Genomic DNA, 111,353 nt, shown 5'->3' on the forward strand with positions numbered 1-111,353 from the left:
CATGACGGCGCTGCTGGGCACGCTGTCCGTGCTGCTGCTGTGCCGGATCGGCCGCCGCATCTTCCGCTCCACCTTCCTCGGCTGTCTCGCGGGCGCGCTGATGGCGGTGGACGGGCTGGCCTTCGTGATGAGCCGCACCTCGCTGCTCGACGGGGTGCTGATGTTCTTCGTGCTGGCGGCGTTCGGCTGTCTGGTGCTCGACCGCGACTGGGCCCGGGCGCGGCTCGCCGCGGCCCTGCCACCGGACGTGGACGGCCGGATCCGCCCGGACGCGCACATCGCCGAGACCACGCGCCTCGGGCTGCGCCCCTGGCGCTGGGCGGCGGGGCTGATGTTCGGCCTGGCCCTCGGCACCAAGTGGAACACGCTGTACATCATGGCCGCGTTCCTCCTGATGACCCTGCTCTGGGACGTGGGCTCACGCCGGGTGGCGGGCGCCCGCCAGCCCTACCGGGCGGTCCTGCGGCACGACACGGGCCTGACCTTCCTCGCGACGATCCCCGTCGCCCTGGTCACCTACCTGGTCTCCTGGACGGGCTGGATCCTCTCCCCGAGCGACGGTTCGGGCGGCTACTACCGCAACTGGGCGGCCACCGACGGCAAGGGCGGCAGCTGGACCTGGCTGTTCCCGGACTGGTTGCGGAGCCTGTGGCACTACGAGCACGAGGTGTACGAGTTCCACACCCACCTCACCTCGCCGCACAACTACCAGTCGAACCCGTGGAGCTGGCTGGTCCTCGGCCGCCCGGTCTCCTACTTCTACGAGTCCCCGTCCCCCGGCACGGACGGCTGCCCCGTCGACGCGGGCGAGAAGTGCGCCCGTGAGGTCCTCGCGATCGGCACCCCGCTGCTGTGGTGGGCCGCCTGCTTCGCGGTGCTCTACGTGCTGTGGCGCTGGCTCTTCCGCCGCGACTGGCGCGCGGGCGCGATCGCCTGCGGCATCGCGGCCGGCTACCTCCCCTGGTTCCTGTACCAGGAGCGCACGATCTTCTTCTTCTACGCCGTCGTCTTCCTCCCCTTCCTGTGCCTCGCGGTGGCGATGATGCTCGGCGCGATCATCGGCCCCCCGGGCTCCTCGGACACCCGCCGCGTGGCGGGCACGACCGGCGCGGGCGTCCTGGTCCTGCTGATCGCCTGGAACTTCATCTACTTCTGGCCCCTGTTCACGGGCACGGCGATCCCGATCGACCAGTGGCGGTCGCGGATGTGGATCGATACGTGGGTCTAGCCGTGCCGTCGGCGGATCTGCGCGAGGGGGGTCGTCGGGAATAGCCTGGAGGGGGGCCGCGGAACAGGGAGGAAGCGTCATGCCCTGGAATCTGAACGGCACGTACCTGGAGAGCTGCAACTGCGACGTGGTGTGCCCCTGCACCACCTCGGGACTCACCGCACCGGCCGACCACGAGCGCTGCCAGGTGACCTTCGCGTTCCACGTGGACAGCGGGAGCGTGGACGACGTCGACGTCTCCGACCGCAACGTGGCCGTCTTCGTCGACGGGCCGCGGGTGATGGCCGAGGGCGGCTGGCAGGTGGCGCTGTACGTCGACGCCTCGGCCGACGACAGCCAGGCGGAGGCGCTGGGCAAGGTCTTCTCGGGCCAGGCGGGCGGGCCGATGGCGGGGCTCACTCCGCTCATCGGCGAGGTGCTCGGCGTGGAGCGCGTCCCCATCGACTACCGCGACGACGGTCGCCGCCACGCCGCGCGGGTCGGCGACGCCATCGACATCGAGATCGAGGACCAGGTCGCCCCGCAGCTCGGCGAGGACGGTCCGGTGATGCGCCTGACGGGCCTGTTCCACCCGGTGAACAGCACCCTGACGGTCGCCCGGTCCACCCGGGCGACCGGCGACGACGTGTACGGCCGGTCCTGGGACTTCACGGGCGGCAACGGACACGCGGCGCCCTTCACATGGTCCGGCTGACCGGCGGGCCGGTCGCCGTCCGCCTCCGGGTGGCCCCCGCCGGGCTGCTGCTGGTCGTGGCGGCCGCCGCCTGGGTCTGGATGGTGACGCGCTGGGGCGGCATGCCGGCGATGCCCGGCACCATGGGCCTCGGCCTGGCCGCCTTCCTGGGCGCGTGGACGGCGATGATGACGGCGATGATGCTGCCCGCCACGACACCTGTCGCCGCCCTGTACGCCCGCACCATCACCGCGCACCGGGCCCCCCGCATGGTCGTGTTCACGGTCGCCTACCTGCTCGTCTGGGCCGCGGCCGGGCTGCCGGCGTATGCGCTGGCCGTCGGCCTCGGCCGGGCGGCGCACCTTCCCTCCGCGGCGGGGACGGCGGTGGCCGCGGCCGTGTTCGCGGTCAGCGGCGTGTACCAGCTCACGCCTCTCAAGGACCGCTGTCTGGCGAGGTGCCGTTCGCCGATCGGCCTGATGCTGCGCTACGCCTCGTACCCGCGGGCCTCGCGCGATCTGCGGGCCGGAGCCCACCACGGGGCCTTCTGCCTGGGCTGCTGCTGGTCGCTGATGGTGCTGCTGGCGGCGTTCGGCGTGATGAACCTGTGGGCCATGGTGGCCCTGGCCGCCGTGATCACCGCCGAGAAACTCGCTCCGGCCGGCCACCTGGTGGCCCGTACCGTGGGGATCGCCTCGCTCGCCCTGGCCGTAGCCGTCTTCTGGTTCCCGGCCCTGGCGCCGGGTCTCACCGGCGGCGACATGAGCGGGATGTGAGGACGGACCGCGCCCACAGGCCGCACCCCTTCATCCTCATCGGCAAACAACGTTCACGTACGTGATTGAGCACCGTGGGCTAACGATTCCGGAAACTGTTGTCCCGCACACCTCCCTTTCCGCTTACTGTGAGCCTGAGCAGAGGTTTCTGAACGTGTTCAGAAATACCGTGAAGGTGTCGACGGGGAGGGTTCGCACATGCGCAAGGGGGCGAAGGCGGCCATAGTCGGCTCGGTGTTCGTCGTGATGGTGGGCGGGGCCGGGTACGGGGCCTTCAACATCGTGAACGCGGTGAGCGGGGGCGGCGGAGGCGGCGGGCCCGCACCCGTGAGGACCGGGCCGCCCAGCGGCGGCGAGGTGAAGGACACCAGCACGAAGTTCTTCGCCGCGTGGGAGAAGGGCGAGGCGACGGCCGCGGCCGCGCTCACCAACAACGCCGAGAAGGCCGAGCCGCTGCTGACCGCGTACGGCGAGACCGCCCACATCGGCGGTGTGAAGATCACCCCGGGCGCCGCCACCGGGGACACCGTGCCGTTCAGCGTCAGGGCGACCGTGTCCTACGAGGGCGAGTCCAAGCCGCTCGCCTACCAGAGCGAGCTGACCGTGGTGCGCGGGGTCACCACCGGGAAGGCGCTGGTGGACTGGCAGCCCTCGGTCGTCCACCCGGAGCTGACGGACATGGACGACACCCTGGTCACCGGCGACGCCTCCGCCCCGCCGATCGAGGCCGTCGACCGCGGCGGCAAGGTGCTCACCAAGGAGAAGTACCCCTCGCTCGGCCCGATCCTCGACGAGTTGCGCGCCAAGTACGGCGACAAGGCCGGCGGCACCCCGGGCGTCGAGCTGGCGATCCGGCACGCCGCCCCGGACACCGCCGACACCCCGCTGCTGACCCTGGCGAAGGGCAAGGCGGGCAAGCTGCCCACCACGCTCAGCGCGAGCGTGCAGGCGGCGGCCGAGAAGGCGGTCACGAAGTACCCCGAGTCCTCGGTGGTGGCCCTCAAGCCGAGCACCGGCGAGGTGCTGGCGGTCGCCAACAACCGCACCGACGGCTGGAACGCCGCGTTCCTCGGCCAGGTCGCCCCCGGCTCCACCTGGAAGATCGTCAGCTCCGCCACCCTCATCGACAACGGGATCACCACGGCGAACGGGCCCGCACCCTGTCCCGCCGACGCCGTGTGGCAGAGCCAGACCTTCCACAACATCAAGAACATGCCCCCCGACGAGAACGCCACCCTCTCCGAGAGCTTCGCCCGCTCCTGCAACACCGCGTTCGTGAAGTTCGCCGACGAGGTGAAGGTCGACTCCCTCACCGCCGAGGCGAAGAACCGCTTCGGCATCGGCCTCGACTGGAAGACCGGCATCCCGTCCTTCGACGGCTCCGTCCCCGCCTCCGGCGGACCGGACACCGCGGCCAACCTGATCGGGCAGGGCCAGGTCCAGGTGAATCCGCTGAACCTGGCCTCGGTGACGGCGACCGCGATGACGGGCTCCTTCCGGCAGCCGGTGATCGTGCCGCAGAGCATCGACGGCCGCGAACTGGCACGCGCGCGTGGGCTGTCGGCGAGCACCGTGGCGCAACTGCGCGCCATGATGAACCGCACCGCGACCAGCGGCACCGCCGCCCAGGTGATGTCCGGCCTCGGCCCCGACTACGGCGCGAAGACCGGCTCCGCGGAGGTCGACGGCCAGGCCAGGTCCGACAGCTGGTTCACCGGCTACCGCGGCGACGTGGCCGCCGCGGCCCTCGTCCAGGACGGCGGCCACGGTGTGGACGCCTCCGGCCCGCTCGTCGCGCAGGTGCTGCGCGCCGGGTGACGTCCGGCCGAATCCGCTGGTTCAAGTCTGTAACAGGTGGGTGGTTGACGTCACACATGACGTCACCCCCACAGCGCGGGACTCTAGGGTGGTTGCCGTCGTTGGGGTGAGTGAGGGCAACGAGGGCACTGGGGCAAGGGGAGCCCCCTGGGGATCCGGAGGATCACAGGCTGTGGGCAAGAGAAGGCGCGTCGACGAGCGGCGCAGCAAGCGACGGCCCGCCGTCGTCGGCGGCATGGTCGCCGTCGTGGTCGGCGGGGCCGGGATCGGCGTCTACGCGCTCTACGGCGGCGCGGCGGCCGAGGCCGGTACGGCGGCCAGACTGAAGCCGGTCGTGAAGAGCGGCCCGCTGTCGCAGACCGAGGTGACCACCGCGGCCCGCACGTTCCTCACCGCCTGGCAGCAGGGCTCGGTCGCGAAGGCGGCGGCCGCCACCGACGACTCCACGGCCGCCGCCGCCCTGCTCACCGGCTACACCAAGGACGCCCACGTCTCGGACGTCACCCTCACCGCCGGCAAGCGCACGGGCGACAAGGTCGCCTTCTCCGTGAAGGGCACGGTGACGTACAAGAAGGTCACCAAGCCGCTCTCGTACGACAGCGCGCTGACCGTCGTACGCCGCGCGAAGGACGGCCGGGCGACCGTCGGCTGGCACGCGTCCGTCGTCCACCCGGACCTCTCCGACGGGGACACCCTGGTGACCGGCGAGGCGGGCAACCCCCCGGTCAAGGCGCTCGACCGGGACGGCGGCGAGATCACGGCGGCCCGGTACCCGTCCCTGGGCACCGTGCTGGACGGTCTGCGCGAGAAGTACGGCAAGAAGGCGGGCGGTACGGCGGGCGTCGAACTGCGGGTGGTGCGCGGCAAGGCGTCGAAGGCGAAGAAGGCCTCCGACAAGACCCTCCTGGAGCTCAGCAAGGGCACCCCGGGCACGGTGAGGACGACGCTGAGCCCGACCCTCCAGGCCGCCGCCGAGCAGCAGGTCGCGAAGACCGCGCGCGCGTCGGTCGTCGTCCTGCGTCCCTCCACCGGCGAGATCCTCGCGGTGGCGAACACCAACCACGGCTTCAACACCGCGTTCAACGGCTCCCTCGCGCCCGGCTCCACCTGGAAGGTCGCCGTGTCGTCGCTGCTCATCGAGAAGGGGCTGGCGTCGGCGGACAAGGTGCACCCCTGCCCGAAGACGTTCACCTACGGCGGCTGGAAGTTCCACAACGACGACGACTTCCAGATCAAGGGCGGCACCTTCAAGGCGAGTTTCGCGCGCTCCTGCAACACGGCCTTCATCAGCCAGGCGGGTGAGCTCGACAACGACACCATGACGCAGCAGGCGCAGCAGGTGTTCGGTCTGTCGATGAACAACTGGGCCATCGGCGTCCCGTCGTTCGACGGCTCGGTGCCGGTGCAGTCGGGGGCTCAGATGGCGGCCTCCCTGATCGGCCAGGGCGGGGTGCGGATGAACCCGCTGAACATGGCGTCGGTCTCGGCGACGGTGAAGTCGGGCACCTTCCACCAGCCGTACCTGGTCGCCCCGTCGGTCGACCACCGCACCCTCGCCACGGCCTCCCGCACGATGTCCGCGTCCACCCTGTCCCAGCTGCGCGAGCTGATGAAGTACACGGCGGACTACGGCACCGCCGCGGAGGCGATGTCGGGCCTCGGTGGCGACGACGGCGCGAAGACCGGCTCGGCGGAGGTCGACGGCCAGTCCAAGCCGAACGGCTGGTTCACGGCCTACAAGGGCGACCTGGCGGCCGCGGGAGTGGTCCAGGCCGGCGGTCATGGCGGGGACACGGCCGGCCCGATCGTGGCGGCGCTCCTGAAGACGGGCGGCTGACCGGCGCCCCCGGGCCGTGTCCGCCCTAGCGCCTCACCGGCTCCCCGGCCATATAGGTCCGCCGCAGAAACCGCAGCAGGGCCTGGGAATCGAACTGCACCACCGACACACCCTGCGAGGAGTGGAACTCGACCACCGCCTGCACCCGCCCCAGCGGCCACACCCGCACCTCCCCGGTCCCGGCCGGCGCGCGCAGCCCCTGCTCCAGCAGGGTCCGCTCGAACGTCCACTCGTGCCGGTCGGGCAGTCCCACCCGCACGGTCCGCGGATCGTCCTCGGGGTCGTAGCGCAGGACGACGGGAACGGCGTCGCGTTCCTCCTCGACCAGGTCGGCGTCCGTGACGATGTGGGCTCGCGCGTACTGCTCGACTACGGACATCGTCGGCCCTCTCACGCTGTGTGACGCAAGGGGAAGCTGGGTGTCGCCTCCCCCTCCAATGTCGCATATTTTCCGGAATGCGCTCCTCCGAGCAGGCGTATCTCACATGTGCGATACGCCGTACAACGCGCCCCGATTCACAAGCATCTCGCTCTTGCGAACAGTTCGCATTAAGCCTCTATCATCGACGGGTGCACGTACCCGACGGATTCATCAACGCCCCGACCTCCGCCGTGACCGGCGTCGTCGCCGCCGGCGCCATCGCCGTGAGCCTGCGCGGCGCGCGCCGTGAACTCGACGAGCGGACGGCCCCGCTGGCCGGCCTGGTCGCGGCGTTCATCTTCGCTGTGCAGATGCTGAACTTCCCCGTCGCGGCCGGCACCAGCGGTCATCTGCTGGGCGGCGCGCTGGCCGCGATCCTCGTGGGCCCCTACACCGGCGTCCTCTGTGTGTCCGTGGTGCTGCTCATGCAGGGCATCCTCTTCGCCGACGGCGGACTGACCGCGCTCGGCGTGAACATCACCGACATGGCGATCGTGACGACGGTCGTGGCGTACGCCGTCTTCCGCGGCCTGGTGAAGCTGCTGCCGCGCACCCGCCGCTCGGTCACGGTCGCCTCCTTCGCCGCCGCCCTGCTGTCCGTGCCCGCCGCGGCCGTGGTCTTCACGTTCCTGTACGGGATCGGCGGCACCACCGACGTGGCGATCGGCAAGGTCGCCACCGCGATGGTCGGCGTCCATGTCCTGATCGGCATCGGCGAGGCCACCATCACCGCGCTGACGGTCGGCGCCGTGATCGCCGTACGGCCGGATCTCGTGTACGGCGCGCGCGGGCTGCACCAGAGGCTCAAGCTGCGTGTGAACGGCGAGCTGGTCGACGCCCCCGCCGCGCACCCGGCGCCCGTCGCTGCGCGCACCTCGCGGCGCACGGTGTGGGTGACCGGTCTGGTCACCTCCCTGGTCCTCGCGGGCTTCGTCAGCTTCTACGCCTCCGCGAACCCCGACGGCCTGGAGAAGGTCGCCGCCGACCACGGCATCGACAAGAAGACCGAGGACCACGCGAGCGCGGACTCCCCGCTCGCCGACTACGGCGTCAAGGACGTCACGGACGCCCGGCTGTCCGGCGGTCTCGCGGGCGTGATCGGCGTGGGCGTGACCGTCGTCGCGGGCAGCGCGGTGTTCTGGGCGGTGCGCCGGCGCCGTACCGCGGACGTCTCCCCCGCCGTCGCAGAGAACGTCTGACGGCATGGGAGCGGGACACGCGCACCGGCTCTACCGGCACGGGCACTCGCCCGTGCACGGGCTGCCGCCGCACACCAAGCTCGCCGCCGTCTTCGCGTTCGTGGTCGTCGTCGTCTCGACGCCCCGGGAGGCGATGTGGGCGTTCGGCCTGTACGCCGTGCTGCTCGCGTCCGTCGCCCGGCACGCGCGCGTGCCCGCCGGTTTCCTGCTCAAACGTCTGCTGATCGAGGTGCCGTTCGTCGCGTTCGCGGTGCTGATGCCGTTCGTCGCGGAGGGCGAACGGGTGGACGTCCTCGGGCTGTCCCTGAGCGTGAACGGCCTCTGGGGCGCCTGGAACGTCCTCGCCAAGGGCACCCTCGGTGTCGCCGCCTCCGTGCTCCTGGCGGCCACCACGGAGCTGCGGGAGCTGCTTCTGGGCCTCCAGCGCCTGAAGCTGCCCCCGCTGCTGGTGCAGATCGCGTCCTTCATGATCCGTTACGGCGATGTCATCACCGACGAGATGCGGCGGATGCGGATCGCGCGCGAGTCGCGCGGCTTCGAGGCGAGGGGCGTACGGCACTGGGGCGTGCTCGCCAAGTCGGCGGGCGCGCTGTTCATCCGCTCCTACGAACGCGGCGAGCGGGTGCATCTGGCGATGGTCAGCCGGGGGTACGCCGGTTCGATGCCCGTGATCGACGAGGTGACCGCGTCCCGGGCGCAGTGGTCGTACGCCCTCGCCCTGCCGGTCGCCGCCCTGGTCGTCTGCGTGGTGGGATGGACGCTGTGACTGCTTCACCGACTGCTTCACCGACTGCTTCGCTGGAGGTCTCCGGCCTCGCCTTCGCCTACCCCGACGGCCATCAGGCGCTGTTCGGCGTGGATTTCAGCGTCCCGCGCGGGGAGCGCGTCGCGCTGCTCGGGCCGAACGGCGCCGGCAAGACGACGCTCGTCCTGCATCTCAACGGCATCCTGACCGGCGGGGCGGGCACGGTGACGGTCGCCGGACTTCCCGTCGGCAGACGGCACATGGCGGAGATCCGCCGCAAGGTCGGTCTGGTCTTCCAGGACCCGGACGACCAGCTGTTCATGCCGACGGTCCGCGAGGACGTGGCGTTCGGGCCGGCCGCGGCCGGACTGAAGGGCGCGGAGCTGGAGGAGCGCGTGGACCGCGCGCTCGCCCAGGTCGGCATGGCGGAGTTCAAGGACCGCCCGCCGCACCACCTGTCGTTCGGCCAGCGCCGCCGGGTCGCCGTCGCGACCGTCCTGGCGATGGAGCCGGAGATCCTCGTCCTGGACGAGCCGTCCTCCAACCTCGACCCCGCCTCGCGCCGTGAGCTCGCCGACATCCTGCGCTCGCTGGACGTGACCGTGCTGATGGTCACGCACGACCTGCCGTACGCCCTGGAGCTGTGCCCGCGGGCGCTGATCCTGAGCGAGGGCGTGATCGCCGCGGACGGCCGCACGGGCGAACTCCTCGCCGACGAGACCCTGATGAACGCGCATCGACTGGAGCTGCCCTTCGGGTTCGACCCGCGCTCCGTCACAATGGGTGCGTGACGAATGGGCACGTGACCGACGAGAACCGGACGGCCGGGCGTACGCCGCTGCTCGACGAGCAGTTGTGCTTCGCGCTGTACGCGGCCCAGCGCGCGGTGACCTCCGCCTACCGGCCCGTCCTGGACGAGCTGGGGCTCACCTACCCGCAGTACCTGGTGCTGCTGGCCCTCTGGGAGCGCGGCGAGACCACCGTCAAGGAGCTGGCGGCGGCCCTGCGGCTCGACTACGGCACCATGTCGCCGCTGCTGAAGCGGCTGGAGGCGGCGGGCCTGGTCCGCCGGGAGCGCTCCGAACGCGACGAGCGCACGGTCCTCGTCGCCTGCACCGGCCGCGGCGAGGAGCTGAAGGGCCGGGCGGCCCGGGTCCCCGGCGCCCTGATGACCGCGACCGGCCTGGAGCCGGCCGAGGTCGCCCGCCTCCGCGAGGAGCTCTGGGGTCTCGCGGAACGCGCCCATGGCGCGGCGGGCCGCGCGAGCTGAGGTTACCCGCGGTTACCACCCCCTGCTGCACACCCCGACCTACCGGCCGGTACCTTGTGCACGATGTAATTGGGGAATGTTTCAGGGGGAGGGGTCCCGCTGTGAGCGAAGGTGACGCCGTCGACACCGTCGACACCCGTCCGACGAAGATCATGTATGTCGCCGAGGCGACCGCGCACGGAGGGCGCGACGGGTATGTGACCAGCCAGGACGGCCAGATCGAGCTGAAGGTGGCGATGCCGCCGGAGCTGGGCGGCGACGGCAACGGCACCAACCCGGAACAGCTCTTCGCGGCCGGCTACAGCTCCTGCTTCCACAACGCGCTGATCCTCGTCGGCAACCGCGCGGGCTTCGACCTGACCGGCTCCACGGTCGCCGCGAAGGTCGGCATCGGGCCCAACAAGACCAAGGGCTACGGCCTCGCGGTCGCCCTCAGCGTCTCGCTGCCCGTCCTCGACCAGGGTCTCGCCGAGAAACTGGTCGACGCGGCCCACCAGGTCTGCCCGTACTCCAACGCCACCCGCGGCAACATCGATGTAACGATCATTCTCGGCTAGCGAGACGCAGGAATCGCAGGCCCGCCGCACCTGTTGACCGCGAGGTCGAAGGTGGGTCGAGCGGGTCGTGCGAGCCGGTCGAGCGGACGAGAAGGATGTGCGGCGTGGACGTGAACGGTGCGGTGGCCGAGGGATTCGAGCCGGTCCGGGAGGCGTTCGTCCGCAACTTCGCCACCCTCGGCGAGCGGGGCGCCGCCGTGGCCGTCTACCGCGACGGGCGCAAGGTCGTCGACCTGTGGGGCGGCACACGGGACGTGGACGGCACGGCCCCCTGGGAGCACGGCACCGCGCAGATCGCGCGCTCCGCGACCAAGGGCGTCGCCGCCGCCGTACTCCTGCTGCTGCACCAGCGCGGACAGCTGGACCTGGACGCGCCCGTCGGGACGTACTGGCCGCAGTACAAGGCGGCCGGCAAGGAACGCACACGGGTGCGGGAGCTGCTCGCGCACCGCGCGGGCGTGCCCGTCCTCGACCGGCCGCTCACGCCCGCCGAGGCCGCCGACCCCGATCTGGGCGCGGCCGCGGTCGCCGCGCAGGCGCCCGTCTGGGAGCCCGGGAGCGACCACGGGTACCACGCGCAGACGTACAGCTGGCTGACCGGCGAGCTGGTGCGGCGGGTCACCGGGCGGCCGATCGGCGCGTGGATCGCCGACGAGATCGCCGGACCGCTCGGGGCCGACCTGTGGCTGGGGCTGCCGCGGTCGCTCCACGCGCGCGTGGGGCGCGTCGGGCAGGTCGACGCGCCCGTGCCGGCCGGCGGACTGCGGACCCGGCCCAAGCGGTCCGTCGCCGACGCCTACGCCGACCCCGCCTCCCTCACCCGCCGCGCCTTCGCCGCGATCACCCCGCTGCCCGACGAGAACGACCCCGCCTACCGCGCGGCCGCCCTGCCCGCCTCCAACGGCATCGCCACCGCCGACGGCCTGGCCCGCTTCTACGCCTCGCTCATCGGCGAAGTCGAGGGCGGCGTGCGGCTGTTCGCCCCCGGGACGGCCACCCTCGCGCGCACCGAGCAGTCCGCAGGACCGGACCGGGTGCTGGTGGTCACCACCCGGTTCGGCCTCGGCTACATGCTGCACGGCGGGGCGTCCCCGCTGCTCTCCCCCACCTCCTTCGGCCACCCCGGCCGCGGCGGCGCGCTCGGCCTCGCGGACCCCGAGACGGGCATCGCCTTCGGCTATGTCACCAACGGCTTCCGCACGAGCGTGACGGCCGACCCGAGGGCACAGGCACTGCTGAGGGCGGTCCGGACGGCGATCACCACCACCTGACGGACCTCAGATGTTGATCGAGTGAGACGTCCGCCCCGACGCGTCGTCGATCTCCCCGTGGGCCTTCGTCAGCAGCTGCATGGCGAGTTCGTTGAGGGCACGGGCGCCCGCTATCTCCTCGCCGACCCGGGGCTGGTTGCTGTCGACCCGGTGGCGGCTGGCGTGCCCGTGGGACCGTACCTCGGTCCCGTCCGGCAGCCGGACCAGCGCGGCGGCGCTCGTGTGCTGGTCGTCCTCCTTGAACTCCAGCTCGACGTGCCATCCCACAGTGGTGTGCATCATGTCGGTCACCTCCGGAACTCCTGCTTCCAGGGTGCTCCTCAGGACGGACGCCCGCACCCACGCGGGCTCAGTCCGGCAGGACCGGCCCCCCGGGCACGTCGATGCCGAACTCCTCCGCGCAGATCCGCCGCGCCTCGGCCTCCCCGGTCAGCTCCCGCTCGACGACCCGTCCGTCGGCGCCGGTGCGCACGAGCCGGACGCCGTCCAGGAGGAGGTGGCCGCCGTCCGGGGCGAGACGCAGGACGCGCGGCCGTCTGCGGAACGGGGAGCGCGGGTGGGTGGCGACGTACCAGTTGGCGACCTCGAAGTCCGGCCGCGCGAAGGGCGCGAGGGTGAAGACGTACTGCGCCTGCCAGACGTCCGCCGTACGGAACTCCAGCGACCACGGCTCCAGCGGTCCGTCGGAGGGGACCCGGACGAGCCGGTGGCGGCGTCCGGCGCCGGAGTGCTCGCCCGGGGCCAGCGGGAGCGGCTCCAGCGGCGCGCCGGGGGCGCCGAAGCCGACGTCCGCGAGACGGGGCCGCGGGTCACCGGGCGCCTCCACGAGCAGCGCCATGTGGGTCATCGGCCGGTCCTCGGCACGCGCCGCGCCCAGCACCACCCGCGCCGCGAGCCGGGTCACCCGGAAGCCGAGGGCCGTCAGCACCTCCGCGAACAGCGTGTTCTGCTCGAAGCAGTAGCCCCCGCGCCGCCCCCGCACCAGTTTGGCCATCAGATCGGCGGGGGCCAGGGACGGCACGACACCGCGTACGGGGTCCAGGTTCTCGAAGGGGAACGCACGCACGTGCGCGTGGTGCAAGGCGCGCAGCGTGCCCGCGTCGGCGCCGCGGCCACCGCGATGACCGATGCGCTCGCAGTAGGCGTCGAGGTCTTCACGGCTCAGGGAAGGCGTGGTGTCCATGGCGGTCAACCGGCGTGCAGCATCAGGCCGATGCCCACGACCAGCAGGCAGGCGGCGGCGATGCGCGGGGCGCCGAACGTCTCCTTGAAGAAGAGGGCGCCGATGGCGGCGCCGACGATGATGGACGACTCGCGCAGGGCGGCGACCGGGGCCAGTTCGGCGCGGGTCTGGGCCCACAGGACCAGGGCGTAGGCGGCGACGGACAGGGCGGAGCCGAGGAGGCCGAGGGCGGCGAAGGGGCGTAGCACGGTGAGGGTGCGGCCCCGCCGGCGGTAGGCGGCGTACGCCGGCAGGAAGCCGCCCTGAACGGCCATCAGCCAGGCGATGTAGCCGAGGGAGGAGCCGGCGGCGCGCACCCCCAGGCCGTCCACGACCGTGTACGCGGCGATGGTCAGCCCGGTCGCGAGGGCGGCACCGATCGCCGCCCGGTTCGGCCGCCGTCCGCGCAGGCCCCACAGGGCCACCCCCGTCAGCCCCGCACACGACAGCGCGATACCGGCGGCCGCCCAGCCGCCCGGCACCTCGTGCGCGAAGACGGCGGCGAGGACGGTGACGACGAGCGGCGCGGAACCGCGCGCGAGGGGATAGGCCTGCCCGAAGTCACCGAGCCGGAAGGACCGCATCAGCAGCGCGTAGTACGCGATGTGGATCGCGGCGGAGACGAGCAGGTACGGCCAGGCCGCCGCGGCCGGAAACGCCGTGAACGGGGTCAGCGCGAGCCCGATGAGCAGTCCGCCGCCGGAGATGAGCGCGAAGCCGGTGAGCTTGTCGGTGATCCGGTGGGCGATCGCGTTCCACGCGGCGTGGGTGACGGCGGCGAGCGATACGGCCGTGGCGACCAGCGGCGTCACGCGGTGCGCTCGCGCACGTCCACGACGGTCGCGGCGGCGTGCTCGACGAGCTCCTTCGGCTCCAGGGCGAAGACGGTGTGCGGGTTGCCCGCCGCGGCCCATACGACGTCGTGCGCGAGCAGGCTCCGGTCGGCGAGGACGCGCGTGCGGGTGACGTGCCCGAAGGGCGGCACGCCCCCGATCGCGTAGCCGGTCGTCTCCCGTACGACGCCGGCGTCGGCCCGCGTCACCTTCCCGGCGCCGAGTTCCTGCCGCACCAGCTCCACGTCGACCCGTGACGCCCCGTCCATCAGCACCAGCACCGGCACCCCGTCCGCCGCGAAGACCAGCGATTTGCAGATCTGGCTCAGCTCGCACCCGATCGCGGCGGCCGCCTCGGCGGCGGTCCGCGTGGCCTCCGGGAAGCGGCGGATCGGAACGCCGTCCAGTCCGAGGGAACGAAGGGCGTCGGCGAAACGGGGATGAGCACCGGTGGTGGTCGTCATGCGCGGCACGCTAGCGATGAACGCGTCGAGCACGCGACCAGGTTTGCCGCCACGGTCACCGAAACCAGGTCCCACGTTGTCACAGGCATGCCATACGCTGCTGCTCAGCCTCGTTCACGTGCCCGCACGCGGTCACGAGGGGGGACGCAGGCACACGACTCGCCCGGGCCGTCCCGGGCTTCATTCTGGGGGGCACATCACTGTGCGCAGGCGCAGCATCTCCGCCGCGACGACGCTCGCGGTCGTTTTCAGCTCCGCGGTGATCGCCGCGGGTTCGGCCGGGGTGGCCGCGGCCGACTCCGCCAAGGTCCTTCCGGTGCGGTCCTTCGGCGACCTGGTCGTGGACGGCGCCCACCAGCGGGTCTACGTCACCGACCCGACCGGCGGCAAGATCGTCGTCACCGACTACGCGGGAACCGTGAAGGCAACCCTGACCGGGCTGTCCGGCGTGAGCGGGCTCGCGCTGTCCGCCGATTCCGGGCAGGTGTACGCGGCCGTCAAGAACGGCAACCGGATCGTCTCGGTGGAGACGGCGACGTACACCCAGACCGCGAGCTACCCGGTGGGCGCGGCTCCGGAGGACCTGGAGGTGGTGGACGGCCGGATCTGGTTCGCGCACGGCACCAACTTCGGTTCGCTCGACGTCTCCGGCGCCGAGCCCGTCGTCCACCTCGCCCAGCGCGGGGCCGTCGACTTCTCCGGCGCCTTCGGGATGTTCCTGGCCTCCGACCCGGCCGTCCCGGGTGTCCTGGTGGCCGGCAACGGCGGCAGGCTCGCCGTCTACGACGTCTCGGCCGACGGGGCGACGCTGCGGGTCGAGGGCGACATGGACACCGCCGTGAAGCAGGTGGACCTCACGCCCGACGGCAGCAGGGTCCTCACCTCGTGGGGCTCACCCGACTTCGGCTACGGTATCGGCGCCTATGCGACCACCGACCTCTCCGAGCTGGCGGGTTACGCCATCGACGCGTACCCCAACGCCGTACAGGTCGCGCCCGACGGCAGCGTCGCCGGCGGCAGCTTCTCGTGGTACGAGCCCGACGTCCACATCATCCGGCCGGGCGAGACGACGCCGGTACGGGAGTACGACTTCCCCCACACCGGCAACAGCAGCGGCGCCGACACCCTCGTGGACGGCGCGCTGGCCTGGGCGCCGGACGGCAGCCGGGTGTTCGCGGTCTCCGTGAACGACGGCGGCACCTTCACCCTGCGCGCGCTCACCGACCCCACCAAGGAGCTGCCGACGCTCACGGTGTCGGCCCCCGCCACGGCCACCCGCGCCAGGAAGCTCACCGTCACCGGGAAGCTGACCTCGAAGACGGCGATCCCGGCGGGCACCAGCCTCAAGGTGACCCGTACGGACATCGAGTCGCCGAGCGGCAAGGCGCTGGCGGCCGTGACGACGAAGGCCGACGGCACGTTCTCCTTCACGGACACCCCGCCCGCCGGCGGCAAGGTCGCCTACAAAGTGCTCTACGCGGGCGACGCCGTCCACGCGGCCGCCTCCGGCTCGGACGCGGTACAGGTCTCGCGCAACGCGACCACGCTCACCCTCACCAACAACGGCAAGCTGTACGCGTACGGCAAGGACGTCACCTTCACCGCGCATCTCGGCTCGACCTACAAGAACCGCGCCGTCGAGATCTACGCGGACCCCTTCGGTTCGGACAAGCCGAAGAAGCTGCTCAAGAAGGGCACGGTCAACTCGAAGGGCAACCTGTCGGCCGTCGTCGACATGACCCGCGACACGACCGTCACCGCCGTCTTCGCGGGGGACGCGCGCTCCGCGAACAAGACCGCGAAGTCGACCGCGTACGCCCACGCGAAGGTCTCGACCGCCGTCTCCAGGCACTACAGGACGGGGAAGATCGGCTCGACGACGTACTACTACTTCCACAAGAACACCGACCCGGTGTTCACCACGACCATGAACTACTACCAGGGCCGCAAGCAGCGGTTCCAGCTTCAGGTGTACTACCAGGGTTCGTGGTACGACTCCGGATCCGAGTACTTCGCGCTGGCCACCAACGGCAAGTCGGCGGTCACCCTGGAGGCGCCGGGCGAGTCCGGCATCCGCGCCCGGATGCGCTCCTCCTACATCAACGGCTCGTCCGGGGACAGCGTCAACTCGACGACGCACGGGGCCTGGAAGTACTTCGTCTTCACCAGCTAGTCACGGAGCACGCGAGGAACTCCGCCCCGCCTCGTACTCAGCCGTCGAAGCGGCGGCGGGAGTCCTCGCAGGTTCTGGGTGAGCATCTTTTGACATCCTCCCCCTCTAAAAGAGGGGGATTCCCACCCAGGTGGGTTGAGGTTCACGGGCGTTCGAGCGGCTGGTGGCCACTGTCACCCCTCCGGCACCGGCTGTTCGCCGGGGGCGGGGGATCCCGCCCTGTCCTGCCGCGACGTTGGCTGCCGCATTGGTGTCCGCGTTGCAGGTGAAGCCGCAGGAGGAGCAGCAGAACTCGGCTTGGTTCTTGCGCGAGTTCTTGTCGATCCATCCGCAGGCACTGCACCGCAGAGATGTGTAGGGGGCGGGAACGTCCTCGACCCGGCCGGGGGCCTTGTGCTCGGTGCGCCGGCGCAGCAGTCCCCAGCCCTGGGCGAGGATCGACCGGTTCAGGCCGGACTTCTGCGCCACGTTCATGCCGGGCTGCTCCACGGTTCCCTTCGCGGAGCGGGTCATGTTCTTGATGTTCAGCTTCTCGAACCGGATCAGGTCGAACCCGCGGGCGAACATGGTGGAGGTCTTCTCGCACCAGTCCTTGCGCCGGTTCGCCTCCCGCGCCTTCAGCTTGGCGGCCTTCGCGTACCCCGCCGCCTTCTGGGGGCTGCCCTTCCGCGCCCGGGCCGCCCGCCGCTCATGCTTGCGGATCTGGGCGCGTTCCCTGACGGTGAGCTGCGGGCAGTTCAGCTTCCGGCCGTCGGAGAGGGCAGCGGTGATGGTCACGCCCCGGTCGATGCCGATCACCTCGCCGGTGCCGGGCGCCGGGGTCGGATCGGGGACTACCGCGAACGCGATGTGCCACTGACGGTTACGGAAGGTAACCCGGAACGTCTTCGCGTCGGGCAGCTTCGCGCCCCTGCCCCTGGCACTAAGGCGGAAACGCACCCAGCCGCAGCTGGGCACCCTGACCTGCGCCCACCGCCGGTTGAGCCTCTGCACGACTACCGACCGGCCCATGACCTGCTTGCCGGTCTTCGCGTTCAGCTTCGGCGCCCCGTCCGCCTCGCATTCGGGCACGCGGTCGCTGCCGATGACCCGGAAACCCTCATGCCGGAACTTTCTGCGCCAGGTCGGCTCACCGAACCCGGACGTGAACCTGGCGCTCTTGGCCTGGGCGAAATCCTTCAGGGCCTGCTGCTGCACATTCACGTTTCCGGCGCCCAGCCATTCACTTTCGCGCCGCGCCTGCGTGAGCCGGCGGCATTGTTCCGCGAGACGGGGCGCGGACCTGCGGCCGGGCCGCCAGTGCGCGTGCTGCTCCACCGCCAGGTTCCACACGTACCTCGCGTGCGCACAGTCCAGCAGCATCTGCCGCTCCTGCACGGGCGTCGGGTACAGCCGGAAACGTGACATGCCACGAAATTAGCCATCCCGTTCCTCTCCCGCCCACACCTTCGACCACCATCACCCGTGAGAGTGACCGACACGCCAGAAATCGAGAAGACGGCGCGCCCGCCCCCGGCAGAAGGGGTCGGACGCGCCGCGGATGAGGGTGTGTCAGTGGCGGTCGCCACGGTCGCCGCGGTGGTCACGGCGGTCGTCGCCGTGGTGGCGGTAGTCGCCGCGGTGGTCACGGCGGTCGTCGCCGTGGTGGCGGCCCCAGCCGTGGTGGCGGCGGCCGCCCCAGGACTCGTCGTCGACGAAGCGGTCGCGGTCGTTGCGCAGGGTGACCGTGTCGCTGCGGTCGTCCAGCACCTCGCGGCGGCGGTCCTGGAAGAGGTCGGTGCGGGTGTCGCGGCCCTCACCGGTGTGAACCCGGACGGTGGCGCGGGGGGCCAGGCGGTAGTTGTCGAAGGTGTAGGTGTCGCCGTCCCGGTTCGACAGCGTCCACCCGTCCAGGTTGACCGCGTGGCGGGTGGTGTTGGTGAGCTCGACCCACTCCTTGTTGAGGGAGCGGTTGGAGCGGTCGTCGCGACCCGGTGCGTCGTACTGGACGGCGCTGATCTCCACCTTCGGCCGCTCGGCACGGGGGTAGCCGGCGGCGGACGCCGGGAGCGCCACGGCGCCGACCACGGCGGCGGCGGCGAGCGTGGCGGCAGCCAGACTGCGGGCGGAAACAACGGAAGCGGACACAAGGTCTCCTAGTTTGTGCGAGTTACGACCGCATCGGCCGCAGAACCCACACTTGACCATCACACGTCCCGCAAGCATCCGATTGACGCCTCACGTTACGAATCATCCATATTTCAGTGACAGTAACCTTCTATGTCCATCTATGTACTGAACGCTCTGAGCCGTTGTCAGATCTACCCTCCGGGCGGTCGCGCTGATCCGCCGTCACCCGAAAGTGGGTCACAACGGACGAGGCGAACAAAAAGCCGGTGAGGGCGCCCCGTCCCCACGGAACCCTCACCGGCGGTCTTCACACGAGCGGTCGGATCACGCTCGTACGAGCTCCCTGTCCTCGTCGGGGTCGGCGTCCCTGACGTCGGCGGGGGTGCGCAGTCCCTCGCCCTCGACGTCCACGTTGGGCAGGGCGCGGTCCAGCCACTTCGGCAGCCACCAGGCCTTCTTGCCGAGCAGGGCCAGCACCGCGGGCACGATCGCCATGCGGACGACGAACGCGTCGAAGAAGACGGCGACCGCGAGGCCGAAGCCGATCATCTTGATCATCGACTCGCCGGAGCCGATGAAGCCGGCGAACACGGCCATCATGATGACCGCGGCGGCGGCGACCACCCGGGCGCTGTACCTGAACCCGGTCACCACGGCCTGGCCGGGGCTCTCGCCGTGGACGTACGCCTCGCGCATCCGGGTCACGAGGAACACCTCGTAGTCCATGGCCAGGCCGAAGACCACGCCGACCATGAAGATCGGCATCATCGACATGATCGGGCCGGTCTCCTCGACGCCGATCAGGCCCGCCAGCCAGCCCCACTGGAACACCGCGACGACGGCGCCGAGCGCGGCCAGCACGCTGAGCAGGAAGCCGAGGGCGGCCTTCAGCGGGACCAGGATCGAGCGGAAGACCACGATCAGCAGGAGGAAGGCCAGGCCCACCACCAGGGCGAGATACGGGATCAGCGCGTCCGTGAGTTTCTGCGAGAAGTCGATGTTCATGGCCGTGGTGCCGGTGACGAGCACCTTGGCGTCGGTGTCGGCGGTCACGCCGGTGCCGGCCTCGCGGATGGCGTGCACCAGGTCCTCGGTGTCGGTCGAGGACGGCTTGGAGTCCGGGATCACCGTGATCATCGCGGTGTCGCCGGCCTTGTTGAAGGTGGCGGGGGTGACGGTGACGACGTCCTTGAGGCCCTTGACCTCGTCGCCCACCGCGGTGGCCGCGGCCTGGGGGTCGGCGCTGCCCTTGGCGTCCACGACGACCATGAGCGGGCCGTTGAAACCGGGGCCGAAGCCTTCGGAGAGCAGGTCGTAGGCGCGGCGCTGGGTGGTGGACGTCGGCTGCGAGCCGTCGTCGGGCAGGCCCAGTTCCAGCTGGGTGGCGGGCAGGGCGATCGCGCCGAGGCCCACCACGCCGAGCAGCAGGACGGCGAGGGGACGGCGGACGACGAAGCTGGCCCAGCGGGCGCCCATGTTGGGCTTCGCGGCACCTGCCGCGGCCCCGGCCGTGTCCTCGGCGGTACGGCGGCCGAACCGCTTGCCCTTCTCGCCGGCCGGCTTGACCTTGCGGCCCGCGTAGCCGAGCAGCGCCGGGATCATGGTGAGGGCGATGAGGACGGCGACGACGACCGTGCCGGCCGCCGCGAGCCCCATCTTGGTCAGCATCGGGACGCCGACGACGGAGAGGCCGGCGAGGGCGATGACGACGGTGAGACCGGCGAAGACGACGGCCGAGCCGGCGGTGCCGGTGGCGCGGCCGACCGCCTCCTCGCGGCTGCGGCCCTCGGCGAGTTCGGCGCGGTAGCGGGAGACGATGAACAGCGCGTAGTCGATGCCGACGGCGAGGCCGATCATCAGGGCGAGGGTGGAGGTGGTGTCGCCGAGGTCCAGCGCGCTGGCGAGCGCGGTGATGGTGGAGACGCCGATGCCGACGCCGATGATCGCGGTCAGCAGGGGCAGTCCGGCGGCGACGAGCGAGCCCAGGGTGACGACGAGGACGACCGCGGCGAGGGCCAGGCCGATGATCTCACCGGTGGCGGCCTGATCGGGTTCGGCCTGGAGGGCGTCACCGCCCATCTCGACGGTCAGCCCGGCGTCCCTGGCCTCGTCCACGGCGGTCTCCAGGGCCTCCTTGGAGGAGTCCTCCAGCTCGACGGAGGAGACCTCGTACTTCACGGAGGCGTACGCGACCGTGCCGTCCTTGCTGACGGCGTTCGTCGTGTAGGGGTCGGTGACGGAGACGACCTCGGAGCCGTCGCCCAGCTCCTTGACGGTCTTCTCGACGGTCGCCCTCTGGGCGGCGTCGGTCATCTTCTGTCCGTCGGGCGCCTTGAAGACGACCCGCGCGGTGGCGCCGTCGGCGCTGGAGCCGGGGAAGCGCTGTTCCAGCAGGTCGAAGGCCTTCTGGGCCTCGACGCCGGGGATCGAGAAGGAGGAGGACCCCGCGGCGGGCGCGGAGGCGGCACCGACGCCGGCGAGCGTCAGCAGGGCGATCCAGAGCAGGGCGACGAAGTGCCGCCGCCGGAACGAGAACCGCCCGAGTCGGTAGAGAAACGTGGCCACGGAGGCGTACTCCCGGTCAGGTCGTGTGGGATTTCAGGGCAGGGGTGATCAACCCGCGAGGGGGAGGCAGGGGTGATCGGCCCGACGACGTGAGCGGTGACGTCAGGTGGGGCTGTGGGGAAGGGTCAGCGGATGGGTGCGCCGAGGGCGGGGAGGACCACGGCGTCGATGTACGAGGTGAGGTAGGCCCGGGTGGGCGGTCGGTCGTCGATCAGCGCCCGGGTGGCGAAGGCCCCGACCATCATGGGGATCAGGAACTCCAGCGCCGGGCAGTCCGCACGGATCTCGCCCCGGTCGACGGCCCGTTGCAGGACGCGCCGGAACGCGGCCATCTCGGGTTCGACCAACTGGCTGCGGAACACCTCGCGCAGATGCCCGTCGTTGTGGATCGCCATGGCCACCCCCCGCATCAGCGCGGAGTTGCGCTCCATGGCGCAGTCGTCCTCACGCTCCATCAGCGTGTGCAGGTCGCCGTGGAGCGAGCCGGTGTCGACCTCGTCGGCCGGTCCCGGCTTGTCGTGCTTGATGGCCTTCACCACCAGCTCGGCCTTGCCGCCCCACTGGCGGTAGAGCGTGGCCTTGCTGGAACGGGTGCGGGCGGCCACGGCGTCCATCGTCAGGGCGTCGTAGCCGACCTCACGGAGCAGGTCGAGCACGGCGCCGTACAGCTCGGCCTCGCGCTCGGGTGTGATCCGACTGCGACGCGCGGTTGCTGTCTCGGTCATCCCGCTCACCTTCCGGCTCCGTCACCCAGTGGTCTCGTACGTCCATCGCGTACGCCTCTCGCGTACATCCATGAAGATACCCTGAGAGTCAACGAAACGAAACCGTTTCGTACGTGTGCTGACTCACGTCCGTGAAGAGCAGATAAGGGCGGACCGGAGACGCCGAGAAGTTGCCCGGCCCGTTTCGCCGGAAAAGCATGAAGAGGTGAGCTATCTGCGCCTGCCCCATCTCAGCGGTGACCTCCTGTGCTTCGTGGCCGAGGACGACCTCTGGCTGACCCGGCTGGACAGTCCGGACCGTGCCTGGCGGCTCACCGTCGACCGCACGAAGGCCGGACACCCCCGCTTCTCCCCCGACGGCCGCCACATCGCGTACACGAGCTGGCGAAGTCTCGTCCCCGAGATCCACCTGGTACCGGTGGACGGCGGACCGGGACGCCGGCTGACCTACTGGGGCAGCCCCGACACCCAGGTGTGCGGCTGGACCCCGGAGGGCGACATCCTCGCCGTCGCCTCCCACGGCGAACCCTTCTCCTACTTCACCTGGGCCTACAAGGTCCCCACCGACGGCTCCCCCGGCAGCAAACTGCCCTGGGGCCCGGTCTCCGACATCCAGGTCGCCGACCTCGACGACGAACGCAGGACCCTGCTGCTCACCGGCACTCCCCCGCACGAACCCGCCGGCTGGAAGCGCTACCGGGGCGGCGCCATGGGCCGCCTGTGGCTGCACGGACAGCGCCTCCTGGAGGACCTCGACGGCCACCTCCACTCCCCCCTCTTCGCCGGCGGCCGGATCGCCTTCCTCTCCGACCACGAGGGCGTCGGCAACCTCTACTCCTGCGCCCACGACGGCTCCGACCTGCGCCGGCACACCGACCACGACGCCTTCTACGCCCGCCACGCCGCCACCGACGGCACACGCGTGGTGTACCAGTGCGCCGGCGACCTGTGGCTCGTCGACGACCTGGCCACCGGCTCCGCACCGCGCCGGATCGACGTACGGACGGGCGGACCGCGGTCCGGCCGGCGCCGCTACCAGATCCCGGCCGCCCAGCACGTGGACGGCCTCTCGGTCGACGAGACCGGCCGGGCGAGCGCCGTCGTCGTCCGCGGCAGCCTGTACTGGCTCACCCACCGCGACGGACCCGCCCGTACGATCACCGACACCCCCGGCGTACGGGTACGGCTCCCCGAGATGCTCGGCTCGGGCGGACAGGTCGCGTACGTCACCGACGCCGAGGGCGAGGACGCCGTCGAGATCGCCTACCTCCCGCGCGCCAGCGGCGACCGCGAGCCCTGCCGGCTGGCCTCCGGCGAGCTGGGCCGGGTCCTGGAGATGGTCGCCGACCCGGACGGCGAGCGGCTCGCCATCGCCTCGCACGACGGACGGCTGCTCCTCGTCGACGCGACCGAGGATTCCGGGGGCGCCTCGCGGACGGAGTCCGGGGGAGGCGAGGTCACCGAGCTGATCACCTCCGTCAACGGGCCCGTCCGCGACCTCGCCTTCTCCCCCGACGGGACCTGGCTGACCTGGTCGCACCCCGGGATCGGCCGATCCCTGCGGCAGATCAAGATGGCCCGGATCCCGGGCGTGGGGCAGGGCGAGCGGCTGATCGTCGACGTGACCAACGGCCGCTTCGAGGACGAGAACCCCGTGTTCACCCGGGACGGCCGCTACCTCGCCTTCCTCTCCTGGCGCGGCTTCGACCCGGTGTACGACGTCCACACCGGCGACCTCTCCTTCCCGCTCGGCTGCCGCCCGTACCTCGTGCCCCTGTCCTCCGCGACCCCGTCCCCGTTCGCGCTGACCCCGGAGGGCCGGCCCGCCGCCGGGGGACTCGACCCGGTGGAGGAGGACGAGGGCGGCGGCGACGGGACCGTGACCGTCGAGGTCGAGGGCCTGGAGAGCCGGGTCACCCCGTTCCCCGTCCCCGCTTCCAAGTACTCCTCGCTGCACCCGGTCGCGGGCGGCGGACTGGTCTGGCTGCGCTGGCCCATCTCGGGCGCGCTCGGCGAGACCTTCGCCAACCCGGACGACATGAGCGGGCGGCCCACCCTGGAGTACTTCACCATCAGCAAGGCCAAGAAGTCCGAACTCGTCGGCCACCTCGACTGGTTCGCGCTCAGCGGCGACGGCTCCCGGCTCGTCGTGGTCGACGAGGGCGATCTGCGGGCCGTACCGTCGAGCGAGTCCGGAGACCTCGACAGCACCGTCTGGATCGACCTGCGCCGCATCATGCACGAGGTGGACCCCGGCGCCGAATGGCGGCAGGCGTACGAGGAGGCGGGCCGGCTCATCCGCGCCTACTTCTGGGACCCGGGGATGTGCGGCATCGACTGGGACGCGGTGCTCGACCAGTACCGCCCGCTCGTCGAACGGGTCGCCTCCCCCGACGAGTTCGCCGACCTGCTGCGCGAGGTCCTCGGCGAACTGGGCACCTCGCACGCCTACGTCACCCCCGCCCGCCGCAACGAGGGACCGCCCCACTACCAGCGCCGGCAGGGCCTGCTGGGCGCCAACCTCGTCCGGCGCGACGGCGGCTGGACCGTCAAGCGCATCCTGGCCGGCGACTCCTCCGACTCCAAGGCACGCTCACCGCTCGCGGGCACCGGCATCCGCGAGGGCGCGGTGCTCACCCATGTCGACGGCCGCCCCGTGGACCCGCTGCACGGCCCGTATCCCCTGCTGGCGGGGGCGGGCGGTACGACTGTGGAACTCACGTTCACCCCTGCCGAGGGCACCGCGGGGCGCGCACGGCGCGTGGCCGTGGTCCCCCTCGTCGACGAGCGCCCCCTGCGCTACCAGGACTGGGTCGCCAAACGGCGCGAGGTGGTGCGGGAGCTGAGCGGCGGCCGGTGCGGCTACCTCCACATCCCCGACATGGGCGGCTCCGGCTGGGCCCAGTTCAACCGCGACCTGCGCATGGAGGTCTCCCGGCCGGCGCTCATCGTGGACGTGCGCGGCAACGCGGGCGGCCACATCAGCGAACTGGTCGTGGAGAAGCTGACCCGCACGATCCTCGGCTGGGACCTCACCCGCAACGCCCAGCCGGTGTCATACGCCTCGAACGCCCCCCGCGGCCCGGTCGTCGCCCTCGCCGACGAGGCGACCTCCTCGGACGGCGACATGATCACCGCCGCGTTCAAGCTGCTGAAGCTGGGGCCCGTGGTGGGGCAGCGCACCTGGGGCGGGGTCGTCGGCATGACCGGCCGCCACCAGCTCGGCGACGGCACCGTCATCACCGTCCCCATGAACGCGGCCTGGTTCGACGCCTACGGCTGGAGCATCGAGAACCGCGGCGTCCTCCCCGACCTGGAGATCCTCCGCACCCCCCTGGACTGGGCGGAGGGCCGCTACGCCCAGCTCGACGACGCGGTCCGCCTCGCCGTCGACCTCCTCGACACCAACCCCCCGGCATCCCCACCCGACTACAGCACCGCACCGAACCGCTCCCGCCCGAAACTCCCACCACGCACATGAGCTGCGAGGGACAGGCAGACCGCTACTGAAGGGGACACGGACCCTGTCTTTGAGGGACGCGGGCAGTTGAAGGGAGCGCGGACCCCGTCTGTCTTTAAGGGGCGCGGGGAACTGCGCGACCAGCCCCCACCAACCCGCACCCGACCACGAACCCCAAACACCCCAAAACGCAGGGTGCCCTCCCCGAAAAGGAAGGGCACCCCACGTTCACGGCCAAAGCCGAGCGCAGCGACTACGCGTCGTAGTCCCGGTCGAGCCGGTCCTCTTCCTCGCGCCGCATCCGCTCCGTCTCCGGGTCCGTCTCACGGCGGCGGCCACGCTGCTGGACCTGCTCCTTGGCCTGCTGGGCCTTCTGCTTGGCCTGCTGCTGCCACTGCTGGGACTGGTCCTGCATCTTGTCCTTCATACCCATGTGGGTTCACTCCTGTAGGGAGATGAGGGGAGGGTCGAAGCCCCGTGGTGGGGCCTCGACCAGATTCACACGGGCGGACACGCACCGCATTTCGATCAACTACGGTGCGTAGCACGGGCCGCCTCGTCGGCCTCGCCGCCCGCTCCCACCAGCCCCGTCCGCATCCCCTGCAGCCTGGGCGCGAACCGCTTCATCTCCCGCTGCCCGACCGTCCCGATGATCCCGGGGAGGTAGCCGCGTACGCCCTGCATCCCGCGCAGCCACCACTGCCCGTACACATGGGACGACCGCCGCTCTATGCCGGCGACGATCCGGTCCACCGCCGGCCCGAGCGGGTACGTCTTGTTCGACGGCCACGGCAGCCGCTGCCGCAACTCCCGCATGACCTCCTCCTGATCGGCGCCGCGCACCATGTCGGTGTCGGTCCAGGACAGATAGCCCACGCCGACCCGCACCCCCCGGTGACCGACCTCGGCACGCAGGCTGTGCGCGTACGCCTCCACCCCGGACTTGGACGCGCAGTACGCGCTCATCATCGGCGCGGGCGTGATCGCGGCGAGGGAGGCGATCTGGAGCAGATAGCCGCGGCTCTCCATCAGCACCGGGAGGAAGGCGCGGGCGGTGACCGCCGAGCCGATGAGGTTGACCTCGATGACCCGGCGCCAGGCCTCCGGGTCGGAGTCGACGAACGGACCGCCGGACGCCACACCGGCGTTGGCGACCACGACGTCCACCTTGCCGAAGCGTTCCTTCACCTCCGCCGCGACCCGGGTCATCGCCTCGTGGTCGGTGACGTCGGCGTACCAGTGCCCGCTGTCGCCGTGCAGCCGCTCCGAGACCTGCTTCAGCGCGTCCGGCTCCAGCCCCACCAGCGCGAGTTTCGCCCCGCGCGCGGAGAGCTTGCGGGCGAGCAGCTCACCGACCCCCCGCGCCGCACCGGTGACGACGACGACCTGTCCCCCGAGACCGACCCTGCTCATGCGCCCTCCTTCAACTGCGTGTACGTGACGACGAGTTCCCGGATCCTGCCGGTGACCAGCCCGGGCGCCTCGACCGGCGTCATATGGCCGAGTCCGGGCAGCTCGGTCACCCCCAGGGAGTGCGGCAGCGCCGCCGCGATCCGGTGGGCGTGCACCGGCGGAGTCAGCCGGTCCGCGGTGCCGACCACGACGGCCGTCGGCACCCGCAGTTCCCCTACGGCGTGGTCCAGATCGAGCGCGCTCAGCACCCGCGACCAGGCGTGCCGCACCTTCCGCGGGCAGGCGTGCACGATCCGCGCGCAGGTCTCCACCAGGTGCGGGGCCGAAGCGGCGCCCATCGTGGCGTACTTGAGGACCGCCTTCGCCACCGGTGTGACCGGTCCGAGAGGCGCCCGCGAGCCGAGGACCCGCCCGGTCAGCCAGGTCCGCAGCCGGCCCGGACGCAGCGGTACGACGGTGGACTCGGCGACCAGCCGCGAGGCGCCGGTGCTGCACAGCAGGACGGCGGCGGCGTGCTCCCGCACCCGGGGGCGCGAGGCGGCGGCCAGCACGGTCATGGCGCCCATCGAGTGCCCGGCGATCACCGCCCGCTCGCCGGGCGCGAGGGTCGCGGCGAGCACCGCCTCCAGGTCGTCGGCGAGCGCGTCCGTGCTGCACACCGGCGACGGCGGGGTGCGTCCGTGGCCGCGCTGGTCGTAGGCGATGACCCGGTGGTCGGCGGCGAGGTCGTCGATCTGGGCCGACCAGAAGGCGGTGGAGCAGGTCCAGCCGTGGGCGAGGACCACCGGGGGCGCGTCCTTCGGCCCGTGCACCTCGACGTGCAGCCGGGTGCCGTCGGCGGAGACGGCGGTGAGTTCGCGGACGGGGTTCGCGCTCATGCTCGTACTCATGCGGTGACCTCGCTCTTCCCGGCGGCGTCCGGGTCCGACGCGCCCGGGGCCTGCGCCACCGGGTCCTCCGCCACCGGGTCCTGCACCGTCGGTTCCTGCCCCGCCGGTTCCTGCCCCGCCGGGGCGGGCGCCCGCAGCAGCTCGTACTCGGCGAGATCCACCCGCCGGGTCGCGCGCCGGAACTCGCTCGTCGTGCCCGGCCAGACGGTGGTGTTGCGGCCGTTCGCGTCGAGGTACCAGCTGGTGCAGCCGCCGGTGTTCCACACGGTCCTCTTCATACGCTCCTGCACGCGCGCGTTCCAGGCGTCGACCGCGCCGGGCCGGGCGTCCAGGGCGGCACGCCCGCCGAGGACGTTCAGCTGCCGCAGATAGTCGGCCATGTAGTTCAGCTGGGACTCGATCATCAGGATCATCGAGGAGTTCCCGAGGCCGGTGTTCGGACCGATGATCGACATCCAGTTGGGGAAGCCCGCGGCGGACGCGCCGCGCAGGGCGGCCATCCCGTCCTTCCAGCTCTCCGCGAGGGTCTGCCCGCCGGCGCCCACCACCCGCTCGGCGATCGGCATGTCGGTGACATGGAACCCCGTACCGAAGACGATCACATCGGCCTCGGCCTCGGTGCCGTCGGCCGCCACCAGCGTGGAGCCGCGGATCTCGCTCAGCCCGCTCGCGACGACGTCGACGTTCGGCTGCGCGAGGGCCGGATAGTAGGTGCTCGACAGCAGGATCCGCTTGCAGCCGATGCGGTAGTCGGGGGTGAGCCTGGCGCGCAGGTCCCGGTCCTTGATGGAGCGGGCCAGGTTGATCTTGGCGAGCCGCTCGACGAACCCGAGTTCGTTCGGGTGCTTGGTGAACGCCTGGACCTGGAGCTCACGGATGCCCCACAGCAGCCCGCGCCGCAGCTGCGTGGTGAACGGCAGGGCCCGGTGCAGGGCGCGTTCGGCCCCGCTGACGGCCCGGTCGACACGGGGCATCACCCACGGCGGGGTGCGCTGGAACAGGGTCAGCCGCGAGACGCTCGGCTGGAGGGCCGGCACGATCTGGATCGCGGAGGCGCCCGTGCCGATCATCGCGACCCGCTTGCCGGTGAGGTCCTGGCCGTGGTCCCAGCGGGCGGAGTGGAAGACCTTGCCGGGGAAGGTGTCGAGGCCGGGGACATCGGGGACCCTGGGGTCGGACAGCGGCCCGGTCGCGGAGACGACGACGTCGGCGGCGTACCGTCCGCCGCTCGTCTCGATGTCCCAGCGCAGTTCCTGCGCGTCCCAGGTCATCCGCCGGACCTCGCAGCCGAACCGCAGATGCGGCCGCAGCCCGAACGTGTCCGTGACGTGCTCCAGGTAGGCGCGGATGTGCTCCTGCCCGGAGAACGTGCGCGGCCAGTCGGGGTTGGGCGCGAAGGAGAAGGAGTAGAGGTGGGAGGGCACGTCACAGGCGCACCCCGGGTAACTGTTGTCCCGCCAGGTGCCGCCGACGCTGTCGGCGCGCTCCAGCACGACGAAGTCGGTGATCCCCTCGCGGCGCAGCCGCACCGCGGCCCCCAGCCCGCCGAACCCGGACCCGATCACCGCCACCCGCACGTGTTCGGTCATGCCGACTCCTCCTGCCGTATGACGTCACGACTCCTCGCGGCGCCACGACTCCTCGCGACCGCGCCAGTGAACACTGGCGCAATCGGACTGTAGAGCAGCTCCGTACTCAGCGGTAGGGTCCGGGGAAAGGAAAGTTACCGGCGGTTCGACATAGGCTTCCGCCGTGGCGGACAAGCGCGAATACCGGACGGAGGAGCTGGCCTGCCGGGCCGGCATCACAGTGCGCACCCTGCGCTTCTACCGTGAGCGCAAACTGCTCGGGCCGCCGCGCCGCGAGGGCCGTATCGCCTGGTACGACGACCATCACCTGGCCCGGCTGCGCACCATCGCCGCCCTCCTGGAGCGCGGCCACACCCTCAACGGCATCGCGGAACTGGCCGACGCCCTCGACCACGGGCGGGACGTGGCCGACCTGATCGGCGTCGGCGGCCCCACCGAGGAGGAGCCCATCCGCCTCACCCCCGAGGAGCTCGCCGCCCGCTTCGAGGGCCAGGTCACCCCCGAGAACCTCGCCGCCGCCCTCGAACTCGGCTACCTCGGCACCGACGGCGACGAGATCGTCCACATCAGCCGCCGCCTCCTGGACGTCTCCTCCGCCCTGGTCCGCGAGGGCATCCCGCTCGCCGAGGTCCTCGCGGTCGGCGCCCGCGTCCGCGCCCACGCCGACGCCCTCGCCGACCTCTTCACGACCCTGGTCCTCCGCCACGCCACGGAGTCCGACCTCCCGCGTCTGCGGCCACTGGCGAGGAGCGTGGTCGAGGCGGAACTGTCCCTGGCGCTGGACCGGCGGCTGCGGAAAGGGACCGAGGGGGCTTCCGGGGAGGTCTAGAGGTCGTAGACCACCGTCACCGGCGCGTGGTCCGACCAGCGCTCGGCGTGCGTGGCGGCGCGCTCCACGAGACCCTTGACGGCCTTGTCCGCGAGACCGGGCGTCGACACATGGAGGTCGATGCGCCAACCCGAATCGTTGTCGAAGGCCCGGCCCCGGTACGACCACCAGGTGTACGGCCCCTCCAGGTCCGGGTGCAAGGCGCGTACGACGTCGACATAGCCGCCGTCGGCCGGGGTGAGGACCCGGGTGAGCCACTCCCGCTCCTCCGGCAGGAAACCCGAGTTCCTGGTGTTGGAGCGCCAGTTCTTCAGGTCGGCCTGTTGGTGGGCGATGTTCCAGTCGCCGCAGACCAGGACCTCCCGGCCGTCGGCGGCGGCGCGCTCGCGCAGGTCCTTGAGGTGGGCGAGGAACGCGTCCATGAAGCGGACCTTCTCGTCCTGGCGGTCGGTACCGACCTCGCCGGAGGGGAGGTAGAGGGAGGCGATCGTCACACCCGGCAGGTCGGCCTCCACGTACCGGCCGCTGCCGTCGAACTCGGACGAGCCGAAACCGATCCGGACGGCGTCCGGCTCGCGGCGCGTGTAGAGGGAGACACCGGCCCGGCCCTTGGCGGCGGCGGGGGCGTGCGTGACATGCCAGCCCTCGGGCGCGCGGACCGCCTCCGGCAGCTGCTCGGGCTCGGCGCGCACCTCCTGGAGGCACAGCACATCGGCGGAGGTGTCCGCGAGCCACTCCACGAAGCCCTTCTTCGCGGCGGCACGCAGACCGTTCACATTGACGGAGGTCACAGTCAGCACCCGGGCACGATACCGGCACACTGGACGAGGCCCAGAAATCAGATTCCACCCGATTGTGCATAGACGTACTGTGATCAGCATGAACATACGCCGCGTGTCCTTCGACCACCCCGACGCCGTCTCGCTCAACGACGAGGTCCAGGCGGAGTACCACGAGCGCTACGGCGACGGCGGCGACGCCACGGTCCTGGAGCCGTCCCACTTCGAGCCGCCGAGCGGTGTCTACCTCATCGCCTACGACGAGGTGGACCGCCCCGTGGCCACCGGCGGCTGGCGCAGCCAGGACAGCAACGGCGAGGGCAACGAGGACGGGGACGCCGAGCTGAAGCGGATGTTCGTGATCCGGGAGATGCGCGGGCGCGGGCTGGCGCGGCGGATGCTGACCGCGCTGGAGGAGGACGCGCGGGCCGCCGGCCGGGTGCGGATGGTTCTGGAGACCGGCACCGAGCAGCCCGAGGCTATCGCCCTGTACACCTCCAGCGGGTACGCGCCGTGCACCAAGTTCGGCTACTACCGGGAGTACGACTCCAGCCGGTGCTTCGCCAAGCCGCTCGCCTCCGGGTGACTCATCCCCTGAGGTAGGCCAGCACCGCGAGCACCCGGCGGTGGGTGTCGTCCGCCGGGGGCAGGTCCAGCTTGGTGAGGATGCTGCCTATGTGCTTGCCGACGGCCGCCTCGGAGACCACCAGCGCCCTGGCTATCGCGCCGTTGGAGCGGCCCTCGGCCACCAGCGCGAGCACCTCCCGCTCGCGCGGGGTGAGCCGGGTGAGCGGGTCACGGCGGCGGCGCAGCAGCTGCCGTACGACTTCCGGATCGACGACCGTGCCGCCGGCCGCCACCTCGTGCAGGGCGGTCACGAACTCCTCGACCTGGCCGACCCGGTCCTTGAGGAGATAGCCGATGCCGGTGCCGTCGCCGGAGTCGAGGAGCTCGGCGGCGTAGGCGCGCTGCACGTACTGACTGAGGACGAGGACGGGCAGGCCGGGGCGCTCGGCGCGCAGCCGGACCGCCGCGTGCAGCCCCTCGTCCTGGAACGCGGGTGGCATACGGACATCGGTGACGACCACGTCGGGGGTGTGGTCGGCGACGGCGGCGAGGAGGGCGGAGGCGTCGCCGACGGCCGCGACGACCTCGTGGCCGAAGCGGGTGAGCAGGGCCGTCAGGCCGTCGCGGAGGAGGACTCCGTCCTCGGCGAGGACCACGCGGAGTGCCCGTCCTCCGGTGTGATCTCCGGTGTGGTCTCCGGTGTCGGCTTCGGTGTCGGCTCGCAAGGGATCTCCACACGCAGCAGGGTCGGTCCGCCCGTCGGGCTGGTCACGGACAGTCTTCCATCGAGCACTGACACCCGGTCGGCGAGACCGGTGAGGCCGGTGCCCCGGCCGGGGTCCGCGCCGCCGCGGCCGTCGTCCGACACCTCCAGGACGAGCCGTCCGTCGCCGTACTCCCCCACGACGCGGGCGCACCCCGCCCCGCTGTGCCGGGCGACGTTGGCGAGGGCCTCGCGGACCACGAAGTACGCGGCGGCCTCCACCGCCTGCGGCAGCCGGGGCAGGGGCGTCCCGAACCCGACGTCCACGGGGACCGGGGAGCGGTCGGCGGCGTCGGCGACGGCGGCCTCCAGGCCGTAGTCGGTGAGCACTTTGGGGTGGATGCCGTGGATCAGCTCGCGCAGCTCGGCGAGGACCGCGCCCGCCTCCTCGCACGCGCGCGTGAGCTGTCCGGCGAGCGGGCCGCCGGGCGGGGCGTCGAGCCGGGCCAGACCGAGGCTCATGGTGAGGGCGACGAGGCGCTGCTGGGCGCCGTCGTGCAGATCGCGTTCGATCCGGCGCCGCTCCGCCTCGAAGGCGTCGACCAGACGGGCACGGGAGCGGGTGAGTTCGACGACCCTCGCGCGCGTGCCGCTGTCGGGGGTGGCGACCAGACGGCGCGTCAGCGCGGCCCGCGCCGCGGCGGCCGCACCGAGGGCGTACGCGCCGGCCGCGAGCAGCAGCACCCCGAGCGCGGCGGCGGCGAACGCCGCGGGCTGACCGGTGACCGTCCACACCTTCAGCACCTTCACCTCACGCCCGCCGCCGACCGTGGCGAGCAGCACCGGGGTCGCGATCATCGCCAGCGGGGAGACGAGCGCGACGAGCAGCAGGAGCGCCTCGGCCGGCCAGAGGAGGCAGGCGGTGAGGAGGGTGTGGCCGAACTCGCGCCAGGTGGCCCCCTCCCGCAGACGGGTGGTGAGCCAGGCGCGCAGGCCGGGGGCGGGGGGATCGATGTGGGGGGTCAGGGCCAGAGTCAGGGCCAAGGCGTGGGGGTGGGGGTGGGGGCTGTGCGGGGCGTCGGGGCGCGCCCTCGCCACCCAGCCCAGCCTGCGCCGTTCCAGCGCGGCCACGGGCAGCCCGGCGAGGACGGTGGCCACGAGCAGGGGCAACCCCACGAGCACGATCGCGAGGACTGCGCCGACCGTCACCCAGACCGCCAGCCCGGCCAGCAGGACGGCGCCCAGGATCGCGCCGGTCAGCAGATAGGCGGCGGCGCGCCAGGGCCACGACGACAGCAGATAGCGCGGGTGGGTCAGTGCCTGCCCCATGTCCCTGGGGTGTCGGGGGTCCGGGTCCATAGGGATCACGGTAGAAGGGCGCCCGGGCGGCGGACCATCCCTCCTGCCCGAGTCCCGGGGGTATGGCTGCCCCTACCCCGAACTCTCGGCTCTGGCCGACCGACTGCGCACCCCTGCCCGCGGTTTCGTGGACCCATGACCACACCCGCTGTCCAACTGACCTCCGTGAGCAGGCGATACGGCACCGGCGACGCCGGAGTCACCGCGCTCGACGACATCACGCTCACCCTCCCGCGCGGTTCCTTCACCGCCGTCATGGGCCCGTCGGGGTCGGGGAAGTCGACGCTTCTGCAGTGTGCCGCCGGGCTGGACCGGCCGACGTCGGGGTCGGTGCGGATCGGCGGCACCGAGCTGACCGGGCTGAGCGAGCGCCGGCGCACCCTGCTGCGGCGGGAGCGCATCGGATTCGTCTTCCAGTCATACAACCTGCTGCCCGCCCTCACCGCCGCGCAGAACGTCGCTCTCCCGCTGCGGCTGGCCGGCCGCCGCCCCGCCAAGGCGGAGGTGCGTGAGGCGCTGCGGCGGGTCGGCCTCGCCGAACGGGCCGGACACCGGCCCGCCGAGCTCTCCGGCGGCCAGCAGCAGCGGGTCGCCCTCGCCCGTGCCCTGATCACCCGCCCCGAGGTGCTGTTCGGCGACGAGCCGACCGGCGCCCTCGACTCCACGACCGGTCGCGAGGTGCTGGTCCTGCTGCGCGGCCTGGTCGACGCCCACGGGCAGACGGTCGTCATGGTCACCCACGATCCGCTGGCCGCCTCCCGCGCGGACCGGGTGGTGTTCCTGGTCGACGGCCGGGTGCACGGCGAACTGGCCGGGGCGGGCGCGGAACGCATCGCCGCGCGGATGGCCGCTCTGGAGGCGGGCCCCGGGCCGGGGGCGGCGCAGAACGGCCCGTCGCGCGGTTCCGTCACCGCGGAGGTCGCCCCGTGCTGAGCGTCGCGGTACGGACCCTGCGGGCACGTTGGGCCGCCTTCGTGGGCAGTTTCGTGGCCCTCGCCCTGGGGGTGGGGCTGCTGGCCGTGATGGGGCAGGCGCTGGCCGCCTCGTGGGACGCTCCGGTACGGACGCCGGAACGGTTCGCCGCGGCGCCGGTGGTGGTGCGGGGGCAGGACACCCTGCGGGTGGCGACCCCGATCGGGGTGCGGACGGCGGAGCTGGCGGTGCCGCGTGCGGTGCCGGCCGCCACGGTCACCGCGCTGCGCGCCCTCGGCCCGGTCGTGCAGGACCGTTCCTTCCCGGTCCGTGCGGCCGGCGGTCCGGCCGGTCTGGTCGGTCACCCGTGGTCGACGGCGCGGTTCGCCCCGTACGACCTCACCGCGGGCCGCGCACCAGGGGCGGCGGACGAGGTGGTGACCACCGGGGACTGGGCGTCCGTGGGCGACCGGCTGGAGACGGGCGACGGGCCGGTGCGGGTCGTCGGCACGGTACGCGCGCGTGGCGGAACGGAAAGCGCGGGTGAGGTCGCGCTACGCGCGCGTGGCGGCACGGAAGGGGAGGCACGGTCGGACGTACGCGCGCGTGCGCGTGACGTCGAGAACGCCGTGTTCTACACGGACGCGCGGGCGGCGCGTCTGGAACCACGGTCGGAGCAGCTGGTGGTGGTGGCGGACGCGGCGGCGGTCCGCGCGGCCGTCGGCGACGAGGCGCGCGTGCTGACGGGGGACGACCGCCGGTTCGCGGACGCGGATCCCGGTCGTGACGCCGAGGCGCTGACCGCGCTGAACGCCCTGTTCGGCACGGCGGGCGGGGTGACGGCGTTCGTCTCGGTGTTCGTGGTGGCCTCCACGTTCGGGTTCGCCGTGGACCGGCGCCGCCGCGAGTTCGGGCTGCTGCGCACCGCGGGCGCGACACCGGGTCAGATCCGGCGGTCGGTGCTGGCGGAGGCGCTGCTGGTGGGCGTGCTCGCCTCGGCGACCGGCTGTGTGCTGGGCGCGTACGGCGCTCCGTGGCTGGCCCGGCTGGTGGTCGACGGCGGTCTCGCGCCGGCCTGGTACACGATCGGCGGCCACGGCTGGCCGTACCATCTCGCGTTCTGGACGGGCCTGTCGGTCGCCGTGTGCGGGGCACTGGCCGCGAGTCTGCGGGCCGGGCGGATCGCGCCCACGCAGGCGTTGCGCGAGGTCTCGGTCGACGGGCGCCCGCTGACGGGCGGGCGCCGGTGGTTCGGCGCAGCGCTGCTTCTCACGGCGTGCGCGACCCTGTCGTACGCCCTGCTGACGGACCCGGGCGATCTGCTGCACCGCAAGACGTACATCAGCCGCCCCCTCCTCGTGATCACGGCGGTGGCGCTGCTGTCGCCCGCGCTGGTGCGCCCGCTGGTGCCCCGGCTGCCGGGGGTGATCGGGCTGCTGGTGCGGGAGAACGCGGTCGCCGCGGTCCGCCGTACCGCCGCCGTGGCCGCGCCCGTGCTGGTCACCGTGGCGCTGGCGGGCTCCCTGCCGGGCGCGACGGCGACGCTGGCCGAGGCGCGGGTCGCGGAGGTGCGGCAGCGGACGGTCGCGGACTTCGTGGTGACACCGGGGAGCGGTACGGCGTTGACGGCGGGCGCGGTGGCGCGGCTGCGGCAGGTTCCCGGCGCCCTGGTGTCGGCGAGCGCGACGACCGCCGTGTACACGCTCGAGGACGGGGTGGCACTGGTGAAGTCCGAGGCGCGGGCGGTCGATCCGGGGCTGCTCGGCAGGACGGTACGGCTGCCGGTGACGGCGGGCCGGCTCGCGGATCTGGACGCCGGTTCGATCGTGGTGACGGAGGAGTGGGCGCAGCACCGGGTGGGGCAGCGGGTGCGGGTGTGGCTCGGTGACGGAACGTCCCGGTCGCTGCGGATCGCCGCCGTGCTGGCCACCGGGACCGGGGAGAGCGGGGTGTGGGTGAGCGCGGCCGACGCGGGGGGAGCGGCGGTGGACCGTGTCGACGTACGCGTGCGTGCGGGCGCCGATGCGCGGGCGGTCGCGGCGGGGCTGCGGGCGGTCGCGGCGGGGCTGCGGGCGGTCGGCGGGGTACGGGTGCTGAGCCGGGCCCAGTGGGTCGCGGCCGCCCGTCCGGAGACCAACCGGACGACCCGGTTGGGGGTGTTGCTCGTCCTGGGCGTCGCGCTGGTGTACACCGGCATCTCGCTCGTCAACACCTTGGTCATGGCGGCCGCGGAGCGGCGACGGGAGACGGCGGTGCTGCGGCTGGCGGGAGCCACCGGCGGGCAGATCCTGCGGCTGACCGCGGCGGAGGCGCTGACGGTCGTGGGGGTGGGTGCCGTGCTGGGCCTGCTGGTGACGGTCGTCAATCTGGCGGGGATGTGGGGCGCGTTGTGTCTGGTGTCGGCCCCGGCGACGCTCGTCGTGCCCTGGTCGGCGCTCGGCGGGGTGACGGCGGCGTGCGCGGTGCTGGCGGTGGGGGCGGCGGTCGTGCCGGTGGCGGTGTCGGCCATGGCCGGCGGTCATCTGCCGGGCATCGGGACGGCGCTCTCGCGCCGGTCACGGAGCTGAACCGGACACGAGGGTCAGCGGTTGGCGTGTGAGGCCCCGGTCCCCGGCTGTGGCGCGTGCAGGATGGAGTTGGCCATGAAGGAGACGATCGGAGAGATGTACCGCTCGTCCGCGATGGCGAATCCGGGGCGCTCTCCGGGGAGTCCGGTTCTGGAGAGCGAGAAGACGAGTGCACAGCGGTGACCGGGGTGCGTTCGTCTTCACGGCTGTCCTGGCCGGCCTGGCGGGCGGCGCTCATGTCCTGGCGGAGCCGTCGGCTGTGGTCCGAGCCTCTGGCCACCGCGGTCGCGCCGCCGCTCCCCGCGGCGATCGAAGGCTCCGGCCGATGAACGAAAGGGAGCAGATCCGTCTCATGCCCCGCCGAGCAGCCGGCCGCGGTTCTCCCGGAGCCAGAGCGCTTCCTCGCGCATCTGCGTCGCGTCGCCCCGGGCCAGGAAGTCGGCCCACGGTTCGATTCCGCGCGCGCCCAGGCGTCGGATGCGTCCGGCCTCGCGTTCCTGAAGCCCCTCCAAGGCGTCCAGCACGGCGTGCGGCTGCGCTCCGTAGGCGGAGGAGAGGACCTCGAGGCGGGTACGCGACACCGCCATGCCGGTGATGCCCGGATCCCGTTCAGGATCCGTCGGCCGCAACGGCACCGCGTACCAGGCGAGTTGCGCCAGGTCGTCGATGGCGTGCCCGGGTGCCGCGAAGTCCCAGTCGATGAAACCGGTCAGGCGGTCGCCGTCCCAGATGGAGTTCCACGGGCCGAGGTCGCCGTGCCGGATCACCATGCCCGGCTTCCATTCCTCTTCGTGCGGCTGCCAGCGAGCACCGTCCGCGGGCCGGAATTCACCCACGGCACGGTGGTAGTCCCTCAGCCAGTGCCCGAGTTCCTCCAGACCACGCGGGGATTGCAGACAGGGAGGCCAGGGCTTGAAGGCGGGTTCTCCATGGAGCAGGGACAGCACCTCCTCCTGGCCGTCGAGGCCCAGCGCCCGCGGCGCTCCGCGGAAGCCCACCGTCTCCAGGTGCCGCAACAGCGCATGCACCGCCGGCGTCCACTCCCTCACCGGACGCCTGATGGTGTCACCGACCCGCCGAACCGTGGTCACGCTGCCCTGGTCGCTGGCGCCGTCCTCGATCACCTCGTGATCATAACTCCCGCCATCTGCGCGTCAGTTCAGCCGATCCGCCCTCCCGCACCCGCTGTCAGCGCCCTCGCGTCGTCGCGTCGTCGCAACGGGACGCCGAACCGCGCGTGCGGCGTCGGGAGTTCCGCACCGGACACGGCGAGTCGTAGGCCTCCTGCAGGCCGAGCACGGCCATGCGTTAATCATGCAAGTCTCAGGGTCCCGCCACGGGGACACACGCGAGTTCAAGTCCGTTGTCGATACCAGATGATGTCCAGCTGCGACTGAGATGACGGATCATCAAACGCACGTCCGCCTTGTCCAGCACCGACCATGACGAACCATCGGGGACCATGTCGAGAATGGGCACGAGCAGGTCGGAGAACAGCTCGCACCATTCCGCGAGCGAAGCGACGTCACGTCCACCGAGTTCGACGATCCTTTCGGAGAGTCCAAGGTATTTGATGGTTTCATCGAGTTGGGCGGTGAGCTCGTCCAGGGCACGATTATCGAACGAGGACGGGACCGGTGAATCGAATATTCCCGCCATTCCACCCCCATCGCACAATGCGAGAGTCAGCAGGAAGCGGTATTTCGCGAGCTCGAGCTCGGCATTCGCCCAGCTGTAGCCGATGAGATCGTCGAGGTCGACCAGGTCCGCCACCCACCGGACACGCGGCGCGCGGCACGTCCCCGGACAGGCCTCCAGGAACTCCCGTACATGACGCCCGGGGCCGGAGCACGCGGCGTCCGGCGTGAGGAACACCCCGCGCTCCTCCGTCTCCCGGAGGAAATCGTCCGGACTCGGCCCCGATGCGTGGCCGTGCCCCGCGAGCATGATGTATTCGGGCGTCATCGCCATGCCGAGGCTCGGCTTGTACAGACGGGCGACCCGCCGCGGGACGACGGTACGGCTCCCCTCGCCGGACCGCCGCGCGTACAGGGTCGGGAGCGTGGTGAGCACCCGGCCGAACACCCACGCCCACACCCACGCCCAGCGCCAGTCCAGCTCCTCGCGGCCGTATCGGCGGTGGAAGGCCTAGCGGATCCCGTACCCCGGCCGAGAGCCGGGGTACGGGCAGCGGCGCATGCCGTAGGGGACACCTTCACGCACCCGGGCGGCGGCGTACCGCTCGCCGAGCGGGCGGCCGTCGTCCCCGTAGAGCAGCCGGGAGACATCGAAGCCGAGGACGTAGAACTCGCAGCGTTCCCGGACTCGGCCGGGCGACGGCGTCTGCCCCTTGTCGGTCAGGTCGTGCGCTGCGGACACGCGGATTCCTCCCAGCGGTGCTGGCGTCAGGGGCAGGTGATCAGTCGAGGACGGGGGCGTGCCGGGACCGGTCGCCGCCGCTCAGCTCCACCAGTGCGTGGTCGCCGAGCCGGTCAGCACGACGAACTCGGAGCCGTCGATGAATCCGAGGCTCACCTGGGGCTCCACCAGGAAGTTGCCGATCGTCTGGTGCATGGCGTTTCCGCGAAGTCCGGCACTTCGAACGTGTTCCGCGCGACCTCGCGGTTGAACCCCGGATCTCCGCTGCGGGTCGCCGCGTCGAGCCGGCCCTGCGGATGCGCGGTGCCGACGAAGACCAGCGATGCCCGGCACAGCAGAGCGGCGTCGGCCCGGGTGACCGACAGGCCGTGGGCCGCCGCCTTGGAAGGGGCCTGCGGGCCTGCGTCGACCTCGTCACCTGCTCCGGAAGCGTCGACGGGTGTGCGGATCGAGGTACGCGAGACCGATCCGCCGATCGCGGCCCGGATTGTCGAACAAGGCGTCCTCGGAGCCGACGGCCGCGCGGGATCGTGAGACCCGACGAACCGAGCGCACCGAATGCCCCGGCATCGACGGCGAGCAGCGACAGCATCGGCGCGCCATTCGCATCAATTGTCGTCGCCACGGCAATGCGCGCAGAATCTATGAGTGATCGTCCGCCTTCCGCGAGGAATGGCTTGACGAATGGTCCCGGGCTTTCCGCTTCGGCTGTCTGGCCGGCCCGTATCTGAGCGGTCAGCTCACCCGAATGGAAATTCGCCGACCGATCGGAATCCCGTGCCGCCTTCCCCCCATTCATTTTGTACGGCAGCTGTGCACGCGACATCAGGCACGGGACCATCGGTGATCAAGAGAGTGCCGGCGGCAAGAACTGGCAGGGCGTCAGGACGTGTCACCGAGCCGCAGCGGACGCGAGCCACGCACCACGCGGTGGCATCCCTGGGTATCCGAGGGCATCCATGTCGAAGCAAGCCCCTGAACGACGAGATCCCGCCCAACTCGATGAGTTGGACGGGATCTCGTGATCTGTTCTCGACCTAAGTCAAGAACAGATGATGCGTGGACCTGAGGGGATTTGAACCCCTGGCCCCCTCGATGCGAACGAGGTGCGCTACCGGACTGCGCCACAGGCCCTTGCAACGAGTGAAACTCTAGCACCCCGATCGGGCTGCTTGAAAATCCGTTCCCGGAGGCCGGGGCCCGGCGGCCGGAGGCCGGGACCCCGGAAGCTCCCGGGCCCGCCGCGGGGCGCCCGCGCGTGTCACTCGTTGGCCGCCCGGGGCCGCTCGCCGTCCTCGTCCTGGTCGAAGAGCGGCGTGCGACCGCGCTCGCGCGAGCGCCGGGCCGAGGCCGCGCGCCGCGCGTCGCTGCGCTCGTCGCCGTCCGCCACCCCGCCGTCCGCGCGGTCCGGCTCCTGCGGCTCCGCATCCGGTACGGCGGTGGAGTCCGCCGTGTCCTGCTCCGGCACGACCGCGCTGGAGCGGGCGGAGCTCCACGCGTCCGGCCCGCCGAGGTCCACGTCGGAGGTGGCCCGGGGCGCGACCGGCGCGGTCACGTACGTGGGCAGCGGGACCGGCACCGGGTCCCAGCTCTCGCCGTGGCCCGGCCGACGCTGCCGTTCGCGCTGCTGGTCGACCCACTCCGCGTGATCGGTCTGCTCGACGAGCGCCCTGCGGTCGGCGGCGAGGGCCAGCAGGCCCGGGTCGGTCTCCGGCTCGGCGGCCTCGTGCGGCTCCTCTGCGCCGGCGTCCGCGGCCGCCTCGGTCATCGCGGCGGCCGCGGCCGGAGCCGAGGCACGGCGGCGGGGCTGACGCTCGCGAAGGCGCTGCGCGGCGGCCTCGGCGCGTCGGCGGTCCATCTGGAAGGCGAAACGCCGGCGCTCCTGGGCGCGCAGATAGGCGATGTACCCGCTGAGCAGGACGGCGGGCACCCCCGGCGCCCAGAGGAACGCGAGCCCTCCTACGGCGGCGACGATCGCGCCGAGCGTGAAGGCGAGGAAGAGCAGGATGGTGGTGCGCCTGCGGCGCGCGAGCGCTTTCGAACGCTGGGAGCGCGCCGCGGCCGCCTGGCCGCCCGGAGTGCGCCGCGCGGCCGGTGCCCGTCGGCGCGCCGGGGCGGCGCCCTCGTGCACGGGAGCCGGCGCGCGGCCGGGCGCGGAGTCGGGGGCAGGGTCGCGTGCGGGCTTGGGCGCCGGATCGCGCTTCGGGTCACGCCCCGGGTCGCGTGCCGCGTCCGGGCGCGCGTGGCCGCGCTCCGGCGCTCGCTCCTGCGCCCGCTCCTGTGCCCGTTCCTGGACCGGCGCCTTCACCTGCGGGCGGGTCGGAGGCATGGCGAAGGCCCGGACGTCCACCGAATCGGTGACGGCGTCCGGGGCGTCGGCATCCCGCTCCCCCTCCTCGGTGGAGCGCGCCTGCAGGTCCTTGGCGTACCGGCGCTCCATACCCGCCCGTCCGGACAGCAGCCGGATGGCGGTGCTGAAGCGTTCCGTCGGACGGGCCTCGTTCAGCTCGTCCTGCCTACGGAGCCACATCGGCACCAAGTAGGCGGCCCAGGCCCCGACAATGACTGCGTAGATGAGGCCGCTGCTGCTCACGCCTCACACGGTAGAGGGATTCGCGTGGGGCCATCCGCCAATTGGGCCGGTGTGTCGCACGATCTGGCTGATATTTCGAGCTTTTTTTGCGACCAGTGCGATCAACCGATCACTTTCGAACATTCATTCGGGATCGTCGGGGCCTTCCCGATCGGGTTTCGGAGCGCTGTATTCAATTGGAGGCGTTCTGTGAGCGGGCGCGCCGCCAGCGGCCCAGCATGCCCTCCGGCACTTCCTCCGCCGTCAGCGCGAACACGAGGTGGTCGCGCCAGGCGCCGTCGATGTGGAGATAGCGGGGCCGCAGCCCTTCCTCCCGGAATCCGAGTTTCTCCACGACCCGTCGGCTGGGCCCGTTCTCGGGACGAATGCAGACCTCGATGCGGTGCAGCCCGACGGTGCGGAAACAGTGGTCGACGACGAGCGCCACGGCCGTGGGCATCACCCCGCGGCCGGCCACCGCCTCGTCCACCCAGTAGCCGACGTGCCCGGAGCACATCGACCCCCAGGTGATCCCGGCGACGGTCAGCTGCCCGACCAGCTGCCCCCGGTACTCGATGACGAACGGCAGCATCCGCCCCGCGTTCGCCTCGGAGCGCAGATGGCGGACCATCTGGCGGTAGGTCGGCCGGTGCGCGATCGGCCCGCTGGGCGCGGGCGGCGGGATGGTCGCCTCCCAGGGGCGCAGCCAGTCCCGGTTGCGCCGGTTCACCTCGCGCCAGGCCCGCTGGTCGCGCAGCTTTATCGGCCGCAGGACGATGTCGCCCTCCGTCAGCTCCACGGGCCAGGATGCGCCGTTCAGCTCGCACCCCCCGTGCTGGCGACCGGTCTGGGGTGGTCTCCGCCCCGGATCTGGTCCACGGCGTGCTTCAGCAGCGGCTCGAGGACCGTGAGGCCGTCCTTCACGCCGCCGGTGGAGCCGGGCAGGTTGACGATCAGAGTCCCGCGCGCGACACCGGCCAGGCCCCGGGAGAGCGCCGCGGTCGGCACCTTCTCACGGCCGTACGCCCGGATGGCCTCCGCGATGCCCGGGACCTCGTGGTCGATCACGCGGCGGGTCGCCTCGGGGGTGCGGTCGGTGGGCGACACGCCCGTGCCGCCGGTGGTGACGATCACGCCGTATCCGGCCTCCGCGCCCGCCCTCAGCGCCTCCTCCACGGGGTCGCCGTCGGGTACGACCTGCGGCCCGTCGACGGCGAAACCCAGGCCCCTGAGGCCCTCGGCGACCAGCGGGCCGCCCCGGTCCTCGTACACACCGGCCGAGGCTCGGTTGGAGGCGGTGACCACCAGCGCGCTGTAGGGCGCGAGGAGGGCATCTCCGATCGACGCGTCCAAGGTCATGCCCGACTCCAGTCGCCCGACTTGCCGCCCGTCTTCTCCTCCACGCGTACGTCCGTGATGACCGCTCCCTTGTCGACCGCCTTCACCATGTCGATCACGGTGAGCGCCGCGACGGAGACCGCGGTGAGCGCCTCCATCTCGACACCCGTACGGTCCGTCGTCTTCACGGTGGCGCTGATCTCCACGGCGTCGTCCGCGACCGACAAGTCCAGTTTCACACCGGACACCGACAACGGGTGGCACAGCGGGATCAGGTCCGGCGTGCGTTTGGCGCCCATGATCCCGGCGATCCGCGCGGTCGCGAGGGCGTCGCCCTTGGGGACGCCCTCGCCGCGCAGCAGCTCGACCACGCGGGGCGAGACGAGGACGCGCCCACTGGCGCGCGCGGTGCGTGCCGTGACGTCCTTGCCGGATACGTCGACCATGCGCGCGGCGCCCGCGTCGTCGATGTGCGTCAGTCGGTCCTGCGTACTCATGCTGGTGCGGCGCTCCCGGTCCGGGCCTGTTGTGCGCGACACGGTACCCCCAACAAGGGGTGCTCAGCCGAGCAGGACCACCTCGACGTCGGTGCCCGGTTCGACGGACTCCACGTCTTCGGGGACGACGATCAGTGCGTCGGCGTGCGCGAGGGCGGCCACCAGGTGGGAGCCGGCGCCTCCGACGGGGCGGACCGTGCCGTCGGCGCAGGTGGCGCGCAGGAACTGTCTGCGCCCCTTGGGCGAGCGGATCGCCTTGTCGGCGGCCAGCCTCGCGCGCGTGGTGGGCCGGTGGACGTCCTCGAGTCCCATGAGGGTGCGGATCGCGGGGCGGACGAACAGTTCGAACGAGACGTACGAGGAGACCGGGTTGCCCGGCAGCGCCAGCAGGGGGATGTGGTCGGGGCCGATGGAGCCGAAGCCCTGGGGCTTGCCCGGCTGCATGGCGAGCTTGCGGAACTCCATGCCGCTGCCGGCCTCGTCCTCGTCGCCGACGTGCGACAGCGCCTCCTTGACGACGTCGTACGCCCCGACGCTCACGCCACCGGTGGTGACCAGGAGGTCGGCGCGGACCAGTTGGTCCTCGATGGTGGAGCGGAGGGTCTCGGCGTCGTCGGCGACGGCGCCCACCCGGTAGGCGATGGCGCCGGCGTCACGGGCGGCGGCGGTCAGGGCGAAGCTGTTGGAGTCGTAGATCTGGCCGGCGCCCAGCTCCTCGCCGGGCTGCACGAGCTCGCTGCCGGTGGACAGGACGACGACACGCGGGCGCGGACGCACCCGGACGGTGCCGCGGCCGATCGCGGCGAGCAGGGCGATCTGGGGCGGTCCGAGGACGGTGCCGGCGTCGAGGGCGCGGTCCCCGGCCTGGACGTCGCTGCCCTTCGCGCGCACGTGCGCGCGTGCCTCCGCGGGGCGGTACACGCGTACGTGCCCGGAGGCCTGCTCGGGGGCGAGACTGCGGGCGCGCATACCGGTGACCGGGCCCTCGCCGAGGCCTCCGTCGGTCCACTCCACGGGGACGACGGTCTCGGCGCCGTTGGGCAGCGGTGCACCGGTCATGATGCGGGCGGCCTGGCCGGGCCCCACGTAGAGCAGATCGGCCGCCTGTCCCGCCGCGACGTCCCCCACGACCTCCAGGGCCGCCGGGAACTCCTCGCTCGCGCCCGCGACATCCGCGACCCGTACCGCGTACCCGTCCATGGAGCTGTTGTCGAACGGCGGCAGGGAGAGCTCGACCGTGACGTCCTCGACCAGGACGCAGCCCTGGGCGTCGGGGAGTTGCAGCTCGATGGGCTCCAGGGGGCGGACCGTGGCGAGGATGTCCTCCAGGTGCTCGTCCACCGACCAGAGGTGGTCCCGGTCGGTGGGGCGGGGCTCGGCGGTGCTCAAAGTGGCTACATCTCCTCGGTGACGTAACTGCGAAGCCAGGACCGGAAGTCCGGACCCAGATCTTCACGTTCGCACGCGAGTCTGACAATGGCACGCAGATAGTCGCCGCGGTCGCCGGTGTCATAACGGCGGCCCTTGAAGACGACGCCGTGCACCGGGCCGCCGACCTTCTCGTCCTGGGCGAGCAGCTGGAGGGCGTCGGTGAGCTGGATCTCGCCGCCGCGGCCCGGCTCGGTCTCGCGCAGCACCTCGAAGACGGCGGGGTCGAGGACGTAGCGGCCGATGATCGCGTAGTTGGAGGGGGCGTCCGCCGGCTCCGGCTTCTCGACCAGGCCGGAGACCTTGACGACGTCGCGGTCGGCGGTGCACTCCACGGCCGCGCAGCCGTAGAGGTGGATCTGCTCGGGCGCGACCTCCATGAGCGCGACGACACTGCCGCCGTACAGCTCCTGAACCTCGATCATGCGCTGCAGCAGCGGGTCGCGGGGGTCGATGAGGTCGTCGCCGAGGAGGACGGCGAACGGCTCGTTCCCCACGTGCGGGGCGGCGCACAGGACGGCGTGGCCGAGGCCCCTGGGATCGCCCTGGCGGACGTAGTGCATGGTGGCGAGGTCGCTGGACTCCTGGACCTTGGCGAGCCGCCGGGCGTCGCCCTTCTTCTCCAGCGCCGACTCGAGTTCGTAGTTGCGGTCGAAGTGGTCCTCGAGGGGGCGCTTGTTGCGACCGGTGACCATGAGGACGTCGTCGAGGCCGGCGGACACGGCCTCCTCGACCACGTACTGGATCGCGGGCTTGTCGACGACGGGCAGCATCTCCTTGGGAGTGGCCTTCGTCGCCGGGAGGAACCGGGTGCCGAGGCCTGCTGCGGGGATGACAGCCTTACTGATCCTGGGGTGAGACTGAGTCATGTTCGCAACCTTATCCGGTGACTTTGAGAGGAATCTGTAGCTCCGGTTAATAAGTGTTCATTTGAGCGTATTGGAGCAGTGTGGATGCGATCCATGGGCCGGGAGAACGGCACAGCGGACTCTGACAAAACTGTGTTGCGGCGAGGGTTCCTCGACATGAGGAACAGGTTGACGGCGGACGACGTGCACACGGCGGCCGCGGCCCTGTCCGGTCATGCCCTGGAGCTGCCCGAGTTGGCGCACGCGCGCGTGGTGGCGGCGTACGTCTCCGTGGGCACCGAGCCCGGAACCCTCGCGCTGCTGGACGCCCTGCGCGCCCGGGGCGTGCGCGTGCTGCTGCCCGCCCTGCTGCCGGACAACGACCTGGACTGGGGCGCCTACGACGGTCCGGGCTCGCTTGCACCGGTCCGGCACGGCGGGAAGATGGAGCTCCTGGAGCCGGTCGGCGAGCGGCTCGGCGCGGACGCCGTCACGGGCGCGGACGTGGTGCTGCTGCCGGGGCTCGCGGTCGACAGGCGCGGGATGCGCCTCGGGCGGGGCGGCGGGTCGTACGACCGCGTCCTGGCCCGCCTGGAACGCGCCGACGTACATCCCTCGCTGGTCGTGCTGCTGTACGACAACGAGGTCGTCGAACACGTCCCCGAGGAGCCGCACGATCTGCCGGTGCGGGCGGTGGTGACACCGTCGGGGGTGCGGCGCTTCTCCTAGCGCACCGCTTGCAAAGAAAAGGGGCCCGTCACGCGCGTGTGCGTGAAGGGCCCCTTTCTTTGTGGTCGCTCTCAGTCGCTCATGGCTTGAGCACGAGGGTGTCGCTGGTGCTCTTGTCGACCGCCTTCGCCGAGAAGGACCAGTCGAGCAGTTCGCCCTTGGCCCACTTGCTGGTCTGGTCGGTGTAGTGGGCGCTGAAGGCGTGCCCGGAGGCGCCGGTGAGGTTGATCCACTTCGACTTGTCGAAGTCCTCCAGGTTGACCACCATGCGCATCGACGGCACCCACACGACGCCGTAGCCGCCGGCCGCGTTCCAGCCGGTCGCGTCGACCGCCGCCTCGCCGCCGCCGAGCTTCCAGGGGCCGCGGTTGAGGATGTACTGCAGGAAGCCGGGGCCGCTGGTGCCGAGGGTCTGGTTCTTCAGGAACAGGCGGTGCAGCCGGCCCCAGCTCCAGGTGTCGATGTCCTTGCCGAGCTTCGCGGTGAGCTCCCAGCGCGCGTCGATCATGGCGCGCTTGAACAGGTCGTCGCGGTTGTGGTCGGCGCCTTCGCGGCCGGTGGCCGACTTGGGCGTGGTCCACCAGTCGCTGTCCGGCTTGTCCATGAGGTTGCGCACGACCTGGAACCAGCGGTCGCCGCCGTCGGGCTGCGCCTGGTCGGCGTCGCGCTGACCGCACTCACGGACCTTCGCGGTGTCGTCGACGGCGTTGGTGGCGTTCGCCGGGTCGACCCACAGGCACTGGCCCTCGACGCGCAGCTCCTTGGGCAGCTTGTTGCCGAAGGCGAGCTTGAGGATGTTGCGCCAGACCGCGTTGAAGTAGGCGGCCGCCGCCGAGTCGGCGTCCTGAGTGCGCTCCCAGTTCTGGAGCAGTTCCTGCGCCTCGCGGACGTCCGGGTCATCGATATTGATCTTCAGCAGGGTGGGGACGAGCAGCTTGGCGATCTCGCTGCTGTTGTCCATCTGCATCTGACGCATGTCGTCGGTGGAGATCTTGCCGCCGCCCTTGATCTTCTGCTCGATCAGGTCGGTGATGCGCTGGCTGCGGGTGCCGTAGCCCCAGTCCGTGGTGAGCGTGTACTTGTACGTGTCGTCGACCACGGCCTGGTTGGCGGTGACGATGAAGCCGCGCTTCGGGTTGAGCTCGTTGGGCAGTGCCTTGAAGTCGATGTAGCCGGTCCAGGCGTTCTTGGAGTCCCAGCCGGCCACCGGGACCGAGCCGTCGTCGCCCTTCGCGCGCGTGGGGATCTTTCCGGGCAGCTGGTAGCCGATGTTGTCCTCGGTGTCGGCGTAGATCAGGTTCTGCGAGGGCACGTCGAACAGCTTGGCCGCGTCTCGGAAGTCGTCCCAGTCCTTGGCCCGGTCCATCGCGAAGACGGCGTCCATGGTGGTGCCGGGCTCCAGCGCGGTCCACTTCAGGGCGACGCCGTAGCCGTCGCCGCGGTCGGGTGCCGCGTTGTCGACGCCGGCCTTCTGGCCGACCTTGACGAGTTCCTTGCTGCGGTCGGACAGCAGGGGCATACCGTCCTCCGTCTTGCGGACGACGATCTTCTTCGGGCTGCCGCCGGCGACCTTGATGGTCTCGGTGCGCGTCTCGAAGGGCTTGGTCTTGCCGTCGTAGAGGTAGCCGTCGCCGGAGAGCTTCTCGAGGTAGAGGTCGGTGACGTCGACGCCGGAGTTGGTCATGCCCCAGGCGATGTTCTGGTTGTGCCCGATGATCACACCGGGCATGCCGGCAAAGGTGTAGCCGGAGACGTCGTACTGGCACTTGCTGGAGACGGTGCGGCAGTGCAGGCCCATCTGGTACCAGACCGACGGCAGCGAGGCCGACAGGTGCGGGTCGTTCGCCAGCAGCGGCTCGCCGGTGATGGTGTGGTCGCCGGAGACGACCCAGGAGTTGGAGCCGATGCCGTTGCCGTTCACGCCGACGGCCGTGGGCAGGTCGTCCAGGACGTTGTAGAGGCCCTCCAGCTGCCCCTGCAGGCCCACGGTGTCCCCGGAGGTCCCGGAGGAGGTCCCGGTGCCGCTCGTCGAGCTGCCGGTGCCCGTGGAGCCGCTGGTGGAGGCGTCGCCGGAGCCGCTGCTCGTGCTGGTGCCGTCGCTGTCCTCGAACGCCTGGGTGAGCTCGTTGTACTCGCCCTGCTGGACGATCGTGTTGGACTCGCCGTCGACCTTGTACGGGTACTCCGGGTACAGGTCGGCGATCTGCTGCGGGCCGAGGCGGCTCGTCATCAGGGCGCGGTCGATCTCGTCCTGCATGTTGCCGCGCAGGTCCCAGGCCATCGCCTTCAGCCAGGAGATCGAGTCGACCGGGGTCCACGCGGCCGGCTTGTAGTCGTTGGTGAAGCCCAGCGCCGCGTACTCCAGGGAGATGTCCGCGCCGTCCTTGCCCTTGAGGTAGGCGTTGACTCCCTTGGCGTAGGCCTGGAGGTACTTCTTGGTGGAGTCCGACAGCTTGGTGTCGTACTCCTCCTTGGCGATCCGGTCCCAGCCCAGGGTGCGAAGGAACTCGTCGTTGTCGACCTGGCTCTTGCCGAACATCTCCGACAGGCGGCCGGACGTCATGTGGCGGCGCACGTCCATCTCGTAGAACCGGTCCTGCGCCTGGACGTAGCCCTGCGCCATGAACAGGTCCTCGTCGGAGGACGCGTAGATCTGCGGGATGCCGTAGCCGTCCCGCTTCACGTCCACGGGCCCGGACAGGCCTTCGAGGGTGATCGAACCCTTGGTCTGCGGGAAGGAGGCACGGACCGTACTGATGGACCAGTAGGCGCCGAAAGCGATGCCGCCGATGACGGCCAGCACCAGTACGAGCACGATAAGACGGGCTTTTCGCCCCTTCTTCCTGCCGGACTTGCCGGGCTTGTCACCCGTTGTGGCGGTGGTGTTGGGGGGCATCGCTGTCCTTGCTGTCCTAACGCGAGCGGCAGGCGGTCCTGGAGTGCTGGAGCAACCATAGGCGCAGGGGTCTGCGCCACTTGACGCGGAGTCGGGTACCAGCACGGAAGGATGTTCGATCTTGCCTCTTCGAGCGTCAAGAAATCGTCAAGAGTTAGGTAAGGTAATGAAGTAGTTGGGCTCGGGGCGGACAGCTTCGTGTCCCATGTACATGTGCGCCCGCGCGCGGATCGTGCGCGCCAGGGAAGGGAACCGCCGCTGACTGTCCACCACCTCAACCAGCTCCTGCTCGTCTGCTCAGTCGTCCTGCTCGTCGCCGTCGCAGCGGTACGCATCTCCTCGCGCAGCGGGCTCCCCAGCCTGCTCGTGTACCTCGGCATCGGCGTCCTCATGGGCCAGGACGGCATCGGCGACATCCGCTTCGACAACGCCGAGCTCACCCAGGTCATCGGCTACGCGGCCCTGGTCGTGATCCTCGCCGAGGGCGGTCTGGGCACGAAGTGGAAGGAGATCCAGCCGGCCCTCCCGGCCGCCTCCGCGCTGGCGCTCGCCGGCGTCGCGGTGAGCGTGGGGGTCACCGCGGCCGGTGCGCACTATCTGACCGGGCTGGAATGGCGGCAGGCCCTCATCATCGGCGCGGTGGTGTCCTCCACGGACGCGGCGGCGGTGTTCTCTGTCCTGCGCCGCATTCCGCTCCCCGCGCGCGTGACGGGCACGCTGGAGGCCGAATCCGGCTTCAACGACGCCCCCGTGGTCATCCTGGTGGTGGCTTTCTCCCAGACCGGCCCCGTCGAGCACTGGTACGTACTGGTGGGCGAGATAGCCCTGGAGCTGGCCATCGGCGCGGCCGTCGGACTCGCCGTGGGCTGGCTCGGCTCCTGGGGCCTCAGACATGTCGCGCTGCCCGCCTCCGGCCTCTACCCGATCGCGGTCATGGCGATCGCCGTCACGGCGTACGCGGCCGGCGCCCTCGCGCACGGCAGCGGCTTCCTCGGCGTCTACCTCGCCTCGATGGTCATGGGCAACGCGAAGCTGCCGCACTGGCCTGCCACGCGCGGGTTCGCCGACGGGCTCGGCTGGATCGCCCAGATCGGCATGTTCGTCCTGCTCGGCCTGCTGGTCACCCCGCACGAACTGGGCGACGACGTGTGGCCCGCACTCGTCATCGGCCTGGTGCTCACCATGGTGGCGCGCCCGCTGAGCGTGGTGCTCTGCCTGACCCCGTTCCGGGTGCCCTGGCAGGAGCAGACCCTGATGTCGTGGGCGGGGCTGCGCGGCGCGGTCCCCATCATCCTGGCGACCATCCCCATGGTCAGCGGCATTGAGGCCAGCAGACGCATCTTCAACATCGTGTTCGTCCTGGTCGTGGTCTACACCCTGGTCCAGGGGCCGACACTGCCCTGGCTGGCCCGCAAGCTGCGCCTGGGCGAGGACTCCGAGGCCGCCGACCTCGGAGTCGAGTCGGCGCCCCTGGAGCGGCTGCGCGGACATCTGCTCTCGGTCGCGATCCCCGAGGGGTCGAAGATGCACGGCGTCGAGGTCAACGAGCTCCGGCTGCCGGCCGGGGCCGCCGTCACCCTCGTCGTCCGCGAGGAGAAATCGTTCGTTCCGCTGCCGACGACCGTGCTGCGGCACGGCGACGAACTCCTCGTCGTCGCCACCGACCCCGTCCGGGACGCCGCCGAGAAGCGGCTGCGCGCCGTGGGACACGGGGGCAAGCTGGCCGGCTGGCTGGGCGCGGGCGGAGACCGCTGAGGGCACGTCCCGCGCCGCGTCCGGTCAGGTCCGCAACCCGTTAAGGGCAGGTTTCGGAGTGCTCACTCTCACAGGCCATGAGCACGCCACGCCCGGTACGATGAACGCGCACCTTGATCGAACCAACTCTGCCTGACGCAGAGCTGGCGCGACCGTATGGCGGCCGGGACGCCTCCCTCACAGGCCCGGTATCTACCGCAGTAGCGCAAGAGGACAGCTCTCGGCGCCCCTCGCCCGCACAGTGGGGTCGCGCTACCAGGCGGCAGAAAGGCACGGGCCGTGGCATCCACGGTCTCCATCGGATACGGCCGGCTGCTGCGCACGCGCGGCGCGTGGACGTTCCTGCTCCCCGGTTTCGCGGCACGCCAGCCGTTCGCGATGCTCACCATCTCCATCGTGCTCCTCGTGCAGCACACCACCGGCTCCTACGGCGTGGCAGGTGCCGCCGCCGCGGTCACCGGGGTCTCCATGGCCCTGTTCGCGCCCTGCGGCGGGCGCCTCGCCGACCGCTACGGCCAGCGCGCGGTGCTGGTCCCCGGCGTCCTCGCGCACGGATTCTCGGCCCTGACACTGACGGCGCTCGCCCTGGCCGACGCGCCCCTGTGGGCGCTGTTCGCCGCGGCCGTGCCCACGGGTGCCTCGGTGCCGCAGATCGGGCCCATGGTGCGGGCCCGCTGGGGCGTGAAGCTGAAGGGTTCGCCGCTGATGACCACCGCGGCGGCCTTCGAGTCCGTCACGGACGAGTTGACCTTCGTCGTCGGCCCGCTGCTGGCGACGGCCCTGTGCACCGCCGTGAACCCGGCCGCCGGACTGGTCGCCGAGGCCTCACTGACTTTGATCGGCGGTCTGCTGTTCGCCGCACAGAAGGGCACCCAGCCGCAGACCGCCACCGCCGGGCACGCACGCGTGGAGCACGCCTCGGCGCTGCGCATCCCCGGCGTGCGCGTGCTGGTCGTGGCCTTCCTGGGCATCGGTTCGGTCTTCGGCGGCATGCAGGTCTCGCTGGCCGCGTTCAGCGAGTCGATCGGCGAGCCCGGCCTCAACGGCGTCCTGTACGGCACGTTCGCCGCCGGCAACATGCTCTCCGGCCTGGTCTGCGGCGCCATCGCCTGGAAGACCGCTCCGCAGCACCGTCTGGTGGTCGGGTACGCCGCACTGGCACTGACGGCCTCCGGCCTGTGGGCCGCGCACTCGGCGCTCCTGCTGGCGGGCCTGGGCCTGCTGGTCGGCATGTGCATCGCGCCCGCGCTGATCACCGGCTACACGCTGGTCGAGGACCTGGTGCCGCCCCAGGCGCGCACGGAGGCGTTCACCTGGCTGACGGGCGCGGTCGCGCTCGGGCAGGCGGCCGCCGTCACGGTCGCCGGTCAGCTGGAGGACCGCTTCTGGGGAGGCGCCGGATTCCTGGTGCCGCTGGGCGGCACGCTGCTCGCCCTGACCACGCTGCTGGCGCTGCGATCGCGGCTGGTGGCGCAGCCCCGGGGCCGTACCGTGGCACGTGGCGTCGGTCACCGCGTGCCGCTGACAGTGGACTGATCCTCAGGAATACGTCACTATGGACCGTCGTTAGCACTCATCGAGTGAGAGTGCCAGGAGGAAGACAGTGCCGACCTACCAGTACCAGTGCACCGAGTGCGGCGAGGGCCTCGAGGCGGTGCAGAAGTTCACCGATGACGCCCTGACCGAGTGCCCCAACTGCGGTGGCCGCCTCAAGAAGGTGTTCTCCGCGGTCGGCATCGTCTTCAAGGGCTCCGGCTTCTACCGCAACGACAGCCGCGGCTCTTCGTCGAGCAGCTCGACGGCCTCGTCGAAGCCGTCGACGTCCTCCACGGACTCCTCGTCCTCCTCGTCCTCCTCCACCTCTTCGTCGTCCTCCTCGGACACGAAGTCGAGCTCCGGCACCTCGGCGGGCACCTCCGCCGCGTAAGGCTTCTTCACGGGACCCGGTCGTCGTACGGCGACCGGGTCCTCGGTGTTTCCACGGTCGGGAGCTGACCGTGTTCGATTCCGGCTACTGTGCTGGTCATGGCGAACGCAGAGATCGGCGTCATCGGCGGCTCGGGCTTCTACTCGTTCCTCGACGACGTCACCGAGATCCAGGTGGACACCCCCTACGGGGTGCCCAGCGACTCCCTCTTCCTCGGCGAGATCGCCGGCCGTCGGGTCGCCTTCCTGCCCCGGCACGGGCGGGGCCATCACCTGCCGCCCCACCGGATCAACTACCGGGCCAACCTGTGGGCGCTGCGTTCGGTCGGGGCGCGCCAGATCCTGGGCCCGTGCGCCGTGGGCGGGCTGCGCCCCGAGTACGGGCCGGGCACGCTGCTGGTGCCCGACCAGCTGGTCGACCGTACGAAGTCACGGGTGGGCACCTACTTCGACGGGCTGCCGCTGCCCGACGGCACGGTGCCCAACGTGGTGCATGTGTCCCTGGCCGACCCCTACTGCCCCGCCGGGCGCGCGGCCGCACTGAAGGCGGCGCGCGGGCGGGAGTGGGAGCCGGTGGACGGTGGGGCGCTGGTCGTGATCGAGGGACCCCGGTTCTCGACGCGTGCCGAGTCGTTGTGGCATCAGGCGCAGGGCTGGTCGGTTGTAGGCATGACAGGCCACCCGGAAGCCGCGCTCGCCCGTGAACTGGAGCTGTGCTACACGTCGTTGACCCTGGTCACCGACCTGGACGCGGGTGCCGAGTCCGGTGAGGGCGTGTCGCACGAGGAGGTGCTGACCGTGTTCGCGGCGAACGTGGACCGGCTCCGGGGCGTGCTGTTCGACGCGGTGGCCGCGCTGCCGCCGAACGAGGCGCGGGACTGCGCCTGCGGGAAGGCGCTGGGCGGGATGGATCCGGGTTTCGAGCTGCCGTAGCGGAGCACATCGTTCCGGTGGCGGAGTTTTCCACAACCCGTGGATGATCCACAGGCTCCGGCGGGCGGCGGCGTGAGCGGGCATCGTGGCCTGGCTAGCCGTTCCCTCGCCGCAGGTGGTGATCCCGTTGTCCCAATCTTCCCCTTCGCCTTCCGCCTCTTCCGCCTCGTCTCCTGCCCACCCGGTCCCTCCGCCGTACGAGGTGCCCCAGTTCGCTCCCGTGCGGGTCAAGGGCGGGTGGTGTCTGCTGCGCCGGCTCGTGCGGAACCGGCAGCGCGCCCTGGCACTGGGCCTCGCCGTTACCGCCGCCGCCCTCGTGGCCGCGGGACCGAGGGGCGGTGCCCCGGCTCCGACGCGCGGACATCCGGACGGTGACGCACCCGCCCGCGCACACTCCTCATCGGGCGGGCCCGTGCTCAGGCGCCCCGCGAGCCGGCAGATGAAGGTGACGGCCCCGGTGCGGATCGCTGACGCGGCGACCGTCCGGCTGCTGCGGCCCGGTGACCGGGTCGACGTCATCGCCGTACCCGCAGCGGGCCCCACGGCCACGGACGGGGAGGCCCGGGTTGTCGCGCGCGGGGCGCTCGTGACGAGGGTCCCCGAGCCCGTGGACCCGTCCGCACTCACCGGTGACGGTGACGGAGGAGCGCTGGTCGTGCTGTCAGTGTCCCGCTCCACCGCGACGCGTCTGGCGGGCGCGAGCGGATCGTCCCGGCTGGCGGTGACCTTGTGGTGAAGAAGAAGTCAAGTCCTTCGTTGGAGCTACCGGATTGGGCACGCGTGGCTCAGGGTGACGTAGGTTGCGGAGCTGTTCGCTCCACAACCTGTGTCACCTCGTGTGCCACAAAGCGTCCATACAAGGAGAGTTCCCGCGGTGAGCAAGAAGAACAATCCGAGCATCTGGCACGGCTTCAAGGCCTTCCTGATGCGAGGGAACGTCGTCGATCTCGCCGTGGCGGTGGTGATCGGCGCGGCCTTCACGAACATCGTGAACTCAGTGGTGAAGGGCATCATCAACCCACTCGTCGGCGCGATCGGGACGAAGAGCCTGGACAGCTACAGCTCCTGCCTGGAAGCGCCCTGCAAGGTCGCGGCGGACGGGACGGTCACGAGCGGGGTGCCGATCCTGTGGGGCACCGTCCTCGGCGCGGCGCTGAACTTCGTGATCACCGCGGCGGTGGTCTACTTCCTGATGGTGCTGCCGATGGCGAAGTACCTGGCCCGGGTGGAGGCCCGCAGGAAGGCGCGCGAGGGCACGCAGGAGGTCATCGAGGTGACCGAGCTGGAGGTGCTGAAGGAGATCCGCGACGCGATGGTGGCCCAGCGGGGTCCGGGGTCCGCCGGGCGGTAGTCGCCGCTTACCGGAGGCTGTGCGGCGCCGTTCGGACGGTGCGCGGCACGGTTCAGAGGTGGTGGGGCGGCTTCTCGTCGAGGAAGCGCCTGAGGTCGGCCGCGCTGTCGCCGGACGAGGCCGGCCGCTCGCCCCAGCCGCCGTCGGTGTCGTCCGAGGACTGCTGGTCCAGCGGGTCGTCGAAGGACAGCGCGGCCTTCGGGTCGCGCGGCTCGGGGGCGGCGGGGGTGCTCATGCCTCCAGGGTACGTCTCCCCCGGCCAGGATTTTTCGGCGCACATCTGCTGTGCTGAGGCCCATGACGTCCCGTACTGCTCGCGATCAAGCGAGACCCCTGCGCAGACTCACCGCGCGGGGGCGCGGGGAGGCGCACCGAGTCGCCTCCCCGCTCGAACTCTTCTTCGACCTGTGCTTCGTGGTCGCCGTCGCCCAGGCGGGCGTGCAGTTGGTGCATGCGGTGGCCGAGTCCCACGCGGGGGAGGGCATCCTCAACTACGCGATGGTGTTCTTCGCCATCTGGTGGGCGTGGATGAACTTCACGTGGTTCGCGTCGGCGTACGACAACGACGACGTGCTGTACCGGGTGGTCACGCTGGTGCAGATCGCCGGGGTGCTGGTGCTGGCGGCGGGCATCTCGCGGGCGTTCGAGGACCACGACTTCGTGGTCGTCTGGTTGGGCTACGTGATCATGAGGTTCGCGCTGAGCTGGCAGTGGCTGCGCGTCGCGTGGTCGGCCGAAGGCCCGGAGCGGACAATGGCGCTGCGGTACGCCGGGGGCGTGCTGTTGTGCGAGGTGGGCTGGGTGGGGCTGCTGGTCCTGCCGGAGGGCGGCAGGGCCTGGCTGTTCCTGGTGATGGCGGTGCTCGAGATGTGCGTGCCGCTGTACGCGGAGAAGGACCATCCGACGACCTGGCATCCGCATCACATCGCGGAGCGGTTCGGGCTGTTCACGATCATCGTGCTGGGCGAGACGGTCGCGGCGGCCACGGTCGCCGTGAAGTCGGCCGTCGCCGAGAACGACGCGCTGGGCGAACTGCTGCCGATCGCGGTGGGCGGTCTGCTGATCGTCTTCGCCGCGTGGTGGATCTACTTCGTGGTGCCCATCCACGGGCATCTGCGCTCCAACCAGCAGTCGTTCGTGTGGGGCTACGGTCACTACTTCGTGTTCGCCTCTGCCGCGGCGATCGGTGCGGGCCTGGAGGTGGCGGTGGAGCAGGCGGTCGGCAAGGCGCATCTGTCGACGCTCGCCGCGTCGGCGGCGGTGACGCTGCCCACGGGGTTGTATCTGCTGACGGTCTGGGTGCTGCACGCCCGCCACTTCAAGATGGGCCTGGCCCAGCAGTCGGTGCTGCCTGGCGCCGCGCTGCTGGTGATCTGCTGCACCTTCCTGGGCGACTGGGCGGTTCTCGCGGCCGGCCTGGTGGCGGCGCTGACGGTGGCGACGGGGACGACGCTGACGGCGCGCGCGGCCGCCCGGGAGAGCGCGGCGGGCACTTCGGGCGGAGCGGGATAGCCGCAGCTCGGTCGGGGCTGGGCGAGACTGGCCGGCATGACAGTTGACGCTCTGACGGATGTCGCGGACGTGCGGGTGGGGCATGCCACCCGGGTCGGCGACGGTTGGCTCACGGGCACCACGGTCGTGCTCGCACCGGAGGGCGGCGCCGTGGCCGCCGTGGACGTGCGCGGGGGTGGTCCCGGCACGAAGGAGACCGATGCCCTCGATCCGCGCAATGTGGTGCAGCGGGTGGACGCGATCGTGCTGACGGGCGGGAGTGCCTACGGGCTCGACGCGGCGTCCGGGGTGATGGCCTGGCTGGAGGAGCGGGGGCGCGGGGTGCCCGTGGGGGTGGACCCCGCGCATGTGGTGCCGGTGGTGCCCGCCGCTTGTGTCTTCGATCTGGGGCGGGGCGGTGACTTCCGGGCCCGGCCGGGTGCGGAGCTCGGGCGGGCCGCGGTCGAGGCGGCCGCGGCGAGCGCGCCGGGGGCGCGGGTGCCGGAGGGGTGCGTGGGTGCCGGAACGGGAGCGGCGGTCGGAGCGATGAAGGGTGGGGTCGGCAGTGCGAGTGTCGTCCTCGGCTCGGGGATCACGGTGGCGGCGCTGGTGGTGGCCAACGCGGTCGGGTCGGTGACGGACCCGGGGACGGGGGTGCTGTACGGGGAGTTGTTCCAGGGGCGGGTGGAGTACCCCGAGGCACGTGTGCACGAGGTGGCGCGTCGGCGGCTCGCCGGGAACGCCGCACGGAACGCCCCTCCCCCGCTGAACACGACGCTCGCGGTGGTCGCCACCGACGCGGAGCTGACGAAGGCGCAGGCGCAGAAGCTGGCGGGCACGGCGCACGACGGGATCGCGCGTGCGGTGCGTCCGGTGCATCTGCTGCACGACGGCGACACCGTGTTCACCCTGGCCACCGGCGCCCGTCCGCTCGCCCCCGCGCATCCCCTGGCCTTGAACGACATCCTTGCCGCGGGCGCCGATGTGGTGACGCGGGCGATCGTGCGGGCCGTGCGGGCCGCCGAGTCGGTGGAGGGGGCGGGCGGGGCCTGGCCGTCGTACACGGAGTTGTACGGGGGCTGAGGAGCCGGCGGCGAGGGGATTGTCTTGGTTCTGTCACGTCATCGCGTTCATTGGGCCAAGGAGGGAACCCCGGCGGGTGCCGGGGCCCTCCTTTCTCACGTACTGGAGCGGATCACGCACATCACATGAAGCTGGAGCAGCCCGTGACAACGCCGGACATAGCAGCGCGGCGCGTACTGGGAGCCTGTGCCGTCCTGGTGGTCGGCGCCCTGACCCTGACCGCCTGTGGGGGAAGCGCCGACGCCAAGAGCGGTGACGACGGCAAGGGCGGTAAGGGGACCTCGCCCAAGACGTCCACCGCGAAGATCGTCATCTCGGCCAAGGACGGCTCGACGGGCGCGTCCATCAACACGACCGGGGTGAAGGTCAGTGACGGGCGGCTGACCGAGGTGAAGATGACGGTGGCCGGTACGGCGCAGGCCGTCGCGGGCACCTTGTCGGCCGACGGCAGCAGCTGGAAGCCGAAGGAGCAGTTGGAGCGCGGGACGAAGTACGAGATATCGGCGACCGCGAAGGACGGGAGCGGCAAGGTCGCCGCCGCCAACTCGATCTTCACCACGGTCACTTCGGCGAACAGTTTCATCGGGACGTACACGCCGGACAACGGGACGACGGTCGGGGTGGGGATGCCGGTGTCGTTCACGTTCGACAAGGTGATCAGCGACAAGAAGGCCGTGCAGTCGCACATCACGGTGACGTCCAGCAGTGGGCAGCAGGTGGTGGGGCACTGGTTCGGGGCGCAGCGGCTCGACTTCCGGCCCGAGGAGTACTGGAAGGCCGGCTCCAAGGTCACGATGAAGATCGACCTGGACGGGGTCGAGGGCGCGAACGGCGTCTTCGGGGTGCAGAAGAAGACGGTCAGTTTCGAGATCGGGCGTTCGCAGGTGTCCACGGTGGACGTGAACACGGAGATGATGACGGTCGTGCGGGACGGGCAGGTCCTGCGGAAGGTGCCGATCTCCTCGGGCAGCCCGCAGCACACCACGTACAACGGCCAGATGGTGATCTCGGAGAAGTTCACGCAGACGCGGATGAACAGCCAGACGGTCGGGCTGGGCGGGGAGTACGACATCCCGGACGTGCCGCATGCGATGCGGCTGACGACGTCGGGGACGTTCATCCACGGCAACTACTGGTACGACAAGGGGAATCCGCCGTTCGGCCGGGTGGGTACGAGTCACGGGTGCGTGGGGCTCGCGGACGTACAGGGCGCGCAGGGCGACACGACGGCGAAGTGGTTCTACGACAACTCGCTGATCGGGGACGTTGTGATCGTGAAGAACTCGCCCGACAAGACGGTGGCGCCGGACAACGGGCTCAACGGCTGGAACATGTCGTGGGCCGAGTGGACCGCGGGGAGCGCGGCCTGAGCAGGGCGATGCGGATGCCGGTGTTCCGGGGCAAGAGGCCTCCCACCGGCGGTTTCTGAGGGATCGTGGGGCCGCGCGGGAACTTTTCGCGCGGCTCGCGCGTTTTCGCCGACGTAGGTTTCTCGGTTCGCGGACATGATGTCGGACCGAGGGGCTACGGTATGCACCCACAAGGTGACATGCAGCAACGCCGGGAGAAACCTTGAGCGTTCCGTACGAGACTGCAGCGTACGAACCAGCCGAGTCGCCCGAGTCTCCGGAGGAGCATCTCGCGCGACTGCTAGGTCGTGCCCTGAACTCGTTCGAGCTGCCGGACGACGTCCTTCGGCGGCTCGACTGCGCGCTGGCGCACGACAGCTCGCTTCACTCCGCGCATCACAGCGCGGGTCTGCACCGTGAGACCTACCGGCACACCTGGCTGCTGGCCGACGGGTGTGCGCTGACGCTGTGGGAGCTGGTGCACAACGCCACTCCGGGCAGTGAACCGCAGCATGAGGTGTACGTCGACGAGGAGGAGTTGCGGACGGCGACCGCGCGGCTGCCGTTGCCGCCGGACGAACCGGATTTCGAGCTGCCGGTGCTGGCGCCGCTGGAGCCGGTGTCCGCGCCCCGGCATGTGTATGTTCCGGACGACTCGGCGGACCATGCGCGTCGGCTGCTGCGTCGCGCGGAGAACGCCGACCGGCCGGGTGCGGACACCGCCGAGCTGTTGAGGTCGGCGTTCGCGCACCAGATCACGCAGGCGTTCGGGCGGCCCTGCCGGGCGGGCCGGGTCGGTCTGGGGTTCTCGCTCTACGAGCACGCGTTCCTGCTGCGTGACGGGCGGGAGATCTCCCTGTGGGAGGTGGAGCACACGGCGACGCCGGACGGGCGGCACATGTGCGAGGTGTACGAGTCGGAGGCCGAGGCCCGGGAGGCGATGGAGCGGCGGGCGGCGCAGGTTCCCTGACTCCCTGAATCCGGCAGGATGGACAGCACAGGCCGAGCGGCCGGTCGCCGCCCCGTTGTGTGGGGCTGCGACCGGCCGCTGGTGCAGGTGGCGCAGGGCGCGTGGGTCAGCGCCTGTGGGTCAGGACCTGTGGTTCAGGCCGCGACCGGCTGCTTGGTCTCCGCCGTGGTGGCGGTCGTGTCGCCGCGGGTCGCCGTGGTGGGCGTGCTGCCGGGTGCCGGCGTGCGCATGCCCTTGAGGACGACGACCAGGGCCGTGGTGACGCAGACGCCCACCGCGATGGCGATCAGGTAGAGGAACGGGTTGCCGATCAGCGGGACCACGAAGATGCCGCCGTGCGGGGCGCGCAGGGTGGCGCCGAAGGCCATCGACAGGGCGCCGGTGACCGCGCCGCCCACCATCGAGGAGGGGATCACGCGCAGCGGGTCGGCCGCGGCGAACGGGATCGCGCCCTCGGAGATGAAGGAGGCGCCGAGGACCCAGGCGGCCTTGCCGTTCTCGCGTTCGGTCTCGGTGAAGAGCTTGCCGCGCACGGTCGTGGCCAGGGCCATCGCGAGGGGCGGGACCATGCCGGCCGCCATGACCGCGGCCATGATCTTCATGGCGGAGTCGCTGGGGCTGGCGACGGCGATGCCGGCGGTGGCGAAGGTGTACGCGACCTTGTTGACGGGGCCGCCGAGGTCGAAGCACATCATCAGGCCGAGGAGGGCGCCGAGGAGGACGGCGTTGGTGCCGGTGAGGCCGTTCAGTCCGTCGGTGAGGGCCTTCTGGGCGGAGGCGATGGGCTTGCCGATGACGACGAACATCAGGAATCCGACGATCGCCGAGGAGATCAGCGGGATCACCACGACCGGCATGATGCCGCGTACCGCCGGCGGGATTTTCACCTTCTGGATCGACAGCACCACACCACCGGCGATGAGACCGGCGGCGAGGCCGCCGAGGAAGCCCGCGTTGATGGTGACGGAGATCGCGCCGCCGACGAAGCCCGGCACGAGACCCGGTCGGTCCGCCATGCCGTAGGCGATGTAGCCAGCGAGGACGGGGACGAGGAAGCCGAAGGAGACGACGCCGATCTGGAAGAGCAGGGCGGCCCAGCTGTCGCTCTGGGTCCACACGAAGTGGTCCATGACCGACGGCGCCTTGTTGATCTTGTATCCGCCGATCGCGAAGCCGAGGGCGATGAGCAGACCGCCGGCCGCGACGAACGGGACCATGTAGGAGACGCCGGACATCAGCCACTTGCGGAGCTTGGTGCCGTAGCCCTCGGAGGAGTCGCCCGCGCGTTCCACCGGTGTGCCGGGCGTGGCCGCGGCGGTGACCTCGCCGCGTTCCGCCTTGCCGCGCACCTCGGTGATCAGCTCGGCGGGGCGGTTGATGCCCGCCTTCACGCCGACGTCGACGGTGGGCTTTCCGGCGAAGCGGTCCTTCTCGCGGACGGGGAGGTCGTGGGCGAAGATCACGCCGTCGGCGGCGGCGATGACGGCCGGGTCGAGCCGGGTGAAGCCGGCCGAGCCCTGGGTCTCGACGGTGACCTCGACGCCCGCCTCGCGGCCCGCGTTCTCCAGGGACTCGGCGGCCATGTAGGTGTGGGCGATGCCGGTGGGGCAGGAGGTGACGGCGACGATCCGGAAGGGGCGCGCCGCGGGCTCGGGGGTGGTGGCCGTGTCGGTGTCGGCGGAGGCCGCCGCCGACACCGACACGGAGTTTTCGGTCGAGCCCGCTGAAGCGCCCGCGGAGGCGCCCGCGGAGGCGCCCGCGGAGGCATCCGCGGAGACGCCCTCGGAGGCGCCCGCGGCCTCGGTCCCGGCGGCCGGGGTCTCCTCGCCGCGGATCAGGGCCGCCGCGGCCGCCGGGTCGCCGACCGCCCGCAGTGCGTCGGTGAACTCGGTGTTCATCAGCTGGCGGGCGAGGGACGACAGGATCGTGAGGTGGGCGTCGTCGGCGCCGGCGGGGGCGGCGATCAGGAAGATCAGGTCGGCGGGGCCGTCGGCCGCGCCGAAGTCGATGCCGTCGGCGCTGCGGCCGAAGGCGAGGGTCGGCTCGGTGACGTGCTCGCTGCGGCAGTGCGGGATGCCGATGCCTCCGTCGAGGCCGGTGGGCATCTGGGCCTCGCGGGCGGCCACGTCGGCGAGGAAGCCGTCCAGGTCGGTCACCCGGCCCTTGGCCGCCATGCGGGCGGCGAGGGACCGCGCCGCGGCTTCCTTGGTGTCGGCGGACAGGTCGAGGTCGACCAGGTCCGCGGTGATCATGTCGCTCATCGCGGGCTCCTTCGCACGCGTATCGCCCGGGACGTGGGGTGGGCGCGGGTGAGGGTGGGGACGGGAGTGGGGGTGAGGTGGGGGTGGGGAGAGGGGAGGGAGGCGGCGAGTAACAGGAGGGTCGTCATGACACCGGCTCCTTCAGTTCGCGGTCCACCGGTACGTCCGCGGTGACCGTCACCGCCGCCGGGTCCAGGTCGCCCGGGGTCGGCATGACGCTGCCGGGCAGCTGTACGGCCGCCGCGCCGTGGGCTACGGCGGAGGCGAGCGCCGCCGGGCCGTGGCCGCCGGCGATGAGGAACCCGGCGAGGGAGGAGTCGCCGGCGCCGACGTTGCTGCGGACGACGTCGACGCGGGCGCTCGCGAACCAGGTGCCCGCGTCCTCCACGAGGAGCTGTCCGTCGGCGCCGAGGCTGGCGAGGACGGCACGGGCGCCCATCTCGCGCAGTTCCTCGGCCGCCTTCACCGCGTCGCCCACCGTGGCGAGGGGGCGGCCGACGGCCTCGGCGAGTTCCTCGGCGTTCGGCTTGACCACGTCGGGCCGCTCGCGCAGCGCTTCGAGGAGGGCGCGCCCGGAGGTGTCCAGGGCGATCCGCGCGCCCCCGGCGTGCGCCCGGGCGACGACCTCGGCGTACCAGGAGGGGGCGAGGCCGCGGGGCAGGCTGCCGCAGCAGGCGATCCAGTCGGCGTCGCGCGACTGCTCGCGGACGGTCTCCAGGAGCAGTTCCTGCTCGTCCGGGGAGAGCTCGGGACCCGGCGCGTTGATCTTCGTCAGGACGCCGTCGGACTCGGCGAGCGCGATGTTGGAGCGGGTGGCTCCGGCGACCGGGACGGGGGCGACCTCGATGCCCTGGGCGTCGAGGAGCTCGGCGACGAGTGCGCCCGGCGCACCACCGAGGGGCAGGACGGCGACCGTGCGCCGGCCGGCGGCGGCGACCGCGCGGGAGACGTTGACGCCCTTGCCGCCGGGGTCCATCCGCTCGCCGGTGGCGCGGATGACTTCGCCGCGGTCGAGGGAGGGCACCTCGTAGGTGCGGTCCAGGGAGGGGTTGGGGGTGACCGTGAGGATCACGCCGCCTGGGGTCGTGGGGGTGCCGCTCATGCTCGTACTACTTCCGTGCCGCCGCGCTCGATGGCGGCCGCGTCGTCGTCGCTCAGCCCGCTGTCGGTGATCAGCAGGTCCACGTCGCTCAGGTCGCCGAAGCGGGCGAAGTGCTCCTGGCCGTGCTTGGCGGAGTCGGCGAGCAGGACGACCCGGCGCGCCGCGGCGACGGCCGCCCGCTTGACGGCGGCCTCGGCGAGGTCGGGGGTGGTCAGTCCGTGCTCGGTGGAGAAACCGTTGGCCGCCACAAAAAGTACATCAGCCCGGATTTCGCCGTAAGCGCGGAGCGCCCAGGCGTCCACGGCGGCGCGCGTACGATGCCGCACGCGCCCCCCGACGAGATGGAGCTGCATACCGGGGTGGTCCGCGAGTCGGGCCGCGATGGGCAGGCTGTGGGTGACGACCGTGAGCTCGGCCTCCAGCGGGAGCGCGGCCGCGAGGCGGGCGACCGTGGTGCCGGCGTCGAGGATCATCGTGCCCTCGGAGGGCAGTTCCGTCAGGGCCGCCTTGGCGATGCGGTCCTTCTCGTCGGTGGAGGTGCCCTCGCGTTCGGCGAGGTCCGGTTCGAAGTCGAGGCGTCCGGCCGGTATGGCACCGCCGTGGACCCGGCGCACCAGACCGGCGCGGTCGAGGGCCTTCAGGTCGCGGCGGATCGTCTCCGCCGTCACCTGGAACTCCTCGGCCAGCGACAGGACGTCCACCCGGCCGCCCTCACGGGCGAGCCGCAGGATCTCCTGCTGCCGCTCCGGTGCGTACATGTCCGCTCGCTTCCGACTGTGTCCGACTGATGTCCGATTATTGTCCGACTGATGCCCGAACTTGTGGTTTCAAGCCGAGGCTACGCCCGGATTTCCGGAAAGTAAACAGGTTCGGGCTTGATTCGGGCATGAACGGACTTGTCCGCGCACTAGGTCAGGTCCCGTCCTACTTCTGCGGCATGCTCGGACGCATGACCACGGACACTCCGGCACGGCTGCTGCAGTTGCTCTCCCTCCTCCAGACGCCCCGCGAGTGGCCCGGCGGTGAGCTGTCCCGGCGGCTCGGGGTGTCCCGGCGTACCGTGCGGCGGGACATCGACCGGCTGCGCGAGCTGGGATATCCGGTGCAGGCCAGCAAGGGCGCGGACGGCGGGTACCGGCTGGTCGCGGGCAAGGCGATGCCGCCGCTGGTGCTCGACGACGAGGAGGCCGTGGCGATCGCGGTCGGGCTGCGGGCGGGCGCCGGGCACGCGGTGGAGGGCGTGGACGAGGCGTCGGTACGGGCCCTGGCCAAGCTGGAACAGGTGCTGCCCGCCCGGCTGCGCCGGCGTGTCACGACGCTCCAGGCCGCGACCACCCCGCTGACCAGCGGGGACGGGGCGACCATCGCACCGGAGACGCTGACCGTGATGGCGTCCACGGTCGCCGGGCACGAGCGGCTGCGGTTCGCCTACCGGGCGAAGGACGGCACCGGGTCGCGGCGGCTGACCGAGCCGTACCGGCTGGTGTCGACGGGGCGGCGCTGGTACCTCGTGGCGTACGACGTCGACCGGGCGGACTGGCGGACGTTCCGGGTGGACCGGGTGAGCGAGCCGTTCGCGACCGGGGCGCGGTTCACGCCCCGGGAGCTGCCGGAGGGGGACGCGGCGGAGTATCTGCGGCGGTCCCTGCAGGGGCAGGCGCACGAGTACGGGTACGACGTCACCTTCGCGGAGCCGCCGGAGGCCGTCGCGGCGCGGCTGCCCGCGTGGCTGGGCCGACCGGAGGAGGACGGGGCGGGCGGGAGCCGGCTGCGGGGGACGACCGGCGATCCGGTGGAGTGGCTGGCGCTGCGGCTGGCGCTGCTGGGGTACGAGTTCTCGGTGCGGGAGCCTCAGGAACTGGTGGAGTGCGTACGGGAGTTGGGGGCGCGATTGGGGCGGGCTGGAGGTGCGGAGGGCGCGCGTTGAATCAGCTGCGCCCCGGCTGCCCCGGCTGCCCCGGCTGCCCCGGCTGCCCCGGCTGCCCCGGCTGCCCCGGCTGCCCCGGCTGCCCCGGCTGCCCCGGCTGCCCCGGCTGCCCCGGCTGCCAGGCGAACTCCCGCAGCGCCTCCAGGTTCCGCAGCGCCAGGGTCGACGGGCCGTCCAGGGCGGTGGCGGGGGCGTCGGTCGCGGCCCAGCTCTGTACGGCGACCCGGACCGCGGCGCTCACGACGGCGGCACCGAAACGCAGGTGTGGCGTGACACCGGCGTTCCCGGCATTTCCGCTCCCAGCATTTCCACTCCCGGCATCGCCGTGCCCGTCCCTGCCGGACCCGGCATCGCCCGTCCCGACCCCTCCGTGCCCGGCATGGTCCGCCGCGTCCCCGCCTTGCCCGGCACGGTCAGTCCCGTCCCCGCCGTTCCCGACATCGCCGGCCCTGTCCTCGGCGTTCCCGACGCCACCGGTCGCCACGCCACCGTTCCCGACGCGACCGTCCCCTGCATCACCGTCCCCTGGATCACCGTTCCCGGCACCACCCGCCCCGCCCTCACCCGCGAGCCGGGCCGCCAGGACCTGTGCCAGGGACTCCTCCGACGCCTGGCAGACCTCCGCCCAGACCTTTCCGAGGGCGGGCACCGCCCCCGCCAGGCGGATCAGGGTGCGGACCCATTCCCAGGAGGCGGCCGAGACGCCCCGGCCCGGGACGAGGGTGTGGTGGACGGCGTGGGCCAGGGCGTCGGGGAGCGAGAGGGCGGGCGGGGCGTCGCGGACCGCTTCCACCCAGCGCTGCGCGCCCGCCGCGTAGAGGGGGGCGACGGCCTCTTCCTTGGTGGCGAAGTAGCGGTAGAAGGTGCGCGGGGCGATGCCGGCGGCCTGGGCGATGTCCTCGGCGCGGGTGGCCTTGAGGCCATGGGCGACGAAGAGGCCCGCCGCGGCCCTGGCGATCTCCATCCGGGTCGCCGCCTTGCGCCGCTCGGTCAGGGAGGCCGTGGCGGGGGTGGAGCTGGTCACATTCGGCAGGCTATGCCCATGTGGCACAATCTGCCATCCGGGCGGGCCACCCCGTGGTTCAGGTACGGGGTGCCCCGCCCACCTCGGCATCGGCGGAAGCCGGGCGTGTGCACGAGGGCGGCGCGGCGGATCGTACGAGGGCCGCCGAGCGGGTCGTACGGGGGAAGCCGCGTCGGCGGGCAGGAGCGAGCCGGGCCCCGGCGCCAGGGGGAAGGCGCCGAAGCCCGGCTCGGGGAAAGTCCCGGCGCCGGGGGGATGGTGCGTCGGGACGTGGTCCTCTGGAAGCGGGACGGGCTCGGTCGCAGGTCTCGAACTCCCGTGCCCTGAAGTCTTGTTCCCCGGTCCCCCGCATTGAAGCGACGTTGTATCGCCATGTTCGCGCGGGGCGGCACCACCCGGCGCACGCGGGCGGAACCTGCGTGCCCCGGGGTGTGCCGAGGATCCGAGGGGAGCCGGGAGGCCCCGGCCGCCTAGGCCGCGGCCTCGAACCCGGTGTCGCGGGCCAGCTTCTTCAGCTCCAGCAGTGCGTGCTTCTCGATCTGGCGGATGCGTTCGCGAGTCAGGCCGTGCTCCTTGCCGACCTCGGTGAGGGTGCGCTCCCGGCCGTCCTCGATGCCGTACCGCATCTTGATGATGGAGGCGGTACGCGGGTCGAGGCGGTCGATGAGGCCGTCGAGTTCCTCGCTGCGCAGCAGCGTGAGGACCGACTGCTCGGGCGACACCGCCGAGGTGTCCTCCAGGAGGTCGCCGAACTGGGTCTCGCCCTCGTCGTCCACCGACATGTTCAGGGACACCGGGTCGCGGGCCCAGTCCAGGACGTCCGTGACGCGCTCGGGGGTGGAGCCGAGCTCCGCGGCGATCTCCTGGGGCTCGGGCTCGCGGCCGTGCTCCCGGTTGAACTCGCGCTGGACGCGGCGGATCCGGCCGAGCTCCTCCACCAGGTGGACGGGCAGACGGATCGTGCGCGACTGGTCGGCGATCGAACGGGTGATGGCCTGGCGGATCCACCAGGTGGCATACGTCGAGAACTTGAAGCCCTTGCGGTAGTCGAACTTCTCGACCGCGCGGACCAGTCCGGCGTTGCCCTCCTGGATCAGGTCGAGCAGGGGCAGACCACTGCGCGGGTAGCGGCGGGCGACGGCGACGACCAGGCGGAGGTTGGAGCGGATGAAGACGTCCTTGGCACGCTCGCTCTCGGCGACCAGGGCCTCCAGTTCCTCGCGGGTGGCGTCCGCGCGGGACTCCTCGTACCCGTCGAGGACCTGTCGCGCGAACACACCCGCCTCGATGATCTGGGACAGCTCGACTTCCTTGGCGGCGTCGAGCAGCGGTGTGCGCGCGATCTCGTCGAGATACATGCCGACCAGGTCGCGGTCGGCGATCTCGCCGCCATGGGCGCGAACACTGCTTGCCGCGCCGGTCCGGCCACTGGCGGACTGACGACGGGCGACGGCACGGGTTGCCATGCGTGCTCCCTTGCGATGGTGGGGTCAGCGGGTGGTCCTTGGACACCGGGCACTCGGTCAGTGGTCCCGGGACTCGCTTCGGGACTCTGCTCGTGTGCCCTGCATCCGATGGAAACAACGACTGGAATCAGGACAGAATTCCCAACCCGCACCCCGGATTTTCTGATCATGCAGTACCCTGTCCGGCCATTGGCAGGCCACACGGGGAGAAGCGATGGCGTCCGAGCACGCAGAGGTGCAGGTCAGGCCGGGAGTCGAGGGGGACCTCATGGCCCTCACCGACCTCTACAACCACTACGTTCGTGAGACGCCCATCACATTCGATACCGCGGTCTTCACTCCGGAAGAGCGCCGCCCTTGGCTGCTCTCCCACCCTGAAGACGGCCCGTACCGGCTGAAGGTTGCCGTGGACACGGACTCACAGGAGATTCTCGGGTACGCCACATCCAGCCCTTACAGGCAGAAGCCCGCCTACTCGACCTCGGTGGAGGCGACCGTCTACGTGGCCCCGCACGCCGGCGGCCGCGGGATCGGCACGCTGCTCTACAAGGCGCTCTTCGAGGCGCTCGCCGGGGAGGATCTGCACCGGGCGTACGCGGGGATCGCGCAGCCGAACGAAGCGTCCACGCGGCTGCATGAACGCTTCGGTTTCCGGTATGTCGGCACCTACCGGGAGGTGGGCCGCAAGTTCGGCCGCTACTGGGACGTGGCCTGGTACGAGAAGGAACTCCAGGGCTCCTGAGGCAGCTCAGGGGTCTGAGGGGCTCGGCGCTTCGGCAGGAGCACAGCGCTTCGGCAGGAGCTCCGAGACTCCTGGCCGAACTGCACCGACTAGCCGAACTGCACCGACCGCTTCGCCAGCCCCATCCAGAACCCGTCGATCACCGACTTCTGCGCGTCCAGCTCGCCGGAGACCTCGGCCGCGCCCATGGTCACGAAGAGCGGGGCGAAGTGCTCGGTGCGGGGGTGGGCGTAGCGGCCGGCCGGGGCCTTGTGGAGGAAGTCCAGCAGGGAGTCCCAGTCACGGGCCTCCATGGCGCGCCGGCCCCAGTCGTCGAACTCCACCGACCAGGAGGGGATGCCGCCCTGCCGCAGGGCGGCGAGGTTGTGGGTGAAGAAGCCGGAGCCGACGATCAGGACGCCCTCGTCGCGCAGGGGGGCGAGCCTGCGGCCGATATCCATGAGCCGCACGGGATCCAGGGTCGGCATCGAGACCTGGAGGACGGGGATGTCGGCGGCCGGGAACATCTCGACGAGCGGGACGTACGCGCCGTGGTCGAGGCCGCGGTCGGGGATGTCCTGGACGGGGATCCCGGGGGCTCGCAGCAGCTTGCGCACGCTCTCGGCGAGCTCCGGTGCGCCGGGTGCGCCGTACGTCACCTGGTAGTAATGCTCGGGGAAGCCCCAGAAGTCGTAGACCAGGGGTACCGGCTCGACGGCGCCGAGGGCGAGGGGGGCCTCTTCCCAGTGGGCGGAGATCATCAGGATCGCCTTGGGGCGGGGCAGGCCCGCGGACCAGGCCGCGAGTTCACCCGGCCAGATCGGGTCGTCCGCGAGCGGCGGCGCGCCATGACTGAGGTACAGGGCGGGCATGCGTTCCTGAGTGGCGGCGGACATGACGGCGACTCCCTCCGGTTCCCGGTCGGCTCCCTACCGGAACCGTTGCTTGAAATCTAAAACGTCAACATCCAACAGCATATTCCCAATTGGTTTAAAATTCAAGGAGCGTGCGCTTACAGTGGATCCCATGAAGACCGCATCCACCTCCGCTGAAGAGCCCCGATGGCTCACCGACGAAGAGCAGATCGTCTGGCGCTCCTATGTCCACGCGAGCATCCTGCTCGAGGACCACATGGACCGGCAGCTCCAGCGGGACGCGGGCATGCCCCACATCTACTACGGCCTTCTGGTCAAACTCGCCGAGTCGCCCGCGCGCCGGCTGCGGATGACCGAACTCGCCATGCACGCGAAGATCACCCGCTCGCGGCTCTCGCACGCCATCGCCCGGCTGGAGAAGAGCGGCTGGGTGCGGCGTGAGGACTGTGCCTCCGACAAGCGCGGGCAGTTCGCCGTGCTCACCGCGGAGGGGCTGGACATGCTGCGGCGGGCGGCGCCGGGGCATGTCACCGCCGTGCGCAACGCGGTGTTCGACCGGCTCAGCGGGGAGCAGCAGAAAGCCCTCGGCGAGATCATGCAGATCATCGCCGAGGGCCTTCAGCCGGATGAGGCGGGGGCGGACCTTCCCTGGCTCCGTTAGGCACGGCGCTCGGTCGGACACGGCGCCCAGTTGGACGCAGCGCCCGGTTGGACGCGGCGCCCGGTTGGACGCGGCGCCCGGTTGGACGCGGCGCCCGGTTGGACATGCCCCTCTGTTGGACACGCCGCTCGGTGCGGTCTTTCGGGTGCTGCGCCGTCGTGGCTGGTCGCGCAGTTCCCCGCGCCCCTTCGGAGCGCGACCCTTCGGAGCGGCGTCCCTTCGGAGCGCGGCCCCTCGGAGCGCGGCCCCTCGGAGCGCGGCCCCTCGGAGCGCGGCCCCTCGGAGCGCGACCCCTCGGAGCGCGACCCCTCGGAGCGCGACCCGTAGGAACGCGCCCCGTAGGAACGCGCCCCGTAGGAACGCGCCCCCGCGGAGCGGCGTCCCTAGTGGGCCACCACCGGGATCTGGATCGCGTCCTCCGCGTCCGTCGTGCCCTCGCCCGTGGCCTGGCCCAGTTCCGGCTTGCCGGCGGTGATGAGGGTCAGGGCGATCGCGGCGGCGGCGACCAGGATGCCCACGGCGAACCAGATGGCGCTGGTGTAGCCGTGCACCATGCCCTCCAGCTGGACCAGCTGCTGCTGGGGCTTGGAGGCGGTGCCCGCGATGTGGTCCTTGATGTACGACGTCGTCGCGGACGCGGCGATCGTGTTCAGCAGGGCGGTGCCGATCGCGCCGCCCACCTGCTGCGAGGTGTTGACCATCGCGGAGGCGACACCCGCGTCACGCGGTTCGATGCCGTAGGTGGCCAGGGACATCGCCGGCATGAACGCCGTACCCATGCCGAGGCCGAGCAGCAGCATCGCCGGCAGCAGGACGGCCGCGTACGAGGAGCCGATCTCCAGCCGGGTCAGCAGCAGCATGCCGAGCGCGGCGACCAGGAAGCCGGGGCCCATCAGCAGGCGCGGGGCGACCCTGGTCATCAGCCGGGTGCCGATCTGGGTGGAGCCGGTGATCATGCCCGCGATCATCGGCAGGAACGCGAAGCCGGTCTTGACCGGGGAGTAGCCCTTGACGACCTGCAGGTAGTAGGTCAGGAACAGGAAGAGGCCGAACATCGCGATGATCGCGAGGCCGAGGGAGAGGTAGACACCGCCGCGGTTGCGCTCGGTGATCACGCGCAGGGGCAGCAGCGGGGCCTTGACCTTCGACTCGACGATCACGAAGGCGAGCAGCAGCACACCGGAGGCGACGAACATGCCGACGGTCAGAGAGTCGCTCCAGCCGTCGGACTCGGCGCGGGTGAAGCCGTAGACCAGGGAGACCAGGCCCAGGGTGGACAGGATGACGCCCGGGATGTCGAGCGCGGAGCGGTTGCGGCCGCCCTCGGGCTCACGGATGACGAAGTACGCGCCGGCCGCGGCGATGATCGCGAACGGGATGTTGACGAAGAACGTCCAGCGCCAGTCGAGGTACTCAGTGAGGAATCCGCCGAGGATCAGGCCGACCGCGCCACCGCCGCCGGCGATCGCACCGTAGATGCCGAAGGCCTTGGCGCGCTCCTTGGCGTCGGTGAACATCACCGCGAGCAGGGAGAGCGCGGCGGGCGCGAGGAGTGCGCCGAAGGCGCCCTGGAGGGCGCGGGCGCCGAACATCATGGCCTCGTTGGTGGCGGCGCCGCCGAGCGCGGAGGCCGCGGCGAAGCCGGCGAGACCGGTGACGAAGGCGCGCTTGCGGCCCCACAGGTCGGCGATCCGGCCGCCGAAGAGGAGGAGTCCGCCGAAGGCGAGGGCGTAGGCGGTGACGATCCACTGCCGGTTGCCGTCGGAGATGCCGAGATCCTGCTGGGCGGAGGGCATCGCGATGTTCACGATGGTGGCGTCGAGGACGACCATCAGCTGGGCTATGGCGATGAAGGCCAGGGCTTTCCAGCGGTTGGCGTCCGGGACGCCGGGGGCCTTGAGGGCTGTTTCGGACATGGAGGTACCCACTTCGGGACTTCGTGACGGAAAAAAGCTGAGAGAAAGCTGAACGGGCTGGGAGAAGCTGGGAGAAGCCGAAAAAAGGTGTGGTGAGCGGACGGCTCGTCTACGGCGACGGCCGCTGGACCACCGGCTGGTTACGGGTCGGGTTCAGGCCTGACGCAGGTCCTCCATGGTCACGGCGGTGCCCGGCAGGACGGAGGGGGCCGGGGCCCGCAGTCCGTCCAGGAGCAGCTGGAGGTGGCGGTGGACGAAGCGGTCGGCGCTCAGGCAGCCCGTGCCGGCCGGGGGCCGGCTGAGCTGGGCCACGGCGATCATCACGTCGCCGACGCCGACGTCGTGCCGTAGCTGTCCGGCGGCCTTGGCGCGGTCCATGACCTCCTCGATGATCCGCTCGACGCGCAGCCGGGCGGCTTCCAGGTCGGGGTGGTGCTGGTCGAAGGTGCTGGAGACCATCGGGCACAGCGCGCTGACCCGCTCGTCGGCGGAGACGTGCACGAAGCGCTCCAGCGCCGCGAAGGCGTCCCCGGACTCGGCGAGGGCGGCCTGGCCGGCCAGGACCGTGCGGTCCAGGACGGAGCAGACGACCTCGCGGACCAGGGCGTCGCGGTCGGGAAAGTGGCGGTACACCGTGGCGTTGCCGACGCCGGCCCGGCGGGCGATGTCGTCGAGCGGTACGTCGGGACCGAGCTCGGTGAACATCTCGCGGGCGGCGCTGACGATCCGCTCCCGGTTGCGCAGGGCGTCCGCCCGGGGGCGGGGCGCCTTGCGCGCGGCGGGAAGCGCCGAGGTCGCGGTCTGCACGGCGTACTCCTCGAAGCTGGGGCGGGGCGATCCGGGGAAGCTCTCCCCGTTTCACTCGGACACCTGACTAAACGGGGAAGCGATCCCCGGTTATTTCCCGCGGCCGGAACTTTCCTTCGTGACCTGGGTCACATGCACACGATCGGTCGTTCCCAGCGCGCGCCCGCCCGCCCCGCGTCACAGGGTGAGCGAAAGGGTGCAGCCGGTGACCGGGTGGCTGCCCGGAGGGAAAGGCCCCGCATGCAGCCGCAGCCCGCGCGCACCGCCCCGGAACCCCTCCGCCGCCGGATACGCCCGCGCCGCGTCGCCGTCCTCGCCTCCGTGACCGCGCTGACCTTCGCGGTCAGCACCTCCGCCGGCACCGGCCGCCTCGACCCCGGCCTCGCGCTCGGGCCGACCCGGGCCGGGGCCGGCCCGATCTCGCTGGGCCGTACCGCCGGCCTCGCCCCCTGCATGATCAGGAGCGGCCCCTCCGTCCAGATGTCCGAGGGCGTGCCGACCCCCGGCGGCTACGCCCGCTCCACCGGCACCGTCCGCGCCCTCACCCTCATGGTCGACTTCTCCGACGCGCCGGGCCGGGGCACCGCGCTCGACCGCTACCGCGAGTTCTTCCCGCAGACCGAGCAGTGGTTCCGCACCGCGTCCTACGGCCGTCTCGACTACCGCTCCGAGACGCCGATCCGGCACTGGCTGCGGATGCCGAAGACGTTCCGGGCGTACGGCATAGAGCGCGGCGCGCCCTTCGACCCCGGCTACCGCCGCCTCGTCCAGGACATCGTGGCCGCCGCCGACCCGAGCGTGGACTTCCGCTCGTACGACCTGCTGAACGTGCTGGTCACCCCGAACGCGGGCCCCTCCGCGCTGGACACGGTCCTGTCGGTGACGTTCGCCGGGAACACCGAGGCGCCGGTCGCCGACGGGGTGACCGTCGCCAACGCGTCCTTCGTCTACTCCCGCCAGGACGACGGCTCCGGCTCCTACGGCCGCACCGGCTACCGCGTCCTGCCGCACGAGAACGGGCACGTCTTCGGGCTGCCCGACCTCTACACCCAGGACGGCGGGGGCGCGGTCGGGCACTGGGACATCATGAGCGAGGACTGGGGGGCCAACAACGACCTGCTCGGCTGGCACAAGTGGAAGCTGGGCTGGCTGGACGCGGGCCAGATCGCCTGTTCGGCGGTGCGCGGCTCGGCGGAGTACCGGCTGACCCCGCTGTGGCGGACCGGCGGCCCGAAGCTGGTGTTCGTGCCCGTCGACGCGCGCACCGGTTACGCCGTCGAGCTGCGCACCCGCGGCGGCAACGACGAGACGGTGTGCCGGCCGGGGGTGCTCGTCTACAAGGTGGACGCCGGGATCGACACCGGTATGGGGCCGGTGACGGTGTACGACTCCGCCGAGGACAGCGGGGGCTGCACGCGCAGCCCGAACGTCCACGCGGAACTCTCCGACGCGCCCTACGCGCCCGGCGAGTCCTTCACCGACACCAAGCGGGGCATCCAGATCTCGGTGACGGGCGCGGATCTGAAGGGGGACTACCGGGTGCGGGTCACTCGGCGGTGAGGGCGGGGCGGTGAGGGCGGGGCGGGGCGGTGAGGAGGGTCGTACGGTCGTAGGACCGCAGGCCGTGAGTCGTGTGCCGTGGGGTCGTAGAACCGTAGGCCGTGAGTCGTGTGCCGTGGGGTCGCATTACCGTAGGGCTGCCCAGATCCCCGTACGGGAGAGCCGATGTCCGCGAAGACGACCACCATCCCCGGCCCCGAGGCGGGCGCGCCCGCGGAGGCCGTGGTGCCGCTGATGCGCGGGGTGGCCGTGCTGCGGGAGCTGACCGGGGCGGGCGGGACCATGCGGCTGAGTGAGCTGGAGCGCGCCACCGGGCTGGCCCGCTCCACGGTGGACCGGGTCGTCGCGACGCTGGTGCGCATGGGGTACGCCCGGCTGGAGGGCCGGGACGCGATCCTCACCCCGCGCGTGATGGAGCTGGGCAACGCCTGCCTGGCCGCGCTCCGGCTGCCGGCGCTGCTGGGTGCGCGGGCCGACGCGCTCGCCGACGAACTCGACGAGTCGGTGTCCCTGGCCGTCGCCGACCGGGACGGCATCCGTTTCATCCACCAGGCGACCCGCCGCCGCGCGATGTCCCTGAGCTTCCGCATCGGCGATCTGCTGCCCGCCGAACGCACCGCGCCGGGCCCGCTGTTCGCCGCCGAGTGGACGGACGCCGACTGGCGGCGGTGGCGCGAGCGCCGGGCGGCGGACCCGGAGGACCGGTCCTTCACCGCCGTACCGGCCGCCCCGCACCGGGCGCCCGACGAGGAGTTCGTACGACGGGCCGAGCGGGCGGCCGAGGAGGGCTGGTCCCTCGACGACCAGCTGATCGAGCCGGGTCTGGTGGCCGTGTCGGTGCCGGTACGGGCGCCGGGCACGGGGCGGGTCGTGTGCGTCGCGAACGTCGTCAGCCACACCAGCCGGCACACGGCGGCCGATCTGCGCGAGACCCTGCTGCCCCGGCTGCGGGCGGCGGTCGCGGCGATGGAGGGGGAACTGCTGCGGGCACCTGTGGCGGACCCGGGGCCGCCGCCCGCGGGTCTCGCACTGTGGACGGGCGCGTCCAAGCAGGAGCTGGGCCGGGAGTTCATCGAGTCCCTGGCGCGCGGGCTGACCGTCCTCACCGCGTTCGGGGAGGGCCGGGCCGAGCTGACGCTGACGGAGGTCGCCAAGGCGACGGGACTGGCCCGGGCCACCGCCCGCCGGGCCCTGATCACCTACGAGCACCTGGGGCTGGTGGAGCCCGGCCGCCCCCGACAGACCTTCGCCCTCACCCCGCGCGTCCTCTCCCTCGGCTTCCCACCCCTGTCCCGTACGACACTCCCCCGCATCGCGACCCCGCACCTCGCGGCGCTCGCGGAACGGGTCCACGAGTCGACCGCGCTCGCGGTCCTCACGGAAGGGGGCGAGGAGATCCAGTACACGGCCGGGGTGGCCGCGCACCATCGGATGAGCGTGGACGTGGACGTGACCGTGGGCACCCGGCGACCGGCCGGACTGACGGCGGCGGGACGGGTGCTGACGGGGCGGTACGGGGGCGGGGACGAGGGCGGGCGTGAGGACGGGCGTGAGGGCGGGAAGGCGGGCGGGTTCGCCTTCGTCGACGAGGAACTGGAGCAGGGGCTGCGGTCGGTCGCGGTTCCCGTACGGGACGGGACGGGCCGGGTCGTCGCGGCACTCGGGATCGCCACCCACACGGCGCGGCGGACGGCCGAGGAGTGCGTCCGCGACCTGGCACCCGAACTGACGGCGACCGCGGCGCTCGTCGAGGCGGATCTGCGGGTGGCGGCGCGTTTCACCCGGGTGCCGTTGTCCTGAGACCTCCTGCCTCGGTCGGAGCTGCCCGGGGAGGACGCGGAGGGGGCTACCGGGGCTTCCGGGGCTTCCGGGGCTTCCGGGGCTTCCGGGGCTTCCATCTAGGACGGAATCCGACCTAGTGCGCCTCTACTGTCCTCAGCACAGAAGCCCTTCTCCCAAGGAGCCGCGATGCTGCGAGGCCTCACGACCGTCCGCTTCCACGCCGCCGACCTGGAGGCCGCCAAGCGCTGGTACACCGAACTCCTGGGCATCGGGCCGTACTTCGAGCGCCCGGGCTACGCCGAGTTCCGCATCGGCGACTACCAGCACGAACTGGGCCTGCTGGACAGCAAGTTCACGGAGACTCTGGGCGCCCACTCGGACTCGGCGGGAGGCGCGGTGACGTACTGGCACGTGGACGACGCCGAGGCGACCCTGACCCGCCTCCTCGCCCTGGGCGCCACGGTCCACGAGCCGCTCCGCGCATTCGGCGACGGTTTCGTGGGCGGCTCGGTGGTGGACCCGTTCGGCAATGTCCTGGGCATCATGCAGAACAGGCACTACCTGGAGATCCTCGCGAGCCGATGACACGGCCCGACGATCCATGGGCACTTGGGTACCAGGGGCGGCAGCGCCGTCGGGAGTGCGGTGCACGAGCGAGGCCCGGGAGACCGTGAGCCGCCGCGTTCACCCCGGCCTCCACGCCAGACGCCAGGTGATCCCTGAACAGGAAACCGCAGGTCAACCCCACCCAAACGCCTCACACCCCATACTCCAGCCCTCCCCTCCGCCCCGATCCGCTACGCTGTTCACGTCAGCGGTCAGGTCACGCCACTCGTCCGCCCGGGAAACCGTCGCGAACACCCGGCACACCCCCACTGACCAGCGGGCTTGCAAGCCTCGGCGGAAGATCCACCAGCTGGATTTCCTCCAGGGCTTTCTGCAGGCCCCCGCCTTCGTAGCTCAGGGGATAGAGCACCGCTCTCCTAAAGCGGGTGTCGCAGGTTCGAATCCTGCCGGGGGCACAACGCATTACCGCTCTGACCTGGGGTTTATCCCCCAGGGAGGGCTCTTACTCGGCCTCGGACTCCTCATCCGGGGCCGTTTGCGTGAGCGACGGGTACTGCTCGGCCTGTAGCGGATCTTTATGCGCAGGTCTGGACGTCGGGCCCCTTTCCGGTTCAGGCCAGACCGAACTTCTCGGCGTGCACCTGTCGCGCGGGGACCCGCAGGTCTCGTAGGCCCGCGAGCACGGTCCTGGTCATGGCGGGCGGCCCGCAGACGTACACGTCGCGTTCGGTGATGTCGGGGACCAGCCGGTGCAGGTTGCCCGGACCGAACGGCGGGGTGCCGCCCTCGCCGGTTCTGCCGGTGAGCAGGTGCAGCCGTCCGCCCCGTAGCGCGACCAGGTGGCGCACCTCGTTCAGCAGCACGGCGTCGGCCTCGCTGCGCACCCGGTACAGCACGACGACGTCGCCGGGCGCCTCCTCCTCCAGCATGGCCCGCACGGGCGTGATCCCCACGCCCCCGGCGATCAGCAGGGTGCCGGGCCGGGTCCGGTGCAGAAAGGTGAACGCCCCGTACGGTCCCTCGACGAAGGCGCGGCTGCCGACCGGGACGTTCCGCAGGCCGGCGCTGGCGCTGCCCGCCGCCTTCGCCGTGAGGCGCAGCCCTTGTCCGCCCGGCGCCTCCGACAGGGAGAAGGGGTTGGCCAGCCACCAGTGGTTGTGCCCGGGGAACCGCCAGATGCAGAACTGCCCCGCCCTGGCCGGGAGTTTGTCGAGGTGTCGGCCGGTGACGTACACGGAGACCACGTTGTCCGACTCCGGTACCACGGCCGCGACGCGGAACCGGTGGTAGGCGTTGCGCCACAGCGGCATGGCGACACGCCCGGTCAGCAGGGCGCCGAAGGCGAACAGCCACAGAATCCACCAGTAAGCCGTGGCGAACGCGGAGGACGTGAACGTCGTGGTCTCCTGCAACTGGTGGACGAACGACAGGCCCAGGGCCACGTAGAGCAGCAGGTGCAGACCGTGCCAGACCTCGTACCGCAGTCGCCGCCGCAGGGGCCGGGTGGAGATCACGGCGATCACGACGATGACGGCCGCGGCGAGCATGCCCAGCAGGGAGGCCGGCACCCCGCTCAGTGCGACGAACGTCTTCCCCATGGACGCGTCGTCGAGGTTCGCATAGCCGAGCACCACCAGCGTGGCGTGGGTGAGGACGGTCCACAGCAGCAAGAAGCCGACCCAGCGGTGCCACACCGTGAGCCGGTCCATCCCGATGCGGCGGTCCAGCCAGGGCAGCCGGGCCACCAGCAGCAGTTGGAACAGCATCAGCAGGGCTGCGTGCAGTCCGAAGAACTTGGCGACCGTGAGCACCCCGTTCTTGCCTGAACCGGCGCTGAGAAACAGCGCCTCGACGGTCGCCGCGTTGACGATGACGAAAGTCCACATCGCCCAACGCGCCGCGTCCACCGGAAGCACGGTGCCTCTGCTCACCGTGTTACTCGCCATCGCCATGCTTTCCTCGCATCCCCCGTGGCCGCTGCACTCACGGCCCGTGCGCACTAACCCAATGAAGATCGAGCAATTCGTCCGGATACGCACCCCTGATCGGATATGCATACGGACCGTGTGCCCGATCCGTTCACGCCAGAACCGTCGAATCCGATCGCCGTTCGGCGTTCGATGTGTCCTGCGGGCAGGGTTCCGCGATGGTTCACGTCGCCGGGTGGTGCAGCCGCTCACCGATGTGGCCGGCGCCGCGCGCATCAGCACTTCGAGGACATAGGTGAGGTGGCGGCGTACTCTCGGCCGTTGTGCTGGGACTCGCCGGGCCGGCCGTTGCCGCGCTCTCCGGGGTGGGCCACCGGGTCAGTGGTACCGCCGGCCCGTTCCGATCCCCCGGTGACGAGTCCACGTGCTGGTTCCTCACTTGTCGTGGGCTCGCTGGTCGGATGCTGGTCGACGGGGAGCGGGCGTGAGCGAGATCAGCGTGCCGGACGGACGGCAGACAGTACGCTGAATCCAGCGGGATCGGGCCCGCGGGACAGTGTCCGGGAGGTGCTTCATGACGGCCGAGATGGTGGCCCCGGCGTGGATGCATGAGCAGATCACCGCTGAGGAGTACGACTCCTGGTCCGAGGAGCAGTGCGCCGGGATCGAGGTCGTGGACGGGATGGTCGTCGTGAGTCCGAGTGCGTCCAAGCGGCACAACCGGCTGGCCCGGATTCTGGCGAACGCCCTGGATGCCGCCGCGGGCCCGGAGTGGAACGCCGACACCGACTTCGACGTCCGGCTTCAGGACGTCCCGCTCACCAGTCGCCGCCCGGACGTCGTCGTGTACCGCGCGGACACGATCGACATCACCCCCACCCGCCCCGAGCACGTGCTGCTGGTCGCGGAGGTGGTGTCGCCAGGCTCGGAGACCACCGACCGGATCGTGAAGGTCGACCAGTATGCCAAGGCAGGCATCGGCTTCTACTGGCGGATCGAGCAGGCCGCGACAGGCGTACCTCTCGTATACACCTACGTTCTCGACCCCGCGACGAAGACCTACCGGGACGGAGACGTGTTCACCGGCGTCCTCAAGGTAGCGGCCCCCTTCCCGGCGGAGATCGACCTCGGCCAGATCTGACCACACGCCGCTGAACAGCCAGCAGTGCGTGAGCGGACGCTCCTACACAGGGCGGGGCGGGGGAGACGCCCCGATGAATGATCGCAGCTTCCCCAGCTGATGCCGCCAAGGAGTCGGCACGGGCAAGCAGCCTCAGCCCTGCCGTCGCAGTGTTCGCGTGCCTACGATCGCGCAGTGAGCTACGACATCTGCTTCCTGAAGCGACGCGACGGGCAGTCCTGGGATGAGGTCCTGGAGGAGATGGAGGTCGCAGCCGAGGACAGCGAGCCGATCCCCACCCACCTCCTTGAAGCTTGGGACCGAATAGTGCCGCAGGCTCGAACCCTGCTGGGCGGTGTGGAGATCACGGAGTGCGAGAAGGAGTCGCGGGACCTGAGCCACTCGCGCACCGGCATCGGCCTGTCCGTCTTCGGTGACGAGGTGAGCATCACTGTGCCCTACTGGCATGCGGGGGACGGCGCGGCAGTCGTGCTCGGCCAGGTCTCCGCCCTTGCGGCCATCGTTGAGAAGGAGACCGGGCTGACTGCCTACGATCCCCAGACAGAACGTCCACTGACGGAGACGCCCCCGGAAGGCCCGGTTGGGCTGATGTCGCGAATCACCGAAGATTTGCGCAGCCGCTACGGCGGTTGAGCACCAGGCACCGGCGGAGCCGGCCAGGTTCCGAGCCGTCTGCTCGCCGCGTGCCACAGTCGTGCCGGATGCAAGGGGCAGCCATGGTCAACGGGGGTGTCTCGCGGTCGAGTTCTCGGTGGTCCGACCAGGTATCGAAGCTCCTGGTCAGCGCCCCCACTCCCCCGCCTCTCTCCTAAAGCGGGTGTCGCAGGTTCGAATCCTGCCGGGGGCACTAGGCCTGACCAGGCACGATGCACCGGAAAGGCCCCTCGGAAGTGATCTCCGAGGGGCTTTTTGGCTTACATGGGAACGAATGGCAAGGCGCCGTCAGGCAGCGTCCATCCGGGACTGGCATGGCCGCACCCTCAGCGGCCGCCTCCGATGTCCTGGCGAAGGCAGAGCGCAGGCGCGGCCCCCGTGGAGCGTCGCGCACCCTTGCCCACGACGTCACCGGTTGCGGCGGAGTGGCAGTGGAACCGGAGAAACGGGGCCCGGGCCGGCGTCACGACGCAATGACGCCGACGGTCTGATCCGTGAGACTTGCCGGCCGGCCGCGGCACCGGGCCCACCAGGCACGGCATGGCCGTTCACCTCGTACGTTCCCGTAGGGCGCAGGCGACACGAGTCCGTGCCACCTCCCGCACACCGCTCTCAAGAATTCACTCCGTAAGAGTCGGGGCAGAATTAAATAATTGAGCGGTCACGGAGATGCACTTTCACATTCGGCGACTCCGAAAAATGCAGGGCAATTAAATAGACGCCCCGCACAGCCACTTCTTCTTGGTCGATTGACAAACAGATCCGAACGGGTCCGATATTCGCCTGTCCGAGTGCCGTTTGCCGCCTGGCCATGAGCCCCGGGGATTACCAGGAAAAGCCGCTGAGCAGCCGTTTCTTCATCCCGCCGGGCCGAACACTCGGGACTGACCCCAAATCAGCCTGCGTGACAACGGGACAATTTGATGTAGCGTCAGATTCAACACCGGGTTGAACCCAGCCCTGATACTCGAAAGGAGACCATGTGAAAACAATTGCTAAGGCGGTGGCAGGCGCGATTTTGGCGACTGCCACTGTCATGGTGCCTCTCTCGGCCCAGGCGATCGCGGCTCCGTCGCTGCCGGGTACATCCGCCGCGGCGCCGGGCGCCCCCTCGCTCGACAGGGACGGCTCGTCTCACACGCGCGACAGCGGATCCCGCGAGTTCCGTGGGGACAGCGACTGGCGAGACCGCAGTCACTACGACCGCGGCGGCGACTGGCGTCGTCACGACGACCGCTGGCGTCGTCACGACCACAGGTACCGCTGCAGCTGGGGCCACGACCGGGACGGGTACTGGCGCTACCACCACCGCTACCCCTCCCGGGACTGGGACTGGGACTGCTCCCCCTACTGGCGTCGCTAGTCCGACAGAGTCCGTGCCGCCCGTCGTCACCGTTCTTGACCGCGGGCGGCGCGACTGCAGTAATGCCTTCACTCCGTCCGCCAGACCGACATGTCTCCGTAAAAACGAGGAGCGCGCGCTCCAGGACCGGGCGTCAGGTCCCGGCTCCGGGCAGGCACGCGCTCCTTCGGCAAGCGATCAACGGGTGGTCATGACATGTCGAGACCACCGGAATGCCGACGGCATCAGTGAGTGACGGCGTCTGCCGTGTCCGGGCCAAAAGGGCTTCGCCTTACCTTTGTCCCCCACGGGGGGTCACGGACGCGGCAGTGGCCGACAGATACCCGCGAGGGGCTCGGGCAGGCGTCCCGCAGAGCCGAGCGAAACAGCCTCGGCCGGCCTGCCCCCGTGGAAAGTCCCGCCATTCGGAGAGTCCTCGAGCGATCGGGTCCGCACCAGCGGACTCAGATCGTCTCCGTCACCTTGTACACGACCAGCACTACCCCGTCTTCGGCATAATGAAAATTTGGCGATCTTGCGCTCAATTTGTTGATTGCGGCCTTGAAAATTCGAAGCTCATCCGAGTCAAGAACGGCACTCGCCGCCCTCACCAGATCCTCCGAACCTCTTTCACTCTCCATCGGATGCGGCTTACCAGACAGCAAGATTACCGGCTCGCCGGTGCTGCCGCGGACTACCGCGGTCATTGACGTTCCCTGCACGAAGAGCACCTGCAACCCCTCTCGTCAGAGCAAGAGTCTAAAACTGCTGTCGAGCATCGCATGAGGATATCTGTAACCCCCTGTGCTTTTCGACCCATTCCTCGAGAGCCTGGAGGAGAACACCTGGACGACCGGGCAACGCGGCCCGGTCGACCGCCACACGGTTTCCTCCCGAGCTGCTCCCCCCATCACACCGTCAGCTCTACCGCCCCAGCGGCGAGCATCGCAAGACAGGGATGCCCATCCGTCAGCGACAGGTCTCGTACCAGGAGGCGCGGTCGGTCCGCTCGTCGACTTCCGCTGTCGCAGTGGAAGTCGAACTGAGAGCCACGGGACCGCAGCTCGGGGAGAATGAGATCGGCCGAGCGGCTGATCTGCTTCCGCACCGCTGCGGAGAGCACCGTTTACCAGCATGATTTCGAGATCCTTTCCGTGGATTACGACATGCTGGCCGATCGGCTTAGGGAAGCTACTCAATCTCCGGTGGCTCCGCATGGCGCCACCAGGCGCACGCCCAGGGCAACATCAGTTGCATCATTTCGGTGAGTCCTGCATCGCATGCGCGTGGTTCGTTCCGCCGGCACCGACAGGCTCTGCATCCAACTTTCCGAAACGATCGCTTCGCCCTGCGGCACCGGCACTTCGGCCGAGCGGACCGAGGCCCCGGTGTGGGCCGAGCTCCACCGCCTGGCCCTGGACGAACTCGGATCCCGAGGTGGCCACGAAGATGACCGCGGACAACATCTCGCGGTCACCTCGCCGGCACCATCCGCTCGACAAGCGGAGGCGTTTGCGAGCACACGGGCGGCCCCAGGACGCCGCGACCAGCAGGCCGTGCCCTTTACGGCGAGTCCGACGTTGACCCGGCATGATGACAGGGCTGTGGAATCGCTTCGTTCTGTGCCTGGCAAGCCGTGCCGTGACGACCTCCCGGGCGAAGCACACAGCCCGCCCGAGGCCCCTGACCCGGCGTCGCACTCCAACGACCCGCCCCCTCCTGAGCGGCACCACGCGACTGGCGAGGCTCCGGGCGACACCCGACCCACCATCAGGTTGAACGTGCTGTCGGCCGATTCCCCCTGTTGATGACGTCGGGCAACGCCTGCGACCGAACCGCTCGCCATCCGTCCGGGAACCGAAGGGCCTGGCAGGCGGGTGTGACAATACAAACGGCGACGCGCGTGGGGGAACAAGCCGCGGTCGTCATCGTCGGTGAGGGTACATGCGGTCGCCTCGTGAGAGCAGATCCCGCTCCAGACAAGAGCTACCGGATGGTAAGGCCGTTAGACTCATTGACAAGAGACCCTCTCTCCATCTACAGGAAGTGCCAGCGGTGCCCAACGCCTTGCAGGAAATGATCAGGCACAAGTTGGATCAGAACGGCTGGTCCTACAGTGATGTAGCTCGCCGCGGCGGCGTATCCCGCTCGACGGTCCACCACTTGGCGACGTCGGAACGGCTGGCGCAGATGCCTCAGAAGACCACTCTGGAGGGTTTGGCCAAAGGACTGGGCATACCAGTGGCAACCGTGAAGCGGGCTGCGGCCGAGGCCGCGGGAGTCAACCTGTACTTCGAGGACGCACCGGAGATCGCGGATCCAGAGGTGGAAATCCTCATCGCGAGTGTGCAGAAACTGAACCCGAAGGACCGTCGGCACGTGGCCGTCCTCGTCGAGTCCTTGCTGCGGGCCGAGGGCGCCGACTAGGAGGAACGAGTTCAGGCGCCCCCTGCAAACACACTGCAGGTCACCTGGAGGAGGGGATCTTCACTGTTCTCTTGCCGGTTATCCAGGCGATGACAGCCTGCACGGTGATGTAGTCAAGTTCAGCGACTTTGAACACAGCCTGAACATCGACGACATCGAGTGGCACACATGCCACATCCAGAGCACCGTACAACAGAACGCGATGCGCCTGCGTTGCCGATGCGTTTTCCCCTGTGTTCGCCCCGGAACTGGATGCGTCAGCAATCGACAGGGGAGGTTTCATGTCCATTCGTCCACCATCGCTACAGGTCGGGATGAGGTATCAGGTCGTCCGCTTTTCGTTGAAATCCTTGAAGATTGCCAGAAGTCTCGCCCTGAGGGTATGTGGTTCCGCGCAGACCTGCCGGGATCGCAGTTCGTGGCGGATCTCTTCCCAGAAGGTCTCGACCACACTGTGGTCGTACCAGTCCCCCCTCGCCCCGGAAGCCGGAGCACAGCCCAGGAGGCCGGCGCGTTCGGTGAAGGTGCACGCGAGAATCCTGGCGCTCGCGGCGTTGGCGGAAGAACCCATGTCGGCGCCGCCGGTGATGGCGGCATCGAGGGCACGACAGGTAAGTGCGCGGTCGGCCGTCGCCGCGGTGCTCCAGCTCACCAGTCGGCGTACCGCCGCGTCCAGGACGACTGCTGCATAGAGGTGTCCCCTGGCCGCCTCGCAGACCTGCACATCCACGACCCAGCGATGACTGGGCACGTCGACGGCGTGCCGACGGGTCTGATGGTGCGGCCGACCCGCTTTGCCTCGGATTCCGGCCCGATCCATGAGGACTTCCACGGTTCCATGACTGACGTTGATGCCGTAACGGTGGCCGAGTTCCTCCTGAATACGGCGGTATCCGAATTCGGAACCGGAATCACGATGAATTTCAAGGATCGCCTGGGACAGCCATCCATGTCTTAGCGATCGCCTCGATGGGGGACGGCTTCGCCAGGCGTAGTAGCCGGATGCGGATACGCCAAGAACGGTGACGAGCATGCTCGTCGTAAAACCCTGGGAAGCGACCCTGGAAATCACCTCGTAACGCCTTTTGGGGGCATCACCTCTTTCATGGCGTCAATGATTTTCCGGTACGCGAGAACTTCTTCCTCGAGCTCTCTGATCCGGGTGCCGGCCCACACCAGGTCCGGCTCAGCGGTGGGGGAGTTCCGCCAGCGACGCACGGTCTGCTCCGAGATGCCGAGTTGCCGTGCGACTTCTCCTGCCGACTCCCCCTCGGAAATCATCTCGAGAGCGCGACAACGCAGTTTTTCGGCGCACGAATTGCCCACTGGTTCTCACTTCCCGGGGTTGGTTTTTCCACTGTTCTTGGGGCCGCGACGGCAGTGCACGGCCCCAAGAGTCTCGGGGGGAACTAACGGACGTGGCGGTGCATGGTCACCGTCGGCTCGAAGTCGGCGAGCGGGCTGTCTTCCGTTCCGCGGGGGGCGCGCTGCGCCTCACGGTCGAGGATGGTCTTCACCTGCGCGGCCAGTTCGTCGGCACGACGCTTGATCTGGGAGATGGTCAGGCCCGATCCCCTCAGCAGTCCGACCTGACGGTCGATTCTGCTGAGTTCAGCACGTGCCCCCTGGCCCAGACTGAATGCCCGCGGGGTGGCCACCACGAACTGATAGGCGCCGGCGAAGGTCTGACACGAGGGGCAGTGACCGTTCGCGGCCCGGCTGAGGTTGCTCGCGTTGATCAGCCGGGCATTGCGACCGGAGGTCGTGACGATCTGGAAGGACAGCGCGACCGAGCGGCACGGGGCGTCGAGGGAGCAGCCCACGGACTCCGCTGTCGCGCGATTGTTGGCCGTCACGGCGACAGACGGACCGTATTCGTGGATCTCGAAACTCTCGTCGAACTGGTTCACGTGCATCCTGTCAGCGCGGCTGTGTGCCATGTCCACCGCGACAGCGGCACCGTGGGAGAAGCCGGGGCCGGTGGTGGCCGAGGCCACCGTGGCTGTCATGGCGAGGCCGGCGGTGGCGACCACGCCGAGACCGATCGTCCTTTTGGTGACGAAGCTGGTACGCGGTTTGCGGTGCTGCATGTTTCTCTCCTGTGGATAGAGGGTGGCCGGCGTCAGGAGGAACTGGGACTCGGCGACGCCGTCCCGGAGGGTGAGGGAGACACGGCCCCGGGCCCTGATGCCGTCGGGGAGGGAAGGACGGAGGCCATCTCGCTCTCGGAGGAAGTGGCTGTCGGGTGCGCGGGCGGGCGGGTGGACTGGGCAACGCCGGAGGCGGACGCCCCGGTGGATGTCGGTGGGGCGGCGTGTGTGCTCGCCGGACGGGTGGGTGACGGGGCGGTGCCGGAGCGCGGTGTGGACCTGGCGGTGTCACGACCGCCGGGGAAGTCCGTGCCGTGGCGCTCGCCTGTGCCGGGCCGGCCGGGTGAGGAGGGGGTGGGGCTGCCGGTGGGCTTGGAGTCCGTGGACGTGCCCTGTGTGGACTGGACCCACGGCACTGCGGGCTGCAGCGCGGGCGTCACGGGAGCTGCTGCGGGAAGCGGTTTGGGGGTCATCCCCTGCCACCACGCGCCGGCGAGGACCACGCCGCCGACGCAGGACGCGAGGGCCAGCACGAGGCGCCTCGTCGGCTTCCCCTCGGTGGCTCTCACGATCGCGCGGAACAGCCGGACCGCCACCCGGCAGGTGAGATAGGCGCCGCCGGCCATCGGGCACATGAGCATCAAGGTGCCGATGACTCCGACCGCTCCGGCGGCCAGATGGCCATCGCTGAAGGCCAGGTACGTTCCAACACACTGGTTGTTGAGACTTCGCACCGCGGTCGCCAGCAGCCGCGGAAGGTTCCACAGGACGTACGCCACCTCGGCCACCAGCAGCGGAATCATCGTCAGCACCCAGACGGTGACGACGGTCCGGGCAGAGCGCCTGAGGCCCAGGCCGGCGGGATTCCGGCCGGGCAGCATGCTCCGGAGGATCGGCTTGACCTTGCCGAACAGGTCGGGGACGCCCGCCAGGTCGCCCAGGATGTAGTAGCCGTCGAGCCGCACCACCGGCATCAACTGCTCCAGGACCTCGAAGTGCACGAGGTAGATCGACGCGAGGAAGAACGCCTCGCCGGTGAGGAGATAGCCGGCCATCAGAAACAGCATGAAGAGGGCGTTGAAGTAGACGCCTCCCAGACCGGTACGCAGCCTCCCGGATTTCGGGATCCGGTAGACATCGGTGACGTCCGTGTACATGGACGGCCAGATGAGATAAAGGCCGTACCCGATCCTGCCGGGGGCCGCACCGCTGTAGTGGCAGGCCGAGGCGTGCCCGAACTCGTGGAAGAGGAGCGAGGCAACGGTGAGGGCGAACACGATGAGCATCCACAGCGGTTGCTCGAGTACCTGCAGCACTGGGGTGATGGCGCCGTGGATCGCGAAGAGCCAGATGTCCATGGCCGCCATGCCGGCGAGCGCCAGAGCCACCACCACCGGCCTGTGCAGCCAGGCGAAGGCGGCAGCGATACGGGCGACCTGCTCCTCGCGGAAGATGACCCGGTGCCCACGCAGGGACAACAGGAGATCCGACGTGGGTGGGGCGCTTTCCTCCGATTCCTCCGAGGACTCCCCTAATGGCATCGTGACACCCAGCGGAGCGAGCCTCTTGTCCAGGAGGTACACGACGTTCTGCTCGGTGACCTCGGCCCCGTATCGGCCACTGACCCGGTGGGAAATGGCTTCGGCATCACGGATGCCGTCGACGGAACACACGATGAGATACAGCAGGCGCGACAGCAGGAGCACCTGTCCGTCCCCCCGGCGGACGATGTACTTCCGCTCGGTGAATCCGGATCCCTGGTATTCCCCCAGGGTCTCAAGGCCGTGACCGAGCCGTGGCACGGACGCGGCGCCGAGCGAGGTGAAGAGGTCCGCCGCCATGACCTGCGTCGGGGCTGCGAGCGACTCCGGTGACCGGATCGGGAGCGTCTGGGCACAAGGTGGTTCGTCGTGCGGAGGTGCTTCGTGATCGTTCCAGGCTCGGAACGAGCCGTTGTCTCCGGGCAGCGTCATTCTCTTCTCCACAGCGTGTGACGCTTCAGTGAGGTGCGCGGCTCCTCTCCGCCACAGGGAGGAAGTACAGCGGCGAAGAAGAGCCGCGCTCCGAAACCACTGAGCAGCGTCCCCCTGGTCGGTGGCGCCTGTCGCGGTGCTGCGGGGGCGGACGTCGCGATCCTGCCCCCGCAGCACTCACGCGTTACTGCCGGACGCTGACCGACTGGGTCGCCGCGGACTGCGCGACGGCCAGCGGGGAGAACTGGTTCGCCGCGGTGGACTCGTTGTGGAGGCCCAGGTTCGCGACCTTGGTCGAGACCGTCGTCAGCTTGGTGAGGTTGAAGGAGAACCTCCCCAGCGCCTCCCGCCCGGGCAGCAGTTCCGCGGTCTCGCCCTCGAGCTGGTCCATGTTCATCAGAAGTGCCTTTCATTTCGTTGTTGGAGCAGCAAGTACGCGCCCCTCCATTCGTGTTCCGCCTCCGTCGGTGCAACCGGACAACAGGGGGCAGCAGTTCGCCGGCCCGGTTGCACCGAGGAGGTCCGGACGGCGGAACCGTCTCCTCAGCCCGGACGGGGATGGGTCCGGCTCAGGAGACATGCACGACCCACCACGCGAAGCAGTCCGCGGTCACGTGTCGGTCCCGCCATCCAGAGTCTCCGGACGTTCCGTCCGGAGACTCTGGACATTAGCCGAAAGCGCAGAGAACGCGCAAACCATCGATATCCGACATACGTTCAAAATCCGACCTCAGTTTGATTTCTCGCCATTGATCTCAACCTGCCCCCTGACACCGGCGCCTACCCGGAGTGGCCGCCGACGGGGACGGCGAGGCTCCAGGCGCCCCCTCGCCCGAAGGGCGGAACCCCTGTCGGTGCATGCGTGCACGCGATCCCGGCAAGATTCCCTGGCCGAGGACCAGCCCGGTGGCGCGGTCAGCCAGGGCGGTGGGCCGCCGTCCGATGCGGCCGAGCGTCCGGATCGCGACCTCGGCCGACCTCACCGATGGCTCTGTCGGGGCTACTCCCCGGCTTACTTCGTCGGCTCGTCGGGCTCCTGGCCCGCCGGAGGACGGCGCCGCTCGGCCAGCCACTGGAAGCCTGAGCTCATCTGGGCCTCTGTCAGCCCAGTCTCCGCCAGAAGCTCGGGCGGCTTCATCCCCCCGGGGTGGGCGCTCAGAGCCCGTTCCAGCTTCCCGGCCCACAGCTCCTCACGGATGAACGGACGCTGTATGAATCTCTTCACGAGAGCCCGTCGGCACTCCTGGGAGCAGGTCATCCCCACCCGTTGGCCATCCTCCTCGGGATGGAACGGATCAACCGCCGACGAGTCCGGCAGAACAACCGGATACGGGTAGGCGCCGTGCCGCGGCTCGACACACAGCATCGCCCCACATTCATCGCATCTGGCCGGAAACTTCCCCTTGTCGGATTCGTCGCGTATCTCCGGATGCATGACCGTACGTTACCCGCCACCGGTGATCCCCACACCGTCCGCTTCGGGACTTGCCCAACCGGCATCGCAGCGGGCAGGGAAGAACGGAACCAAACCTCTGGGCATCCGATGGACCGCCAACTCGCCACGTGACCAAAGGCATTGAGGTTGAGGAACGGCCTGAGCGACCGGTCGGCGTCGATGCCCAGAGCCAGTCTGCGCGGCGGAGTTGCATGGCCACAAGTACGCGATCGACGCGGTGCTCGCCGTCATCGCGCGACAACAGAAGGGACAGGTCACCGTCTTCACCTCAGACGTCGACGACCTGGAAAAGCTGCTCCCGGACACCATCGTCACCAAGAAGGTGTGACCCGGCTCCAGCCCTCGCGCGCCCGCTCCGACGCGTCAGAGCCACGGAGCCCATGCAAGCGCCGTCGTCTCCCAAGCCGAGAACGCGAGCGGATCGGACCGCTCCAGTGCTTCACGGCCCAATCAGCGAGACCGCGCCGATCGAGGGCCCCGACGCCCTGCTCAGTGCGGGGCCTTGGGCACCCCCAAAGGTCTGCGGTGCTCACCGTTTCAGCGACCACGGCTGGCCTCAGCCGACTCCCCCACCCCGTGCCCAGGGGCATCCGAGGGCCCCTCATGGGAACGTCATGGGAACGGAAGGCCATGTAAAGACAGGGAACAAGCAGGCTGGGACGGAAGACCGCACGCCGCTGACCGGCAGGAACGGTGAATCCAGGGAAGGCCGTCACAGACAGGGCAGGCAATAAGGCCTCTCGTAAAGCGGGTGTCGCAGGTTCGAATCCTGCCGGGGGCACAGAGAAAGGGCCGGCTCAGGAGGGCTTTCCTCCCAGGCTGGCCCTTCGTCGTGTTCGGGGCGTGCCACACGCGTGCCACTACGGCCGTGTGGAGGCCGGGTTCCTAGCCCGAGGTGGCCTCTCCCCGCCCTCACGGATCATCGCTCCGAGGCGATCGGCGATGGCCCGGTCACGGTCGCTGGTCATGTGCTGGTAGATCAGCGCGGCGCGCGAGCTGCTGTGGCCCATGCGGGTCATCAGCTCACGGGTGCTGGCGCCGGCGGTGGAGGCCAGGGTGTTGCCCGTGTGGCGGAGATCGTGAAAGTGCAGCTCCGCCGTAACGCCCGCGGCATCCCTGGCCGTGATCCAGTCGTCGCGGAAGTTGCTCCGGCGGAGCTGGCCGCCCCGCGGGCCGACGAAGAGGTGCCCGTCGCGGCCGGATGCGGCGAACTGTTCCAGGTGGCGCGTGACGTCGTCGAGCAGCTCGGCGGGGAACGAAATGGCGCGGACACCGGCGGCAGACTTCGGCGCCTTGTCGAAGAGCCGACCGTCCTGCAACTCGGCCTGAGACCGGCGAGTGGTGACGGTCATTGCCTCCAGGTCGATGTCCCGGCGTCGGAGGGCAGCGAGTTCACCGAACCGCAGAGTGGTGAATGCGGCCAGGAGGGCCGAGAGAGACGGTCGGCACACCCGGGGAGGACGCGAGGTGAGGGCTCCCGCCCATCGCAAACCCGCCTCTCCCTGTGATGCCGGCCGGGGTCTACGGCCGAACCCGGTCCGCGAGGGCGAGCACCGTCACCATGTAGCCGCAGACGCCGAACACCATGACAAGCCAGCTCAGGACTGTGTGGAGCGCCAAGGGGGTTCGACGGGTGGCTATGCCCAGGTACACGAGCGCCGCCCTGCTCACGCGGGGCTGCGGATGCGTTGCGGGGTCGCGGGAGCGTTGCAGGGCCCGGCGCAGGGCAGCACGGGCGACTGCACTCTTGAGCCCCAGGCACACCCCGTTGACGTCGCGGACCAGGACCACCCGTTCCGAGACACCGGAACGGGAGAAGTGGATGAGCAGTCGTACGGAGCTGATCACGGACAGATCGACAGTGCGCTCCCCGGTCAGTGTCCGTGCCGTCAGGCGAGGTCCACTGATGTGCGGAGGTGGCCTTTCCTCGCACGCCCCGCCAAGGATGAGAAGCCCGGCCGGTGCGGCGACCAGCGCCAGGACGATCGCAGACTCGGCAGGAAGCCACCCGGCAGCCGCTGGAACGAGCATGACGAAAGGTGACACCAGTGCCGCTCCGGCGACCACGACCCAGCGGCGTGCACGTCGGCGAACGACCGCTGGAGTCGCCACCGCGACAAATGACCCCCGTGCCCTCTTCATTCCCTCCCCCTTGATCGTTCCACTGCCAGCCTGACGGAAGACCTGGGCACAATCACCCAACCTCGCAGGCAAAGAACTCCTCATCGCCGTTGCCAGGATCAGGAAGAGAGAGGAGATGCGCGGCCGGCGCTGGCAGGTCATCTCGTGGCCATCGACGAAGCCCGGCCGTCGGTTAGGTCCTGGACGAATCTCCGAACCGCCCCCAGACAGGCCGGGGATGAAACCATCCCTTCAGGGCTGGAACCCCCGGAAGCCGACCGCGCGCTTGAGACCATAGGCGCAAGCACTGACATTGATGCTGATACTCAGGTTCCGGTGGCCGTGGCTCAGGCGCTGACTGACGTCGTCGAGCAGCGTGGCCGAGGCCGGTGGGGGTACAGCGGGACACACGCGCACCCGATCGGTCGGCGCGCCCGCCATCGTGGCTGACTGTCGTCGGCTGGGGCTCACACGGTGGCTACGCTCCCTGGACACTCCGCCTCAGAAGTTCGTCATCGACAGCACGCAGCCGCTCGCGCCACTCCCGCGCAGCCTTGGGGTTGCGCCCCATGCCACGCGCCACGGCACTCCCGGCCCGCTGAGCGGCGAAGGACCGGCGCTCCCGCAGTTGCTCGACCGAGAGGCCGGCCAGATCGGCGTACCAGTTGTCGTAGAGCTTCCAACGACTCATGACCCCAGGGTGCCGACCACCACGCCCCGCCGCACACCAATTTCGGGCACCCGCGATGGCCTCGTGCCCGACGGCGCCGCGACTCGAACGTTCACCCAGGTCAGCGCACCAACAGACGTATGGACGCCTCCGCACCTCTCCCAGCCGTGTCTCAGCCGTCTCCGTCCAGCAGCCAGCGCAACTCGATCTCAAGCCACTGGCTTTCGTGACGCCACGAGTCCAGGGCCGCCACCATCCGGCGGCTGACGGCGCCGACTGTCAGTGAGCGCCACCGGCAGCCCGTCAGGAACTCGACGAGTACTCCGATCCGCTCGTCGTGGCGGGCAACCGGGGCCGTACCCGCCGTTCCGGGTTCGTCGATCGCGGCGAGCGCGCGACGGCTGACCATTTCAGGGGTGTGTTCTCGCCACGTGTACGGGCTGAGCGCCTCGCTCACCGCACGCACCCGCTCGTCGGCCAAGGAAGCCGGGTACACCATCCGAGCCCTCCGCAGTGTGGAAACCGACCGGAGCCGCATTTCACGAGATAGTACGTCCGCAGTCCCGCCGATCTCTGTGTGCCCGCTCACAGAGCCGAACACGGATCGAGGCGGGCACGGATGGTGCGCATGGCGCGGCGCTGTACGAACCTGATGACCGGACTGCTGACCCACAACAACGGGGTGACCAGTGGGATTGCCTCGACGACCATCTTCCAGGTGAGGCGCGAGCCGGAGGGCGTGGACTCAATGGACCAGTCCTCCGCCGCTTGGCGGAGACCGGGAAGAGAGGCCTCGAAAACGCCGAACGTATACCGATGCTCGTCCTCCCAGCGGAAAAAGCGCTCACGAGCGGTGAACAATCCCAACAACGTGACCTCTCGTACCGTTCCGACACCGAACGGGCGCGGCGAAACCCAGCGCAGGCCGGTGAACACCCACACCCAGTGGACCAGCTCCTCGCCGGTCAGGACCTCCCAGATCCGCTCGGCAGGGGCGGGGGTCTCCACGCAGTACACATAGCGGAATGAGGCGGACTTCAGGAAGTCGTCGCCACTCTCGGTGAGCGGATACCAATGCCGAGCCATGAGTACCACCGTTCTCCCTTTCGCTCCCCGCGTGGAACTTGCGCAACGGTAATTCAATCCACAGGGAAGGGTAATTCAGGGGAGGGTTCATCCGATGGGCAGGGAGATTCGCCGACCGGGCGTGATCGCTCTGAGGAGCGGATTCGGCCGCCTCTGCGGTGGCAGGCGTCGTGGCGAGGATCTAGCATGAACATGGTGCGTTATGCGCAGCAGGTGGGCAGCCGGTCCGCAGCCGGAATCGACCGCAGCCCAAAAGCACGAGTGCCGGAAATTGTGTGCCAGTGTGCCACGGAATTCTCACCCGTTGGCCGAACCTTCCTATGGGCTCATGAGCATCGCAGGCCGGAGCGTGCTGGACGTCACCGGTCAAGGGCTCACCAGACCACGGCGCGGTGCCGATGAGGGCTTGATGTCACTCACCGCGTCCGCCGTCCGCCAAGCCACTCGGCGGACGGCGGAAGGAGGGCAGGCACGATGTCAGTGAACGAGTACAAGCCAGGAAGCGGGTTCCCCGGGGTGATCGGGCGGACCACTGATGTGTCCAGCCCGGCATGGCCCGAGCCACCACGCGCGGTACCGGGATCCCCCAACGTGCTGACGATCGTGCTCGACGACACGGGCTACGGACAACTCGGCTGCTACGGCAGTCCGATGGAGACCCCCAGCCTGGACGGGCTGGCCGCCAACGGGCTGCTCTACAACAACATGCACACCACGGCACTGTGCTCACCTTCGCGTTCCTGCGTCATCACCGGCCGCAACCACCACGCCAACGGCATGGCGGCGGTCACCGAGATGGCCACCGGGTACCCGGGCTACAACGGCAACATCCCGTTTGAGAACGGGTTCCTGTCCGAGATGCTGCTGCAGCACGGATACAACACGTACATGGTCGGCAAGTGGCATCTGATGCCCTCGGAGCAGGAGTCCCCCGCCGGCCCCTATGCCCGCTGGCCGCTCGGCCGTGGTTTCGAACGGTTCTACGGATTCCTCGGTGGTGACACCAACCAGTGGTATCCGGATCTCGTGTACGACAACCACCAGGTCGAACCCCCCGGCTCACCGGAAGACGGCTACCACCTGACCGAGGACCTGGCGGACAAGGCGATGATCTTCATCTCCGACGCCAAGCAGGTCGCCCCCGACAAGCCGTTCTTCCTCCACTTCTGTCCTGGGGCCACCCACGCACCGCACCATGTGCCGCGCGCGTGGGCGGACCGCTATCGGGGCCGGTTCGACGACGGCTGGGACGCCTACCGGGAGGTGACGTTCAGCAGCCAGAAGCGGCTGGGCGTGATACCTCCCGATGCCGTGCTGTCCCGCCACGACCCGGACGTCCCGGACTGGAACTCCCTGCCCCCGGACGCCCGGCGCCTCGCCACCCGGATGATGGAGGTCTACGCCGGATTCCTGTCCCACACCGACCACCAGATCGGGCGGCTGCTGAACTTCCTCACGGAGACCGGCGAACTCGGCAACACCCTGATCATGGTCGTATCCGACAACGGGGCCAGCGCGGAGGGCGGGGTCACCGGGACCGCCAACGAGGCGCAGTTCTTCAACAACGCCCCCGAACCGATCCAGGACAGCCTCGAGGCGATCGACGAACTCGGCGGCCCCACCACGTTCAACCACTACCCCTGGGGCTGGACCTGGGCGGGCAACACCCCGTTCCGGCGCTGGAAGCGGGAGACGTACCGCGGCGGCGCCAGCGACCCGTTCCTCGTCCACTGGCCGCACGGCATCAAGGCGCGAGGAGAGGTGCGCACCCAGTACGCCCACCTCGTGGACATGGTCCCCACCGTCCTCGACGTCCTCGGGATCGAACCACCCGACACCGTCAAGGGCGTCACCCAGTCCCCCCTGCACGGCGTCAGCTTCGCCCACACCTTCGATCATCCGAACGCGCCGACGCGCCACCACACCCAGTACTTCGAGATGCTCGGCCACCGTGCCATCGACCACGACGGCTGGCGTGCCGTATGCCCCTGGCCAGGACCCTCCTTCACCGAGGCGCAACAGCCCTTCGGCACACCCATCAGCTCCGAGACGCTCTCCCGACTGGACGCCGGCTCCTGGGAGCTCTACCACATCGACGAGGACTTCGCGGAAACCCGTGACATCGCCGCGGACCACCGCGACAAGCTCATCGAGATGGTGTCGCTGTGGTACGTCGAGGCAGGCAAGTACAACGTGCTGCCGATCGACGGCAGCGCCCTCGCCCGGATGACCGTGGAACGCCCGCAGATCACCAAGGAGCGGACCAGCTACACCTTCCGGCACGGCACCCAGACACTGCCGGCCTCCGTCGCGCCCCGGGTCCTCAACCGGCCGCACAGCATCACCGCCGACGCGGAGATCCCCACCGACGGCGCCGAAGGCGTACTGATGAGCCAGGGTTCGGGGGCCGGCGGCTGGAGCTTCTACATCAAGGACGGCAAGCTGACGTACGTCCACAACTACGTCTCGCGAGCCTTCTACACCGTATCCACGACCGACCGGGTGCCCACGGGCCGCCACGAGCTGCGCTTCGAGTTCGAACCGACCGACAAGCCCGACCTCGCCACCGGCAAGGGAGCACCGGGACGTGCCCAGCTCTACGTCGACCGCCGCCTCGTGGCAGAGGCCGAATTCCCGGTGACCACCCCCATCATGTTCAACCCCGGCGGCCTGACCTGCGGCGCCAACCCCGGCCAACCGGTCACGTCCGACTACCGGTCACCGTTCCGGTTCACCGGCACACTCCACAGTGTGACCGTCGATCTGTCGGGCGAACTCATCACCGACGCGGACAGCGAGATGCGTATGCACATGGCCCGCCAGTGAACAGGGGTCCTGGGCCGCGTACGAACTCGGCTTCGGTGAAAGCGGAGCCGCTGTGGTCGCTTCGTCGGCCACCGAATCCTGGTTCAGGCCGTCCTGGCCGTGCTCGACGCGGACGAATCGAGCTCCGCCTCCGAACCCATACCCAAGCCGAGAGCGTGAGTGCGTCGGGGCCGCGCCCGAGCTCGGCGGCGTACCACCACGCCCCCCACCGCACACCAGTCTCGAGCAGGTCAACTCGGCACCAGGGCTGTGAGCAGGGCCGTCGCCAAGGGCGACAGGACACTCAGGGCGGTGACGGGGTTGCGGAACAGCGGAGCGTCCACATGGAGTTGGGCTTCCAGGCGCGCCCGGTCCGCGACCTGCGTCTCGTTGAGCAGGCCCGTGGGAGGTGCCGGTACCGCGCGCTCGACGAGGGCGAACGCCCGCGCCCGCCATATGAGAAGCGGGGGGAGCAGCATCGCGGCCAGGACGGCGGCGAAGAAGGCGCCGTAGCCCAGCACGAGGAACGGAGGGAAGTCGGACGGCTCGACGACCCCCGATCTGATGAGCGAGATACGCAGAGCGCCCGTGTTGAACACCGAGGTCGACACGATCAGTGCGAGCGCGAGTCCGCTGTTTTCGAGGACCTTCCAGACGGCGAGGACATCGCGGACGGCGTCCGTGTCGTCCTCGTGGCTCCCGGGGCTCACGGGACTCTCCGGATTCGCGGGGTGCTGCGGGTTGTCGACGCCCTGCGGAGCTCCTGGCCTCCGCAGCCGCTCCTGCGCAAGCCACACGGCCAGCACCCAGGGCGCGCCCGCGCTCGCGCCGACCAACGTGAGCACACCGATCAGCGCCGGAAAGTGATGGACCGGCACCTCGTAGGGGTTGCCGCTGGTGATGCCGCGGAGTGTCACGGTGGCGGCCAGCATGAGCGCGCAGTACGAGGCGAGCGAGGCCGTCCACCAGCCGCGTGCGCAGGGCCACGACCGGGACAGGGCGCGGGTCGTGGTGACGCCCCGGCCGAGCAGAGCGACCCACACCGTGACAGAGAAGGCGGCCATGGCCGCCCACAGCCTGAAGGCACCGCCGACGAACGCGTCGTCGGCCGAGTTGACCCTCCCGAACAGCACCAGGGCATGGAAGACGAGAGACGCGCAGAGCACGAACACCAGGGCGCGCGCCCCAGCGGAATCCCACCAGCGGCGCACGCCGTCGCTGATCGCCACCGTCGCCCTCCCCCCGGAGTGCCGTCACCCATGGACGCCCCGATTGTGCCCACGCGGCTCCGGGCGAAGCGCGAAGAGGCATCCCAGGCCGTGGCTGACATCCACAGGGGATGGGCGCCGTCAACGACCGCTGTGAGAAGTTGGTGCGTCAGGCCGGGGTGTCGGCGTCCTCCGTGGTGGGCGTGAACGCCTCCGGGCCCTCTTCCACCGTCTTCGGGTCCATCCAGATGACCTGCCAGCCGTGGCCGTCGAGGTCGTGGAAGCTGCGTGAGTACATGAAGCCGTGGTCCTCCGCGCCGTCCGCCTCGGTGCCGCCCGCCGCGAGTGCGGCGGCGGCGACCGCGTCGACCTCGTCGCGGGAGGACACGCTGAAGCAGTAGAGCGCCGGTGTGTGCGTGGCGGGGTCGGCCAACGGCAGTTTCGCGAACTCCGCGAACTTCTCGCGGCTGAGCAGCATCACGAAGGCGTGCTCGCCGACGAGCGTGCAGGCGGCGGTCTCGTCGGTGAAGTGCGGGTGGAAACCGAACCCGAGACCGGCGAAGAACGCCTTGCTGCGTGCGAGGTCCGCCACGGGGAGGTTCACGAACAGCATGCGGCCGGGGTGTGCGGGAGGGGTCATGGTGGGTCTCCAGTCGGTGTCTCGCGTCTCGATGGCTCCTCGCCGGTGATCAGGCCGTCGACGGCGGAGAACTGCCCCGTCACCCCGATCGCGGCCCGCACCGTCTGGGGGGCGGTGCGCAGGTCGTGGCCGCCGACCCGGATCTCGCCGGCGTCGGCCGTGATCAGGGTGGAGAGGATCTTGACGGCGGTCGTCTTGCCCGCCCCGTTCGGGCCGAGCAGGGAGAAGACCGTGCCGGCGGGCACGTGCAGGTCGATGCCGTCGAGGACCGTTCTGTCCCCGAAGGACTTCCGCAGCCCCGTGGCCGCGATGGCGGTGGTGTGGGTCGTTGTCGTCATGCCCCGGAGTCTGCGGGGCGCCCTGGGACTACTTTTTCACGGTGGACTGAGACAGTGGACCGAGCCCCGAAAACCCGTTGGCGGACCGTGGTGGCCGCTGCTACCTTCCGGGAGGCCGTGCGAGTGAACGAGGAGGTGGTACCCGTGAACGCAGTATCGACATGGGTGCTCCCCTCCGGGGTCACGGTCGGGCGATAGGTCGTCCGGGAGCGCCGTTCACGCGCACTCCCGAAAGGCACGACCATGCGCTTCATCTCCGAGCGGCGCCTCGACGACGGCGTCCTCGAACGCGAATTCACCCTCGGCGAGATCCCGGGCACCCTGTGGACGCCCGGGTCCGCACCGGCCCCGTTGGTCCTGATGGCCCACAACAACGGCCTGCCCAAGGCGGACCCCCGGCTGATGGCCCGGGCCCGGTACACCGCGGCGCGCGGCTACGCGGTGGCCACCATCGACGCCGCCGGATGCGGTGACCGTCCGCGTTCCGCCGCCGACGAGCAGGCCCGTGCCGACCTCCGGCGGGCGTTGCGGGCCGGCGAGCCGGTCGACGAGATCTTCGAGTCGTTGATCGGCCCGCTGGTCGAGAACGCGGTCCCGGAGTGGCGGACCACCCTGGACGCCCTCCTCGAACTGCCGGGGATCGGCGGCCCGGTCGGGTACTCCGGAGGGTGGACCGCCCTCGGCATTCGGCTGGCGGTGACCGAGCCGCGCATCGTCGCCGCCGGCTTCTTCGCCGGCGGGTACGTGCCCCGCGCCCAGCGCGAGGAGGCCCGGCAGATCACCGTTCCGCTGCTCTTCCTGCTCCAGTGGGACGACGAGGGGAACCCCCGGCAACGGGCCCTGGACCTGTTCGACGCCTTCGGCAGCGAGGAGAAGACCCTGCACGCCAACCGGGGAGGGCACACCGGCACCCCGTGGTTCGAGCTGGAGGACGGCTGCCGGTTCCTGGACCGGCATCTGAAGTAGTACGGGTCAGTGGCCGGCCGCGCTGGCGTCGTGACGGCGGCGGCGGACGGCCGCGGCGTAGGTCGTCAGGCCGCCCAGGACCAGGGCGAGACTGGCCGCGATGATCAGGTCGGTGGTGGACGAGGTGCCGGTGGCCGCGAGGGAGGCGGCCCCGGCGACGATTCCGGTGCCGGTGCCGCTGAGGTAGTTCATGATCTTGTTCCTCTCGGTGATCTGTCGTTCGTGCGGGACGGTCGGGACAGGGGGAAGCGGTCACTTCCAGGCGGAGACGCCGGTGGCGTACGACTTCACCAGCGAGGTGACGAACCAGTACGCGCGCACGGTGGAGAAGACCAGGCCCGGCAGCATCAGGACGTCGACCAGGACGCCCTTCCAGCCGAGGTGGCGGGTGCGGAAGGCGGCGTACACGATCCAGAAGGCGACCAGGCACAGCCAGGCCGGATCCAGGACGAGGCCCTTGCTCGCGATCACGCCGGTCCAGGCGGCCAGCCAGCCCAGGGTGTAGAGGAAGCCGGCGAAGCCGAGCGCCATGCTGGTGATGGAGAACCACGTGTGCTTCGTCCAGCCGCGGCGGCGCAGGGTGTCGACCGTGCCGCGTCCCCAGCGCTCCCGCTGGCCGATCAGTTCCCGCAGGGTGGGCATGAGGTCGGTGTAGGCGATGCAGTGCTGGTTGGCCGTGACCTTCCAGCCCGCCTCCTTCAGCGCGAGCGTCGTCTCGTAGTCCTCCACCAGGTTGGCGTGGTCCTCCCAGAACACCTCGCCGCGCCAGCGCAGGATGCTCAGCAGTGCCTCGGTGCGGTAGAAGGAGCCGGCGCCCGACATGCTGTGGATGCCGAAGCGGTAGCGGCCCCGGGCGTAACGGCCGTACTCCATGATCTGCATGCCCAGCAGGTAGCGCTGCCAGAGGTTCTTCCACAGGCCGGTGCGGCCGAGGCAGGTCGCGCTGAGGCCGCCCACGCGCCGGTCCGAGGCCATGACGTTGCGCGCCCGTTCCAGGAACTTCGGGTGCAGACTGGTGTCGGCGTCCATGACCAGCAGGTACTTCGCGGCGGCCGCGAGTCCGCCGGGCGTGCTGTTCAGCCAGCCGATGCCGTGGTTGAGGGCGCCGGCCTTCTTGTGCGGGTTGTCCGGCAGGTTGAAGACGACGGTGCGCGGTACGCCCGGGCGGGCGGCGAACTCGCGGGCGAACTCCTCGGTACGGTCGGAGGAGTTGTTGACCACGATCACGATCAGGTCGGGTGGTGTGGTCTGCGCGGCCAGTGATTCCAGCGCGAGCAGGACGCCGGCCTCCTCGTTGCGGGCGGGGAGGATCACGGCGGTCTCCAGCAGCGAGGACGCCGCCTGGGTCACCAGCCGGCGCCGGTGGGAGCCGTGGGCGCGCCGGCCCCCGCGCGTTGGGATGGCGGTGGTCATGTGGTCGGACATGGTGTGGTGTTGCCCCCCGCGGCATGAGTGCCGCTTCATTCCGCGACGGCCTTCGGGCCGTCCGCTTGCCTGTTGCTGCCCGGTGCCGGCTTTCCCCGGCCGGGAGCGGACACCACCACCACTGCGACGAGCGGCGGCACGAAGGGCCATTCTTGAGGCGCCGGTTACGGTCCCGGAAGAGTGACAGAGGGGCGTACGGAGGCCTTGGGGAGGACTGGGGAGCGAGAGAGGGGAGTGGGTGGTGAGAGCAGGGCGCGCATCTTCTCCACGCGCCCCCCGTGTCCGCCCCCATGTCCGTGCCCCGTGTCCGCCCCCCCATGTCCGCCCCCGTGTCCGCGCCCCGTGTCCGCCCCCCGTGCCCCCGCGGAAAACCGCCTGCGTTCTCCGAGCCGGCCGGTCTACGCTCGGCCGATGACCTTGGAATGGCGGCATGTGATCGTGCACTCGGCGGACCCGGCGGGCCTGGGGCGGTGGTGGGCCGAGGCGCTCGGCTGGGTGGTGGTCCACTCCTCCGAGGACGAGTTCGCGATCTGCCCGGCTCCGGACCGGTTCCCGGGGCTGGAGTTCGTCCGGCTGGACGAGCCCAGGCAGGGCAAGAGCCGGCTGCATCTCGACTTCGTGCCGGACGATCAGGACGCCGAGGTGGCCCGTCTCGTGGCCCAGGGCGCCCGGCACGTCGACATCGGCCAGGGCGAGCAGTCGTGGGTCGTCCTCGCGGACCCCGAGGGCAACGAGTTCTGTGTCCTCGGCCGACGCCCTCAGGAACCGGCTTCCTGAACTCCCGGCACGGCGGTCGGGTCACCGCCCGGGCAGGGGCAGGCCCGCCAGGAGGGCGCGGCGGCTGGCCCTGACGTGTTCGCGCATGACGCGTTCCGCGCTGTCGCCGTCCTTCTCCAGGATCAGCTCCAGGACGAGGTGATGCTCACGGTCGGACTGGATGGCGCGGCCCGGCCGGCTGAGCGAGGTGTTCACCAGCCGGGGGTACGCGAGCTGGTTCATCAGCATCCGGTAGTGGGCCTGGAGCTTGCTGTTGTCGGAGCCGGCCAGCAGCAGGTCGTGGAACTCCTGGACCAGCCCCGCGTACCGTTCCCGGTCGTCCCGCTCCACCGCCTCGTCGGCCTCGCGCAGGTTCCGCTCCAGCGCGTCGGTCTCCGGGACCCGGCCGCGCCGGGCGAGGAGACGGGCGGCCGCGCCCTCCAAGAGTTCCTTCATCTCGAAGAGTTCCGTGATCTCCCGGCGGGAGGGGAGGGTGACGTACGTCCCGACGCGCGGCCGGATCTCGACGAGCCCCTCGGTCTGGAGCTGCTTGAGGGCTTCACGCACCGGCGTACGGCTCACCCCGAACTCGTCCGCGAGGGCGGCTTCCGAGAGTGCGGATCCGGGCTCGACCTCGCCCTTGATGATGCGCCGGCGCATCTCGGCGATCACCGTGGCCTGCATCGAGCCGTTCTTCGCGCGATTCACCGGCCGTGCCTCCCTCTCCCGTCCTCTCCGACACCGCCCGCGGATCATCCCAGGGACGTGAGTGCCCCGCCGTCGAAGAACCTGCCCGCGCTGTAGACCATGGGGTGCAGGTCGGTGACCGACGCGTGCACCACCCGGCAGACGAAGATCGTGTGCGTGCCGGCCCGGAGGCGCTCGCGGATCCGCACCTCCATCCGCGCACTGCTGCGGGCGAGCAGGGGGCTGCCGTACGGGCCGCTCTCCCAGTCGAGGTCCGTGAACTTGTCGGCGGACTTGCTCGCGAACGTGCCGACGACGTCGAGCTGCTCGGTGGACAGGATGTTGATCGCGAGGTGGTCCGCCCGGAACAGACAGTCATGGGTGGACGAGGTGTGCTGGACGCACACCATCACCGTGGGCGGGTCGAGCGAGATGCTGGAGAAGGCGTTGACGGCCAGCCCTCTGGGGGTCTCCCCGTCCATCGCGGTCACGACCGTGACACCGGTGACGAACTGCCGGTTCACCCGCTTCATCACGTCGAGGTCGGGGGTGGAGGCGAGCGCGGTCATGAGGGTGCTCCTTGTCGTGTCGGTCGTCGGTCCTGTCCCATGCCGGCGTCAGTCCTGTCCCACGCTGATGATGCCGAGCGCCGCGAGCAGCGCCCGCGGGTCCCAGGTCACGTGCTCCTCGACGATCCGGTCCCCCTCGAAGCGGGCGAACGTGGCGCCGCTGATGTCGACGCGCCGGTGGGTGGGCGGAACGCCGAGGAAGGAGTTCCTGTGCGTTCCGCTGCTGTGCCAGCGGATCGCGGCCCTGTCGCCCTCGATCACGAGGTCGTCGATGACGGTCGTCAGGTCCGGGAACGCCGCGCGCGTGGAGGTGATCGACGCCTTGAAGGCGTCCAGGTCCTGCGGGTGCGGGTCCGTCCCGTGGCGCAGGTAGGCCGGGCTCAGCAGGGTGTCGAGCGCGTCGACGTCACCGTGCTCCCAGGCCTCGGCCCAGGCCTTCTCGATGCGTTCCCGGTGGGCTTCGGTGTGCGCCATCTCTTCCCCTTCCATGGCTGCAAGAACGTCCGCGCAGCCGCCAATCCGGCCCGCATTGGCATACAAGAAGCAGTAAGGCATGGCACAGAGGGAGCGTCAAGGGCGCGGCCGCGGGGGATCGTTCAGCCGATTCCTTCAGCCCGATAAACACGCACGTCAAGTGGCATTCAACGGACGCCGGACCGAGGCTACGGCCGACATCCGGAGCCCATTCGGGCAGCAACCCTTGACCGGTTTGACGGGGATGCCTATCGTCCTGTGCCATGCAAGAGAGCTGGGAACACCCTGACGAGAGCATCGGTCTCCGCAAGCTCGTGCTCTACCGTGACGTCGTCCTGACCGAGGCGGGTGCGGCGCCCGCGCGACCGGCGTGGCGAGCGAGTGCCGCCGCGGTCGTACGGAATCCCTGGCTGGGGTCCGGTCCTTCGACCGACCTCAATCCGGAGCAGGCGCGTATCGCACCGGTGCTCGCGAGGCTGCTCACCGACCGGCTCCTCACCTCCCTGGGCGGCGCGGACGAGATCGAGTCGTTCGGCAAGGCCGCCATCGTCGGCACGGCGGGCGAGATCGAGCACGCGGGGGCGCTCATCCACACCCCGTACTTCGGCAACCTGGTGAGAGAGTTCCTCCAGGGCGAGTCCATCATCTGCTTCGCCGACACACGCGGCGAGGCCGGGGAGTCGCTGGTCATCCCCCTGTGGCACAAGACCCATGCCGCGACGCGCAGCCACTACCAGACCATCAGCGCCCGGGTCTCCGACGGTCCGCGCGCGGACGAGATCGTCGTGATCGCGGCCGCGTCGACCGGGCCGCGCCCGCATCCCCGGATCGGGGACCGGCTGACCGACCCCGTCGTCACCACCGAAACCCTGGAGGTTGTTTCCTCATGAGCGTCCGCAGGATCGTGACCGTCGTCGAGGAGATCCACACCGAGGGCGGCCGGGAACTCGCCCGCCCCGCCCGGATCGCCGTCGTCGCCGCGGTGATCGAGAACCCCTGGGCCGGTCAGGGCTTCGTCGAGGATCTCGGCCCCGGCATCGAGGCCCACGCCTCCGACCTCGGCGCGCTGCTCGCCCCCGCGGTCCTCGACGCCCTCGGTGCGCCCGCCGAGGCCTACGGCAAGGCCGCCATCGTGGGGCTGGACGGCGAGATCGAGCACGGCTCGGCGCTGATCCACACCCTGAAGTTCGGCGACCACTTCCGCAAGGCGGCCAACGCCACCACCCTGCTGCCCGCGGTCGAGAAGCGCGGCCCGGCCGGCGTGGTCTTCGACATCCCGCTCAAGCACATCACCGACGCCACGATCCGCTCGCACCACCAGAGCTTCGAGGTCCGCGTCAGCGACGCCCCGCATCCGCACGAGATCGTCATCGCGCTCGCCGCCGCCGCGCAGGGACGCCCCCAGCAGCGCCTCGCGCCGCTCACGACCGAACAGTAGGTGCCCATGAGCCAGCCGACCGTGGTCCTGCTGCACGGCGTCGGACTCGACCACACCATGTGGGAGCCGGTCGCCGCGCTCCTGGCCGACCGCTTCACCGTGATCACCCCGGACCTGCCGGGCCACGGCACCCGCCCCCCGGTGCCCGACGGGGTGAGCCTCGCCGACCTGGCCGACGGGGTCGCCGACGGGATCCCGGCCGGCTCGCACCTCGTCGGATTCTCCCTGGGCGCGCTGGTCGCCCAGCACCTGGCGCTGCACTGGCCCGACCGGGTGGCCACCCTGACCTCGGTCAGCTCGGTGTGCGCGCGCACCCCCGAGGAGCGGGACTCCGTCCTCGCCCGGCTGCGCACCGCGGAGGCAGACTTCGCGGCGAGCGCGGCCGCGTCCCTGAAGCGGTGGTACGACGGCACGGACGTCGGCGCCGACCGGGTGGCCCGCACCGGGGCGACGCTGCTCGCCAACGACGTCGGCTCCTTCCTGGGCTGCTACCGGGTGTTCGCCACGGCGGACGCGGACCTCGCCCCGGACCTCGGCCGGATCGCCGTACCCGCGCTGGCGGTGACGGGGGAGGACGATCCCGGCTCCACCCCCGGGATGACCCGCCGGCTCGCCGCGGCGCTGCCCGACTGCCGTGCGGTGGTCGTGCCCCGGGCGCGTCACATGCTGCCCGTCGAGCGTCCCCGGGCGCTGGTCGACTCCCTCACCACCTTCCTCGGAGAGTGTGCCCATGTCTGACCTCACCACGTTGCAGCACGTCATCGGCGGGGCGCGGGTGGAGCCCGCGTCGGGCGAGTACTTCGAGAGCAGCAACCCCGCCACCCGCGAGGTCCTCTACCGGGCGGCGCGCGGCGACGCGGCCGACATCGACCGGGCGGTCGCGGCCGCGCGGAGCGCCTTCGAGGACCCGCGCTGGCGCGACCTCAGCCAGACCCGCCGGGGTCATCTGCTGCGCCGCCTCGGTGAGCTGATCGCCGAGAACGCCGAGGACCTGGCCCGGATGGAGACCCAGGACAACGGCAAGCTGCTGCGCGAGATGCGGGGGCAGCTGGCGACCCTGCCGGAGTACTACCACTACTACGCGGGGCTCGCCGACAAGATCCACGGCGACTTCATCCCCACCTCCGACCGTCAGGTGCTGAACTACACGGCCCGGGAGCCGCTCGGTGTCGTAGGCGCGATCACACCCTGGAACTCGCCGCTGACGCTGACCAGCAGCAAGCTGGCTCCGGCCCTGTGCGCCGGCAACACCGTGGTGATCAAGCCGTCCGAGTACACCTCGGCGACCGTCGTCCGGCTCGCCGAGCTGGCGCTGGAGGCGGGCTTCCCGCCGGGCGCGGTCAATGTCGTCACCGGGTTCGGGGCCGAGGCGGGACAGGCGCTGGTCGACCACCGCGACCTGGCGAAGATCTCCTTCACCGGCTCCACCGCCACCGGGGCGCGGATCGCCGCGGCGACCGCGAGCCGGTTCATCGGCTCCACGCTGGAGCTCGGCGGCAAGTCCCCCAACATCGTCTTCGAGGACGCGAACGTCGCGAACGCGGCGATGGGCGTCGTGGCCGGCATCTTCGCCGCCGCCGGGCAGACCTGTATCGCGGGCAGCCGGGTCTTCGCCCACCGGTCGGTCTACGACGAGCTGCTGGAGCGGGTCGCCGAGCGGGCCGGGACCATCCGCATCGGGGATCCCCTGGACGCGGCGACCGAGCTGGGCCCGCTGGCCTTCGCCGGCCAGCGCGACAAGGTGGCCGGCTATGTCGACCTCGGCCGCAGCGAGGGGGCCCGGGTGCTGACCGGCGGACGCCCCACGGACGGCGGCGGGCTCGGCGGCTGGTTCTACGAGCCGACCATCCTCGTCGACGTCGACAACGACATGCGGGTCGTCCGCGAGGAGATCTTCGGTCCGGTGCTGGCCGTCATGCCGTTCGACTCCGAGGAGGAGGTCGTACGCCTGGCCAACGACACCGAGTACGGGCTCGCGGCCGGTGTCTGGACGACGAACCTCTCGCGCGCGCACCGGATGGCGGCGCGCCTCGACGCGGGCACCGTCTGGGTCAACACCTACCGGGCCATGTCCCCCATGTCCCCGCGGCAGGGCTTCAAGACCAGCGGTGTCGGGGTCGAGCACGGCACCGAGACGATCAGGGAGTACACGCGCCTGAAGAGCGTGTGGATCAACACCAGCGAGGAGCCGGTGGCCGACCCGTTCACGATGCGGAGCTGACAACGACATGCCCCAGGTCGCCATCACCCTCGCCGCGGGCCGCTCCCCGGAGCAGATCCGGGCCCTGCTGCACGAGGTGCACGCCGCGGTCCTGCGCACCACGGACACCAAGCCCGAGTACATCCGTGTCGTCGTCCACGAGGTGCCCCGGTCCCACTGGGCGACCGGTGACGTGACCCTCACCGAGATGGACGCCACCGCATCACGCAAGGAGCCGCAGTCATGAGGTTTTCGTTGTTCGTCCACATGGAGCGCTGGGACGAGGAGGTCAGCCATCGCGAACTCTTCGAGAATCTGACCGAGTTGACCCTGATGGCCGAGGCCGGCGGCTTCGGCACGGTGTGGATCGGCGAGCACCACTCGATGGAGTACACGATCTCCCCGAGCCCGATCCCGCTCCTCGCCCATCTGGCCGCGCAGACCTCGACGATCCGGCTGGGCGCCGGGACGATCGTCGCCCCGTTCTGGAACCCGATCCGGGCCGCCGGCGAGTGCGCGCTGCTGGACGTGATCAGCAACGGCCGGATGGAGGTCGGACTCGCCCGCGGCGCCTACCAGTTCGAGTTCGACCGGCTGGCGGGCGGGCTCTCGGCCCGGGACGGCGGCAAGCACCTGCGCGAACTCGTGCCCGCCGTAAGGGCGCTGTGGCAGGGCGACTACGCGCACGACGGCGAGATCTGGCAGTTCCCGACCTCGACGAGCGTGCCCAAGCCGGTCCAGCAGCCCACCCCGCCCATGTGGATCGCCGCCCGCGACCCCGACTCCCACGACTTCGCCGTCGCCCAGGGCTGCAATGTCATGGTCACCCCGCTGATGAAGGGGGACGAGGAAGTCGTCGACCTGAAGCGGAAGTTCGACACCGCGGTGGCCAACCACCCCGAGGTGGCACGGCCCGAGCTGATGGTGCTGCGGCACACCCACGTCCACTCCCCCGACGAGCCCGAGGGCTGGCGGCCGGCCGCGGAGGCGATCGGCCGGTTCTACCGGACCTTCGACGCCTGGTTCGGCAACCGGTCGACCCCGGTCAACGGCTTCCTGCCGCCCAGCCCGGAGTCGAAGTTCGAGGGCCGCCCCGAGTTCACCCCGGAGTCGCTGCACCGGACCGCGATGATCGGCACCCCCGCCGAGGTGATCGAGCGTCTGCGCGGCTACCAGGAGCTCGGCGTCGACGAGTACAGCTTCTGGATCGACACCGGCCTCCCGCACGAGGAGAAGCGCAGGTCGCTGGAGCTGTTCATCAAGGACGTCGTCCCGGCGTTCCAGTCGGCCCCCTGACACCGGGGAACGGCCGATCGGGCGTTCCCCGGTGTGCGCGGGTTCAGTCGGTCATGGCCGCGCGGACGAGCGCGGTGTCGACGAACTGTTCGAAGCGGACGACGAGGCCGCCGCGTACGACGAAGTGGTGGGCCACGCGGACGTCGATCCGCTTGCCGGTGGCCTTGTGGGCGGCGGTGTAGCGGGCGAGGACGACGACGTTCTCGCCGTCGACGACGTACGTGTCGTCGTGGGCGGTCCAGTCGTCCCAGTCCCGGCCCAGCTTCTCCATGACGTTGGAGGTGACGCCGTCAGGGGTGCGGTAGGTGCCGGCGAGCGGGAAGCCCGCCATCTCGGTCCACTCCACGTCCGGGGCGAGGGTGGCGCGCAGGGCCGCCAGGTCGCCCGCGGCCGAGGCGAGGTACTGACGCCGTACGACGTCGGCGGGCGCGGTGGAGGTGGCGAAGTCGGTGCTGTCGTGTGTCATGGTCAGCCCCACTTCATCTCGCCCTTGGCGACCTTCGCGCCGATCTGCGCGGCGATCAGCATGCCGTGGTCCGGGTGGCGCTCGACCAGCGCCTCGGTGAGCGCGGCGCCGTCGGCCGCCGCGGCCAGTTCCTCCTCGAAGGCGAGCAGGTAGTCGCGGGTGGCGGTGATGGCGGAGGCGTCGGCCGCGGTGCCGGGCAGCCGGTGGCCGGGGACGACCAGCTCGGGCTGGAGGGCGGCCATCTCGTCCAGCAGGTCGGTCCAGGCGGCGCGGTCCTGGGGGGTGGGGGTGTCGGCGACCCAGACGTGCTCCTGCTGGAAGAGCAGGACGCCGCCGAGGAGGGCGCGGTGCCCGGCCTGCCACAGGTAGTGGCGGTCGGGCAGAGCGGCCGGGCCGCCCTTGAGCTCGAAGCGGTGGCCTTCGAGGGTGAGGTCCCCGCTGAGCGGGGCGAGGTCGACCAGCCGGGTGGGGAGGTTGGGGCCGAGGGCGGCCCAGGCCTTGAGCTTTCCTTCGTAGGAGTGCGCGATGTGCTCGATGACGATCGGGGTGGCGACGAAGACGGCGTCGGGGAAGGCGTCGGCGAGGACCTCGGCGCCGAAGTAGAAGTCGGGGTCGCCGTGGCTGACGAAGACGGTTGTCAGCTTCTTGCCGGAGTCGAGGATCTCGGCGGCCAGCCGGTGGCCGTCGGCGCGGGTGAAGCCGGCGTCCACCAGCAGCGCCTCCGACTCACCGGTGACGAGCGTGGCCGTCTTGTTCTTGCTGCCGACCGGGAAGTCCAGGTCGAGGACCTTGAAGGAGAGGGTGCTCATGGATGACTCCTTGGGGGGGTGCGGGACTGTCAGGTCGTACGGATGCCTGCCAGGCGTCGGTCGATCTCGTCGGCGCCGGCCCGGCCGTAGGCCAGAGGGGTGACGCGGTCGCCGTCGACGGCGAGGAGGGTGGGGAAGCCCTCGACGCCCAGCGAGGCGGTCCGGTGGAAGTCGGCCTCCGCCGCCGCGCGCGCCTCGGGCCCCTCGAAGGCGGCGGCCACGGCGTCGGCGTCCAGTCCGGCGTCCTCGGCGACCTTCCGCGGGGTCGCCGGGTCGGAGAGGCTGAGGCCGTCGACGTAGAAGGCCCGTTGCAGGGCGACGGCCAGTTCCGCGGCCCGGTCGGGAGCGGCCCCGCGCAGGGCGGCGAGTCCGCGGGCGGCGGCCTCGGAGTCCATCACGAACGTGCCGTCGGCGATCAGCCGCTCGTACGGCTCGCCGAACTCGGCGCCGGTCAGCCGGGCGATCTCGGCGTTGGCGCCCCGGACGTGGCCGAACGCGCGGATCGGGACGCGGCGCGCTCCGGTGAACAGGCCGCCGGAGACCACCTCGACCGGCAGTCCGGGGTGCCGGGAGACGACTTCGCCCAGGGTGGCGGAGAAGCCGTGCGACCAGCCGCAGTAGGCGTCGAAGGCGTAGACGAGCTTCATCGGGGTCCTCGGGAGGATGCGGCGCCCGCGGGGTGCGAACGATTCGTCTGCTCAAACAGTAACTGACGCGTCAGATATTTCCTCGTTCGTGTGACGGCCGCCACAGCGTGGGCGGGTGCTCAGGGCAGGCGCGGCAGGACGTCCCGGGCGGAGTGGCTCAGGATCCGCAGGTCCTCGGCGAACCGTTCCCGGTGCTCGGCCGGCAGGGGGTCGAGGAAGTAGCGGCGGATGTTCTCCACGTGCAGCCGGGACGCGCGTACGGCGGTCTCCTCGCCGAGGGGGGTCAGCCGCACCAGGCGCCCGCGCCGGTCGTCGGGGTCCTCGGCGCGCTCGACCAGCCCGGCCGCCTCCATCCGGTCCACCAGGCGCGTCGCACCGCCGGTGGTGAGCACCTGCTCCTGCGCGACGGCCCGCATCGACAGACCCGGCTCACCGGCCCGCCCGAGGATCAGCAGCACCTCGAACATCAGATGGGTGATGCCGCACTCCTGCTCCAGGGAGCGGCCCAGGATGTACTCCAGCCGGTTCGCCGCGCCCTGGAGCCGCCCGAAGGCCAGCACCAGCGCGTTGTTC

Annotated in this window: 106 protein-coding genes, 2 tRNA genes and 4 pseudogenes (2 of these 112 only partly in view); 50 read left to right on the top strand and 62 right to left on the bottom strand. The window is 70.7% G+C overall.

What is annotated here, in order from left to right; translation table 11 throughout:
• The 5 genes from ACYQ8Q_RS19480 to ACYQ8Q_RS19500 form a co-directional block, all read left to right on the top strand.
• A protein-coding gene (locus ACYQ8Q_RS19480) for a dolichyl-phosphate-mannose--protein mannosyltransferase (protein WP_460066535.1) crosses the window boundary here: on the top strand, positions 1-1,228 show its 3' portion. It extends 557 nt beyond the left edge of the window; the window shows 1,228 of its 1,785 coding nt (coding positions 558-1,785); its start codon lies beyond the left edge, outside the window; the stop codon is at positions 1,226-1,228.
• A gap of 79 nt (positions 1,229-1,307) precedes the next feature.
• On the top strand, positions 1,308-1,922 hold the full coding sequence (locus tag ACYQ8Q_RS19485; protein ID WP_460066536.1) for a DUF1326 domain-containing protein: 615 nt from the start codon (positions 1,308-1,310) through the stop codon (positions 1,920-1,922).
• Complete coding sequence (locus ACYQ8Q_RS19490) at positions 1,910-2,677, top strand: DUF2182 domain-containing protein (protein ID WP_460066538.1); 768 nt, start codon at positions 1,910-1,912, stop codon at positions 2,675-2,677. The genes ACYQ8Q_RS19485 and ACYQ8Q_RS19490 overlap by 13 nt, the downstream gene beginning before the upstream one ends.
• Before the next feature lie 198 nt (positions 2,678-2,875).
• Positions 2,876-4,495, top strand: coding sequence for a penicillin-binding transpeptidase domain-containing protein (locus tag ACYQ8Q_RS19495; RefSeq protein WP_460066539.1), 1,620 nt, complete (start codon positions 2,876-2,878; stop codon positions 4,493-4,495).
• A gap of 172 nt (positions 4,496-4,667) precedes the next feature.
• Complete coding sequence (locus ACYQ8Q_RS19500; protein ID WP_460066540.1) at positions 4,668-6,332, top strand: penicillin-binding transpeptidase domain-containing protein; 1,665 nt, start codon at positions 4,668-4,670, stop codon at positions 6,330-6,332.
• Between the two features lie 25 nt (positions 6,333-6,357).
• Here the strand turns inward: ACYQ8Q_RS19500 and ACYQ8Q_RS19505 are convergent, their stop codons facing one another.
• Positions 6,358-6,711 carry an SsgA family sporulation/cell division regulator gene (locus tag ACYQ8Q_RS19505; protein WP_460066541.1) on the bottom strand — a complete coding sequence of 118 codons (354 nt, stop codon included), beginning with the start codon at positions 6,709-6,711 and terminating at the stop codon, positions 6,358-6,360.
• Positions 6,712-6,902: 191 nt separating this feature from the next.
• Here ACYQ8Q_RS19505 and ACYQ8Q_RS19510 point away from each other — a divergent pair, with 191 nt between their 5' ends.
• From ACYQ8Q_RS19510 to ACYQ8Q_RS19535, 6 genes are all read left to right on the top strand, one after another.
• The gene (locus ACYQ8Q_RS19510; RefSeq protein ID WP_460066542.1) at positions 6,903-7,952 is read left to right on the top strand and encodes an energy-coupling factor ABC transporter permease; all 1,050 of its coding nucleotides are present in this window, start codon (positions 6,903-6,905) and stop codon (positions 7,950-7,952) included.
• Between the two features lie 4 nt (positions 7,953-7,956).
• Positions 7,957-8,718, top strand: coding sequence for a cobalt ECF transporter T component CbiQ (cbiQ, locus tag ACYQ8Q_RS19515; RefSeq protein WP_460066544.1), 762 nt, complete (start codon positions 7,957-7,959; stop codon positions 8,716-8,718).
• On the top strand, positions 8,706-9,488 hold the full coding sequence (locus ACYQ8Q_RS19520; RefSeq protein WP_460066545.1) for an energy-coupling factor ABC transporter ATP-binding protein: 783 nt from the start codon (positions 8,706-8,708) through the stop codon (positions 9,486-9,488). The genes cbiQ and ACYQ8Q_RS19520 overlap by 13 nt, the downstream gene beginning before the upstream one ends.
• Positions 9,485-9,967, top strand: coding sequence for a MarR family winged helix-turn-helix transcriptional regulator (locus ACYQ8Q_RS19525; protein WP_460066546.1), 483 nt, complete (start codon positions 9,485-9,487; stop codon positions 9,965-9,967). Before ACYQ8Q_RS19520 ends, ACYQ8Q_RS19525 begins: the two co-directional genes overlap by 4 nt.
• Positions 9,968-10,119: 152 nt before the next feature.
• Positions 10,120-10,524, top strand: coding sequence for an organic hydroperoxide resistance protein (locus ACYQ8Q_RS19530; RefSeq protein WP_445268975.1), 405 nt, complete (start codon positions 10,120-10,122; stop codon positions 10,522-10,524).
• A gap of 104 nt (positions 10,525-10,628) precedes the next feature.
• A complete protein-coding gene (locus ACYQ8Q_RS19535) occupies positions 10,629-11,795 on the top strand; it encodes a serine hydrolase domain-containing protein (protein ID WP_460066548.1) in 1,167 nt (388 codons plus the stop codon).
• Between the two features lie 6 nt (positions 11,796-11,801).
• Here ACYQ8Q_RS19535 and ACYQ8Q_RS19540 read toward each other — a convergent pair whose 3' ends face one another.
• The 4 genes from ACYQ8Q_RS19540 to ACYQ8Q_RS19555 form a co-directional block, all read right to left on the bottom strand.
• Positions 11,802-12,077, bottom strand: a complete 276-nt coding sequence (locus tag ACYQ8Q_RS19540) for a DUF1876 domain-containing protein (protein ID WP_460066550.1) — start codon at positions 12,075-12,077, stop codon at positions 11,802-11,804.
• A 67-nt stretch (positions 12,078-12,144) separates the two neighbouring features.
• Positions 12,145-12,978, bottom strand: a complete 834-nt coding sequence (locus ACYQ8Q_RS19545; protein ID WP_460066551.1) for an arylamine N-acetyltransferase family protein — start codon at positions 12,976-12,978, stop codon at positions 12,145-12,147.
• Between the two features lie 5 nt (positions 12,979-12,983).
• Positions 12,984-13,829, bottom strand: a complete 846-nt coding sequence (locus ACYQ8Q_RS19550; protein WP_460066552.1) for an EamA family transporter — start codon at positions 13,827-13,829, stop codon at positions 12,984-12,986.
• On the bottom strand, positions 13,826-14,314 hold the full coding sequence (locus ACYQ8Q_RS19555; protein WP_460066553.1) for a YbaK/EbsC family protein: 489 nt from the start codon (positions 14,312-14,314) through the stop codon (positions 13,826-13,828). The genes ACYQ8Q_RS19550 and ACYQ8Q_RS19555 overlap by 4 nt, the downstream gene beginning before the upstream one ends.
• 202 nt (positions 14,315-14,516) lie before the next feature.
• Between ACYQ8Q_RS19555 and ACYQ8Q_RS19560 the strand changes: the two genes are divergently transcribed.
• Complete coding sequence (locus ACYQ8Q_RS19560) at positions 14,517-16,487, top strand: Ig-like domain repeat protein (protein ID WP_460066554.1); 1,971 nt, start codon at positions 14,517-14,519, stop codon at positions 16,485-16,487.
• 105 nt (positions 16,488-16,592) lie between these two features.
• On the opposite strand, the gene ACYQ8Q_RS19565 is transcribed toward ACYQ8Q_RS19560, so the two are convergent.
• The 4 genes from ACYQ8Q_RS19565 to ACYQ8Q_RS19580 all read right to left on the bottom strand — a co-directional run bounded on the left by ACYQ8Q_RS19565 (position 16,593) and on the right by ACYQ8Q_RS19580 (position 21,886).
• A complete protein-coding gene (locus tag ACYQ8Q_RS19565; RefSeq protein ID WP_460066555.1) occupies positions 16,593-17,894 on the bottom strand; it encodes an RNA-guided endonuclease InsQ/TnpB family protein in 1,302 nt (433 codons plus the stop codon).
• Between the two features lie 144 nt (positions 17,895-18,038).
• Positions 18,039-18,614 carry a lamin tail domain-containing protein gene (locus tag ACYQ8Q_RS19570; RefSeq protein ID WP_460066556.1) on the bottom strand — a complete coding sequence of 192 codons (576 nt, stop codon included), beginning with the start codon at positions 18,612-18,614 and terminating at the stop codon, positions 18,039-18,041.
• A gap of 306 nt (positions 18,615-18,920) precedes the next feature.
• Positions 18,921-21,161 carry an MMPL family transporter gene (locus ACYQ8Q_RS19575; protein WP_460066557.1) on the bottom strand — a complete coding sequence of 747 codons (2,241 nt, stop codon included), beginning with the start codon at positions 21,159-21,161 and terminating at the stop codon, positions 18,921-18,923.
• 125 nt (positions 21,162-21,286) lie between these two features.
• Positions 21,287-21,886, bottom strand: coding sequence for a TetR/AcrR family transcriptional regulator (locus tag ACYQ8Q_RS19580; protein ID WP_460066559.1), 600 nt, complete (start codon positions 21,884-21,886; stop codon positions 21,287-21,289).
• A 205-nt stretch (positions 21,887-22,091) separates the two neighbouring features.
• On the opposite strand from ACYQ8Q_RS19580, the gene ACYQ8Q_RS19585 reads away from it, so the two are divergent.
• Positions 22,092-25,367, top strand: coding sequence for a S41 family peptidase (locus ACYQ8Q_RS19585; RefSeq protein WP_460066561.1), 3,276 nt, complete (start codon positions 22,092-22,094; stop codon positions 25,365-25,367).
• A gap of 232 nt (positions 25,368-25,599) precedes the next feature.
• Here ACYQ8Q_RS19585 and ACYQ8Q_RS19590 read toward each other — a convergent pair whose 3' ends face one another.
• The 4 genes from ACYQ8Q_RS19590 to ACYQ8Q_RS19605 form a co-directional block, all read right to left on the bottom strand.
• The gene (locus tag ACYQ8Q_RS19590; protein ID WP_460066563.1) at positions 25,600-25,779 is read right to left on the bottom strand and encodes a hypothetical protein; all 180 of its coding nucleotides are present in this window, start codon (positions 25,777-25,779) and stop codon (positions 25,600-25,602) included.
• A gap of 95 nt (positions 25,780-25,874) precedes the next feature.
• Positions 25,875-26,759 (bottom strand): SDR family oxidoreductase, encoded by an 885-nt coding sequence (locus ACYQ8Q_RS19595; RefSeq protein ID WP_460066564.1) that lies wholly within the window; start codon positions 26,757-26,759, stop codon positions 25,875-25,877.
• A complete protein-coding gene (locus ACYQ8Q_RS19600) occupies positions 26,756-27,637 on the bottom strand; it encodes an alpha/beta fold hydrolase (RefSeq protein WP_460066565.1) in 882 nt (293 codons plus the stop codon). Before ACYQ8Q_RS19600 ends, ACYQ8Q_RS19595 begins: the two co-directional genes overlap by 4 nt.
• 8 nt (positions 27,638-27,645) lie before the next feature.
• On the bottom strand, positions 27,646-29,238 hold the full coding sequence (locus ACYQ8Q_RS19605; protein WP_460066566.1) for a flavin-containing monooxygenase: 1,593 nt from the start codon (positions 29,236-29,238) through the stop codon (positions 27,646-27,648).
• A 163-nt stretch (positions 29,239-29,401) separates the two neighbouring features.
• Here ACYQ8Q_RS19605 and ACYQ8Q_RS19610 point away from each other — a divergent pair, with 163 nt between their 5' ends.
• Positions 29,402-30,067: a MerR family transcriptional regulator gene (locus ACYQ8Q_RS19610; RefSeq protein WP_460066567.1), complete on the top strand. Its 666-nt coding sequence runs from the start codon at positions 29,402-29,404 to the stop codon at positions 30,065-30,067.
• On the opposite strand, the gene ACYQ8Q_RS19615 is transcribed toward ACYQ8Q_RS19610, so the two are convergent.
• On the bottom strand, positions 30,064-30,867 hold the full coding sequence (locus tag ACYQ8Q_RS19615; RefSeq protein WP_460066568.1) for an exodeoxyribonuclease III: 804 nt from the start codon (positions 30,865-30,867) through the stop codon (positions 30,064-30,066). The two genes, ACYQ8Q_RS19610 and ACYQ8Q_RS19615, sit on opposite strands and share 4 nt — an antisense overlap.
• Before the next feature lie 79 nt (positions 30,868-30,946).
• Between ACYQ8Q_RS19615 and ACYQ8Q_RS19620 the strand changes: the two genes are divergently transcribed.
• Complete coding sequence (locus ACYQ8Q_RS19620; RefSeq protein WP_460066569.1) at positions 30,947-31,432, top strand: GNAT family N-acetyltransferase; 486 nt, start codon at positions 30,947-30,949, stop codon at positions 31,430-31,432.
• Position 31,433: 1 nt separating this feature from the next.
• Here ACYQ8Q_RS19620 and ACYQ8Q_RS19625 read toward each other — a convergent pair whose 3' ends face one another.
• Together ACYQ8Q_RS19625 and ACYQ8Q_RS19630 are read right to left on the bottom strand one after the other, a co-directional pair.
• Positions 31,434-32,069: a response regulator gene (locus tag ACYQ8Q_RS19625; RefSeq protein ID WP_460066570.1), complete on the bottom strand. Its 636-nt coding sequence runs from the start codon at positions 32,067-32,069 to the stop codon at positions 31,434-31,436.
• Positions 32,027-33,445, bottom strand: coding sequence for a sensor histidine kinase (locus ACYQ8Q_RS19630; RefSeq protein WP_460066571.1), 1,419 nt, complete (start codon positions 33,443-33,445; stop codon positions 32,027-32,029). The genes ACYQ8Q_RS19625 and ACYQ8Q_RS19630 overlap by 43 nt, the downstream gene beginning before the upstream one ends.
• A gap of 165 nt (positions 33,446-33,610) precedes the next feature.
• Here ACYQ8Q_RS19630 and ACYQ8Q_RS19635 point away from each other — a divergent pair, with 165 nt between their 5' ends.
• Together ACYQ8Q_RS19635 and ACYQ8Q_RS19640 are read left to right on the top strand one after the other, a co-directional pair.
• Positions 33,611-34,408 carry an ABC transporter ATP-binding protein gene (locus ACYQ8Q_RS19635; protein WP_460066572.1) on the top strand — a complete coding sequence of 266 codons (798 nt, stop codon included), beginning with the start codon at positions 33,611-33,613 and terminating at the stop codon, positions 34,406-34,408.
• Positions 34,402-36,954 carry an FtsX-like permease family protein gene (locus ACYQ8Q_RS19640; RefSeq protein WP_460066574.1) on the top strand — a complete coding sequence of 851 codons (2,553 nt, stop codon included), beginning with the start codon at positions 34,402-34,404 and terminating at the stop codon, positions 36,952-36,954. The genes ACYQ8Q_RS19635 and ACYQ8Q_RS19640 overlap by 7 nt, the downstream gene beginning before the upstream one ends.
• 350 nt (positions 36,955-37,304) lie before the next feature.
• Here ACYQ8Q_RS19640 and ACYQ8Q_RS19645 read toward each other — a convergent pair whose 3' ends face one another.
• The 10 genes from ACYQ8Q_RS19645 to galU all read right to left on the bottom strand — a co-directional run bounded on the left by ACYQ8Q_RS19645 (position 37,305) and on the right by galU (position 46,037).
• Complete coding sequence (locus tag ACYQ8Q_RS19645) at positions 37,305-38,078, bottom strand: phosphotransferase (RefSeq protein WP_460066576.1); 774 nt, start codon at positions 38,076-38,078, stop codon at positions 37,305-37,307.
• 199 nt (positions 38,079-38,277) lie between these two features.
• The gene (locus ACYQ8Q_RS19650; RefSeq protein ID WP_460066577.1) at positions 38,278-39,027 is read right to left on the bottom strand and encodes a hypothetical protein; all 750 of its coding nucleotides are present in this window, start codon (positions 39,025-39,027) and stop codon (positions 38,278-38,280) included.
• Positions 39,028-39,102: 75 nt separating this feature from the next.
• A complete protein-coding gene (locus ACYQ8Q_RS19655) occupies positions 39,103-39,333 on the bottom strand; it encodes a hypothetical protein (protein WP_460066580.1) in 231 nt (76 codons plus the stop codon).
• 1,060 nt (positions 39,334-40,393) lie between these two features.
• A tRNA-Ala gene (locus ACYQ8Q_RS19660) sits at positions 40,394-40,467 on the bottom strand.
• Positions 40,468-40,594: 127 nt separating this feature from the next.
• Positions 40,595-41,926, bottom strand: a complete 1,332-nt coding sequence (locus ACYQ8Q_RS19665; protein ID WP_460066582.1) for a DNA polymerase III subunit gamma/tau domain-containing protein — start codon at positions 41,924-41,926, stop codon at positions 40,595-40,597.
• Positions 41,927-42,098: 172 nt separating this feature from the next.
• Positions 42,099-42,725, bottom strand: coding sequence for a GNAT family N-acetyltransferase (locus tag ACYQ8Q_RS19670; protein ID WP_460073408.1), 627 nt, complete (start codon positions 42,723-42,725; stop codon positions 42,099-42,101).
• On the bottom strand, positions 42,722-43,264 hold the full coding sequence (locus ACYQ8Q_RS19675) for a MogA/MoaB family molybdenum cofactor biosynthesis protein (RefSeq protein WP_460066583.1): 543 nt from the start codon (positions 43,262-43,264) through the stop codon (positions 42,722-42,724). The genes ACYQ8Q_RS19670 and ACYQ8Q_RS19675 overlap by 4 nt, the downstream gene beginning before the upstream one ends.
• Entirely contained in the window at positions 43,261-43,740 is a 480-nt protein-coding gene (gene moaC / locus ACYQ8Q_RS19680; RefSeq protein WP_403829150.1) for a cyclic pyranopterin monophosphate synthase MoaC, read from the bottom strand. The genes ACYQ8Q_RS19675 and moaC overlap by 4 nt, the downstream gene beginning before the upstream one ends.
• A gap of 63 nt (positions 43,741-43,803) precedes the next feature.
• The gene (gene glp, locus ACYQ8Q_RS19685; RefSeq protein WP_460066585.1) at positions 43,804-45,129 is read right to left on the bottom strand and encodes a molybdotransferase-like divisome protein Glp; all 1,326 of its coding nucleotides are present in this window, start codon (positions 45,127-45,129) and stop codon (positions 43,804-43,806) included.
• A gap of 5 nt (positions 45,130-45,134) precedes the next feature.
• A complete protein-coding gene (gene galU, locus ACYQ8Q_RS19690; protein ID WP_460066587.1) occupies positions 45,135-46,037 on the bottom strand; it encodes a UTP--glucose-1-phosphate uridylyltransferase GalU in 903 nt (300 codons plus the stop codon).
• Positions 46,038-46,193: 156 nt separating this feature from the next.
• On the opposite strand from galU, the gene ACYQ8Q_RS19695 reads away from it, so the two are divergent.
• Entirely contained in the window at positions 46,194-46,745 is a 552-nt protein-coding gene (locus tag ACYQ8Q_RS19695; protein WP_460066589.1) for a 5-formyltetrahydrofolate cyclo-ligase, read from the top strand.
• A gap of 79 nt (positions 46,746-46,824) precedes the next feature.
• On the opposite strand, the gene ACYQ8Q_RS19700 is transcribed toward ACYQ8Q_RS19695, so the two are convergent.
• Positions 46,825-49,641: a penicillin acylase family protein gene (locus ACYQ8Q_RS19700; protein WP_460066590.1), complete on the bottom strand. Its 2,817-nt coding sequence runs from the start codon at positions 49,639-49,641 to the stop codon at positions 46,825-46,827.
• 198 nt (positions 49,642-49,839) lie between these two features.
• Between ACYQ8Q_RS19700 and ACYQ8Q_RS19705 the strand changes: the two genes are divergently transcribed.
• The 6 genes from ACYQ8Q_RS19705 (at position 49,840) to mscL (ending at position 55,606) form a co-directional block, all read left to right on the top strand.
• Positions 49,840-51,396: a potassium/proton antiporter gene (locus ACYQ8Q_RS19705; protein ID WP_460066592.1), complete on the top strand. Its 1,557-nt coding sequence runs from the start codon at positions 49,840-49,842 to the stop codon at positions 51,394-51,396.
• A gap of 279 nt (positions 51,397-51,675) precedes the next feature.
• On the top strand, positions 51,676-52,932 hold the full coding sequence (locus ACYQ8Q_RS19710; protein WP_460066595.1) for an MFS transporter: 1,257 nt from the start codon (positions 51,676-51,678) through the stop codon (positions 52,930-52,932).
• A gap of 67 nt (positions 52,933-52,999) precedes the next feature.
• Positions 53,000-53,323 carry an FmdB family zinc ribbon protein gene (locus ACYQ8Q_RS19715; protein ID WP_460066596.1) on the top strand — a complete coding sequence of 108 codons (324 nt, stop codon included), beginning with the start codon at positions 53,000-53,002 and terminating at the stop codon, positions 53,321-53,323.
• Positions 53,324-53,421: 98 nt separating this feature from the next.
• Positions 53,422-54,255: an S-methyl-5'-thioadenosine phosphorylase gene (locus tag ACYQ8Q_RS19720; protein WP_460066599.1), complete on the top strand. Its 834-nt coding sequence runs from the start codon at positions 53,422-53,424 to the stop codon at positions 54,253-54,255.
• Positions 54,256-54,382: 127 nt separating this feature from the next.
• On the top strand, positions 54,383-54,991 hold the full coding sequence (locus ACYQ8Q_RS19725; RefSeq protein ID WP_460066601.1) for an RcpC/CpaB family pilus assembly protein: 609 nt from the start codon (positions 54,383-54,385) through the stop codon (positions 54,989-54,991).
• A 138-nt stretch (positions 54,992-55,129) separates the two neighbouring features.
• Positions 55,130-55,606: a large conductance mechanosensitive channel protein MscL gene (gene mscL / locus ACYQ8Q_RS19730; protein ID WP_460066604.1), complete on the top strand. Its 477-nt coding sequence runs from the start codon at positions 55,130-55,132 to the stop codon at positions 55,604-55,606.
• A 52-nt stretch (positions 55,607-55,658) separates the two neighbouring features.
• On the opposite strand, the gene ACYQ8Q_RS19735 is transcribed toward mscL, so the two are convergent.
• The gene (locus tag ACYQ8Q_RS19735; protein WP_460066605.1) at positions 55,659-55,841 is read right to left on the bottom strand and encodes a hypothetical protein; all 183 of its coding nucleotides are present in this window, start codon (positions 55,839-55,841) and stop codon (positions 55,659-55,661) included.
• A 62-nt stretch (positions 55,842-55,903) separates the two neighbouring features.
• On the opposite strand from ACYQ8Q_RS19735, the gene ACYQ8Q_RS19740 reads away from it, so the two are divergent.
• From ACYQ8Q_RS19740 to ACYQ8Q_RS19755, 4 genes are all read left to right on the top strand, one after another.
• Positions 55,904-57,118, top strand: a complete 1,215-nt coding sequence (locus ACYQ8Q_RS19740; RefSeq protein ID WP_460066607.1) for a low temperature requirement protein A — start codon at positions 55,904-55,906, stop codon at positions 57,116-57,118.
• 36 nt (positions 57,119-57,154) lie between these two features.
• Positions 57,155-58,180, top strand: a complete 1,026-nt coding sequence (locus ACYQ8Q_RS19745) for a P1 family peptidase (protein WP_460066608.1) — start codon at positions 57,155-57,157, stop codon at positions 58,178-58,180.
• 143 nt (positions 58,181-58,323) lie between these two features.
• Complete coding sequence (locus ACYQ8Q_RS19750) at positions 58,324-59,550, top strand: L,D-transpeptidase (RefSeq protein WP_460066611.1); 1,227 nt, start codon at positions 58,324-58,326, stop codon at positions 59,548-59,550.
• A gap of 202 nt (positions 59,551-59,752) precedes the next feature.
• A complete protein-coding gene (locus ACYQ8Q_RS19755) occupies positions 59,753-60,499 on the top strand; it encodes a DUF6227 family protein (protein WP_460066612.1) in 747 nt (248 codons plus the stop codon).
• Positions 60,500-60,633: 134 nt separating this feature from the next.
• Here the strand turns inward: ACYQ8Q_RS19755 and ACYQ8Q_RS19760 are convergent, their stop codons facing one another.
• The 3 genes from ACYQ8Q_RS19760 to ACYQ8Q_RS19770 all read right to left on the bottom strand — a co-directional run bounded on the left by ACYQ8Q_RS19760 (position 60,634) and on the right by ACYQ8Q_RS19770 (position 64,620).
• Positions 60,634-62,760, bottom strand: a complete 2,127-nt coding sequence (locus tag ACYQ8Q_RS19760) for a PTS fructose transporter subunit IIABC (protein ID WP_460066613.1) — start codon at positions 62,758-62,760, stop codon at positions 60,634-60,636.
• Between the two features lie 124 nt (positions 62,761-62,884).
• Positions 62,885-63,832: a 1-phosphofructokinase gene (gene pfkB, locus ACYQ8Q_RS19765; protein ID WP_460073410.1), complete on the bottom strand. Its 948-nt coding sequence runs from the start codon at positions 63,830-63,832 to the stop codon at positions 62,885-62,887.
• 26 nt (positions 63,833-63,858) lie between these two features.
• Positions 63,859-64,620: a DeoR/GlpR family DNA-binding transcription regulator gene (locus tag ACYQ8Q_RS19770; RefSeq protein WP_460066614.1), complete on the bottom strand. Its 762-nt coding sequence runs from the start codon at positions 64,618-64,620 to the stop codon at positions 63,859-63,861.
• Between the two features lie 191 nt (positions 64,621-64,811).
• Here ACYQ8Q_RS19770 and ACYQ8Q_RS19775 point away from each other — a divergent pair, with 191 nt between their 5' ends.
• Positions 64,812-65,789 (top strand): helix-turn-helix transcriptional regulator, encoded by a 978-nt coding sequence (locus ACYQ8Q_RS19775; protein ID WP_460066615.1) that lies wholly within the window; start codon positions 64,812-64,814, stop codon positions 65,787-65,789.
• A gap of 556 nt (positions 65,790-66,345) precedes the next feature.
• Here ACYQ8Q_RS19775 and ACYQ8Q_RS19780 read toward each other — a convergent pair.
• Together ACYQ8Q_RS19780 and ACYQ8Q_RS19785 are read right to left on the bottom strand one after the other, a co-directional pair.
• Positions 66,346-66,753, bottom strand: a pseudogene (locus ACYQ8Q_RS19780) (TetR/AcrR family transcriptional regulator); the annotation flags it as partial.
• Positions 66,754-67,283: 530 nt separating this feature from the next.
• A complete protein-coding gene (locus ACYQ8Q_RS19785) occupies positions 67,284-68,279 on the bottom strand; it encodes a sigma-70 family RNA polymerase sigma factor (protein ID WP_067251246.1) in 996 nt (331 codons plus the stop codon).
• 214 nt (positions 68,280-68,493) lie between these two features.
• On the opposite strand from ACYQ8Q_RS19785, the gene ACYQ8Q_RS19790 reads away from it, so the two are divergent.
• Positions 68,494-69,021 (top strand): N-acetyltransferase family protein, encoded by a 528-nt coding sequence (locus tag ACYQ8Q_RS19790; protein ID WP_460066617.1) that lies wholly within the window; start codon positions 68,494-68,496, stop codon positions 69,019-69,021.
• A gap of 89 nt (positions 69,022-69,110) precedes the next feature.
• Here the strand turns inward: ACYQ8Q_RS19790 and ACYQ8Q_RS19795 are convergent, their stop codons facing one another.
• Positions 69,111-69,896, bottom strand: coding sequence for a dioxygenase family protein (locus tag ACYQ8Q_RS19795; protein WP_460066618.1), 786 nt, complete (start codon positions 69,894-69,896; stop codon positions 69,111-69,113).
• Positions 69,897-70,026: 130 nt separating this feature from the next.
• Between ACYQ8Q_RS19795 and ACYQ8Q_RS19800 the strand changes: the two genes are divergently transcribed.
• Positions 70,027-70,536: a MarR family winged helix-turn-helix transcriptional regulator gene (locus ACYQ8Q_RS19800; RefSeq protein WP_460066619.1), complete on the top strand. Its 510-nt coding sequence runs from the start codon at positions 70,027-70,029 to the stop codon at positions 70,534-70,536.
• A 383-nt stretch (positions 70,537-70,919) separates the two neighbouring features.
• Here ACYQ8Q_RS19800 and ACYQ8Q_RS19805 read toward each other — a convergent pair whose 3' ends face one another.
• Together ACYQ8Q_RS19805 and ACYQ8Q_RS19810 are read right to left on the bottom strand one after the other, a co-directional pair.
• Complete coding sequence (locus tag ACYQ8Q_RS19805) at positions 70,920-72,452, bottom strand: MFS transporter (RefSeq protein ID WP_460066620.1); 1,533 nt, start codon at positions 72,450-72,452, stop codon at positions 70,920-70,922.
• Between the two features lie 153 nt (positions 72,453-72,605).
• Positions 72,606-73,259, bottom strand: coding sequence for a TetR/AcrR family transcriptional regulator (locus tag ACYQ8Q_RS19810; RefSeq protein ID WP_460066622.1), 654 nt, complete (start codon positions 73,257-73,259; stop codon positions 72,606-72,608).
• 240 nt (positions 73,260-73,499) lie between these two features.
• Here ACYQ8Q_RS19810 and ACYQ8Q_RS19815 point away from each other — a divergent pair, with 240 nt between their 5' ends.
• From ACYQ8Q_RS19815 to ACYQ8Q_RS19830, 4 genes are all read left to right on the top strand, one after another.
• Positions 73,500-74,819, top strand: a complete 1,320-nt coding sequence (locus tag ACYQ8Q_RS19815; RefSeq protein WP_460066625.1) for a M6 family metalloprotease domain-containing protein — start codon at positions 73,500-73,502, stop codon at positions 74,817-74,819.
• Positions 74,820-74,984: 165 nt separating this feature from the next.
• Positions 74,985-76,619 (top strand): IclR family transcriptional regulator domain-containing protein, encoded by a 1,635-nt coding sequence (locus ACYQ8Q_RS19820; protein WP_460066627.1) that lies wholly within the window; start codon positions 74,985-74,987, stop codon positions 76,617-76,619.
• A gap of 168 nt (positions 76,620-76,787) precedes the next feature.
• The gene (locus ACYQ8Q_RS19825; RefSeq protein ID WP_460066629.1) at positions 76,788-77,186 is read left to right on the top strand and encodes a VOC family protein; all 399 of its coding nucleotides are present in this window, start codon (positions 76,788-76,790) and stop codon (positions 77,184-77,186) included.
• 364 nt (positions 77,187-77,550) lie between these two features.
• Positions 77,551-77,623 (top strand) — tRNA-Arg (locus ACYQ8Q_RS19830).
• A 156-nt stretch (positions 77,624-77,779) separates the two neighbouring features.
• On the opposite strand, the gene ACYQ8Q_RS19835 is transcribed toward ACYQ8Q_RS19830, so the two are convergent.
• Positions 77,780-79,114, bottom strand: a complete 1,335-nt coding sequence (locus tag ACYQ8Q_RS19835) for a ferredoxin reductase family protein (RefSeq protein ID WP_460066630.1) — start codon at positions 79,112-79,114, stop codon at positions 77,780-77,782.
• A gap of 556 nt (positions 79,115-79,670) precedes the next feature.
• On the opposite strand from ACYQ8Q_RS19835, the gene ACYQ8Q_RS19840 reads away from it, so the two are divergent.
• The 3 genes from ACYQ8Q_RS19840 (at position 79,671) to ACYQ8Q_RS19850 (ending at position 82,254) form a co-directional block, all read left to right on the top strand.
• Positions 79,671-80,237: a Uma2 family endonuclease gene (locus ACYQ8Q_RS19840; RefSeq protein ID WP_460066631.1), complete on the top strand. Its 567-nt coding sequence runs from the start codon at positions 79,671-79,673 to the stop codon at positions 80,235-80,237.
• Between the two features lie 174 nt (positions 80,238-80,411).
• A complete protein-coding gene (locus ACYQ8Q_RS19845) occupies positions 80,412-80,870 on the top strand; it encodes a hypothetical protein (RefSeq protein WP_460066633.1) in 459 nt (152 codons plus the stop codon).
• Between the two features lie 1,057 nt (positions 80,871-81,927).
• Positions 81,928-82,254: a hypothetical protein gene (locus ACYQ8Q_RS19850; protein WP_460066635.1), complete on the top strand. Its 327-nt coding sequence runs from the start codon at positions 81,928-81,930 to the stop codon at positions 82,252-82,254.
• A gap of 443 nt (positions 82,255-82,697) precedes the next feature.
• Here ACYQ8Q_RS19850 and ACYQ8Q_RS19855 read toward each other — a convergent pair whose 3' ends face one another.
• Positions 82,698-82,940: a hypothetical protein gene (locus tag ACYQ8Q_RS19855; protein ID WP_460066637.1), complete on the bottom strand. Its 243-nt coding sequence runs from the start codon at positions 82,938-82,940 to the stop codon at positions 82,698-82,700.
• Between the two features lie 1,369 nt (positions 82,941-84,309).
• On the opposite strand from ACYQ8Q_RS19855, the pseudogene ACYQ8Q_RS19860 reads away from it, so the two are divergent.
• Together ACYQ8Q_RS19860 and ACYQ8Q_RS19865 are read left to right on the top strand one after the other, a co-directional pair.
• Positions 84,310-84,468, top strand: a pseudogene (locus tag ACYQ8Q_RS19860) (helix-turn-helix domain-containing protein); the annotation flags it as partial.
• A 6-nt stretch (positions 84,469-84,474) separates the two neighbouring features.
• Positions 84,475-84,660 carry a hypothetical protein gene (locus ACYQ8Q_RS19865; RefSeq protein WP_460073772.1) on the top strand — a complete coding sequence of 62 codons (186 nt, stop codon included), beginning with the start codon at positions 84,475-84,477 and terminating at the stop codon, positions 84,658-84,660.
• 40 nt (positions 84,661-84,700) lie between these two features.
• Here the strand turns inward: ACYQ8Q_RS19865 and ACYQ8Q_RS19870 are convergent, their stop codons facing one another.
• From ACYQ8Q_RS19870 to ACYQ8Q_RS19900, 7 genes are all read right to left on the bottom strand, one after another.
• A complete protein-coding gene (locus ACYQ8Q_RS19870; protein WP_460066638.1) occupies positions 84,701-84,943 on the bottom strand; it encodes a hypothetical protein in 243 nt (80 codons plus the stop codon).
• Between the two features lie 39 nt (positions 84,944-84,982).
• Positions 84,983-85,693, bottom strand: coding sequence for an IS3 family transposase (locus ACYQ8Q_RS19875; RefSeq protein ID WP_460066640.1), 711 nt, complete (start codon positions 85,691-85,693; stop codon positions 84,983-84,985).
• A 35-nt stretch (positions 85,694-85,728) separates the two neighbouring features.
• Positions 85,729-85,986, bottom strand: a complete 258-nt coding sequence (locus ACYQ8Q_RS19880) for a helix-turn-helix domain-containing protein (protein WP_460066642.1) — start codon at positions 85,984-85,986, stop codon at positions 85,729-85,731.
• A gap of 83 nt (positions 85,987-86,069) precedes the next feature.
• Positions 86,070-86,750, bottom strand: coding sequence for a hypothetical protein (locus ACYQ8Q_RS19885; protein WP_460066644.1), 681 nt, complete (start codon positions 86,748-86,750; stop codon positions 86,070-86,072).
• 32 nt (positions 86,751-86,782) lie between these two features.
• Complete coding sequence (locus ACYQ8Q_RS19890; RefSeq protein ID WP_460066645.1) at positions 86,783-88,591, bottom strand: zinc metalloprotease; 1,809 nt, start codon at positions 88,589-88,591, stop codon at positions 86,783-86,785.
• Positions 88,592-88,907: 316 nt separating this feature from the next.
• Complete coding sequence (locus tag ACYQ8Q_RS19895) at positions 88,908-89,120, bottom strand: hypothetical protein (RefSeq protein WP_460066647.1); 213 nt, start codon at positions 89,118-89,120, stop codon at positions 88,908-88,910.
• A 615-nt stretch (positions 89,121-89,735) separates the two neighbouring features.
• Entirely contained in the window at positions 89,736-90,158 is a 423-nt protein-coding gene (locus ACYQ8Q_RS19900) for a hypothetical protein (RefSeq protein ID WP_460066649.1), read from the bottom strand.
• A gap of 208 nt (positions 90,159-90,366) precedes the next feature.
• On the opposite strand from ACYQ8Q_RS19900, the gene ACYQ8Q_RS19905 reads away from it, so the two are divergent.
• Entirely contained in the window at positions 90,367-90,507 is a 141-nt protein-coding gene (locus ACYQ8Q_RS19905; RefSeq protein WP_460066651.1) for a hypothetical protein, read from the top strand.
• Between the two features lie 532 nt (positions 90,508-91,039).
• Here the strand turns inward: ACYQ8Q_RS19905 and ACYQ8Q_RS19910 are convergent.
• From ACYQ8Q_RS19910 to ACYQ8Q_RS19930, 5 genes and pseudogenes are all read right to left on the bottom strand, one after another.
• Positions 91,040-91,624: pseudogene (locus tag ACYQ8Q_RS19910) on the bottom strand (tyrosine-type recombinase/integrase); the annotation flags it as partial.
• Positions 91,625-91,700: 76 nt separating this feature from the next.
• Positions 91,701-92,027, bottom strand: coding sequence for a hypothetical protein (locus tag ACYQ8Q_RS19915; protein ID WP_460066653.1), 327 nt, complete (start codon positions 92,025-92,027; stop codon positions 91,701-91,703).
• Positions 92,028-92,778: 751 nt separating this feature from the next.
• Positions 92,779-92,991 (bottom strand): hypothetical protein, encoded by a 213-nt coding sequence (locus ACYQ8Q_RS19920; protein WP_460066655.1) that lies wholly within the window; start codon positions 92,989-92,991, stop codon positions 92,779-92,781.
• A 151-nt stretch (positions 92,992-93,142) separates the two neighbouring features.
• Positions 93,143-93,451: a hypothetical protein gene (locus ACYQ8Q_RS19925; protein ID WP_460066657.1), complete on the bottom strand. Its 309-nt coding sequence runs from the start codon at positions 93,449-93,451 to the stop codon at positions 93,143-93,145.
• 104 nt (positions 93,452-93,555) lie between these two features.
• A complete protein-coding gene (locus tag ACYQ8Q_RS19930; protein WP_460066658.1) occupies positions 93,556-94,056 on the bottom strand; it encodes an SRPBCC family protein in 501 nt (166 codons plus the stop codon).
• A 591-nt stretch (positions 94,057-94,647) separates the two neighbouring features.
• Between ACYQ8Q_RS19930 and ACYQ8Q_RS19935 the strand changes: the two genes are divergently transcribed.
• Entirely contained in the window at positions 94,648-96,882 is a 2,235-nt protein-coding gene (locus ACYQ8Q_RS19935; RefSeq protein WP_460066659.1) for an arylsulfatase, read from the top strand.
• Between the two features lie 230 nt (positions 96,883-97,112).
• On the opposite strand, the gene ACYQ8Q_RS19940 is transcribed toward ACYQ8Q_RS19935, so the two are convergent.
• The 3 genes and pseudogenes from ACYQ8Q_RS19940 to ACYQ8Q_RS19950 form a co-directional block, all read right to left on the bottom strand.
• On the bottom strand, positions 97,113-98,090 hold the full coding sequence (locus ACYQ8Q_RS19940) for a hypothetical protein (protein ID WP_460066661.1): 978 nt from the start codon (positions 98,088-98,090) through the stop codon (positions 97,113-97,115).
• Between the two features lie 148 nt (positions 98,091-98,238).
• On the bottom strand, positions 98,239-98,709 hold the full coding sequence (locus ACYQ8Q_RS19945) for a VOC family protein (protein WP_460066662.1): 471 nt from the start codon (positions 98,707-98,709) through the stop codon (positions 98,239-98,241).
• A 35-nt stretch (positions 98,710-98,744) separates the two neighbouring features.
• A pseudogene (locus ACYQ8Q_RS19950) lies at positions 98,745-99,047 on the bottom strand (ATP-binding cassette domain-containing protein); the annotation flags it as partial.
• Positions 99,048-99,290: 243 nt separating this feature from the next.
• Between ACYQ8Q_RS19950 and ACYQ8Q_RS19955 the strand changes: the two are divergent.
• Entirely contained in the window at positions 99,291-100,013 is a 723-nt protein-coding gene (locus ACYQ8Q_RS19955) for a dienelactone hydrolase family protein (RefSeq protein ID WP_460066663.1), read from the top strand.
• Between the two features lie 6 nt (positions 100,014-100,019).
• Here ACYQ8Q_RS19955 and ACYQ8Q_RS19960 read toward each other — a convergent pair whose 3' ends face one another.
• Entirely contained in the window at positions 100,020-100,205 is a 186-nt protein-coding gene (locus tag ACYQ8Q_RS19960) for a hypothetical protein (protein ID WP_067251292.1), read from the bottom strand.
• Positions 100,206-100,265: 60 nt separating this feature from the next.
• Positions 100,266-101,426: a glycosyltransferase family 2 protein gene (locus tag ACYQ8Q_RS19965; RefSeq protein WP_460066665.1), complete on the bottom strand. Its 1,161-nt coding sequence runs from the start codon at positions 101,424-101,426 to the stop codon at positions 100,266-100,268.
• A 423-nt stretch (positions 101,427-101,849) separates the two neighbouring features.
• Here ACYQ8Q_RS19965 and ACYQ8Q_RS19970 point away from each other — a divergent pair, with 423 nt between their 5' ends.
• Positions 101,850-102,215, top strand: coding sequence for a VOC family protein (locus ACYQ8Q_RS19970; protein WP_460066666.1), 366 nt, complete (start codon positions 101,850-101,852; stop codon positions 102,213-102,215).
• Between the two features lie 21 nt (positions 102,216-102,236).
• Here the strand turns inward: ACYQ8Q_RS19970 and ACYQ8Q_RS19975 are convergent, their stop codons facing one another.
• Genes ACYQ8Q_RS19975 through ACYQ8Q_RS19985 form a run of 3 tightly spaced genes read right to left on the bottom strand, consistent with a single transcriptional unit; the run spans position 102,237 to position 103,924 of the window.
• On the bottom strand, positions 102,237-102,902 hold the full coding sequence (locus tag ACYQ8Q_RS19975; RefSeq protein WP_460066667.1) for a GntR family transcriptional regulator: 666 nt from the start codon (positions 102,900-102,902) through the stop codon (positions 102,237-102,239).
• Between the two features lie 44 nt (positions 102,903-102,946).
• Entirely contained in the window at positions 102,947-103,450 is a 504-nt protein-coding gene (locus ACYQ8Q_RS19980) for a flavin reductase family protein (protein WP_460066668.1), read from the bottom strand.
• A gap of 48 nt (positions 103,451-103,498) precedes the next feature.
• Positions 103,499-103,924 carry an ester cyclase gene (locus tag ACYQ8Q_RS19985; protein WP_460066670.1) on the bottom strand — a complete coding sequence of 142 codons (426 nt, stop codon included), beginning with the start codon at positions 103,922-103,924 and terminating at the stop codon, positions 103,499-103,501.
• A gap of 263 nt (positions 103,925-104,187) precedes the next feature.
• On the opposite strand from ACYQ8Q_RS19985, the gene ACYQ8Q_RS19990 reads away from it, so the two are divergent.
• The 6 genes from ACYQ8Q_RS19990 to ACYQ8Q_RS20015 are packed head-to-tail and all read left to right on the top strand — an operon-like array spanning position 104,188 to position 108,858.
• Positions 104,188-104,814, top strand: coding sequence for an amino acid synthesis family protein (locus ACYQ8Q_RS19990; RefSeq protein ID WP_460066672.1), 627 nt, complete (start codon positions 104,188-104,190; stop codon positions 104,812-104,814).
• Entirely contained in the window at positions 104,811-105,362 is a 552-nt protein-coding gene (locus ACYQ8Q_RS19995) for an amino acid synthesis family protein (protein ID WP_460066673.1), read from the top strand. Before ACYQ8Q_RS19990 ends, ACYQ8Q_RS19995 begins: the two co-directional genes overlap by 4 nt.
• 6 nt (positions 105,363-105,368) lie before the next feature.
• Positions 105,369-106,100, top strand: a complete 732-nt coding sequence (locus ACYQ8Q_RS20000) for an alpha/beta fold hydrolase (RefSeq protein WP_460066675.1) — start codon at positions 105,369-105,371, stop codon at positions 106,098-106,100.
• The gene (locus tag ACYQ8Q_RS20005; RefSeq protein WP_460066677.1) at positions 106,093-107,583 is read left to right on the top strand and encodes an aldehyde dehydrogenase; all 1,491 of its coding nucleotides are present in this window, start codon (positions 106,093-106,095) and stop codon (positions 107,581-107,583) included. The genes ACYQ8Q_RS20000 and ACYQ8Q_RS20005 overlap by 8 nt, the downstream gene beginning before the upstream one ends.
• A 7-nt stretch (positions 107,584-107,590) precedes the next feature.
• Complete coding sequence (locus tag ACYQ8Q_RS20010) at positions 107,591-107,809, top strand: tautomerase family protein (RefSeq protein ID WP_460066678.1); 219 nt, start codon at positions 107,591-107,593, stop codon at positions 107,807-107,809.
• A complete protein-coding gene (locus ACYQ8Q_RS20015) occupies positions 107,806-108,858 on the top strand; it encodes an LLM class flavin-dependent oxidoreductase (RefSeq protein WP_460066680.1) in 1,053 nt (350 codons plus the stop codon). The genes ACYQ8Q_RS20010 and ACYQ8Q_RS20015 overlap by 4 nt, the downstream gene beginning before the upstream one ends.
• Before the next feature lie 43 nt (positions 108,859-108,901).
• Here ACYQ8Q_RS20015 and ACYQ8Q_RS20020 read toward each other — a convergent pair whose 3' ends face one another.
• From ACYQ8Q_RS20020 to ACYQ8Q_RS20035, 4 genes are all read right to left on the bottom strand, one after another.
• Positions 108,902-109,324 carry a nuclear transport factor 2 family protein gene (locus ACYQ8Q_RS20020; RefSeq protein ID WP_460066681.1) on the bottom strand — a complete coding sequence of 141 codons (423 nt, stop codon included), beginning with the start codon at positions 109,322-109,324 and terminating at the stop codon, positions 108,902-108,904.
• Between the two features lie 2 nt (positions 109,325-109,326).
• Complete coding sequence (locus ACYQ8Q_RS20025; protein ID WP_460066682.1) at positions 109,327-110,133, bottom strand: MBL fold metallo-hydrolase; 807 nt, start codon at positions 110,131-110,133, stop codon at positions 109,327-109,329.
• 29 nt (positions 110,134-110,162) lie between these two features.
• Positions 110,163-110,780, bottom strand: coding sequence for a DsbA family protein (locus ACYQ8Q_RS20030; RefSeq protein WP_460066683.1), 618 nt, complete (start codon positions 110,778-110,780; stop codon positions 110,163-110,165).
• A gap of 119 nt (positions 110,781-110,899) precedes the next feature.
• Positions 110,900-111,353 carry the 3' portion of a MarR family winged helix-turn-helix transcriptional regulator gene (locus tag ACYQ8Q_RS20035; protein WP_460066684.1) on the bottom strand. 44 nt of this gene lie beyond the right edge of the window, so the window shows 454 of its 498 coding nt (coding positions 45-498); the start codon falls outside the window, past its right edge; it ends in the stop codon at positions 110,900-110,902.

The sequence above is a fragment of the Streptomyces sp. YKOK-I1 genome, assembly GCF_054660435.1.

Excerpts from the sequence above, each read along its gene's own strand:
- ACYQ8Q_RS19600 (WP_460066565.1), bottom strand. The coding sequence starts at position 27,637 with ATGAGCGCGAACCCCGTCCGCGAACTCACCGCCGTCTCCGCCGACGGC.
- ACYQ8Q_RS19930 (WP_460066658.1), bottom strand. The coding sequence starts at position 94,056 with ATGGCTCGGCATTGGTATCCGCTCACCGAGAGTGGCGACGACTTCCTG.
- ACYQ8Q_RS19635 (WP_460066572.1), top strand. The coding sequence starts at position 33,611 with ATGACCACACCCGCTGTCCAACTGACCTCCGTGAGCAGGCGATACGGC.
- ACYQ8Q_RS19965 (WP_460066665.1), bottom strand. The coding sequence starts at position 101,426 with ATGACCACCGCCATCCCAACGCGCGGGGGCCGGCGCGCCCACGGCTCC.
- ACYQ8Q_RS20025 (WP_460066682.1), bottom strand. The coding sequence starts at position 110,133 with ATGAGCACCCTCTCCTTCAAGGTCCTCGACCTGGACTTCCCGGTCGGC.
- ACYQ8Q_RS19995 (WP_460066673.1), top strand. The coding sequence starts at position 104,811 with ATGAGCGTCCGCAGGATCGTGACCGTCGTCGAGGAGATCCACACCGAG.
- ACYQ8Q_RS19820 (WP_460066627.1), top strand. The coding sequence starts at position 74,985 with ATGTCCGCGAAGACGACCACCATCCCCGGCCCCGAGGCGGGCGCGCCC.
- moaC (WP_403829150.1), bottom strand. The coding sequence starts at position 43,740 with ATGAGTACGCAGGACCGACTGACGCACATCGACGACGCGGGCGCCGCG.
- ACYQ8Q_RS19555 (WP_460066553.1), bottom strand. The coding sequence starts at position 14,314 with ATGACGACCACCACCGGTGCTCATCCCCGTTTCGCCGACGCCCTTCGT.
- ACYQ8Q_RS19490 (WP_460066538.1), top strand. The coding sequence starts at position 1,910 with ATGGTCCGGCTGACCGGCGGGCCGGTCGCCGTCCGCCTCCGGGTGGCC.
- ACYQ8Q_RS19775 (WP_460066615.1), top strand. The coding sequence starts at position 64,812 with ATGACCACGGACACTCCGGCACGGCTGCTGCAGTTGCTCTCCCTCCTC.
- ACYQ8Q_RS19890 (WP_460066645.1), bottom strand. The coding sequence starts at position 88,591 with ATGGCGGCGGACCTCTTCACCTCGCTCGGCGCCGCGTCCGTGCCACGG.
- ACYQ8Q_RS19605 (WP_460066566.1), bottom strand. The coding sequence starts at position 29,238 with ATGACCGAACACGTGCGGGTGGCGGTGATCGGGTCCGGGTTCGGCGGG.
- ACYQ8Q_RS19985 (WP_460066670.1), bottom strand. The coding sequence starts at position 103,924 with ATGGCGCACACCGAAGCCCACCGGGAACGCATCGAGAAGGCCTGGGCC.
- ACYQ8Q_RS19620 (WP_460066569.1), top strand. The coding sequence starts at position 30,947 with ATGAACATACGCCGCGTGTCCTTCGACCACCCCGACGCCGTCTCGCTC.
- ACYQ8Q_RS19700 (WP_460066590.1), bottom strand. The coding sequence starts at position 49,641 with ATGCCCCCCAACACCACCGCCACAACGGGTGACAAGCCCGGCAAGTCC.
- cbiQ (WP_460066544.1), top strand. The coding sequence starts at position 7,957 with ATGGGAGCGGGACACGCGCACCGGCTCTACCGGCACGGGCACTCGCCC.
- ACYQ8Q_RS19675 (WP_460066583.1), bottom strand. The coding sequence starts at position 43,264 with ATGACCTTGGACGCGTCGATCGGAGATGCCCTCCTCGCGCCCTACAGC.
- ACYQ8Q_RS19740 (WP_460066607.1), top strand. The coding sequence starts at position 55,904 with ATGACGTCCCGTACTGCTCGCGATCAAGCGAGACCCCTGCGCAGACTC.
- ACYQ8Q_RS19760 (WP_460066613.1), bottom strand. The coding sequence starts at position 62,760 with ATGAGCGACATGATCACCGCGGACCTGGTCGACCTCGACCTGTCCGCC.
- ACYQ8Q_RS19870 (WP_460066638.1), bottom strand. The coding sequence starts at position 84,943 with ATGAAACCTCCCCTGTCGATTGCTGACGCATCCAGTTCCGGGGCGAAC.
- ACYQ8Q_RS19770 (WP_460066614.1), bottom strand. The coding sequence starts at position 64,620 with ATGTACGCACCGGAGCGGCAGCAGGAGATCCTGCGGCTCGCCCGTGAG.
- ACYQ8Q_RS19920 (WP_460066655.1), bottom strand. The coding sequence starts at position 92,991 with ATGAGTCGTTGGAAGCTCTACGACAACTGGTACGCCGATCTGGCCGGC.
- ACYQ8Q_RS19495 (WP_460066539.1), top strand. The coding sequence starts at position 2,876 with ATGCGCAAGGGGGCGAAGGCGGCCATAGTCGGCTCGGTGTTCGTCGTG.
- ACYQ8Q_RS19800 (WP_460066619.1), top strand. The coding sequence starts at position 70,027 with ATGAAGACCGCATCCACCTCCGCTGAAGAGCCCCGATGGCTCACCGAC.
- ACYQ8Q_RS19840 (WP_460066631.1), top strand. The coding sequence starts at position 79,671 with ATGACGGCCGAGATGGTGGCCCCGGCGTGGATGCATGAGCAGATCACC.
- ACYQ8Q_RS19895 (WP_460066647.1), bottom strand. The coding sequence starts at position 89,120 with ATGAACATGGACCAGCTCGAGGGCGAGACCGCGGAACTGCTGCCCGGG.
- ACYQ8Q_RS19735 (WP_460066605.1), bottom strand. The coding sequence starts at position 55,841 with ATGAGCACCCCCGCCGCCCCCGAGCCGCGCGACCCGAAGGCCGCGCTG.
- ACYQ8Q_RS20020 (WP_460066681.1), bottom strand. The coding sequence starts at position 109,324 with ATGACACACGACAGCACCGACTTCGCCACCTCCACCGCGCCCGCCGAC.
- ACYQ8Q_RS19520 (WP_460066545.1), top strand. The coding sequence starts at position 8,706 with ATGGACGCTGTGACTGCTTCACCGACTGCTTCACCGACTGCTTCGCTG.
- ACYQ8Q_RS19805 (WP_460066620.1), bottom strand. The coding sequence starts at position 72,452 with ATGTCCGAAACAGCCCTCAAGGCCCCCGGCGTCCCGGACGCCAACCGC.
- ACYQ8Q_RS19720 (WP_460066599.1), top strand. The coding sequence starts at position 53,422 with ATGGCGAACGCAGAGATCGGCGTCATCGGCGGCTCGGGCTTCTACTCG.
- ACYQ8Q_RS19990 (WP_460066672.1), top strand. The coding sequence starts at position 104,188 with ATGCAAGAGAGCTGGGAACACCCTGACGAGAGCATCGGTCTCCGCAAG.
- ACYQ8Q_RS19545 (WP_460066551.1), bottom strand. The coding sequence starts at position 12,978 with ATGGACACCACGCCTTCCCTGAGCCGTGAAGACCTCGACGCCTACTGC.
- ACYQ8Q_RS19565 (WP_460066555.1), bottom strand. The coding sequence starts at position 17,894 with ATGTCACGTTTCCGGCTGTACCCGACGCCCGTGCAGGAGCGGCAGATG.
- ACYQ8Q_RS19595 (WP_460066564.1), bottom strand. The coding sequence starts at position 26,759 with ATGAGCAGGGTCGGTCTCGGGGGACAGGTCGTCGTCGTCACCGGTGCG.
- ACYQ8Q_RS19745 (WP_460066608.1), top strand. The coding sequence starts at position 57,155 with ATGACAGTTGACGCTCTGACGGATGTCGCGGACGTGCGGGTGGGGCAT.
- ACYQ8Q_RS19795 (WP_460066618.1), bottom strand. The coding sequence starts at position 69,896 with ATGTCCGCCGCCACTCAGGAACGCATGCCCGCCCTGTACCTCAGTCAT.
- ACYQ8Q_RS19855 (WP_460066637.1), bottom strand. The coding sequence starts at position 82,940 with ATGACCGCGGTAGTCCGCGGCAGCACCGGCGAGCCGGTAATCTTGCTG.
- ACYQ8Q_RS19785 (WP_067251246.1), bottom strand. The coding sequence starts at position 68,279 with ATGGCAACCCGTGCCGTCGCCCGTCGTCAGTCCGCCAGTGGCCGGACC.
- ACYQ8Q_RS19790 (WP_460066617.1), top strand. The coding sequence starts at position 68,494 with ATGGCGTCCGAGCACGCAGAGGTGCAGGTCAGGCCGGGAGTCGAGGGG.
- ACYQ8Q_RS19485 (WP_460066536.1), top strand. The coding sequence starts at position 1,308 with ATGCCCTGGAATCTGAACGGCACGTACCTGGAGAGCTGCAACTGCGAC.
- ACYQ8Q_RS19900 (WP_460066649.1), bottom strand. The coding sequence starts at position 90,158 with ATGCATCCGGAGATACGCGACGAATCCGACAAGGGGAAGTTTCCGGCC.
- ACYQ8Q_RS20015 (WP_460066680.1), top strand. The coding sequence starts at position 107,806 with ATGAGGTTTTCGTTGTTCGTCCACATGGAGCGCTGGGACGAGGAGGTC.
- ACYQ8Q_RS20005 (WP_460066677.1), top strand. The coding sequence starts at position 106,093 with ATGTCTGACCTCACCACGTTGCAGCACGTCATCGGCGGGGCGCGGGTG.
- ACYQ8Q_RS19875 (WP_460066640.1), bottom strand. The coding sequence starts at position 85,693 with ATGCTCGTCACCGTTCTTGGCGTATCCGCATCCGGCTACTACGCCTGG.
- ACYQ8Q_RS20000 (WP_460066675.1), top strand. The coding sequence starts at position 105,369 with ATGAGCCAGCCGACCGTGGTCCTGCTGCACGGCGTCGGACTCGACCAC.
- ACYQ8Q_RS19955 (WP_460066663.1), top strand. The coding sequence starts at position 99,291 with ATGCGCTTCATCTCCGAGCGGCGCCTCGACGACGGCGTCCTCGAACGC.
- ACYQ8Q_RS19590 (WP_460066563.1), bottom strand. The coding sequence starts at position 25,779 with ATGGGTATGAAGGACAAGATGCAGGACCAGTCCCAGCAGTGGCAGCAG.
- ACYQ8Q_RS19850 (WP_460066635.1), top strand. The coding sequence starts at position 81,928 with ATGGTGCCTCTCTCGGCCCAGGCGATCGCGGCTCCGTCGCTGCCGGGT.
- ACYQ8Q_RS19825 (WP_460066629.1), top strand. The coding sequence starts at position 76,788 with ATGCTGCGAGGCCTCACGACCGTCCGCTTCCACGCCGCCGACCTGGAG.
- ACYQ8Q_RS19540 (WP_460066550.1), bottom strand. The coding sequence starts at position 12,077 with ATGATGCACACCACTGTGGGATGGCACGTCGAGCTGGAGTTCAAGGAG.
- ACYQ8Q_RS19815 (WP_460066625.1), top strand. The coding sequence starts at position 73,500 with ATGCAGCCGCAGCCCGCGCGCACCGCCCCGGAACCCCTCCGCCGCCGG.
- ACYQ8Q_RS19945 (WP_460066662.1), bottom strand. The coding sequence starts at position 98,709 with ATGACCCCTCCCGCACACCCCGGCCGCATGCTGTTCGTGAACCTCCCC.
- ACYQ8Q_RS19630 (WP_460066571.1), bottom strand. The coding sequence starts at position 33,445 with ATGGGGCAGGCACTGACCCACCCGCGCTATCTGCTGTCGTCGTGGCCC.
- galU (WP_460066587.1), bottom strand. The coding sequence starts at position 46,037 with ATGACTCAGTCTCACCCCAGGATCAGTAAGGCTGTCATCCCCGCAGCA.
- ACYQ8Q_RS19885 (WP_460066644.1), bottom strand. The coding sequence starts at position 86,750 with ATGCAGCACCGCAAACCGCGTACCAGCTTCGTCACCAAAAGGACGATC.
- ACYQ8Q_RS19835 (WP_460066630.1), bottom strand. The coding sequence starts at position 79,114 with ATGGCGAGTAACACGGTGAGCAGAGGCACCGTGCTTCCGGTGGACGCG.
- ACYQ8Q_RS20010 (WP_460066678.1), top strand. The coding sequence starts at position 107,591 with ATGCCCCAGGTCGCCATCACCCTCGCCGCGGGCCGCTCCCCGGAGCAG.
- ACYQ8Q_RS19960 (WP_067251292.1), bottom strand. The coding sequence starts at position 100,205 with ATGAACTACCTCAGCGGCACCGGCACCGGAATCGTCGCCGGGGCCGCC.
- ACYQ8Q_RS19505 (WP_460066541.1), bottom strand. The coding sequence starts at position 6,711 with ATGTCCGTAGTCGAGCAGTACGCGCGAGCCCACATCGTCACGGACGCC.
- ACYQ8Q_RS19530 (WP_445268975.1), top strand. The coding sequence starts at position 10,120 with ATGTATGTCGCCGAGGCGACCGCGCACGGAGGGCGCGACGGGTATGTG.
- ACYQ8Q_RS20030 (WP_460066683.1), bottom strand. The coding sequence starts at position 110,780 with ATGAAGCTCGTCTACGCCTTCGACGCCTACTGCGGCTGGTCGCACGGC.
- ACYQ8Q_RS19695 (WP_460066589.1), top strand. The coding sequence starts at position 46,194 with ATGAGGAACAGGTTGACGGCGGACGACGTGCACACGGCGGCCGCGGCC.
- ACYQ8Q_RS19580 (WP_460066559.1), bottom strand. The coding sequence starts at position 21,886 with ATGACCGAGACAGCAACCGCGCGTCGCAGTCGGATCACACCCGAGCGC.
- ACYQ8Q_RS19980 (WP_460066668.1), bottom strand. The coding sequence starts at position 103,450 with ATGACCGCGCTCGCCTCCACCCCCGACCTCGACGTGATGAAGCGGGTG.
- ACYQ8Q_RS19970 (WP_460066666.1), top strand. The coding sequence starts at position 101,850 with ATGACCTTGGAATGGCGGCATGTGATCGTGCACTCGGCGGACCCGGCG.